This window comes from Deltaproteobacteria bacterium, assembly GCA_019912665.1.
GTDB lineage: Bacteria > Desulfobacterota > GWC2-55-46 > GWC2-55-46 > GWC2-55-46 > UBA5799.
Map to the genome: position 1 here is coordinate 288030 of JAIOIE010000006.1, position 115343 is coordinate 403372.

The window sequence follows — 115343 nt, forward strand, 5'->3', positions numbered from 1 at the left end:
GTGGAACTCCGTCCGGCGTCGGGTACTCCCTGCCCGTTGTATTCTCGGTCTTGAACCATGACAACATCTGCGTTGACCTCCTGTTTTTGGGTTATGGGCTCGCCGTCGAAAAGAGGCGTTGACGGCGGCTCCTTCTGACGTACCTGAGACATAATCACGTCCATGCTCTGGCCTCCGCTCGAAGTGACCTGCACCCGGCAGACCTTGCAGTAGAGCGTGGGCTTTTTGTTGCTGTTTCGTTTTACGTTGACCTCTGAGCCGCATACAGGGCAATTCATAACCCCGATAACCTCTGCCACGTTGTAAACCTCCTTTCGTTCGTCAAGCCTCGAGCGCGTCCGCAGACGGCGCGGGTCCCTTACTCTAAGAACGGCCTTGTCTTTCGAAGCAGCCGCGCTCTGTCGAGCCCTAAGACCTTTTCCATGCACTCGACCATGCTTGCGGGCCGTTCTTTTCCATCTTCTGGCCTCGTGCTGGCGGCTGGCGCGGAAAGGTCTTTTCTTAAATCAGACGCTTCACACCTTTTTGTCTCTACCGGGGCGGGCGCGGCCTTCTTTTGAGGCCGCCCGCCCGAATCATGGCATTTTGTAGTATGCCTATCGTGTGTAACCTTTTGCACACGCTTGGGGAAAACTGAGGCCAAGCGTTTCGCCTGACCAATTATTTTTTTCGCCTTCACGAGGCCATAGCCGCCCCGGTCAAGGAGGTAATAGGCGGTGCTCCTGAAAAGGCCCCGCGTCAAGCGCCGCTTCCGGTATATGAGCTTGGCCCTTTCCAACTTCCTGAGCCAGTTATTGAGGGTCTTACGGCAGATGGCTATCCCGTGGAAGGTGTCGAGCTTTTCAAGGAGCGTTTGCTGTGACGGGAAGCAATACTTCCGGCCCGTACTCGCATACGTCGCTATAATGCCCCTTATAACGTCGAGCAACGCCCACTGGCCCGCTGTAATGCCCTTCCCTGCCACATACGAAGCCCCGGCAACGTAAGCCATTCAAATACCTCCGAAACCCGTCAACGTTGTTCAACGTTGAATTCGAGTTTAAATTTTTACTCGATACCTAAAAAAGGGTGCTACGTCTCATACGTTGAAACCACAACGCCGCCGCAATCAGGACAGCAACGTTCGTTCCAGCGAAAGAACCACCCAAAGAACTTTTGACCGCAACAGGTACACGTCCATTCCGGCATAAGCCCCTCCAAAAAAAAGAGGCGGGGTTTATTCCCCGCCCCGGAATCCTATCTCGGTATTCAGGAACGTCTCTATTGCCGTGAGCCGCCGATTTATGTCCTCGACGGTCTGCACAAGGACCTTATCGGCCCCCTGCCCTTTCAGCTCTTTCACCTCTGCCCTCAGATCGTCCAGTTCGCGCCTAAGCTCTGCAATGTGCATCCCAACACCCCCTCTTAGTATTTATGCTCATTAGCTCTTGCAATCCCGGCGAGCAGTAAAATTAAAACCTCCTTTTCGTACTCGTCGAGATATACAACCCTCATTACAGCTACGCTAAATTCGGTTCCTGTAGTCGTAGCCAGCTGATTAGCCAGTTCAACCAACTCAACTGTAGCGGTCATAGCCCCTCCTATGGGAAACCCCGGCCCTGGGCCTTCTTAGGCTAATTCGTGCGGCCTTCGTGACCGCCCTTTTCAGGGCCGGGGTTTGTTGGAATGGGGTTAATATAGTTAATGACTAAATATATGTCAAGAAAAAAATATAGTTTACGACTAAATAAGAAATGGTATAATCCGGTCAACGTTTGATACTTAGGAGGAAAAAACATGCGGCCAATCGAGCGTTATTTGAATGAAATTAAGAAGAGGAAGGGAATTGAAACGGATAGCGAACTGGCCGCCAGGCTTGGAATAAAACAACCCTCTCTGTGTTTAATCAGGAAGGGAACCAATACACCCTCTGACGAGCTTTGCAAGAGAATGGCAGCTCTTGCCGGGGACCCCGTTGAAAAGGCTCTTATCCTTGCCGCAGAATCCCGCGCCCCGGAGTCAACCCGTAATGCATGGGAGCGTATATTTAAGGCCGCTGTTCAAGCCGGGGTTGTTACGTCCTTTGCGCTCTTGACCCTTGCCTCCCCTGCCCCCTCTGAGGCCGCTGTGCAGGGTTCTTTTTTACATAAGGGCCCGCAAAATATCCATTATGCGACATCAGAAAGGCGCGCCAACGACCTCTTACCCATGCGCAGGCTTAAGACCATGCATGAGAAAAATGCGCTAATCAACCACAACATAAGCTTTTTCTACTCGGATTCCTCCCGCGATACTATTTTATTAAAGCGGCTGACCTCTCCGGATACCGTCTCTTCCTGGTAAAGCTGGTAAAGGAATGCGAGCTTCCTGTTTTCGAACTGCTCAAAGAACTCCTCCCACGATATGGACTCAAGGGACCCGCCCCCCTTGTATCCCGGAAAATCGATCCGGAGGATGCCTGAGCCGTCGCCCTCGCGCGTCTTTTTGACCGATGCCGGATGCCCTCCCCGGGACTCGACCCAGTTCCTTATTTCATCGTGGTCAGTCGTGATTTTGGAGGCCTTCGGCGAATTTTTTCGCGCTGTTGACATTGTGATTCCCCCTTTTGATGCCTATTATTCCATTATTTGAGTTATAGACACTCTATAATTATAACCCATCCGTTTTGCGTCGGAGTCTCCCAGCCCGCGGCAGCTTATAAGCACTTGATAGAATTGCGGAAAATACTTTATCAATTCAGGCACTTGAAAATCTGAGCACAGCCATTTTTATGCTCAAGTTATCCGCCGCATATCCGATAATGAGTATACAGAGACACTATGGGTAATACCGTAAAAGAAATCCATTCCGGAAAGACCGGGAAGGCGAAGAGGGAAACTCTACGCTCAAAGGTGCTCGAGATCCTCAAGATATCCACTGTTCCGGCAGTGCTTAAGCGGATAATCGAGGTGACCGAGGACCCCAAATCCGGGATTTCCGACCTGGAGTACATCATCGAGCGCGACCAGGCCATCGCCTCCCGTGTCGTCGCGGTCTCGAACGCGGTCTTCTACGGCTTTCCCCGGAAGATAAACACCATCGACCAGGCCATCCTCGTCTTGGGTTTTGAGATGGTCAAGGGGCTGGCCATATCGACGACCCTCTTCAGCTTCCTCAAGAACAACAAGACCAACTCAGTCATCGCGTCCTTATGGGGCCATTCCTTCGAGGTGGCGATGGCCGCAGGCATGCTCGCCAGGCGGACCGGCATGGTAAGCAAGGAAACCGCCTTCCTTGCGGGCCTCATACATGACATAGGCAGGCCGCTCCTTCTTCAGATACTGAGCAAGGAATATCTAGAGGTGTGCTCGTTCGACAGGAACTGCATTGAAAGGGAGGCTGAGGCCTTCGGGGCCGACCACGCCGAAGTCGGCGAATGGTTCGTGGAAAAATGCAAGCTGCCTGAAGACTGCACGATTGCTGTAAAGTATCACCACAGGCCAGAGAAATGCCTTGAGGAGATGAATACCATATCCCCGCTCGCGCAGATAATATATCTCGCGAACCTTATCGTTACGGAGCCGAGGGAGAAATACGCCTATTGCTCGCCTGTGCACGCCCATATATTAGCGTCACTCAAGCTCACCGGGGACGAGCTCCTGGGCTTTGCAGAGAAGATCGCCGCCAAAAGGGACGAGATCCGGTCCTTTTACGACTAAGCGGCCGCTTTCCGCTCCCTTTCCCTGAATATCCTTAAAGCCTCCGGAAGCTGAACCCCTATAATATCTATGCTCGACAGGTCGGCTACACCCACACCGAGCCTCTCCGCCTCGATTATATGCCCGACCCTGTCGTGGCCTAATATCTGCGCGCCAACGGAATCGGCCGCGACGCAGTCCTTGCTCGCGATCACCATCCCGCTCTCAAAAGTGAGGCCGCCGATTGGCCCCGTCCCGGTCATCGCAGGATGCCCGGCGATTATGCCGAGGCCTATCGGGAACCTTTTGCACATGGCGGCTATGAACGAGTGTATGTCGTCAAACATGCCGTGAGGGTGGAGGCTTTTTGCCCTCGGGTGTCCGTAGAAATCAGCCGCAGGGTATGAAAGGGCTATATTCTTCATGGTGAGCGTGACGGTCGCGAGATGGTGCTCCTTGTGCGCCGCGAGCGAGACGACGGTGTCGTAGTCGAATAAGTGACCGTTAACCATCACCTCCCTGTGGGGCCCGTGCTCCAGGGGGACCGGCTTGAAGGGCGGCCTGTTGTGGTCGAAAAACTCAACCCCCTCCTCCCTTATCACCCTGTCTATGCCGAGGAGCCTGAATATTTCGTCCGTCTCACCCGCGCCTGCCCCGCCGGAGACGGTTATTTTCCGGGGAAAGTACCCTTTCACGTACCTGATTACGGCCCGGACCGTGTCGGCCTGGACGCAGGCGGTCAGGTCGTCCCGCGAGGCCCAGGTGTCGTTCGGCTTTATGGCCACGTGCTTCCCGACAAAAAGCTCCGAAAGGCCGTCCAGCACGTCGAGGGCGCCCCTTATGGCCGTCTCTATTTCATGGTTATGCGATATCGAGACCCTGCTTCTCATAAAGAAAGTATAGCACGGGTCCAAATGCCGGGTGCGGCATACGGAGGGGGTCAGTCTATTAGTCTATTATGACGTTGGTAAGGGTCCTCTTGACGTACTCGACGGATTGTATCTTCGATATGACAACGTCCCCGAGCACCTTGAAATTGGATGCAGCCACGAGGGCAATGAGGTCATAGGGGCCGGTGACTATTCTGGCCTCCTTTACCCCGCCTATCTGGAGTATTTTGTCAAGCACCTCTTTCGATTTCGCGTGCTCGCATTCTATGAAGACGTAGGCTTCGACTGACATCCTGCTCCTCCCTGGAATAGAATCAAGGCAACCTCTAAAAATTTGAGATTTTTCCCGCTTTTTTCGGAAGGCCGGGAATAAAATGCGGAGCACATATCGAATATGTGAGCATTTTTATTGACGTCCTGACACAGAGTCGGTGGAAAGATCAATTAGATAGCGCTCAGCGGTCGAGTATCCGGGCGGCCACGCTCATGACCTTTTCAGGGCGCGACTGCTTTTTTAGCCGCCTTATCCGCTTCCGGACGATGAAATCGCGGTCCCGCGCGGTAAGCGAGTCGTACATGAGCATGAAACGCTCCTCTATGCCGGGATATTTCCGGGAAGCCCTTTTGCAGATATCTATGCCGTCCAACTTGGGAAGCCCGGTTTCGGACAAAACTAGCGCATAGTAGCGGTCTGATAGCATCTCCACGGCGTCTTTGCCGTGGCTGGCCAGGTCTAACCTGCCCTCGGCCCGGAGGAATTTTAATACCTCGGGGTCGAAGTCGCCAACTGCAAGCAGTCTCTCGACCCAGACGGGATCGGAGGCCCTGAGCCTGAAAGCGGCCGGGCTTGAATGGCCGATGGATTCGAGGAAACGCTCTATCCGCCGCTTATGCCTCTGCGAGGCCGAAAGCACTGCTACGGACTCTTCCGGCCCGGCCCTGAGCCCTTCAGCCATGGGCGCTATGAGGCAGTTCCATTTCAGGTATTCGCACTGAAGGAGGCCCTCCAGGAAGGCGTCCTCGTCGGTGAAAAGAGTAGACCTTAGAAAGGAATACGAATCCTCGACGAGCTCCCTTGAACCCTCGAGCGCTGAAGGCGACTTCGCCCTCCTTCCGGCCTTTTCAATGCGCGCGGCTGATTTAAGGAGCTCCCTCGCGAGCCTTCTTTCGCTATTTGCGAGAGAATTGAGAAAGCTCTTTAGCTCTTTCCGTCTCTCGAATTTCCTCGCCGCCTCACTATAGGTCTTTGACGTAATTACACTGAACGAGCCCATCCAGCAAAGCGTCCCGCGCATGACCGGCCCCCCTCACTTATGGCTAATCACATTATCCTTCCCCGAAGGAGAAGTGTCAAGGGCGCTCTGGAATCAAAGAGACTGCTTTTTTATTCGATTTCCGGCATTATAAGGCGGGCTTGAATCTTTTGAGGCGGAGCGAATTGCTTACTACGCTTACGGACGAAAGCCCCATTGCCGCCGCCGCGAACATCGGGTCAAGGAGTATGCCGAATGACGGGTAAAGCGCCCCTGCCGCGACCGGTATGAGAAGAACGTTATAGACGAAGGCCCAGAAGAGGTTCTGCCTGATGTTCCTTATAGTGGCCCTGCTGAGCCCTATTGATGCGGCTATGGCCTTAAGGTCGCCGCCGATGATGGTAATATCCGAGGCCTCCAGGGCGACGTCAGCGCCTGTCCCGATCGCTATCCCGACGTCGGCCTGGGCAAGGGCAGGAGCGTCGTTTATCCCGTCCCCGACCATGGCAACCACCCTGCCCTCGTCCTGAAGCCTCTTTATCTCCCTGGCCTTGTCCTCGGGAAGTACCTCGGACAGCACCTTCTCAACGCCTAGCTCCCCTGCTATGCTAGCCGCCGCCCTCCTGTTGTCCCCGGTAAGGATCATGACATCGAGGCCCATCCTCTTAAGCGCCTGGACGGCTTCCCTTGAGCCTTCCTTAAGGGTATCGGCTATCGCGATTATGCCGGCGGCGTTGCCGTCAAGAGCTACATAAACTGGGGTCATTCCCTGGAGCGCGAGCCTTTCGGCAACTTCCCTCGCCCTCTCGATATCGATGCCGCGCTCTGCCATGAGCCTCTCGTTACCCAGGAGCACCGCCATCCCGTTTACGGCGGCGCTTATTCCCCGGCCAGGGACCGCTTCAAACCTTTCAGGTTCAGCAGTGCTTATCCCCATCTCTTCGGCCTTCCTGACTACCGCCTCTCCGAGCGGGTGTTCGGATTTTCTCTCGACAGAGGCCGCATAGAAAAGGACCTCTCTTTCACCCGTATCCGGGAGCGCGGCTATTTCCTTTACCGACGGCTTGCCGCTAGTAATCGTACCTGTCTTGTCGAGGACGATTGTGTCGAGCTTGTGGGCCGTCTCGAGCGATTCGCCGCCCCTTATGAGGATCCCGTTCTCAGCGCCTTTTCCGGTGCCGACCATTATCGAAGTCGGTGTCGCGAGTCCCAGCGCGCACGGGCAGGCTATTATGAGGACGGCTATGAAGTTCATGAGGGCCAACGTAAGTGCAGGCTCGGGGCCGAAGGCGGCCCAGACGATAAACGTGATTACCGCGACGGCTATGACCGCGGGAACGAAATAGCCAGCGATAACGTCGGCCATCCGCGCTATGGGCGGCTTGGCCGCCTGCGCCTCCTCGACAAGCCTTATTATCCTCGAAAGGGCTGTGTCCTTTCCTACCCTGGTTGCCCTGAACCTGAACGAGCCCGTAGTGTTCATGGTTGCGCCTATGACCTGGTCGCCCGGTTTCTTGTCGACAGGCATGCTCTCGCCGCTTATCATCGACTCGTCTATGGACGAGTACCCGTCGAGCACTATCCCGTCAACTGGGACCTTTTCGCCTGGCTTTACAACCACGATATCGCCCGGGAGAACTTCCTCCACCGGGACGGCGGCCTCTATACCGCCCCTTGCGACGCGTGCGGTCTTGGCGCCGAGGCCGATGAGCTTCCTTATTGCCGCCCCGGTCTGCCCGCGCGCGCGGAGCTCGAGCGTCCGGCCAAGCAGTATCAGGGCTATTATGACGGATGCAGTCTCGAAATAGACGCCCCCGGCAAGGCCTCGTGATGCGAAAAAGCCCGGAAAAAGCGTCACGGCGGCGCTAAAGAAGAAAGCGGCAGAGGTGCCGACCGCTATGAGCGTGTTCATGTCCGCGTAGCCTCGTTTCAAAGCGGCCCACGCGCCCTTGTAGAACCTTCCGCCGCTAAAGAACTGTACCGGCGCGGCGAGAAAGAACTGCACGAAATGATTTCCAAGAAAGGACGGGACCCAGGGAAGCATTTCCCTCATGGAGCCGAGCATAAGTGGCACGGAAACCGCCGCCGCCAGAAGTAATCTTGCAATGAGGCCCATCATCTCGGCTTTCTTGAGCCTGGAGTCACGCTCAAGGAGGTCCTCTTCCTTTACCGGGGCTTCCGCCCCGTACCCCGCGGTCTTTACGGCCCTGACCAGGGCGTCGACAGAGGTCGCATCCGGCAGATAGCTCACCTGGGCCCTGCCTGACGCGAAGTTCACATCCGCGCTTACAACGCCGTCGACGCCTTCAAGCACGCCAGTGACCTTCTTTACGCAGGAGGCGCAGCTCATCCCTTGTATCGGGATCGAAACGCTTGCGGCCCCGGTGCCGTACCCGAGATCTTTTATCGCGCGCATTATGTCGCCCGGACGTAAGCTGGCGGGGTCGTAGGAGATGCTCACCTTTGCGGAAGCGAAGTTCACGGAAGCGGATACGACTCCGTCCAGTCCCTTAAGCCCCTTCTCTATTTTGGCGGCGCAGGAAGCGCAGTTCATGCCCGTAACGGGTATATTTATGATTCTGGCACCCGCTACGGAAGCCGGCCCCTCGCCTGATTTTACTCTGGACATATCTTCTCCGAAAAAACCTCAAAAAAGCTATTGATATTATATCACAGGCGCATATGCCGTTTCCTTAAAAGGGCGGGGACGCGCCTGCCCGTTCCGGGAATTTGCATTGTCCATCTTTCCATCATGTGTTAATTTCATGTGGTTTGCCGGAAAAAGCAGGAAGGGCCGTTCGCGATTTCTTGCCTTTGATGCCATCCGGTCAGGAATGGCGGTGTATAATTAAATATTGAGGGCAGCTCACATCCGCGCTTCTAAAGGAGAGACATGAAACCGAGAGACCATGTGATAGGGGGCGCAATCGGGGCGGCCGCCCTATATCCCTTTATCGGAAAAGACAGCATAATCTTCTTTATGGCATCGATACTGATAGACCTGGACCACTACCTCGACTTTCTCTGGCATAACCGCTTTACGGATTTCAGCATCCGGAGGATGTTCGCGTACCACGCATGGCTCGGAAATAACCTTTACAGGCCGGGTTTCCTTAACCTGGAGGTCTTCCACACTGCCGAGTTCCTCGTTCCGCTCTTTTTTATTTCCTACTGGACCGGCTCAGCGGCCCTTTTCGCGGTCTGGCTCGGGTTCGTCTTCCATGTCATACTTGATATCGTGAACCTGGCCGCGCACGGGGTCCCGTTCCTGAGGGCGCACTCATTCGTTGAATTCTTTATAAGGAAGAGGATGCTTGAAAGGAAGGGGTTCGACCCTGCAGGGCTCTGCAGGGAGGCGCTTAAGAATATTTAAGAAGATGGCCTAAATCAGCAGGAGGTCCCGTCGGCCCAGCTGCATGTGCCGTCGGTGGTCCTGGTAAGCGGTGACTTGCCCGCCCCGGCCCTCGGGTTCGAGACGGTCATTACATAAGAGCTGGTTATTCCGCTGCCTCCGGCAGATACCTCTAGGGTATTTCCCCTGCTTACGTTTATGTTCCCCCTGCCGATAGGTATGACAGCCGGCCCGGCCGTGGCCGGGATGATGAGAAAAGTGTGGCTGTCCATGAAAAACGCCTCCTCGTGGCTGGTAGCGTTCCTGGCGTCCGAGATCATGGCGGCCCTCGCGGCCTTCGCCGAGGAGGTCTGCATATAAGGTATCGCTATGGCGGCAAGGATGGCGATTATCGCGACGACTATGAGAAGCTCGATCAACGTGAAGCCGCCCCTCCCCCTTCCGCATGTCGCAAATTCAGCCATAACATGAACCTCTTTTATGAGCCAGGCTCAAAAAGAAAGGGCCTGCCAGGCAGGCCCTTTCTTCAATTCCATTCCGTGCATGCCGGTTATTAACAATCAGACGCGTCGGCGTAGGTGCAGGTACCATCGCTGGCGAGCGTGAGCGGGCTCTTGCCTGCTCCGGCTCCGGCGTTCGCAACATCTATGGACCATGTAAGGGCGGCGCCTGTAACCGTTATGGTGTTGTTCTTGCTGGCCGAAAGCGTAATGGTCTGCCCGCTGTTGGTACCGACTATGTCCAGCGTAGCAGGGCCGGGGCCGACGGAAGCGGCGTTAGCATCTGCATACGTGCTCTCGTCTGTGAACAGCGCCTCAAGCTGGGTGGCCGAGTTCTTCGCGTCAGCCAACATCGAGGCCCTTACGCCCCTCTCCCTGTAGGCCGAGAACTGCGGGATGGCTATGGCCGCCAGTATCGCTATGATGGCCACGACTATCAGGAGCTCGACCAGCGTGAAGCCGTCCTCCCTCTTCATGTTCCTCAATAATCTCTGCAGCATTTTACTTCCTCCTTTCACCTTTTGGTGAGTGATTGTGTTATTTCTCTCTTTTCGGAATAACCTGTTGAAACTTGAGCCGCCTTCTTGCTGATGCTTTCTATATGCACCTGGCGTGCCAAAGCTTAAGTTGCAGATAAATCCACAACTTACGAAAAAAAGCATCGAGCCCTGCCTGGTGAGGGTGACAATTTTTGTCAGTTCGCATGACATTTTTTGTCAGATTAGCGTCTTTTTGGGTATCTGTCGAAGGTGATAATAGGTAGGCTGCTGAGATTTCGTTTATATCCTCATTAACCGGGCCCGCCGGCATGTTTTCTCGATTCCTCATGGAAGCGCGAGAGGTACATCCCTGCCGTCCCGAGGAAACTCACGATTACAAATGCGCTGTTGAGTCCGCCTGCGAAGCCCATGATGACTATGACGAGGGTAAACCCGGTCAATGCCCTGCCGAGACTGTACATATAAATATCGCCCTCTTTCCGGAAGAAGGCATAAGCACGCCGGACCCTCGAATACAACGCCACGAAAATCATCGAGTAGGCTAACATGCCCATTACGCCCGTCTCAGCCCAGACGACCGGCCAGAACTGGTCTATGCCGTTTATCCTGAACGCATACTCCTTGAAGAAAGCCGGCCACTCTTCGTAGACGCCGCTCTCGAAGAGTATCGAGGCCAGCCCGCCGAATGTGCCCGGCCCGAGCCCCAGGAATATGTGCTCGCCGAGTATCTTCAGGGAATATATGAAGGCATAGAGACGGAAATACTTCTCAGGGTCGAAGGACATGTCAGCCGTAAGTATTTCGGAGATGCCCTCGTAGAAATTAATCGCGGTAAGGAGAAGCGGGACCGAAAGGAGCGCGATCGCCAGTTTCGTATTGAGCCTGCAGAGAAGAAATAGCATTACCACGAAGCCGAGCCATGCCTGCCTTGAAAACGTGAGCATTATCAAAACGGCCAGCATCCAGAGCGCCGCAAAATCATCCAGCCTCTTTTCCCGCTTGATGAATATCAGGGAGAAGACGAAAACGGCGAAGACGCCTATGTAGTTATGGTTGCCCTCGCCTGAAAGAGAAAGGACCCTGTAAAGCCCGTAGCGCACGTTGTCGGCTACGAGTATCCCGATCCCGGCCTCGAAGAAAAGGGCCAGCAACTCCCCGATGACTGCAAAGATGGCCAGTATGATCCCGACATATTTTAACGCTGAAATAAAGCCTTGAAGCTCTTTCTCGCCGAATCTCAGCATCTGGAATACGAAGAGGAACATGATGTTCTTTAAAAGGTCATAGACGCCGAAAAGGCCCTGCAGCGGACGAACCCCGTTCAAGGCAATGCTCACAAAGGAAACCGCCATGAAAAGCGTTATCCATTTCCCCAGGCCCATGAAGGATAGCCTGTATACACCGCTCCGAAGGCAGACAAACGTAAAAAGGAGGGCAATGCTTAAAAACAGGGTGGCCTCATCAACCTGTCCGGATAGCTTTATCGGGAGCGGAAGGTCGGAGCCCGGGTTGTATTCCGCCCATATCGTCCTCGGGAGCGCCTGAAAGGGCAGAAAAAGCGCTATCAAGAGAAGACCCTTCCTGAACAGGCTGTCTATGCTTAAACGGTCTATCATATTCGATTGCCCTTAATTTCCTAACGGACGTTAGCAGGCTGCGTATCCAGGCATAATGAGCTTTTTAAGCCTCTTATGGAACGCATAGGCCATTACCGTGATGGTCAAGGCCTCCGAGATTATCATCGCCTCGGCCGCCCCGACTACGCCACGCGAAATGACAAATGCGGGTCCCAGGGCGGAGATAAAGAGGACCCCGAGCATGGTGATGAGGTTATGGAGCCTCTGGAGCCCGGCGGCTGAAAAGACATTGCAATAGCTGTATCTTAAAAAGATCAGCGGTACCAGCCAGATGAGGACCGTGAAGATGCCGACGCTCTCTTCATACTGGCTGCCGAAAAGGAACATAACGAGTGCGGAGCCCCAGATAGTGCCGGCGGCCCCTATCGGCGCCCCGATCGCCAGCATTAAAGACCTTAACCTTCTCTGGGTGGTGAAGAAGGCGTTTTTGTCACTTATGAAATGCTCCGAAAGGACCGGATAGAAGGCGGTCGGAATGAGATACCCTGCTGTGCACGCGGCAAGGACTATCCTGTAAGGCGCCGAGAAAAGGCCGACCTCGAAAGAGCTGAGGAGGAACTGAAGTATGAGCACGGGCAGAAAGATATACAGGAGATAAAAAAAGCCTGAAATCGTGAAAAAAATGGATTCTCTGACGTGATGATACCACATGCGGAAATTGAATGAGGGCCTGAAGCTTATGCCTGTTATGCGTTTGAGCGACAAAATGAGTATCATGGACCCGAAAAGGAATGAGAGGGACGATAGCAGCGCGGCCCGGGCGGTGTCATCGGTACTGTTCACGAAGAGGAAAATGGAGACCAGAAAAACACCGGAAGTGACAAAACTGCCTAATGCTATGAACTTGAATTTTTCGAGCCCCTTGAGCACCCAGTCGGGATAAAACGAGTTTGTCAGAAGATACAGGCCGGAGCACATATAGACAAGCCTGGCATCAAACGGCATCTCTATCATGAAAATAACTGCGGAATAGATCAGGAAGAAGGCCAGCCCGGAGACTATCCTGAGCGTTATAAGCGGGTTTGCGATCGCTTCTGCGCCGTCCCTGCGCCTGGCGATCTCCCTTATCCCGTATAATCCGATGCCGACATCGGCCAATACCCAGAGATAAAGGGTGATTATCTGGGCAACCGAGAAGACGCCGAAATTGGAGACTCCAAGCACCCTTGCCAGGTGGACGTTCGTTATGAAAATAACGCTTTTCGAGGTCCCTTCGCCCAGAAGGGACCAGAGGAAATTCGAAGCTACCCTCCTTTTCGAGAAAAAAGACCTGATCCAGGAAATCATCGTGCGCCTTTATGAGCCCGAAACCAAAGCTTCGCCTCTTTTCCTTGAGGCCTCTATAAACTCGACGAAAAAGGCCGCAAAGAGCGAAAAGACGAACGCCGAAACAGTGGCCGAGACTACTATCAAGGCGCGCTTCGGCCTGGCCTTCTTGTCCGATGGTTTCGCTATATCGAGCACCTGGACGGTGGGGCTGTCCTTGGCCTCCTGTATGCGGGCGATCTCGTATTGCTGCGTAAGAAGCTCGAATAGAGTCTGCTGGACTTTTGCGTCCCTCAAAAGGTTGGCGTATTTGAAGGATATGCCCGGTATGTTGTCGGTGGGTATGAATATGTCCCGTGCAGCGGGCCTGCCTGTCTCAAGCTCCCTCAACTTTCCCCTCAGCCCCTCGACCTCGGCCTTAAGGACGCCTGCCATGGGGTTCTCCTCGGTTGCGAAGGAAAGAAGCGTTGTGAGCTCGACCTCCTTTGCCATGAGCTCCCCCTTGACGGTGCCTATGGCCTCGATTATCGCCTTTGACTGGCTGTCGAGGTTCACCGTCTTGTGCTTCTCCTGGAAGGCCCTGAGCTCGGCCTCTATCCTTTCGAGCTCCTGCCGGGCCTCCTTTAGCCTCTTTTCGGAAAATGCCCTCATCCTCTGGCCCGAGGTCATTGCCGAGCGGCCGAGCACCCTGTCGAGCTCCTCGACAAAGGCGTTCGCCATCTGGGCCGCCCGCTCGGGCGACCTGTCGAAGACCTTTATGGAGATTATCTCCTCCTTCGACTTTTCGATCCTCACTCTTTTGGTGAGCGCAAGCCTCGTCTCTTCGAGCGTTTTCCTGCCGTAAAGCTCGCGAAGGCCGAAGCGCTCAATTACCGGGTCCGAGACACTCTGGCTTTTGAGTATGCCTACCCAGAGGTCGGAAGGCGACTTGAGCCCGAGGAAGCTCCCCGATAGGGCCGCTACCCCCGGCACCTGCGAAAGCCCGGCCATGGAGCCCAAAAGGCTATCATCCTGCGGGGGCATGATGCTCGCGGTCGAGGCGAACTGCTTGGGCAGAAGGAGGCTCGCTATTATGGCGATTATGAAGGCGGAGGCCGTAACAGCCCCGATCATCTTCCGCCGCCTTGAAATGACGGATATGTAATCGTGAAGCGTCAGCTCGTCTCGCCTGTCTTCCATTTCAGAAATACCTTTCTATCTCAATGGCGGCAATGGGGTTCGTGTAGCTTCCCGAGGGGCCGTCCGTCTTCTCAATCCCGGCGCTCCCCCTCACCCTGAGGCCCTCGCCCAGTATCACGCTTGTGTCAGCCGCAAGCCAGTTCCGTTTCGTTTCGCCGCTCTCGTGTATGAGGGAGCGTTCCCAGTCGGCTTCCGCGCCGATTACGGCCCCGCCCGGGAAATGGTATTGGGCGCGAAGGAAGAGGTCGGCGGCGTCCGGCCCCATATGGTGCCCGATCACCCGGCCCTTGTACGTGTAGCCTGAATCGTATACGTGGTGGCGGTACCACTGGGCGAAGGGGAACCTGTCGCCGTGCGCGTTATAGGCGTACTCCGCCCTGAAATCGATGTCCTTGACCCCCAGCGGCTCGTCAACGTAAAGGCCGAAGATATAACCCCTCACCGTGGGGGTCCTGTTGCCCGATGAGTCCTCCGCGCCTATTTCGGTGTAGAGCTTAAGCCCTGACCAGGGCAGCCTGCCGTCCCTGTCAACGTGTATGTATGAAGCGTCGAGCGATATAAGCTGGTTGCCGTCGATCGGCGAGCTCGTGTGCTCGGCGCTGTCCGAGGCGAAGAAGACCTTGACCCAATCCGAGGCGGTGAGGCTACGCCTCCCCTCCCCGCCGAACATGATGACCCTCGAAAGCGCGAACCTGAACGACGGGCGCGGCCTGAAATCCAGCCTCATGCCGAGAAGGTTCGCACGGGGAAAGTCCCTGTCCTCTTCGAGTCTTGCAATGAAAAGGGCCGGCCTGAACGGCCCGAGATTCCTGAATATCCAGGGTAGAAGCACAGGACGTCCGGTCGAGGCCTTGACCATTTCAAGCGGCTCGGCGTTGTTGGTAAGTAGGAGGCTCCCGTGATAGCCGGGGCCCCACCACATGGCCTCCTTGCCCGCCAGAAGCTCGATAGGGCCGAAGTCCGCCTTTGCGTAGCCGCGGACGAGCTTGACTTCAGAAGACGAGCCGGCCCTGTACTCAGGATTCAGCTCTATAGCGGTGAAGCCGAGAAGCCCGGCGCTTGCGGAAATCCCGGCCCATGCGTTTCCGCCTTCACGGAACTCATGCCCGTCATTGTTGATTGAAGGAAAATAAGGCCTCTCATCCGCATACAGGAAACCTGCATAGGCGCGCTCTATCGGTTTGAAGTAGGTGTCCGGGCCTGATCCGGCGCTGTCGCCGAGGGCTGCCTTCAAACGAAATGCTATCGGTTCCGCTGCCGCCCCCGGACCTGTGCTTCCATCCCTTTTCAGGTTCCGGACGGCTTCCTCCGCGAGCCTTGCGCCCTCCTGCCTGGTGAAGGGCCTGGTTGTGAGTATGCCGCTCTCTATTACCCCCTTCACCTCCAGGCGCTCGAGGTCTTGGTATATCCAGCTATCGACCGGTATATTTACCGAGCTCCCTGCACGTGCGTCAGGAGGCAATGAAAACCCGAATACGGCAAAAAAAAGAGCGCCAAGAAGAATAAGCCTACGAAACAAAAAAACTCCGTTCCTTTCAATCGCATTGGACGAGACCGCGGAATATTTTCTTTACGCACCCGTCCTATATGCCGGTCCCCCTCAACACTGCCGGCACGGTTTTCAGGATGATCTTCAGGTCCAGCCAGAAGCTCCATTTGTCGATGTATTCGAGGTCGAGCCTCACCCAGTCCGTAAAGCCTATCTTGTTCCTGCCGTTCACCTGCCAGAGGCAGGTTATGCCAGGCTTTACAGAAAGCCTCCGCCTCTGGGCCAGGTCATATTGGCTTATCTCGGACGGGAGCGGCGGCCTCGGCCCGACAATGCTCATGTCCCCCTTGAGGACGTTAACGAACTGCGGAAGCTCGTCTATGCTGTACTTACGAAGGAACCTGCCGAACGGGGTGACCCTGGGGTCGTTACGGGACTTGAAGACAGGCCCGCTCATCTCGTTCAAATGCTTAAGCGATTCCAGCGCCTTGTCAGCGTCCTCTATCATCGTACGGAACTTAAGCACCTTGAAGCGCCTGCCGTTCTTCCCGCATCTCTCCTGTCTGAAAAAGACCGGGCCGGGCGAGGTCAGCTTGACCCCGATGGATGCGAAAAGAAATGCAGGTGAGACAAGCAAAAGGACGACGGCGGAAAAGACCAGATCGAGCGCCCTTTTAAGAAGCACTCCTTGCTCGTGCATTGCGACAGGGTTGAAGGTCATGACCGGCCTGCCCGCCAGATCGCCCATCTCCATAGTGGCTATCTCGTGTCGATACAGGTCCATCACTATGCTCGCCTTTATGCCAACCTGCTCGCAGGCCATGACCGGCCCCTCTATCCTGTCGAGGAGCTTCCTCGTGACGACGAAGACGACCTCGTCGACCTGCACGGTGGTTATCAGCCGCTCAAGGTCCTCGACCTCCCCGAGTACGCGCTCCGGGGCTGGCGCGGGCCCCGGCTCGTCGTTCTTCCCCACGCTCACGAACCCGAGCACATGTACGCCCCACTGTTTCCTCTCCTCGATAAAACCAGCGAATTCCAGGGCCCTCCTCCCGGTGCCCACTATTATCATGGTCCTGAAGTTGTAGCCTTTTTTCCTCAGGTAACGCGTAAGGTAGAGGACTGCCGCCTTGAAGGCCAGGAGAAGCGTTGAGTTCAACACGAAGAAGATTATGATAAGGGCCCTGCTCACGTATTCCAGCTTGAAGGCGTAAAGAAGTGTCATGAGTACTATCACTGCCGCAGATGAGCCTTTAAGCACGGGAATGAGCGTCTGCGTAAGGCTCTTGGTCCTCATCGTTCCATAGGCCCCGTAGTACCTGAGGAGCCCCGCCCAGAGCGGCAGTATGAATATCAGGAGGAACGAGTATTCGGAGAAAGGCCTCAAAACCGGGAGTTCCGGGATGGAATCCCGTATTGCGTAGGCTGCCAGGAACGAAAGGGCGGTGATGGCAAGGTCAGCGGTCTTAAGGCCGCCGGAGATGATCTTGGTGTTTTCCCTCAGCATCCGGTTCCTCTCCAGGTGTTGTGTGCGCAGTCCGGGCCCAGGGCGGGTCCGGCGCTCAAGAGCAAGATCAAAACGCGACGATAAGGACGCCTGCGGTCACGGCAATCTGGTACAATATCTGCGTAATGTCCTTGAAGTCCCTGAGGAACGCTGCCCTGTCGACCTTCTCGGGAACGACTATGGCATCACCGGGCTCGAGGGCCGCTGACATGAGGCCCCCTCCGGTCCATCTCTTCGTATCCCGGTCCCAGCCTAAAAAGGACCCTGCGTCGTTTCTGCTCATCGCGGTCCCGTCGACCTTCAATATGTACATCCCGTCGCCGTCTGCGCTCCTGGTAAGGCCTCCGGCCTTCCTGAGATAGTCCTTCACGTTGAAGTCGGCCCGGTGCACGAAAGCGGTCTGGTTGTAAACGGCGCCGAGGACCTGCACATGCGCGGCGCGCTCCGGGATGTGGAGGCTGTCGCCTTCCTCAAGCACTAGGTCGGATTCGCCCCCCCTGAAGCCGTCGAGCCGGACGCGGACTGCGCGAGTATCTCCTTTTCGAGCCTGTCGAGCGCCTCGTCTAGCTGGACCTGCTGGAGCTCCCTGACCGATTCCCTCGTGAAGACCGCGCCGCGGAGATAGGCCTTCCCTGTAAAGCCACCCGCCCGCTCTATGAGCGACGATGCGGTCTCGCCTTTTTTAATGGTGTAAGTGCCGGGGAACCTCACCTCGCCTGTTATCTTTACGGTCCTGTAAAGCTCCCATTCCGGCACAGCCCTTACGAAGAGGTAATCGTTTTCCCGAAGCTCTATATTGTGCTCGGGGTCGCCTTCGAGCGCCTTGCCGAGCTTTATCATTATCTTGGTCGTCTCAGGCCCGGTCTGCTCGGGCGTTATCCTCGTAAGCTCGGCCTCTTCCGTATAGGCGTAATATCTGGGCCCGCCGGCCAGGGCGATAAGGTCGCGAACACTGAGTCCCGAACCGATGCCGAACTCGCCGCCCCTCTCTACCGCGCCTTCGAGCCTTACAATCTTTTTATCGGCTATTACCGGATAAACAGTTACGAAATCTCCGGGCTGCACCCCTATGTCCGCCGCGTCCGAGGCCGAGAGGTCCGCCTCAAGCACGGCCTCCCTGGTACTCTCCATGATCCTTTCTATGCGGAGCCTTCCCTTCATGGCCGTCTCGTTCAGTCCGCCAGCGAGGGCAAAGAGCTCCTTTGCGCTCGATTCGTTTTTGAGCTCGTAGATGGCCGGAGACCTGACCTCGCCCGCCACGGCCACCAGCGGCCCTGCATGAGGGATAAAGACGACGTCCTCCGGAAGGAGCCTGAGGTCAGACGATTTGTCTCCTTTAAGGAGGAGGTCATAGAGGTCCAGCGCGGCGACGGTTGTCCCGTTCCGCTTAAGCTCTATCTTCCTCATCGACCCTGTCTTGGACGGCCCGCCGGCCGCAAAGAGCGCGTTAAGGACGGTTGACATGGAGGAAAGGCTGTAGCTACCCGGCCTTTCGGCATTGCCGACTACATATATACGCATAGAACGGAGCGCGCCGACGCTCACGTTCATCTTGACCTCGGACGGGAGGTAGTACCTGGCAAGCTCTTTCTTGAGGAATTCCCTTGCCTCGCTGAAGGTCAGGCCGTTAAGAAAGAGTATGCCGGCCTCAGGGAGGTGAACTTTCCCGTCGCGGTCCACGACAACCGAGTAATCTGCGTTGAGTTTACCCCAGAGGCTTATCCGGAGCTCGTCGCCCGGGCCGAGGACATAGTCGGGGCTCACGGGGATATTGTCGGACGGCTGAAACGAAGATGGATCGGACCTGAAAAGCGCGTAGCCGAAATGCTTGAGTCCCGGGGTTTTCCCGGCCAGATATTTCTCAAAGGAAGACTCGTAAGCTGGGCCTGCTGCCCTTTCGGTTTCCGGAAGCAGCTCCTGTGGGAGACCGCCCCTTCCGGCTGAAAGCCTCTCAGAAGCCGAAAGCCTTTCGGAAGAGGATGCTTTAGCCTTGCCGGACGGCCTTTCCGTCTCAGAAAGGGCCTCCCGAGGATAAAAGGATGTCAATAGGAAGAATGCCGCTATGAGGAAAAGGGCGATGCTCTGGAAACGGTTCACGTCAAGTTGCTCGGTTCCTGGTGGTTGAGGATAAATAACCAAATCGACTGGTAAAATTCCGGCAATAATAAGAAAAAATGCGGCTTTTGTCAACCTGAATTGGCCGTCCGGGCCCGCGCGCCTTGAAAATCAACCAAAATGCCTATCGAATTTTTAAACCCTCCTCTTATGGCTCCCGGTTTGACTGGGAAGCTAGTATCTGCTAAGATTTCATCCGTGCTGAATACCACGGGAATGGACTTGAGAGAGGCTTCATCCAGGGTCGGCGCGCTCAGGGCAAACCTCGAAAGGGCCGTGAGGGGCAAGCCCGCAGTGATAGACCTTGCGATAACGGCGCTACTGGCAAAAGGGCATCTCCTCATAGAGGACGTTCCGGGCGTCGGGAAATCCACTCTCGCTCACGGGCTCGCAAAAAGCCTCGACTGCTCCTTCCAGCGTATACAGTTCACAAGCGACCTCCTCCCCTCGGACATCGTCGGCGTGACCGTATTCAACCAGGCGGCCCGAGTATTCGAGTTCAGGCCCGGGCCGGTCTTCGCCAATATAGTCCTCGCAGACGAGATAAACAGGGCGACACCCAAGACCCAGAGCGCGCTCCTTGAGGCCATGAACGAAAGGCAGGTCTCGGTCGACAGGGCGACCTACCCGCTCCCCTCCCCCTTCATGCTGCTTGCGACCCAAAACCCTATAGAGTTCTCCGGCACCTTTCCCCTGCCCGAATCGCAGCTCGACAGGTTCATGATTTGCCTCAGGATGGGCTACCCTGACGAGGAGCACGAGAGGTCGATAATTAAATCGTCGGGCGAGAACAGGGCCCTCGATGGACTCGGGCCGGTGCTTGACGCCGATGATGTCGAGGCGCTCCAGGCCATCTCATCTAGGGTGCGCGTGGACGAAGACCTCGTGACCTACATACTCTCCATTGCCTCCGCCACAAGGAGCCACCGCGCAATAAGGCTCGGCGTGAGCCCCAGGGCCGCAATGGCCATGTACAGGGCGGCGCAGGCCCTGGCACTTGCATCGGGCAGGGATTACTGCATACCTGACGACATAAAAACTCTCTCCGGCCCGGTCTTCGCGCACAGGATAATACCTGCCGAGCAGGGACTCGATACCGGCATTGAGACCGGCCTCTCCCTCATTAAAGAAATAGTCGGCACCGTAAAAATCCCGCTCTGATGCGTAATCTGGGCCCAATACCCTCCATCTACCCGGCCAATGCCGGGCCTGCCCGTAGGATGGCTGGCCTCTGCCGTTTTCTAAAGTTCCCGAGGTCCCTTTCGGTCACAAGGGAGGGCAAGGCTTTCATCGGGGTCCTGCTCGTCATCGGCCTCGCCGCCGTAAATACCGGCAATAACCTCCTCTACCTTGTCGTTGCGGCCATGCTCTCGATAATCATAGTGTCGGGCCTTATGTCCGAGGCGACCCTCAGGGGGCTTCGCGTAACGAGGGCCCTTCCGCAGTCCGCATACAGGGGCTCGCCCGCCTGCATGACATTAAGGATCGAGAACACTAAAAGGCTCTTATCCTCATATTCTTTCAGCGTTACAGGGACTGGGGGCTTGTCTTCGGCCCCGGCCTACGTGGTAAGGCTTAAGCCCGGCGAATCGAAGGAGCTTCGCCTTGATTGCGTATTCCAGAAAAGGGGGCTTGCAAGGCCCGGCCCCGTAAGGGTCTCGACCAGGTTCCCTTTCGGACTCTTTATAAAGGAAAAATCAGAGCCTGGCGGCGAGGACGAGAGCCTCCTTGTCCTCCCCTCCACTGACCGCGCTCTTGCCATCAAGGCCTCAGGTATCTCAACCGTATCCGGGGCTGGCCGGAGCGCTCACAGGGGCTCAGGAGGCGAGCTCTATGGGCTCCGGGAATATGGGCTGGCGGATGATGCCCGGCACATCCACTGGAAATCGGCGGCCCGTAAAGAGGCGCTTCTTACGAAAGAGTTCGAGAGAGAGGCCGGGAAGCGGGTGTTGATAATATTCGACAACCGGCGCGGGGCGACCGACGGCGAGTTCGAGGAGCTTGTGGACAGGGCCGCTTCTACGGCGGCCTTCCATATCGAAACAGGCGGGTCGGTTGGACTAAAGACCCTTGGCAAGAGCATCCCTCCCAGGCCGGGGCGCTCGCATCTTTTAGAGATATTAAAGGAGCTTGCGCTGATATCGCCCGGACCTGTCGAAGGCCCGCCTTCTCTAATGGTCACATCAGCATGAGATTCCAAGCGCTCGCCGTCACATCCATAATCTCGCTTCTCGGGCTCTGGGCCGGAAGTCTCGTCGATACTGCCGGCCGCGGGTTCATATCGTCGCTCTCGATAATAGCTATCGCCGGCATCGTCCACAATCTCGCAAGGAGGAAAGCGGCCCTCAGTCCTCTTCTCTGGAACGCGGCGGCTATCGCGGCCTTCGCTTTCCTCATTGCGGATTATTCCGCCATATCAAGGGACATCATAGCCTCGGGGACCCGTTTTCTTGCTATGGTCCTGGTTTTAAAACTCCTCTCCCTCAGAAACGTAAGGGACCACGCGACCATATTCGCGTTGGCTTTCTTCCTGATACTCGCCGCCGCGGCCTCGACCGTAAGTCCCGTCTTTTTCGCGATACTCTCCATTTATATCGTGTTCCTCATATGGGGCATGGTCGTCCTGAACCTGCAGCGGGATATCGATTACTCAGGCAAGGGGGTGGATGCCCCTGACGACATTTTCGGCCTCCCTCTCTTCCTCTCGCTAACCGCGCTCTCCGCGGTCTGCATAACCCTCACACTGGCGGTATTCTTCTCCATCCCGAGAATGGGGGTCGGGATACTGGAAGCGAGTTCCGGGACGCCCCTCAACATATCGGGCTTCTCGGAGAGGATGGAGATGGATTCTATTGCCGGGGTGCAGCTCGATACGACCATTGTCATGCGGGTTGAGATAGCCGGTGAAAGCCCGCATGAGCCGCTCTATTTCAAGGGCGCGTCGCTCGATTTCTTTGACGGCGCAGCCTGGAGCAGGCACGAAACCGTGAACCGTCTCATAAGGGGCAAAGATGGGGTCTTTACATTCGGAAGCCCCGGGAGGAGGAATATAGAGCAGAAGGTCTGGCTCGATCCGCTCGACACAGAGGCGCTCTTCGCGGCTCCCAATGCCTACATGCTCGAGGGCAGGTTCCAGAACATCTGGACCGACGACTCGGGGAATGTCCGCCTCCCCTCAATCCCATTCACCAGGCTCGAATACACCGTGTGGTCGGATATCTCGGGCGGAAGGCCGGCCCCGCTCCCGGATGAGACATATCTTGACGCCTCCTACCTTGGATCGAGCCCTGAAGGGCCCTTAATAACGGAACTGGCCAGGGCTGCTTCCGAGGGGAGGGCAAGCGCGCTCGGCAAGGCCCTTGCAATCGAAGAGTTCCTGCAAAAAAATTACGCCTATACGCTAACGCCGCGGAAGGGCAAAGGAACGGGACCCCTCGAGGACTTCCTCCTCCACACGAAAGAGGGCTGGTGCGAGCACTTTGCCACAGCCATGGCCATGATGCTCAGGTCCGTCGGCGTGCCGGCCCGGATAGCTACGGGCTACCTCGAAGGGGAATGGAACAAGTACGGCGGCTATTTCATCGTGCGGCAGCAGGACGCGCACAGCTGGGTGGAAGCCTATATGGACGGGCAGGGCTGGATGAAGTTCGACCCCACGCCCCCCTCGGGGCGGATGGAGCGCCATGGAGCTCTTTTCATGTATCTCGACCTCTTGAGGCTTAATTGGAACAGGCACATCATACAATTTTCCTTTTCCGACCAGCGCGCCCTCGCCCTTGCCCTCGAGGAAAGGGCACACAGGATCAAAGGCCTGCTCGCAGGCTTTTTGCCAGATAAATGGCCCGGCATAAGAGGCGTTCTCGCGGCTCTTTTCGCTCTGGTCCTCACCGTCTCGGGAGTCCTTATCGCACGCAACCGGGCCGTAAAGGAAAAGGCCGGGCAAAAGGTCCCCCGCTATTACATGGAAATGCTTAAGGTCCTATCCTCAAGAGGGATGCCGAAAGCGCCAGGGGAGACACCGAGAGAGTTCGCAGACCGGCTGGGGAAGACTGATGTAACTGAAATAACCGAAACATATCTTAGGGAACGGTACGGCGGTAAAGGGCCCGGCAGAGAGGCTATGGGCCGCATGGAGGAGGCGCTTGCCCGGATTCGAAAGCTAAAAAGAATTTAGGTTGCTGAAAACTCAAAATTTCATTCAGGCTGCTCAAAAGCATAAGGTGCAAGGAGTCGAAAAATGAGGAGTGGGGCGTACTTTCCTTGCGCGCCGGAGTGTCTAATTTTGAAGACGACGCAGCAGATCGTGCTTTTTCAGCAGCCTGTTAGGGCTTACTACCGGGCCTGTCCGACATGCTCGACATTATGGCGTCGATGAGCTTCTTTCTCTCTATGGGCTTGGCCACGTAGCCGTCAAAGCCCTTGTTCAAAAGCTCGCCCTCCTCGCCCCTCATGGCGGAAGCCGTAAGGGCCAGGACAGGTATGGAGCTGTTCCTGGAGTCGGATTTTATTATCCTGGTCGCGGTTATCCCGTCCATGCCGGGGAGGTGAAGGTCCATGAGTATAAGGTCGGGCCTCTCCTCCATCAACGACTTGAGGGCCTCGGTGCCGCTCGCGGCCTCCATTATCTCGTAGCCGTGAAGCGTGAGTATCTCCTTTACGAGGACCTTGTTCATGTGGTTGTCCTCGACAAGGAGTATCTTGATTTTCCGTTCCTCAGCCACCCGGGCCTCCGATCATCAGCCTTCCTACTGCCGTAACCTGTCAAGCGCTTCAAGGAGTTTTTCCCTCTTCACGGCGTTCTCCATGTACTCGACCGCGCCGAGCGAATAACCTAGCTCCTTGTTGTCGATGGAAGAGATTATCACTACCGGTATCCCAGCCGTGCCGGGGTCCTCCTTCAATTCGCGCAGCACCTCCCAGCCGTCCTTCCTCGGGATGGCGATCCCCATGATAATAGCGAAAGGCCGGTCCTCCTGCGCTTTCCTGAGGAGGTCCACCCCGTCGACTGCGGTAAAGACGTCGTAGCCGCTCGCCGAGAGGTATATGTCTATGAGGCGGTTTATGTCAGCGCTTTCACTCGCCACGAGGACGCGCCGAAGGGAATCGAGCCCGGAGGAAGGGGCCGCTCTTGCCGTGAGGACCGGCACGTCTATCTCGTCGGTCCCTTGCGGGAGCTTCACGGTGAAGGTGGAGCCGCTCCCGGGCACGCTCTCGACGGTAATGGTCCCGTTATGGAGTTCCACAAGCCTCCTCGTAAGCACGAGTCCCAGTCCGGTTCCGCCGTACTCCTTCGATGACGAAGAGTCAATCTGCTCGAACTCCTTGAAGAGCTTCCCCTTGTCCTCGCCCTTGATCCCTATTCCGGTGTCGCTTATTCTCAGGGTCATGTAACGCTCGATACGGAGCCCGATGGGCTCCTCGGTTATCTCCCAGTCCACCTTTATGCGGCCGTCCTGCACGTTAAACTTGATCGCGTTCGAGAGGAGGTTCATCATTATCTGCTTGAATTTCGCCTTGTCCGCGCGGAGCTTTGGCGAGGCCGGGACCGATTTGGACTCTATGGCGATGTTCTTCTCGTGCGCAAGGGGCCTTATTATGCCGAGGACCTCGCCCAGGACCTCCATGAGAGAGAAACTCTCCAGGGAGAGGTCCATCCTTCCCGCCTCGATCTTTGAAAGGTCGAGTATGTTGTTGATGAGCTGGAGGAGGTGGCTCCCGCTCGAGTGGACGTACTCGACGTACTGCATCTGCCTCTCGTTAAGGTCCCCGAAAGCCTTCTCCTGGAGGAGCTCGGAGAACCCTATTATGGAATTGAGGGGCGTGCGGAGCTCGTGGCTTACGTTCGCGAGGAACTGGCTCTTCATCCTGTTCGCCTCCCTGAGCTCCATGTTCGCGAACTCGAGGGATATCTTGTTACTCGAAAGCTCCTGGTTAGCGAGCTTCAGCTCCTCGGTCCTCTCCTCGACCTTGTGCTCGAGTCTCGTATAGTAGTCCTGCAGGTTCCCGGCCATCCTGTTGAATTCTACGGCGAGGTTCCCTATCTCGTCCTCGGCGGCGACCGGCGCCCGCTCGGAGAGGCTCCCCTGGCCTATCTTCCGGGCGGATTCCTCTATCGCCAGGATGGGCTTTACGATGGAGCGCGTGAGTATCAGCCACAGCCCGCCCGCGAATACTATCGCAAGGAGCGTGAACGCCAGGGTCACGAGTATTATGACCTTGGCGAAAAAACCGCTCTCCCTGTAGGCGGTAAAGGCAGTATCCTTCTCCTCCTTGATAAGCTCCTTGAGGGAGCTGAGGGAGGCCGTGAAGACCCTGTTACCCTCGCTCCTTATGAGGTTCAGGGCAGCGTCCCTGTTTCCTGCCCTGGATATTTCCTCGACCCTCTCGTGCACGGCCGTATACATCCTGAGGTTCTCGATGAGCTCGTCATAGGTCCTGTCCCGGCCGGAAGCGATGCCCATGGCCTTGTACTCGGCAAGGAGCCTGTCTATCCTCCTCATGCGGTCGTCTATCGAGCCTTCAAGATAGAGCTTCGACGAGCTGTCGGTGATGATCGTGTGCAGGAAGACCTCCTGCCTGGCTGAAAGGAACTCGTTCTCGACGGATGAGAGCGTCTCGCCCCTCTTGAACGAGTCTATGTAAAGGCTCTCCGTGACCTTGGCGAGCTGATCGGCGTTGTAGAGGCCGACGAGGCCGCCCACTCCCATCATGAAGAGGAGGAAAAGGAAGACGACAGCCAGCTTGTTTGATATGGAAAGGCTACTGAAGAGTTTCTTCATCGGTCCGTCCCGCCGGACTGGACCGTCTCTGACTCGGTCATGTCCTCGTAAATGAGCGCCAGGTTCGAGACCTCCCCGCCTGAGCCGTAAACGGGAAAGCTCCTTATCCGGAGTCTCCTCCCCGGCGCACTGAGCCCCAGCTCCCTTGCCGAGATAGGGCTGTAGTTTATTATGAACTCGGTCGAATAACCGTCGTATGATTTGTTTATGGCGGTGACCATGCCCTGGGACTGGAGCACCTGGTCCTCCAGCACTGAATACGCCGTGGCTTCGAAACCGGCGCTCACGCCCAGCATTAGTTTTGCCCTGCCGTTCATGATAACGCATTTCCCGTCGAGGCCGAAGACGGCGAGCCCGAGCGGCAGCTGCCCGATGAGGCGCTCAAGGAGCATCCTCGATGCGCGCTCGTTCTTGAAAAGGGCCGAATGACCGGAGATGACGGCAATTGCCGATGCCGTCGCCTCAAGAAAAGCAAGATGCTCGTCCGAGTAACCTGTCCTGTCGCCGTAGACCGCAATCAGGAGCCCTGCCGCCTCCTGGTCGTAGACGAGGGGCGCCGCTGCCACAAGCTCCGCCCCGGGCCCGGAAAAAGCCCCGGAAAAGTCCGTAGAGGGCGAATTGCGGTCAAAGACTTTTGCCGAGCCGCCCACCCAGCCCTTGAGTGATATGTCCTCAAGGCGGGCCGCCATGCCTTCGGGGATCCCGGAAACGGACTTAAGCCTCAATTCGCCCCCGCCTTCGAGCATGTAGACCGCCGCTCCTGCGGCCCCGGTCCTCAAGACGACCTCCCTTAAGGCCGCGTCGAAGACCTCCGACTCGGAAAGGGTCCTGCCCGCAAAGGAGATGACCGAGCCGATTGCGGATATCTGTCCCGAGGACTCGACGAGCGCGGACCTCAATCTCAGGCATTCGGAGTCCTTGAACGCCTTCTCCTTGCCCAGGTATTCGAGTATCTGGTTGAGCTTTCCGCAGAGCCTTCCGGTTTCGCTCCTGTCGTCCGAGTCGAACCGCGCATCGGCCTCTCCGGCGAGAATGCGCCTGGCCGTCAGGACCGCCTTCCGCGTGGGGTGAAAGACCCTCCCGTAGAGTATAAGGGCCGCTACGAGCGCGAATGCCGCGAACCCGGCGAAGCTTTTGAGCGCCAGGGACTTGAACTCCTGGAAGACAGCCTGCTTCCTGAGCGATATGTACGACAGGAGCCTTTCGGCCTTCTCCGCGGCGAGGACCGTATTCGTGTCAACGGAGTTATGCAGGAGTATCATCTCCTCCCTTGACATGGCCTCATTGAGCCTCCGGAGCTCCGCCCTTATCGTCGAGATATCGTTCAGGACGGCGCGGACGGATTCGGCAAGCATCCCTTCCTCTTTGAGGACCCCGGCGTACGCCGGGTCCGCCACCACGGCTTCGAGGCTGTCGGCGGTATGGTCCATGCCTGCCCTCAGCATGTCAACGGAGCCGTACTCCAGCCCCCAGGCGACCACGATCATCTCCAGATGGTGCTGCAGCCTGAAGATGGAAGACCTCGCCGAACCCACCTCGGTCTGGAGGGTGTCGTATAGCTCCAGCTTCCGGGACTTCACGAGGAACGAATTGTACTCGAAAGCCGCGGCTGCGAAGATTATCGTTAGCGCGATTATGGACTTCTGGAAAATGGAGAGGCTTCTGAGAGGTGATTTCATCGACTCGCCTTGCGGAAGCAGCCCGGCAAAGCTACCGGCGGCAGACCTTACTTAAGCAGCCTTTGAACGTTCTTCTGGAAGTCCTTGAGCTTCAAAGGCTTGGAAAGGCAGTTGTCGGCCCCGCACTGGATTATCCGCTCCATATCCTCCTTGCCGTACGCCGTAACGGCGAGGATCTTTATCCTGCTGGTGTTTGCGTCCTGCTTTATGCGCCTGCAGACCTCGAAGCCGTCTATCTTGGGCATCCTTATATCGAGGACAAGGAGCTCGGGCTTGAAGTCCCCTACTTTTATCAGGGCCTCATAGCCGTCGCCGGCTGTCTCGATCGAAAAACCGTCACCCATGGCGACGAGCGCGCCTTTTATGAACTCTACGACTTCCTTTTCGTCGTCTATGATGAGGATCTTTTTCCTTTCCGGGAACATCTCCTCTTTCACCTCGAGCTTGAATTTCTCGAGGAAATCCATGAAATCGCCCCGGTTTACGCGGAAATGGCCGCCGGGCGTCCTGAACGCGACGAGCTTCCCGGACGCAATCCATTTCTTTACCGCATTGATGGTTACATGGCAAAATGAGGCTATTTCGCCGGTAGTATACGGCTTCTTTGAATCGTTCATCCTGGCAGACTCGATCGCTTGTAGTGAGTTCGTCTAAAGAGGGTGGAATCCAATGGTTACACTTTTTATATTATAAATAGTATCTTTAATGAAATCCAAGGTCAAGAGCTTTTTATATGGGGCAACCTCTAAAAGGGGATTTTTCCCGCAATCAAGCAAGGGCGGGAATAAAAAGCGGAGCGTATATATATGTGAGCATTTTTATTCACGTCCTCGCGCAGAGTCCGGGGAAAATAGCAATTTTAGATGTTGCCAAGGGAAATAAGGCGGAACTACTCGACACTCCTCCAGTCCGGGCCGCATTCTATGTTCACCCTTACAGGCACCTTGAGCTCAAGGACGCCTTCCATCTCCTCCCTTATAAGCTCCCTCATGGCCGGAAGCTCGCCCTCAGGCGCTTCGAAGATGAGCTCGTCGTGTATCTGGAGGAGCATGCGCGTGCGAGAGCCGCTCTCCTTGAGCCGCGAGGATATCCTTATCATCGCGGCCTTTATCATGTCGGCTGCCGAGCCCTGTATGGGGGTATTGATCGCCAGCCTGTTCCCGAGCCTTACCGTAGCCTCAACCGGGCTCTTAAGCTCCGGGATAAAGCGGCGCCTTCCGAATATGGTCCGCGTAAAGCCGTTCCGGACGGCTTCGATTATTGTCCTATCTATAAACTCCTTTACCAGCCTGTAGCGGTCGAAGTACATGTTTATGTAGTCGGTCGCCTCCTTCATCGATATCCCGAGCTCGGTAGAGAGGCCCCAGGGGCCCATGCCGTAGATTATGCCGAAGTTTATGGCTTTGGCCCTCCTCCTCATCTCCGTGGTAACGAGTCCGGGCATGGTGCCGAATATCTCGCTTGCGGTCCTCGTATGCACGTCCTCGTCTTTCAAAAAGGCGTCCATGAGTATCGGGTCTTCGGAGAGGTGAGCGACTATCCGGAGCTCTATCTGCGAGTAGTCGGCGCAGATGAACGAAAATCCGTCCTCCGCGACGAAGGCCTCCCTCACGCGCCCGGCCATCTCGCCCCTTATGGGGATATTCTGCAGGTTCGGCCTTGAGCTCGAAAGGCGGCCCGTGGCCGTGACCGTCTGGTTGTAGGTAGTGTGTATGCGGCCGGTCTCCGGGTTTACGATCTCAGCGAGGGCGTCGACGTACGTGGACTTCAATTTCGAGAGCTGCCTGAAGCCGATTATGAGCCTCGGGACCTCGTGCTCCACGGCGAGCTGCGTCAGGACCTCCTCGTCGGTCGAGTACCCGGTCTTGGTCTTCTTCGAGGGCCTTAGCCCGAGCGTGGTGAAAAGCACTTCCGAGAGCTGCTTCGGGGAGTTTATGTTGAACTCGGTCCCGGAAGCCGCGTATATCTCCCTTTCGATCGAAGCGAGCTCCTTTTCCATCTCCTTTGAGAGAAAGATGAGCTTCTCCCTGTCGAGCTTTATACCTGCAGCCTCCATTTCCGCAAGGACACGGGAGAGGGGGAGCTCAAGATCCTTATATAGCGGCCAGAGACCATTATCCTCAAGCTCTTTCTTAAGTATTTCCGAAATATCCAGTATACTGCAGGCTTTTTTGCATTCTGTGAGCGCTTCGGTCTCAAAATCGGCCCCGTCCCTAAGCTCCTCTGTAGAAAGTCCCAGGAGCTCATAGCCGAGGGCAGGAACCGTGTGGTCGGGCTTCGAGGGGTTTACGAGATATGAGGCAAGAGAGACGTCCATGCCGACCCCCCTCGCCTCCACGCCCATCCTGCCAAGGAAGAGGTAAAGAGCCTTGGAGCTGTCCGTATGCTTCGCTATTTCCGCGTCCTCCATAAGGGGCCTTATCGCCGCCACAAGCTCGGCGGGGGCAATATGGCCGGAGACGACCGGCACGAACCTGCCCTTTTTCCGACCCAGGCCGAAAGCGGCCCCCTTGAGTTTTCCGTTAAAGCCCTCCTCCGTAAGCGACAGCGTGATTGATACCTTCTTAAGTGCCGAGAGCTCGGATGCGAGCCCTGAGAGCCCCTCCTTGTCTAGCACGGCAGAATAGTCTCCACCCTCCTCCACGGGCCTCGGCGCCTCGGGCATCATCTCGCTTATGAGCTTCCTGAATTCGAGCTCTGAAAGGAGCGGGCCGAGGGCGGCATAGTCAGGCCCCGAGTATCTCAATTCCTCAAGCTCGCATTCAAGAGGGACATCGGGATTGAGCGTCACGATCTGGAGCGAGAGCGAGGCCTGCTCCCTGTTAGATATGAGGTTTTCCTTTAATTTAGGTTTGGAAATACTCTCTATATTTTCATAAATCCCATCAACAGAGCCGAATTCGTTTATGAGCTTGGCTGCGGTTTTGATGCCAACGCCCGGTACGCCCGGTACGCTGTCGGTAGCGTCACCGGAAAGGGCCAGGAGGTCCCTTATCCGCTCCGGGCCGACCCCGAACTTATCCCTGACCTCAGAGGGGCCGTACTCCTTCCCTGTCATGTAGTCGAGTATCACGGTATTGTCGTCGACGAGCTGGTACATGTCCTTGTCGCCCGTTATGATTGCGAGCTTCACGCCCGCTGCCTCGAACTTTTTTACCAGGGTGGCTATGACGTCGTCCGCCTCGAAGGAGGCCATCTCGATAGACCGTATGTTCAATGCCCTGGCCATCTGCTTCACATACGGGACCTGGAGGGAGAGGCTGTCGGGCATGGGGGGCCTCTCGGCCTTGTAACCAGGCATGAGCCCGTGCCTGAACGAGGGGCCCTTTACGTCGAACGCTATCACAATGTACTCTGGTTTGAAGTCGTTTAGTATCTTCCGGAGCGACTGCGTAAAACCGTATACCGCGTTCGTCGGGAGCCCCTTGGAATTGGTGAAGGTGGAAGGGATGGCGTGGAAGGCCCGGTACATTATCGAGCTTCCGTCTATTATGAAAAGCCTGTTACCCGTATTATCAGTCATGCTCCATTGACAGCCCCGGCAGCAGCTGTATATACTTTGTCATGGCCAGGGCGCTCCTATTCCTTATCTTTCTACTCCTCCCCTCACCCGTGTGGGCCCAGAGAGACGCGGTCTCTACCGCATTTAACATTGTAGAGAATTTCCATAAAGAAGCAAACATATTAATGGGCGGAGCTGGCCTGCCGGAAGTCTCGCCCGCCGAGAAGGAACGGGCCGTCTCAGAGCTAAGGACCGTCCGTATTACGGAGCGGCCAGGGAGAAGCAGGCTCGAGCGGGTGCACGGGATTGTAGACGCCTACACCAACCGGGTGCTTGGCATGGTCGAAGCCCGGCTTGAAGGGGTGCGGGGCGAAAAAGAAGAGTATCTGAGAGAGGGTGTCAAAAGGCTGAATGCCCTCAGGTTCGACGAGCTTACGCGCCTTCGCGGCACGCTCGCCATAGAGGAGCCGTCAAACGGAAGGAGGCCCGAACTCCCCTTCTCCTTCGACCCCACCCCGCCTCACGAGAGGCCCTCGCCTCCGGACGGCCCGCCCGGCATACTGTACCGATAGATAACTCGGCAAAAAAACGGGAACGCGGGTTCAGATGCAGCCCCTTGGTGCAATCCGAAGCTCTCAAAAAGCTCAAGATGCAAGAGTCGAAAAATGAGGCATGAGGCTTACTTTTTTGTACGCCGCCATGCGAATTTTGAAGATGATGAAGCAGATTGTTTTTTTTCAGCAGCCTGCTAAATAAAAAAAGCCCCCGCCACTAAAGGCGGGGGCTATAAGATAAATCCGATTCAAGCCCGGTAATCAACCCCGGCGGGAGGGCCTCCTGAAGCCTCCCGGACTATTGAAACGGCTATTCCCCGCGCTTCTCTGATGCGCCGCGGCCCTGGGCGCGGAAGGCTCAGAGGCGTCCTGCTGAAAACCCGGCACCTCCTCTACGGGTATCTTACGGCCGAGGAGGCGCTGTATGTTCGTGAGATATTCCTTTTCGTCGGCGGAGACGAGCGATAGCGCGGTGCCTCCGGCCCCGGCACGCCCGGTCCGGCCGATCCGGTGTATATAGTCTTCGGGGATATTGGGGAGGTCGTAATTCACGACGTGCGGGAGGCTCTCTATATCAAGGCCCCTGGCCGCGATGTCCGTAGCTACAAGCACCCTCACCGAGCCGTTCTTGAACTCGGAAAGGGCCCTGGTGCGGGCCGACTGGCTCTTATTCCCGTGGATGGCCGTCGAGTTTATGCCGTCCTTCAAGAGCTGCTCCGCGAGCCTGTTCGCGCCGTGCTTGGTGCGGGTGAAAACGAGGGCCTGGCGCCAGCCGCCGGATTTAACGAGGTGCGAGAGGAGCTCCCTTTTCCGGGTCTGCTTAACCGGATGCACAACCTGGGAGACCGCCTCGGCAGGAGTGTTCCTCCGCGCGGCCTCCAGGACGGCAGGCTCATGCAGTAGCCCATCCGCGAGGCGCTTTATTTCGTCATTGTAGGTCGCGGAGAAGAGGAGGTTCTGCCGCCTTCCGGGAAGGAGCTTCAATACGCGGCGTATGTCGTGTATGAAGCCCATGTCGAGCATGCGGTCCGCCTCGTCGAGGACGAGTATCTCTACCTCCGAGAGGTTAACCGTCCTCTGCCCCGCGTGGTCGAGGAGGCGGCCAGGGGTGGCGACGAGTATGTCCACCCCGCGGCGGAGCTCATCTATCTGGGGGTTTATGCCCACGCCGCCGTAAATGACAGCAGCCCTCAAGCGGAGGTTCTTGCCGTAGGTCCGCACACTTTCTCCGACCTGCGCGGCAAGCTCACGGGTGGGTGTGAGGACAAGGGCCCTGGGCGCCCTGCCTCTTTCCTCGCGCCTCGTCCGGCTCAGAAGTTCGAGCATCGGGAGCGTGAAAGCGGCGGTCTTTCCTGTGCCGGTCTGGGCGCCCGCCATTACGTCTCGGCCTTCGAGGATAACGGGGATGGTCTTGGCCTGGATGGGTGTGGGGTCAGTATAGCCCTCCCCTTCCACGGCTTTCAGCAGTTCGGCCCTCAAGCCGAGTAGATCAAATGACATGACAAATTACTCCGGAAACAGCCTACCCAATAATGGGCCGGTCTAGGCGGGATCGTTTAAAGGTTATTCTGGGTGAGGTTGATGTAAGGGAGGCCAACCATGACACAGCTTGCGCCGACCGAATGGCGACAAGAAATAAAAACAGAGTACCATAACACCAAAAATTACAAAGGGCAAGCATAAAATGAAGCCGCTTGAAAAGAGGATCGCCGGGATGTTACAAATCTCGATAGGGGGCGACTGGGAAGACCATGACTCACCTTTCGAAAATTGAAGCTACGGCGGGATGTATAAGGCCCATCTCGCGCACCACGGAGGACGTATGAGCGGCGTCTGGCTCGCGCTCGGGCTTACTCTTTTCGCCGGAATGGCTACGGGCATCGGTAGCGCCATAGCCTTCTTCGCCAAACGGACCAATTACCGCTTTCTTTCGGTCTCGACAGGCTTCTCGGCCGGGGTAATGCTCTATGTCTCGTTCGTCGAGATACTCTTAAAGGGCGGTAACGCTTTGACCGAGGCTTACGGAGACTACTGGGGGCACTGGGCGAACGCGGGCTCGTTCTTCGGCGGCATCCTTTTCATCGGCGCTATCGACAACCTCATCCCTGCTGCCAAAAACCCGCACGAGACCCATGCAGGCTCGGAACGGGCTCCGCTTAAAGGAGAGGCCGCAACCGGAGCCGGCGTAACGGCATTTGATAACCAGGCCGGGAGCATACACGACCACGCTGCGCATAACAATAAGCTCCACAGGATGGGGCTCTTTACGGCCCTCGCGATCGCCATCCATAACCTGCCCGAGGGCCTCGCGACATTCCTCGCGGCCATGCACGACCCCGGCCTCGGCATAGCAATAGCGGTCGCCGTGGCTCTCCACAATATCCCGGAGGGCATAAGCGTCTCCGTCCCCATCTATTACGCCACGGGGAAACGCGGCAAGGCATTCATCTACTCGCTCTTGAGCGGCCTTGCCGAGCCCGTAGGAGCGCTCATAGGTTACCTTCTCATCCTTTATTTTGTGGGCGTGAACGGCGACGGGAAGGTAATCCCGCCCGAGGTCATGGGCATGGCATTCGGCGGCATAGCCGGGGTAATGGTCTACATAAGCCTGGACGAGCTACTTCCCACGAGCCGAACTTATGGAAAAGGGCACGACAGCATCCTCGGCCTGGTCTTCGGGATGGGGGTCATGGCGTTGAGTCTTCTATTGATGAAGTAGGCGCATTGTTTTTTTTCGATTGGCCTGCAAGGAAAGGATTACAGACGCATGAAATCTGAATTTATTATCAGGAGCGAAACAGAAGCCGATGTCGACGCCATAGCCGCTGTGACAATTGCGGCATTCAAGACCCTGGAAATCAGCAATCATACGGAACAGTTTGTCATTGCGGCTCTACGCGCCGCCAAAGCCCTTACGGTATCGCTCGTAGCGGAAGCGCATGGCCGGGTGATTGGGCATATTGCCTTCTCTCCGGTCGGCATTTCGGACGGCACCCGGAACTGGTACGGCCTCGGCCCTGTCTCGGTGCTGCCGGCGTACCAGCGGCAGGGCATCGGCAAAGCCCTGATACGGGAAGGCTTATCACGGCTGAAAACCCTGAACGCTAAAGGATGCTGTCTCGTGGGGTATCCGGATTACTACAGGCAATTCGGGTTCAGGAACATACCGGGACTTGTGCATGAGGGAGTGCCTCAGGAATTCTTTCTCGCCCTCTCTTTTGTAGGGCATACTCCACAGGGCACAGTCACCTTCCATGAGGCATTCAAGGCGAGCGGCTGACAAGAGGTGAACGCGGCGCTTAAGGGCGATCGGGTTGGACAAAGGGTTTGCTATACCCTGAAATATCAAAAGGGGCTACGGGCTCTAACCCGTAACCCCTTGATTTTTATGGCGCCCCCGAGACGATTCGAACGTCCGACACACGGATTAGGAATCCGTTGCTCTATCCTGCTGAGCTACGGGGGCGTTGAGGTGGATTTCGATGTAATTTGCGGGTATTGCGTTGCCCCGCCGTGCGGAAGAGGCGGAACCTTTAGAGTTTCTCAAAAAAAGGGCCTTCTGTCAATTCAAAAAATCAGCCCAAAGGCCGGTCAAAGAATACAAATTAAAAAATACTCATTAATCACTTAAAAGGCTGGCATCTGCCCTGCCCCTTCCCTCCCCCATTGTTCTACTTGACTCGCCCCTCCCCCGGAAAAAGAATTTAATATAAAGCCGCTTCCAAGCGGAACGGGAGGTGTATTATGCCTAAGCCCGAGGTGCTTGAGAGAGGTAATATATATTTCATATACAGGCCGAAGGTCGAGGAAGAGGAGGTAAAGGGCCTTAAGGAGGTGCAGAGGTTCTACATGGTCCTGAGCCCTGAGGGGAAAAAGGTATACCGCCTCATCGTCGTCGGCAGGCAGGCATTGCCAGATGTCGAGGGCGGAGAGAGGAGCTGGGGCTTCGTGGACAAGGTCGGCAGAAAGGCCGAGGAGGTCGAAGACGAGCTCGAAGGAAAAGAATACAGGACAAAGACCAGGGGCGAAAGGGAGCTCCCAGCGGCCCGCCCCGCTGGCGAAGGGGTCTACGCGATAGCAAGGCACGGCGACCACACCCACCTGGCGTATTCGCTCGAACTCCCGGAAAGACCGGGCGAGGTGCAGGAGGCCTTCAGGATAGAAGACGAGGCGAGCTATATCATAACGATCAAGAACCCTGAAAAGCCCGCGCCGCCCGGCGCAGGACTCAAGGGCCGCAAGAAGGCCGACTTCCCCAAGAGGCTCATGCAAAAGTTCGACGGGAGGAGGTTTGCCGACGCCGACCCTCCCGACTTTCTCGACTACGAGGGCGCGGAGATGATATTAATCGGCGCTTCCGAAGACCCCATGAAGGAGCTCGGGCTTAAGCTTGAGGCCGAGGACGAGACCGAGTCCTCGGCGGACGTCTTCAGGGACTTGAGACTCGAACGCGAGAAGCACCCGATTGAGCCGCTACTTAAGGGAAGGTGGAAGTAGGCCCGCCTCTGACCCGCTTGAATGGACAAAATGCCCGTCTTTTTGATATATTCCGTTGTACGGAATTGAAAGGGACGGGTGCCGTGGATCTTTTAAAGCTCAAGGCCATAGGCCTTATAAAGGAATGGCTCCATAAGAAGGCCGCCGAGGTCAACCAGGCATCGGTCATGAAGACCGTATACCAGGAGGTTGACATAACAGCGGGCTACTTCCTCGTACTCACCATTGCGAACCTCATCGCCCTTACTGGCCTCATCACGAACAACACGGCCGTCATAATCGGCGCCATGCTCATTTCCCCCCTAATGGGGCCGATACTCAGCAGCGGCTTCGCTTTCATAACCGGCAACGAGGCCATCGGCAGGAAGGCCTTCTCGACTATCGTTAAGAGTGTTGCCGCTACAATCGCGGTAGCCGCTTTTGCCACCTGGCTTTCTCCCCTGAACGAGGTCACGCAGGAGATACTCGCGAGGACGCGGCCCAACCTCTACGACCTTGTAGTCGCCTTCCTTGCGGGCCTCGTCGGAGCAATAGCCATCTGCACTAAAAGGAACTACATAACCATAGTGCCGGGCGTAGCCATAGCGACCGCGGTAATCCCGCCCTTGAGCGTCGCCGGGTTCGGGCTCGGGAGCGCCAACTTCTCCATCGCGCTCGGCGGCTTTTTCCTCTTTTTCACGAACTTCGTGGCCATTATCATAAGCACCTGCATCGTCTTTTTCGTATACGGCTTCAGGCCCGGAGTGCTCGCCGAAATAGACGTCTACCAGCTCAAGAAGAGGATAGCCGCGCTCGGCGCGATACTCTTCGTGATCTCGATACCGCTCCTTTACACCCTTCACGTCTCGCTTTCGGAGATAAGGCTCAGGAGCGGCATAAGTGCGGCCCTCAAGCGCGCATTCGACACTGAAAAGGTATCATACCTCTCCACCTTCGATTACAGGGAACTGGATGACGCGCTCAGGGTAAGGGCCGCGATAAACACGACCAAATACCTGGAGGAGGGCCAGATAGCCGAGGCCGAGAAGTCCATTGAGGCGGCGCTCGGCAGGGATATAATACTGGATATCGAGCAGGTCCTCATGCAAGCCGGAGGGCTAAAGCCCGTGGTCCCGGCCTCCATTGCGGGGCTCACCCAGCCCAAGCCCGACCCGAAAAAGGAGATGGAGGCAGCCTCGCTCGCGCTGGGCAATGCCGTAAATTCGGCGGAAAGGATACTGAGCCCCTACAGGGTATCTGAGTTCTATCTCGGGCGGAAGCACGGCAGCGGGGCTTTACAGGTCTTCATGAAGGTCAGGCGCGATTCGCCCTTCACCCCGGATGAGGCGCTGTGGCTCGAAAAGCTGGTATCCGAGGCGCTCGGCGCGCCCGTGGCGCTGACGATCGAGACGCAACCCCTCCTCGACCCCATAACCCTCCCCGACGAGAAGTCGTTCGCATCGGACGGTTTAAATAGCGCGCTCAGGACCGTAAGCGAGATACTCTCGCGCCAACCCCGGCTCATGGTCAGGATAGAGGCCCGCCAGTCCTCGACGGACAGCTCCAAGACAAGAAAGAAGCTGGCACTCCAGAGGGCCGAGAAGGTCAAGGCCGTACTGGTCGAGAAACACGGGATACCCGCAGGCAATATCGTAATCACTGCCGCGCCAGGCAAATCGGCCGCGCCTCTGGTCAGCATAAAGGTCGTAAGCGGCGATTGACACCTGCCCCATAGACAATCAGGCTACCTTGTTCCTTGCCTCGCCTTTCTCAAACGCCGCGATATTCTCGATAGTGGTGTCGAGGATTCTCTGGACTGCCTCTTTGGTATTGAAGGCGCTGTGCGGGGTAATGAGGACGTTACGGAGGCGAAGGAGTATGTGCCCGGCGAGGAGTACGTCGAGCGGCTTTTTCTGGGCTATTGACCGGAGGAGCTCCGCCTCCTCCCTGATGGTAGGCTCCTCAGGCAGGACGTCCAGCCCGACGGCAGCCACCTTGCCGCTGGTGATGGCCCTTAAGAGGGCCTGTATGTCTATGAGTATGCCCCTTGCAGTATTTATTATGACCACGCCCTCCTTCATCATCGCGAACTCCCTGTCCGAAAGGAAATGATAGGTCTCCGGTATCGCCGGTATGTGGAGCGTTATGACATCGGATTTCCGAAGGGCCTCTTCGAGCGAGACGTACTTGAAACCGATCCTCCTGGCAAGGTCTTCCCTGGGATGGAGGTCGAAGGCAAGAACCTCCATGTGGAAGCCCTTGGCTATGTCTATCACGTACCTTCCTATGCTCCCGGTGCCGAGTACACCTATGGTCTTTCCCTTGAGATCGAACCCCCGGAGCCCCTGCTGTGAGAAGTCCCCCCTCCGCGTCCTCTCCACCGCGTCGACGAGGTTGTGGCTTATCGCAAGCAGAAGCCCAAAGACGTGCTCCGCGACCGTGTTGTCGCCATATGTGGGTACGTTCGATACGCTTATGCCTCTTTCAGCGCAATAGGCCGTGTCTATATGGTCGTATCCTGTCGAGCGCGTGGCTATGTGCCGGAGGTTCCTGAACCGGCTCAAGGTCTTCCTGTCGAGCTCGGACCAGATAAAAGTGGATATGACCTCGAAGTCGGTATACGGGCCCGCGTTCTCATCCGTAAGCGGCTCGTTCGTAAACCTTATGTCATGGCCCGAGTCCAGACGCTCGAAAGACGGCCTTTCCCATTCCTCGACCTCGAAGACGGCGAGCTTCATTTTAAGCCCTCCCGTTTTCCGGCATAGTTGATTCTTTTCCCGGGGAGCCGATATGTCAAGTGGGGCTATATGCAGGGTAATACGGGATTGAAACTGCCGGGGAAAACCGGACTGGCGGGTGTCAGAGCAATACGGTTAAATCAGTTCAGGCGGGCTTCTCTATCCCAAGCTCCTTTATCCTCCTCCAGAGCGTTGTCCTGCTCATCTTGAGCTTCCGGGCGCTCTCGTTGAACCTCCATCCGGTCTCGCCAAGTGCCTTTAGTATCACCTCGCGCTCGAGCGCCTTCATGGGCTCGTCGGTGCTCATGGCTTTTTCAACGAGCCCCCTTGCATGGAGGTCTTTCGGCAGGTGCTCGGGGTTTATGGTGTTGCCCTGGCATCTCACGAACGCGTGCTCGATTATGTGCTCGAGCTCGCGGATGTTCCCCGGATAGCCGTACTCCATCAATAATTCCATGGCGGCCGGGGATACGTGGCGGACTTCCATCCCCATCTCACGGTTGAATTTCCCGATGAAGTACTTTACGAGGAGAGGTATGTCGTCCTTCCGCTCCCGAAGGGCCGGGAGCCTCACGGGCACGACCTTCAGCCTGTAGAAGAGGTCCTCCCTGAACTCGCCTTTTTCAACGAGGGCCTTCAAATCCTTGTTGGTCGCTGTGACCACCCGCACGTCTACCTTGATGGTCTTGGTGCCACCCACCCTCTCGAATTCCCCTTCCTGAAGGACCCGAAGGAGCTTCACCTGCGTGTGCGGGGTTATGTCGCCGACCTCGTCGAGGAAGATGGTGCCGCCGTCCGCAAGCTCGAAACGGCCGGGCTTGTCGGCTATGGCGCCAGTGAAGGCCCCCTTAACATGGCCGAATAGCTCGCTTTCTAGAATCCCCTCTGAAAGGGCCGCGCAATTTACCTTCACGAAAGGCCCGGCGCACCTGGGGGAGTTGTGGTGGATGGCGTTCGCTATAAGCTCCTTCCCTGTGCCGGTCTCGCCTTCTATTAGGACCGTCGCCCTCGTCGGCGCGACCTCTTTCAAGAGCTCGAATACCTCGTGCATCCGGTAGTTCTTGCCGATTATGTTCTCGAAGGAGTATTTACCCTTTATTTCGTCCCGGAGCTCTTTAATAAGCGAGGTGTCCCTGAATATCTCGAGGCCGCCTATTATCTTCCCGTCCTCGTCCTTCAAGAGCGCCGTATTTATGCTTAGAGTGACTTTTCTATCGCCCCTTCCGAGCGTCACCTCGTAGTTGTAAAGGTGCTCGCCCGACTTTATGGTCCTGTTTATAACGCAGTCGAAGGCGCAGCTCGTGTGCCCTATCATGCCGCTGCATTTGCCGCCCCTTGAGAAATCCTTAAGCCCGACCTTCCCGAATATCTCCCTAGCGGCCCTGTTTATGAAGAGTATCTCGTGGTTGAGTCCTATGACGACCACGCCGTCGGCGATGCTATTAAGGATGGCATCGCTATTGAGCTCTATGTACTTGTGGACGGCATCATTATTGCCGGCAAGCCTTAATTTTTCGCTCTCCATTCCTTTTCTCCTGAATGGATTATACGATTTCAGTGCAGAGGGTTCAATTGATTTGTTTCAATAAGGAAACGTCGTAAAGATTTGAAACAGAAAGAAAAAATCCCTGCCAGGCTTACCGGTATTGCCTGGCAGGGTTGGAAGGATTTGGCGGGAAATGTGCGGAATTTGAAGGGATATCCCGGTTCGGTATACTCTTTTTTAGCGGACTATTTGGCGCGTTACCTGAGCGCTATTGTCATTGCTATTCCCATCAATATCGTGAAGCCAATAATATCGGCTATGTATGCTTTCTTCATTTCGCCCTCCTTTCAGGACCCGAGGCAAAAACTCCGCCTGAAAACCGTTAAAAAAGCCCCCTGCCTACACGCTCAAATGAGAGTAGCGTGATCGCGATAAGCCCGAGGGCAAAGGCTAAATAATCAAGGGCGAGGTATCCGGTTCTCATCTAATGCTCCTTTTCAGGGAGTTCGTTACGTTGAGTTTATTATACAAAATCCGTGCCAAATCGCTGTGCCACAGATAACACTGCGGAATTATTGCTTTTTTTTAATGACCGAAAAAAGACACTAAATGCTTAACGTGTTTCATAAATGGCACCTCAGCAAACGTGGCAATATTTTAAATAATAAAATCAACCACTTAAGAATACGTTCCACTATGAAACATATTTTAATTTTGAAACATCAAATGCTTCTACCGGAATAAAATACCCCTTGGCAGGTATTTTTGACAAATAATATGTCAGTAGTGGACTGGACCGAACTGGTTTCTGGAGAAATGATTGAGAGCAGAGGAAACCGCTTACACTGGCATGGGCAAAAAAAACGGGGCGGCAATCATATGCCGCCCCGATGGATAGTTCGGATATTTTAGAGGCCTATACGTTCGCCTCGTCCTTTTTTGCAGCCTCGATAAGCTCAGAGACGAACATATTCACATCGGTCGAGTGCATTGCGCAGGCCATCGAAATGGGCTCGCCACCGAAAGCCGGGCAGGTAAAGCAGCCAGTGCCGAAGTGTTTCGAGAAGACCTCTTTGGTCGAAGGCCATCTCGTTGTGACCTCTCCTGTGGTCATATGGCCGGTTATCTCTGGCATGTAGTCCTCCTTATTATATTAATCTTCGAGATTATGTTATTTGATTTTCTTTGGTAATTATATGATTTCCGTCATGAAAAGACAAGCGCTACCGGGGGACGACCTTAAGAGCCCCCATCTCCTCATCCCATTCAGCCACGCTCCCCATCTCACCGCAGAGATTCTTCATCTTCGCCGCTATAAGCTCTGCCCTTGGCGAAGCTGCCATATGCGCGCTGAACTCGTCAATGACAGTGGGCCGGAGTTCAATAGACCTGACCCTCCCGTCAAAATCAGTCGTGAATATGAAAGATTCGTCATTCCGTTCGGCCTCGTCCACGGCGTAGTCGTCTATGAAGTTCCCCGAGCTGTAGATGAGCGCGCCGCCGTGATGGAACTCGATGCCCTGGAAGACATGGCAGGAATGGCCGAATACCAGATGGGCGCCGATCTCAAGGAGCTTCCTGCCGAAAGGCCTGTGGTTCGGGCGCGGCCTGTAGCCCCAGTTCGGCCCCCAGTGGGCCGAGACGACGAGGAAGTCGGCCTTCTTCCTAGCGTCCCTGACCCTTTCGAAGAGCGCCTCTGCCCGGCTGTCGTCAACATCCACCGGGACGTAATATACACCGGGGCTCTCGGGCCCTGCTTCCCATTCGGGCTCGTTGTCGGTGAACGCCATGAGCGCGCACCATTTTCCATTTACCTCGAAAAACGCGGGTGAAGCGGCCTCTTCCAGATTTCTTCCCGCGCCTGCGCGCTTTATGCCTGCCGCATCCAGCGCATCGAGCATGTCAACGAGCGCTCCGAAACCGTAGTCCAGCGAATGGTTGTTGGCTATGGAGACCGCGTCTATCCCGGCGGCCCGCAAAACGCTTATATTTTTTGAATCGGTCCTGAAATGGAAGGCTTTGTGGGTGATCGACCAGGGCTCGCCCCTGTCCGATATCACGCATTCGAGGTTAATTATGCGGGCGTCCGAGCCCTTGAAGACCGGGAGCGTGTCGCCCCATGGGTATTCCGGCCTTCTCCTTCCGAGCTCCCGGTTAACGAGTCGCCCGAGCATCACATCGCCCACGAAAAGGACCTTCATGGCGTCCCTCCGCGACCGCATTTCAGCTCAAGCGGTCTCTTAGAGTTTCATCCGCAGGGACGAGGATGTCAAGGAGCCATCAGGCCTCCGCAGCGCTCTTTTTCCACGGGAGCCTTACGGTCTTGAGGAATGCCGGGATTTTCAAGTCGTCGAAGACGGAGTAGGCGACCGGCACGACGACGAGCGTAACTACAAGCGAGAGCATCTGCCCGCCGACTATGACCACCGCCATCGAGGCCCTGGCAGCGGAGCCGTCGCCCTTGCCGAGGGTGACAGGCAGCATGGCGGCCACTATCGAGAGTGTGGTCATGAGGATGGGACGGAGCCTTACCTTGTTGGCCTGCATCTGAGCCTCGAACTTGCCCATGCCGCGCGCCCGGAGGGTATTTGTATAATCGACCTGCAGAATGCCGTTCTTCTTGACAACGCCTATGAGGATGAACATGCCCATGACGCTATAGATGTTTATGGTGTTGCCGGAGATTATGAGGCTCAGAATGCCGAAGGGTATGGCGAGGAATATCGACGACATTATGCTCACCGGGTGCGTAAAGCTCTCGAACTGGGCCGCGAGCACCATGTAGATAAAAATAATGCTCAGGACGAAGGCTATCATGAAGTTCTTGAAGGCCTCTGCCATGAGCTTACCCATGCCGAGGAAGGTGGTCGCGTACTCCGGGGACATATTCATCTCCCTCACTACGCGGTTGGAGTCGTCGACCGCCTCGCCGAGCGGCTTGCCGTGGAGGTTGGATACGATCGTTATCTGCCTTCCCAGGGCGTAACGGTCTATCTGTCCGGGACTTGAGCCGGGCCTCAGTTCGGCGATGTTGTCGAGGTTCACCAGCATGCCCCCCGAGCCGGGGACGGTAAGGGAGTAAATAGAGCCAGCGTCCTTTCTCTTGTCCCCGGCTATCCGGAGCCTCACGTTATACTGCTCGTCCTTCTCCCTGAAAAGCGAGACCTTCTCGCCGCCGACCATGGTCCGGAGGCTCGTAGCCACGGCCTCGACGCTCACGCCCAGGTCCGAGGCCTTCTGCCTGTCTATGTGCACCTGCAGTTCCGGGTGCTTGAGCGCCTGCCCTGTGTCCGTGTCCACAAAGCCCGGTATGGCCTTCAAGCGGCTTATTATCTCCCCCGAGTATTCGTCGAGCTTATCGAGCTCCGGGCCCCTGAGGACCATATTGAAGGGCGTTGCCCTGAAACCGCCGCCTGAGACGAGGTTTATGTTCTGGACGCTCACCCTGAGTCCCTCCATGTCGCCAAGCGAGCGCCTTGCCTCCTGCATTAGCTCCTTCTGGTTCCGCTCCCTCTCATCAAGGGGCTTAAGGCCGACATAGATGGAAGAGTCGGTTACGTTCGTCCGGTACTGCCCGCGGACTCCGATGGTGGTGAACGTATGCTCGACCTCGGGTATCGACCGTATCCTCTCCTCGACCCCGGCGAGTATCTCGGAGCTCCTGTCAAGCGACGAGCCGGGCGGTGTCTCGACTATGACCTCGAATTCGCTCATGTCGTCCTCTGCGAGAAACTCGAAATTGGAAAGCTTGGAGAGAGGCACAACCGACACGAGTATTGCGAGGGCCGTAACCATGACCACGGCCCTGTGCCGGAGGCACCAGGCGAGGAGCTTTAGATAGGCCCCCTCCATCATGGAATATAGTTTCGAGTCCCTCGATGCGGCCTTGCCCTCGCTGACCTTCAAGAACCTCGATGAGAGCATTGGGGTCAGGGACATTGCCACAAGGAGCGATATCATGATTGCGAAGGCGGCGGTCAAGCCGAAGCTCTTCCAGAAGAGCCCCACTGTCCCCTGCATGAACGCTATGGGGAGGAATATGACGACAAGCGAAAGGGTCGTAGCCATGACTGGCAGGACTATCTCACGCGTACCTTCTATCGCGGCCTGAAGGGGCGGCTTACCTTCCTCCTCCATGTGCCTGAATATGTTCTCAAGCACGATTATGGCATCGTCTATTACGATGCCCGTGCAGACGGTCAGGGCTAAGAGGGTCATGTTGTTGAGCGTGAACCCGAAATACTTCATTATCGTGAACGTTGAAATTAGCGAGGCCGGAATGGCTATGGCGGCGATGAGCGCGGCCCGCCAGTTGCGGATGAATATAAGTATGATGACGCTCGCCAGCAGCCCGCCGAGCACTAGGTGCTCCTCGACCTGGCTTATGGCCTTCTTTATGAACCTGGACTGGTCTATGACGACCTGCATCTGGATATCGGCGGGCAGGGCCGTCTCGATCTCCTGTATCTTCTCCTTTACCCTGTCTATGACCTCGACGGTATTGGTCCCGGACTGCTTCCGTATGAGGAGCGATACCGCGCTCTTGCCGTCGAGCCGGGAAATAGTCCTCGGCTCCTCCTCGGTGTCGAGAACGCGCGCGATGTCCTTTACGCGGACCGGGGCCCCCTTCCGGTCAGCGACGATGAGGCCCTCGAAATCGCGTACCGACTCTATGCGCCCCATTGTCCGGAGGCCCTGCTCCGTTGACTCCCATGTGAGCCTTCCGCCCGGCACCTCCACGTTCTGCCGCCTTATGGCCGCGCCTACCTCGGCTATGGAGAGTCCGTAGGCCGTGAGCCTGTCCGGGTCAACGACGATCTGTATCTCACGGCTCCTGTCGCCGACCAGCGTTATGGCGCCGACGTTCTTTACGGCCTCGAGCTGGCGCTTTATCTTCTTATCGGCTATCTCGGTGACCTCCCTGGCGGAGCGCTGCCCTGAGACGACTATCGAGATTATGGGGGCCGAATCCGGGTCGAATTTCTCTATTACCGGCTGCTCGGTCCCGGGCGGGAGCTGCGAGAGCATCCCTGAGACCCTGTCCCTCACCTCGTTCGCCGCGATGTCGATGTTCTTCTCTAAAATGAATGTGGCGAAGACCTGCGATTGCCCTTCTATCGTGGTCGAGCGGAGCTCGTCCATGCCGTTTATCGTGTTTACGGCTTCCTCGATGGGCTTGGTTATCTGGCTCTCTATCTCCTCGGGGCTTGCGCCTTCGAGCCTGGTCGTAACGGTAACCGTCGGGAGCTCGACCTTGGGGAAGAGATCGAGCCCGAGGTCGCGGTACGAGGCAAGCCCCATGACCACCAGGCTCAATATGAGCATGGTGGCGAAGACCGGCCTTCTTATGCAAATCTCGTATAAACGCATCTTCTTAATCCTCTACCTTGACCTTCGCGCCGTCGAAGAGGCCCGCCAGGTTCGATGTGGCGACCTTGCGGCCCGGAGCGATATCCTGCCCGATTATCTCCACCATCCCGCCGTCCTTCGCCCCGATGGTAACGGCCCTCTCCCTGACGGTGCCGTCCTCCTCGACCAGGAAGACCTTGTTTATGCCGATAAAGGAGTAGACCGCCACCTCTGGCGCGAAAGCCACGCCGGATTCCCTGTTGGTCGCAATGACGCCCTTCGCGAAAAAGCCGGGCTTGAGCTCGCCTCCGGTATTGGGGACCGATGCCTCGACCTCCAGTGTGCGGGTCTTTGAATCGACAGACGGGCTCACTCTCGTTATCTTCCCGTCAAAGGCCCTGTCCCTGTATGCCTCGACGGTTATCCTCACCGCCTGGCCCGGCCTCACCATCGGGACGCTCGTCTCCGATACCGTGCCCCTGAATTTGAGGGTAGCTGTCGAGACTATCGTAAAGGTCTCGGCCTTGTCGTTTATGTACTCACCTTCGGATATGGCCCGTTTTGCGACCTCCCCGTCCATCTGCGACCTTATGGCCGTATCGGCAAGCCTCTTCTCCGCTAGCCTGAGCCTTGCGGAGGCCTCCTCCGAGGCGGCCTCTGCCTGATGGAACTGGGCGGCAGCCACCTCAAGACGCGTCTTCATATCGTCATACTGGGAGGCGGAAACCATTTCCCTCTTGAAGAGCTCATCGTACCTGCCGTGATTGGTCCTGGCCTCATCGAGCCTTGCCTGCTCGCGAAGAAGCGCCTTTAAACTCGTCTGGTGGGCCGCCCTGGCCTGGTCGAGGAGAAGGGCGGACTCGGTCCGGTCAAGGACGGCCAGTATATCGCCTTTTTTGACCCTGTCGCCAAGGTCCGCCTTTATCTCGACGACCTTACCCGGCGACTCGGCTGATACGACTGTCTCGTCCCACCCGGATAGGGTGCCGGTAGTCTCGACCTTTCTTTCGACTGTCCGGGCTTCTATGGTGCCGACGCTTATCTTTATGGCCGCGGCTTCCTTTTGCGGTCCGTTCCGGGCCTGCCCTTGCGGGGCCTCCTTGCCGGAGCAGCCCTGCAAGGAAAAGACCGCAACTGCCGCTGTAATGACAAAGAATCTTAAACGGAAACTCATAATGGAAATCCCCCGAAAAAATTTATGGGCAGGCCCGGAGCCTCCCCGGATTATCTCTGGCGCTCCTCGACAAGGGTGCCCGTCAGATACTGCAAGTCCATCTTCGCGAGCTCAAGGTCGTAGACGGCGTTTGCGAGGGCGCTCTGGGCGGTTACGAGCGTGTTCTCGGAGTCGATGACGTCGAGTGTAGTCGCGACCCCGAACCTGAACTGCTCGAAGACCATCTTGTAGTCCTCCTCGGCAAAGGCGAGCTGCCGCCTGAACGACTCCGTAAGGGCCTCGATGGCCTTTATGTTATTGAGCGCCTCCGTTATCTGGACCTGGATATCACGCCGTAGTCCGAGCCTCCTCAATTCCGCCTCGCGTAGCCGGCTTCGCGCCTCTGAAAGCTCGGCCTTCCGTAGAAAGCCCTCGAAGAGCGGATAGGTGAGACGCAAGGTGGCGGATGCGCTATCCTCCTGGAAGAAGGTGGTCGCAGGCTCCTGCTCACGCCAGAGGAGGAGCCCCTCTAGCCTCAGGGACGGCTTGAAGCCAGCGCGCGCTATGGTGATGCCCTCGCCGGCCGCCCTCTCTTCGAGGAGCCTCTGCGAGTAATCGGTCCTTTCATCGAGCGCCGTCTCGACGAGCGCGGAAGCGCTCCGCTCCTCCGTGGGGAGACGCTCAGGCTCGAGCACTTTCAAGGAAACGCCTTCTAGGCCCGTGACCCGCCTGAGGAGCGCCAACGCGTTAAGAAGGCCGTTCCTCGACCTGATAAGCTCGGCCTCGGCCCCTGCCCTCTCCGCCTCGGCCCGGAGGACGGCCGACCTCGTGACGTCCCCGACCCTGAGCCGCGCCTCCGCGACCTCCAGTCTCTCCTCGGCTCGCCTCAATGCCGCGGACTTGATCTCCACGTCCCTCTCAGCCTTGAGCACGCCGTAGTAGTGGTAGGATGTCTCGCGGACTATGTCTTCTCTTGCCCCTTCGACCCCCTCGACCCTGCTCCGTATCTGTAGCCTTGCCTGCCTCCGTGTCGCCCATTCCCTGCCGCCGGAGTAAAGCGGCTGCGTAAGCCTGAGTTCGGCGGAGGTGCTTTCCCTCGGCTGTATGATGAAGCTGTCAGTGCCCTTCTCCTCGGTGTACCTCGTGTAGCTCCCCTCAGCCGTGATGTTCGGGAGTATCCTGGAAGTTGCCTTCCGGAGGTCGGCCCTGGCCTGCTCCACACCCTCGCCGGCTATGGCGACACGCTCGTGGTTCTCAATTGCGAGCTTCCGTGCCTCCTCAAGGGTCAGTGTCCTTTCATCGGCCTTTGCGCCGCCTGCGGCGGCAAGAAAGAAAACTGCCAGGACTAACAGGGCCGCGGATAAGCGGCCCGGACCTCCCGGGTTATCGCCAAAAGCCATTGGCTACCTCCTCTTCATGCCGTTCAGAAATATGTCCACGAAGGTCTCAACGACCTTCCGCTCCGGTCTCGAAAAGAAGCTTTTAGCGCCATACAGCTCCTGCGCTATGCTGTAATGCTCGACCATGCCGATGAAGGCCCTTGCCGCGAGCGCGGGGTCGACCTTCCTCATGCCGCCCTTCTTTATGAGCGACTGTATGTGCGATTCGAGGAAGCCCAGGAACTCAAGGCCACGCGTATTTATGAAAAGCTCGGAAAGGGACTGCTGCTCGAGCGCACTGTACATGAGGAGGCGCAGGAACGAGGAGTCGCGCCTGTGCTCCTCAAGGAGAAAAGAGGCTATTATGACGAATACGTCTTTTCCTTCCTTCCCCTTGAGCATGGAAAGAAGGCGAGGCTCCCCTCCAGGGTTCGAGCACCTCGAGTCTATTATCGCCTTGTAGAGGTCCTCTTTCCTTGAGAAGTGCTTGTAGATTACCGCCTCGCTTATGCCGGCCTTTCTGGCTATCTCGCGGGTGGTCGCGCCCTTGAAGCCCTCCCTGGCGAAGAGGTCGGTTGCCACGCGGACGATCTGTGCCTTCCGCTCCTCCCCGCTCATCCTCTGGCGCGGAGGCGCCGGCCTTTGCTTCTGCCCGGATAATGTGTTCATTCTGCGGAACCCCTCAGGTAAGTGAGTGCTTACTATACTCCGGGCACGGGACGTTGTCAAGGGGCGCCGCAAAAAAATCCGAGAAGACGGTTGACACCTGCAACTAAGTTGCATTACACTCAATCACATGCAAAGGGATCTGGACCGCATACTATCGGAAATTGCAGGCCGGGGGTTCAGGCTCACACGCGTAAGGAAGGCCATCGTAGAGATATTCCTTAAGCGGGGCCTGCCACTTTCCGCGTCCGACATAATAGGCGCCCTCCTGTCTAAGGATAAGGATACGGCCGCAAACAAGACGACCGTTTACAGGGAACTCGCCTTTCTCGAGGAGCACGGCATCATAAAGGAGATACGGTTCCTGCACGAGAGGGTGAAGAGGTACGAGCTTGCGGGCGGCGAGCACCACCATCACCTGATTTGCGTGAAGTGCCGGAAAGTGGAGGACATAGTGCTTGAGGGGGACCTGGAAGAGGAGGAGCGGCGGATACTCGAATCGACCGGGTTCACGGTGCTTAATCACTCCCTCGAATTCGTCGGCTTATGCCAGGGGTGCAGGTGAAGACATGCTAAGGAACATAATCTTTTTTACTGTAATATTAGTCATCGCGGCGATCGGGGCCTTTTTACTGCACTTGAGGCGCGAATCCCCCATCGAGGACGACGGCAGGATAAGGGCCGCGGCGAGCATCTATCCCCTCGCCCACTTCCTTGAGAAGACCGGCGGAGAAAGGGTAACGGTCCACACCATCACACCCGCGGGCGTGGATGCTCACGATTTCGAGCCGACGCCCAGGGATATAAGGACTGCGATGGACTCGGCCGTCTTCGTCTACATGGGAGGCGGATTCGATTCATGGGCCGAAAGGATCGCCCCCTCCGTAAGTGATTCCGGGGCCATGACAGTCGAAATAGCCGAGCGCTTCAAGATGGAAACTGAAACCGGCCATGAGGACGGCCACGAAGGGCACGACCATGAGGAAAATGATGGACACGACCACGGCCCTTTTGACCCGCATGTCTGGCTCGACCCGGTCCTGGCCACCCGTCTCGTGGAGATCATGAAGGAGAGCCTGACGGCAGTTGACCATGAAAACGGGCCGTACTACGGCGCCCAGGCCGCCGCGTACACTGATAGGCTTCTGGAGCTCGACAAGGAATTCAAGGCAGGGCTTAAGGACTGCGCCCTACGGGAGATAGTGGTATCGCACGATGCATACGGCTATCTTGGAGAGAGGTATAATCTGGATATCATCCCGGCAACAGGGGTATTTTCAGGCGAAGAGCCCTCACCGAGGCGCATAGCCGTTATTTCGAGGGCCATGAAGGACAGGGGCATCAGGCACGTCTTCACCGAGCCCTTCGGAAGCCCCCGGATCGCCGAGGCCATAGCGAGGGAGACCGGGGCCGGTATACTCGTCCTTAACCCCGTGGAGGGGCTTACCAGGGAGGAGGACATGGCCGGGGCCGACTACCTATCCATAATGAGAGAGAACCTCAAGAACCTTAGGGAAGCCCTCGACTGCAAATGACAAAAAGGAACTGCATAGAGGTCAGGGAAGTATCCATGAGCTTTAACGGCACGACCGTCCTCGAAAACATCACCTTCAGCGTCGAGGAAGGCGAGTACCTGGGCATAATCGGGCCGAACGGCGGCGGGAAGACGACCCTTTTCAAGATAATATTGGGGCTACTGAGGCCGACAGGCGGCGAGGTCCGCATCTACGAGGAGCCGGTCCAGAGGTTCACGAACCGGCATCTCATAGGATATGTTCCGCAGCGCGCCATCTCGGAGATATACTTCCCGGCAACCGTCGAGGAGATCGTCCGTAGCGGCAGGACCGCCCGCCTGGGGCTTCTGAAATGGCTTTCCAGGGAGGACAGGAAGGCCGTTGAAAAAGCCATGGAGATAACGGACGTGACCGCGTTCAGGGGCAAGCTGATCGGGCATCTCTCGGGCGGCGAGCGCCAGAGGGTCTTCATTGCACGGGCCCTTGCGAGCGAACCCAGGATACTGATACTCGATGAGCCCGACGTGGGCGTGGACGTGACTTCGCAGGAGAAGTTCTATTCCTTTATAGAAGACCTGAACGCGAAGTTCGGGATAACGGTTCTACTTATATCCCACGACATAGATGTCGTGGCCCATCAGGTGAAATCGGTCCTCTGCCTCAATAAGAGGCTCGTCTGCCACGGCTCGCCCAAGAAGTTCATAAGCGAGGAATACATGCAGGAGCTTTATGGGAAGAAGGTCAAGTTCATACTGCACGGCCATTAGCAGGCTGCTGAAAAAGCCCAATCTGCCGTGTCGCCTTCATAATTCATCATTGCGGCGTACAAACGAAGTACGCCTCATTCCACATTTTTCGACTCCTTGCATCTTGAGCTTTTTGAGCAGCCTGAATGTGATTTTGAGTTTTTGAGCAACTTGTCAAATCAAGGACTGAATAATGCCGGAAATTTTCGAGCTTGAGTTCATGCGGAGGGCCTTTGCGGCGGGGCTCCTCATATCGATAATCGTGCCGCTTATCGGGGTCTTCCTCGTGGTGCGGCGCTACGCCCTGATGGCAGACACGCTCGCCCACGTCTCGCTCGTGGGGGTAGCGGTGGGCATCCTCACCAACTCCCACCCTGTCGTCTCTGCGGTTGCCGCCTCGACGCTCGCGGCCGTGGCGATCGAGAGGCTAAGGGGCATAAAGTCCCTTTTCGCGGAGTCAGTGCTCGCGATATTCCTCTCCGGAAGCCTCGCCGTGGCCGTCGTCATCATAAGTCTCGCGAGGGGCCTGAACGTAGACCTCCTGAGCTACCTCTTTGGCAGCATCTCTACAATTAGCCCGATGGACCTCTACATGCTCGCGGCCGTCTTCGTGGCGGTCATACTCGCGATAACGCTGCTTTACAAGGAATTCTTTCTCGTGTCGTTTGACGAAGAGTTCGCCGAGGCCGGCGGGGTGAGGGCCAGGAACTTGAATCTCCTCATAGTGGTCCTGGCTGCGGTCACAATCTCGCTTTCAATGAGGATCGTCGGGATACTCCTCATAGGCGCGCTCATGGTCATCCCCGTCGTGAGCGCGAAGCAGTTCAGCCTGAGCTTCAGGAACACCATCTTCCTCTCGATATTCTTCTCTTTGCTCTCCGTCGTCTCCGGGCTGACACTATCGTACTACCTCGATCTCGCAAGCGGCGGCACCATTGTCCTCGTTGCGCTCATAATCTTTCTCCTGACCTTTATCATCAAAAGGCCCGAATAGATCACTGCTTTGAGATCAGCGAGACCCTGAGCACGGCGTCCACGAGGTCCCTGTCCTCGAACCGCTCCTTTATCGAGAGTTCCTTTACGACAACGAGCCTATCTCCGTGCTCTGCCTGGTAGAGGAAGTTCACTAGCTCGTTCATGTCAACGCCTTCGAGTCTTGCCTCGACCGGGCTTTCGGCGTACCCGGCGTCGGCCTTCTCCTCAAGGGGCTTGATAGACTTGATCTTCCCGCTTATGCCGGTCCTCCTGGCAATGCCCTCGACCACGGCCACCGCTGATTCCCCGGACGGCGCGGCCTTTGCCGCCATCGAGTCCAGTACTGACTTCTTTGTAAGATATTCTCCCCGGAGCGCCTCCATTGACGCGAGGTCGCGAGAGGCCGCCACCGCAGACCTCTTGAGGTCCGCGTACCTTCCGTAGAAAAAGAGGGCCAGGATGATGACCGCTATCGGGACCGCGATGCAGGCCGCGTAGCGGTACGCCTTTTTCCTGTCCATGTTTAACCCGGCTGGCCCGTGCAATATAGCGGGCAAAACGCTTCTAAGCTCCATCAGAGTATCACCTCAGGTAAGCGTTCATGCTGAAAGAGGTCCCGCCGCCGGGCCTCGCCTTTGTCTCATCCAGGCTCACGTCCTTTAGCGGCCCCCTTGAGAGCGCCTCCTTGAGCCTGTTCGCGTCCTCGAAGGTCGTGGCCTCGCCGCTGGCGACCACCCTGCCCTCAGGTCCCAGGACTATTTCGGTAATTTTTATCCCGGCCCCGTCCGGCACGGCTTCAGCTATCCTGAGGAGCGCGTCAAGGGAGCCACCGCCCCCGCCCATCGCGGCTATCTCTTTTTCCATTCCGCGAAGCCTTGTCTCCAATTGATAGACAGGGTCGGCGGCGGCCCGCTCCCCGGGAAAGAGCCCGGCGTATTGGGACCTCAGCGCCTCGTTGTAGGAGTCGAGCTCGGCCGAAAGCCCCATGTACCTGGCGTAGAGGTCCCCGGCAAGGAGGAGCACGAGGACGGAAGCAAGAAGAGCGGCGGTCTTAAGCCCCCTCCTTTTCGCGGCCTTCTCGCGCGTGTACTCGAATTCGCCGCGCCTGAAATTGACCATCTCGGCAAGCCGTCCGCTGTCCTCTATAACGGCCAGCGCGAAGGCGAGCGAAGCCTCGGGCGGGCACCCGGCAGGGAGCTCCAGAGGCGTTTGCCTTGCTCCATGGAAAATCTCCGCAAGCTCCCCCGCATCCCATCCGGCGCTATGGACCTCATCCACCGTTATGCCCTCGGCGTCCAGAAATTCGGCCGCGAGATGCACGTTCTCAATGCCCCTTACCGGCTTAAAGAGCCTGGGCGAGCCGTCCTCCACGACCGCGAATGCGCCCGGTACGACAACCGCCCTGGCGCCTTCCGCGCCAGAGGCGGAGATGAGGGCGTCTGCCGCGAAGAGGCCGGAGCCCATCCAGCATGGGTCTATCCCCATCGAGCTCAGGATTTCGAGATAACCGCGGACAAGCCTCCTTTCGGCGGCTACCGCCAGGAACCTGCCCGCCCCGAGGGGCACCGCGTCCATGACCACATCGCCGACCTCCACGTGCAGGAGCCCGGCGAGCTCAAAAGGCAGCGCTTCGAGCACCTTCTTCCTCTCGCTGAAGGGCATCTCTACCACCCTGATGATGAGCTCGCTCGGCGGGAGGCTTACCAGCACCCGTCCGAACGCCCTTCCCTTTTTGAGGTCGGCCTGGTCCAGTACCTCCGATAGCGCCTCCCTGAGCCCGTCGTCGCCCGGCCCTTCGATTGAGGCGCTGACAAACGATAGCGGCTTACCGGACTCGAAGGCCCCGGCCAGCACGCGCTCACTACCGATATCCAGCACAAGTACCTTCATATGCTCACATCTCCCTCCAGTAGAGGACCCCTCCCCCGGCCTGCCCGATCTGGACCACGGCCTCGACCTCCCTTATGACCTCGCCGGCCCTGGCCCTCGAATAAATCCTCCAGATATTGCTCGTGGTCGTTATCCGGTCCTGTATTGTGAAACCCGCCTTCTCGAAACCCGGGACCTTCATGACCTGGGACCTGTCAGTGAATGGGGTGTTTTTCCTGTACCTGATGATCTCGTCCGCAAGCTCGCCTGTCATCTCCTCGGAAAGCGCGGCCAATACCGGCCTCGGGGCGGTATTGACGTTCACGAGCCCATCCGGGCTGTACGGCGTCAGGTGCCCACCTACGGCGCGGAAGACCTCGGGCGTAAAGCCCTTTATAAGCAATATCTCCTCGACGCTCTCAGGGAAGCCGTTCCTCGGCGCGTAGGGCGGAGTCAGGCCCTTGTAGAACTGCTCCTCGGCCCCACGGGGCCTGGGCGTTGAGTCGTTGTCGATCCAGTCGGCAAGGGCGTCCGCCAGCTCCTCTCCGGCCCTTTGCTCCCTTAGAAGCCTCACCATGACGCCGTGCAACTTCTGGTCAAGGGCCCCTGTCATGGGATAGGCTATGCGAAGAGAGGTCCTTGACCTCTCGTCGATTGCCCGTATCGATATGCCGAGGCCGTCCTCCAGAGGCTTTGAAAAGACCAGCCCGGCCTCGTCCGCCACGATATTCGGCTCCTTCTTCAAGAGTTCCTCGAGCCCGGCCCTGGCAAGCAAGACGCCGTCAGCCGCGAGCAGGCCTGCCCTGGCAGAGTCCTTCAATGCCCCAGCCCTGGACGAGGCCACATATGACCTGTAGATAAAATCAGTTACAAGGGCCGTAAGGACGGCCACGACCAGAAGGACCGTCACAAGGGCAAGGCCGCTCTCTCGATTTATAAATTTTCCCTTCTTAAAACGATGTGTTATAAAGAAAACCTGAGAAATCATCTTATCCTGGCTGGAGCTGTCATTGCCAGTTCCTCCCCAGAGGCGAGGGTCATCTTCACGGTCATTGCCCTGGGGACCGAGCCTTCAAGCTCTGAGTCCCACGCCTTTGACCAGTCCTTCCCATTAAAAAGGCTCACCTCGAAGCCCTTTATGTCCTCGATCGCCCTGAAACTTATCTTCTCGCCGAGGTATGGGCTCCACACCTCTTTTACCAGGTGCCTCCTTCCGCCGTCCCGCTCTATCGAATAGCTAACGGCCAGAAGGTCGCTTTTCGGGGCGCCCCCGGCCTGGACAGGATAAGAAAAAAATGTGAAGGAGACCATTGAGTGGCTCCTCACCTTTCCTGCCTTGAAGAATGTTACAGGACTGCCTCGCCTCGTGTACGCGGAGCGGACCTCGCTCGCCATCTTTTCGAGCGCCCTTCCGGCCTCCACGTTTCTAACGGCCTCCTCGCTCGCCTTGCTCCCTGCCCCTGCCACCGAAAAGAAGACGGAATAAAGCGACGCAAGGAGGACCGCCATGAGGGAGACCGCGAGAAGGACTTCTATGAGAGTAAACCCTCGGTTATTCCCTGACGAACGAAATGAGCGAGAAAAACGACCCGTCATGGCCGACCCTGAGCTCAAGCCTTTTTACCCCCTTTAATTCCGTGTCCTCATTTGCGAGCTCCCATGTATAGCCGGGGAACCCTTCCCCGAAATCACCGTCAAGGGCCGCAAACCTTCCGTCGAGCTTAAGCTCCTCCATCTTCTGCAGGCCGAGGACGACCGAGACGGCCTCGCGGCTGCTCCTTGCGGCCACGTTCAAGTGGTAGTTGAAGCTCGTAACAAGGAGCGCTACGGCGCCGGAAAGAACGGCAAGCGCTATCATGACCTCGATGAGAGTGAAACCCTTCTTATCCATCCTGTCCCTCCCCTGTCCCCGGATACGATACCGACGCTTTCCCGGTGTAAGGGTTATAGGAGACGAGGGCCTTTTTCTCCCCTGACAAAAGGGTTACCTCAAACGGATGGGACCCGCTGCTCGTAATCGGTATGAAGGCCTCGCCGCGGCTTACACGGCCGAGTCCGGGGCTGAAGACCTCGCCTATCTCGATGCCGGCGCTTAGCCTTCTGCCCCTTGCGACCGGCTCAGTAACCGGCGTGAATTCCTTGCCGTCCGCCGAGACTTCGACGCGGACCGCCGCTCCCGCGAGGTCGAAATGGAGCCGGTACCGGGACCTCGTCGCAGCGGCCCTCTCACCGATGAACGAGGCAAGGAGAGCGAGCCTTTCGGCGTCGGATTCAAGCCGGCGGCCATCGAGCGACGGGAATCTCGGGAGAGCGAACGCGAGCGTCACGCCGATTACGGCGATTACCGCGATGAGTTCCAGCAGTGAGAATCCGTGTGAGAGGGGAAGCGTCGGATAGCGTGTGCGGTGCGTGCGCTGTGTTGAGCGGTGTGCGGAGACTCTCTCAAGGCCATCGGCCCGCGGGGGGCCTTTGGCCAATCTTCGTACAATTCCAGACATTTATTTAATTTTCCCGGGGCTTCAGTCGAGCTCCCAGCTTCTTATGTCCGCGTCGAACCCCTCGCCGCCCCGCGCGCCGTCAGCGCCCCAGGAGATTATGTCGTAATCTCCGCTCTGCCCCGGCGAGGCGTAAATGAAGGGGTTGCCCCAGGAGTCGTTGGGCACCTTCTTTTTCTCGAGATACCCGCCGTCGCGCCACTTGGCTGGAATCCTTCCGGATTCGGGCTTCCTGACCAGTGCTTCGAGCCCCTGCTCGGTCGAGGGATAAAAGCCGTTATCGAGCCTGAAGAGCCTGAGCGCCGTCTCGAGGTTCTGCATCTGGACCTTGGCCTCGACGACCCGGGCCTCGTCGGTCCTGCCGACGATCCTCGGCGCGATTATCGCGGCGAGGGTGCCGAGTATGGCGATGACGATAAGAAGCTCTATGAGCGTAAAACCCTTGCTGTTCCTGAGCATCATGTCGTTATGATATATCAATTCAACCGCGATAACAAATAATTTTTATTTCGCCGCACTTGAAAATCCCGCCGGTTTTGTTACAATTAGTCTGCTGCATCTTTCCGCGCCTGGTAAAACTGCGGGCGCCCCTTTAGCCGGAAGGGATGGTGATGACAAAAGAGAGATAGCATTTTTACCTCCTATTCTTGGTCTGAGAAGTCCTGCCGAATGTTGTCCCGGCCGTTTGCCTCCGTAAGCGAAAAGTCGAACAACAACCAGAGAGGTGGGGCTCGATGAGCATCAGGGTAATGGTCGTATTCAGCAACGACCTTTTCTCCGAAGGCGTGACCAGGCTGTTGGAGGACGAAGACGACTTTGAGGCCGACTACATCTCCGCCGGAAACGAAATTCTCGACGGCGACATCGGATCCGCCGATGTAATTCTGACCGACTTCCCCACGCTGTACAGCTCTTTCCAGAAGCTCGACCCTTCCACGAAGAACGGGTTCATACTGCTCGACACCGACTGCGGCAAAGACAATATCATATCCGCGATAATAGCCAGGAACCTCAAGGGCGTACTCCTTTCGGAAGCCAGCCCGGCCGTCCTCAAAAAGGCCATACGGTCCGTTGCCGCAGGCGACATATGGATGGACAAGGCGACCGTAAAGGACCTCCTCTGGAGCGTAAACAGGCTCAAAAAGGACAGGGGCGAGGTCCTCTCCCCGAAGGAGAGGGAGATAGTGGCACTTGCCGGGAGGGGCCTCCGGAACAGGGAGATCGCCGACAAGCTCCGGATAAGCGAGCTTACGGTGAAGACGCACCTCCACAGGATATTCAAGAAGCTGGGGATCACCACCCGGTCCCAGCTCATAAACTATTCGATAAGGAACCCGGCAGCCAGGGAAGCGTTCTTCCCTGGAAAATGAGGCCGGGCCTTCCGTAGAAAGCCGTAACAGGATGTCAAGGATAAGGATAATCAATATCGTGTTGGCGCTTGCCGCGTTTCCGCTACTCGGGCTCCTCGCCAGGGACTACATTTTGCTCGGATACCAGCCGAAGCCCAGGCCTCAGGCCGCGGCCACCTTGCCGGAGGAGCCCAGGGCTGAAGCCGCTTTCGAGGAGTACGCGGCCGTCGTCGAGAATGGCATTTACCCAGGTAAGGCCGGGAAACTAACAAAGATAGAACTCCGGGGTCCGGCCGGGGCAGGCCCGGAGGCCCCCTTGCCCGAACTCAAGCTCATCGGCACATATACCGGGGCCAAGGGCTTCGCCGTCTTCAGCAAGGAGGGCACGGAAGGGGAATCGGTATTCAAGGTCGGCGACAGCGTCTTCGGCTCGGGCGTACTCATGTCGGTCTCTCCGGGACGGGCCGTGGTATCCACCGGCTCTGGTGAAGCCGCGTACAGGGTCTTTATCGAGGAGATACCGGAATCCCTCTCGGCCATGGGGAAAAAAAGCGCCGCGGAAGCCCCGCCCGATAAGGACCTGGCCTACTCAAGGCAGATAACCGAGAAGGACTGGGTCATAGAAAGGGGTGCCGTTGAGAACGCGCTCGGCGACATGGGCAGGATAATGACGGATGCCAGGCTTACGCCGAGGGTCTCGAACGGCGCGGTCCAGGGTTTCCTCGTATCCGAGATAAAGCCCAGGGGCGTCTTCGACGCAATAGGCCTGAAGGACGGCGACGTCCTTACGAGCATCAACGGCTACAGGATAGACTCCCCTGAAAAGGCCGTGCAGGTGCTCTCGGCCCTCAAGGGCGAAACCAGCTTCGACCTCGGCGTAATCAGGCAGGGCCAGCCGAGAAGCTTCCGATATTCCATCCAGTAAGGTGAAGGGCCTTAGAGAAAATTGTGTGTTATAATCAAAGTCCAGGCTTTTGAGCTTACCTTTCAAGCCGTTTTCGCCTCCGGATACACAGCCGTGCTCTCGGAAATCCAGAGCTGTCCCGAACCCAGACCGGCGGGCCCGGACCAAGGCACCTCATGAACTTCATGAAAACAGGCAAAACGGCCCATATATACCTTCTCTTTCTTTTAGTCCTTCTTATCACTTCACATGCGGCTTCCCGGAGCGCCGAAGGACAGGAGCAAAGGGGCCGGGCCGAAGAGATAACCCTGAACTTCGTGGACGTGGAGATCGCCTCGCTCGTAAGGATAATGAGCGAGATAACCGGGAAGAACTTCATCTACGACGAAACGCTCCGGGGGAGGGTCACCATAATAGCCCCGGGGAGGCTCACGAGCGAGGAGGCCCTGAACATCTTCGTCTCCGCGCTGGAGATCAAGAACTTTACGCTCATCGAGGCTGACGGATTTTACAAGATAATACCGGCGTCGGCAGCCAGGCAGAGCGGCACGCCGGTCGTCCGCGACCCTCAGGCCGCAAGGCCCGACGAGTACATAGTGCGGCTTGTGCCTTTGAGCTACATCCCGGTGCAGGACGCCTTCTCCGCGGTCCAGCCGCTTATTTCAAGAAATGGCCAGATATCCGTCTTCGGCACCCGGAACGCCCTCCTCCTCGTAGACACGGCCAACAACATCGAGAAAATACTCACGATACTCACGACGATGGACGCGCCAGCGGCCCTTACAGAGCCGGAGATCGTATATCTCAAGTACGCGCAGGCCGAGGTCGTAGCCCAGATACTCCGCCGCGAGGAGCAGAGAAGGACCGGCATAAGGCGCGAGGATGCCGATAGCTCGATAATCCCCGATGAACGGCTGAACGCGGTAATACTCTCCGACGCGCTCGAAGACAGGGAGTTCTACAAGGAATTCATCGCCCTCCTTGACGTGCCCCCGCCCGAGGCAAGCAGCCGCATAAACGTATATTATCTCGAAAACGCGGACGCCGAAGACCTCGCGAGGGTGCTTGACGCGCTCTTGAGGCCCGGGGCCGCGCCCGCAGCCGAGCAGCCGCCGGGGGCCCAGCGGATCACGCAGGAGCTTACCGGCTCCATACGGATAACCCCGAGCAGGGCCTCTAACGCCCTCATAATCATGGCCTCCCCTGCCGATTACCGGAACATAATACAGGTGGTGGAGATGCTCGACAGGAGGCCCAGGCAGGTCTTCGTCGAGGCCATGATTACCGAGGTCACGGTAGACAAGGCCATAGAGCTCGGCACAAGGTTCAGGCTAACGGCCAAGAAGGACAACGAGCCCGTGGCCATAGGCGGCGTTGGTGTCGTAGACGCGACTGCAGTCCAGAACATCCTTAACGGGCTTGCCGGTCTTACGGTCGGGGGGCTCGGGAACCTCCTTACGATACCGGTGACGAGGGCCGACGGCACTACCTTCAACCTCACTGCCCCGGGGTTCGCGGTCCTCTTCTCCCTCTCCGAGTTCAAGGACATCGTAAACGTCCTCTCGACACCCCAGATACTCACGAGCGACAACTCGGAGGCCGAGATAATGGTCGGCGAGAACGTGCCCTTCCTTTCGAGCCTCGAAAGGCAGCCGACGACACAGGGCCAGCCCGTGCTCCAGTCGATAGAGAGGCGGGACGTGGGCATAAGGCTCCGGATAAGGCCCAAGATAAGCGAGGGGGACTTCGTCCGCCTCGACATCTACCAGGAGATCTCAGCCATCTCTCCAACGAGGACCGGAGGGGCTTCGGACATCATCACGACAAAGAGGAGCGCATCGACCAGCGTAGTGGTGAAGAACAACCAGACCGTGGTAATAGGCGGTCTCATACAGAACCGGAGCACGAACAACACCACGAAAGTCCCGCTCCTCGGCGACATCCCGCTCCTTGGGTGGCTCTTCAAATCGAAGAGGGACCAGACCCAGAAGACCAATCTCCTCGTTTTCATAACCCCGTACATCATAGAGGACTTCAAGGGGCTCGAAGACCTGAGGGACAGGAAGAAAATGGAGTTCGACATGAACGGGCCGGACGCCCTCAAAGAGGACAGGCCGGGCGGCCCAGCCGAAAGCGAAGAGAGGACCGGAAACGATGGATAAAGCCGTATTCGAGGCCATGCCGAAGGGCAGGTTCCACCGCATAAAGGAGATAAGGGACGAGTACGTGGACCCGTCGATACTCGAAAAGGTCTCCCTTAATTACGTAAAGAAGAACATGGTCATGCCCCTTAAGGTCAGCGACGGCCACCTGCTCGTGGCCCTCGCGGGCCCCAGGAGTATCTTTACCGTTGCCGAGCTTGAGAGGATAACGGGTTTCCCGGTAAGGCCGGTCTTCGCCGACGAGGGCATTGTGAACGACGCCATCAACAGGTTTTTCGACAGGCTTTCAGGCTCGGCGAAGGACGTTATGGACGGCATCGGCGCGGAAAGCCTCGACGCGCTCTCGACGTCGTGGGAGGAGCCGAAGGACCTCATAGACCTCGCCGACGAGGCGCCCATAATAAAACTCCTCAACTCGCTCCTCTTCAAGGCCGTGAAGGACAGGGCGAGCGACATACATATAGAGCCGTACGAGAAGGAAGTGGAGGTAAGGTTCAGGATAGACGGCGTCCTCTACCCGGCCCTCACCCCTCCCAAGTCCATACAAGAGGCGCTCTCGAGCAGGGTAAAGATAATGGCCGGCCTGGACATAGCTGAAAAGAGGCTTCCGCAGGACGGGAAGATAAGGCTCCTCGTCGCTGGAAAGGACGTTTACGTCAGGGTCTCGGTCATACCCACCTCCTACGGCGAAAGGACGGTCTTGAGGCTCCTTGACCGGAAGGCCGAAATAATAAGCCTCGACAGGCTGGGGCTCAACCCCGGGCAGGTATCTACCCTCGAAGGACTCCTGGCCCGCAATTCCGGAATAATACTCGTTACCGGCCCGACGGGCTCGGGAAAGACTACGACGCTCTATTCGGCCATAAGCGCCATAAACTCGACTACGCGGAACATCATAACGATCGAGGACCCTGTAGAGTACCAGCTAAAGGGCATCGGCCAGGTGCACGTGAACCCCAAGATAGGGCTCACTTTCGCAAGCGGCCTCCGCTCCATACTCAGGCAGGACCCGGACGTCATCATGGTCGGAGAGATAAGGGACAGGGAGACGGCGGAGATCGCGATACAGGCCTCGCTCACGGGGCACCTCGTCCTATCTACCCTCCACACGAACGACACATCGAGCGCCGTGACGAGACTCGTTGACATGGGAATCGAGCCTTTCCTCGTCGCCTCCTCGATATCCGGCATATTGGCGCAGCGCCTCGTGAGGGTCCTATGCCCTTCATGTAAAAAGGGATACGCGCCGTCGGACTCCGAAACGAAACTCTTCAGGACGCCGCCGAAGCTCCTTTACGCTGCGGGAGGCTGCGAGAAATGCTTCCAGACCGGGTACTACGGAAGGAGCGGCATCTTCGAGTTCCTGGTGCCTGGCCCGGACCTCCGGCCGCTCATACTCAGGAACCAGGACGCCGACACCATCCGGCGGCATGCCCTTTCAAAGGGGCTTAAGACCATGATGGAGGACGGCCTGGAAAAGGCGGCCCTGGGCGTAACGAGCCTTGAAGAGGTGCTAAGGGTAACGAGGGAAGACGGGAATTAGAGCAGAATGCCGAATTTCAGTTATAGGGCATACGACAGGAACGGTAATGCGGTCGCAGGGCAGATAAACGCCGCCGGCGAGCGCGAGGCGGTCCAGTCGCTCAAGACGAGCGGCCTTTTCCCAATCGAGGTCAAAAGGCCGGCAGCAGGAAGAGAGGGCCGCGCTTCTGGCCGGGTGCCCGCAGGGGCGCTCGCCGCGTTCACAAGGCAGCTTGCAACACTCGTCGCCGCAGGCACGAGCCTTACCGAGGCGCTCTCGGTCCTCGCCGAGAATACGGAAATTCCGAAGCTCCGCTCGACGGTACTTGACATCAAGGAGTCCATAACCGGCGGGAGTTCCCTGGCCAGGGCCCTAGAAGAAAAAAAGGAGGTCTTCACGCCTTTTTACAGGGGCCTTGTACTCGCAGCCGAGGCGAGCGGCTCTCTCGAGAGCGTCCTTCCGAGGCTCGCCGACTACCTTGAGACAAGGGCAAGGATAAACGTCGAGGTCAGGGCAGCGCTCACCTATCCTGCGCTCATGACCCTCGTGGGCGCATCGGTAGTCTTCTTTCTTTTCATCTTTGTCATACCCAAGATAGCCCGCATATTCTCCGACACCGGCGCGGAGCTTCCGTTAATAACGGTGCTCCTTTTGAGCATGGCGGACCTGGTCGCCGCCTATTGGCACGTGATGATAGCCGGGGGAGGAGCGGCCGCCTGGTTCATGGCGCGCCAGCTAAAACGGCCCAGAGGCAAGGCCCTGCTCGACGCGCTCCTTCTACGTCTTCCGTGGTTCGGCCCGATAGCTGCGTCCTTCCACATCGCGAGCCTCGCCCGCACGCTAGGGAGCCTTCTTAAGGGCGGGGTCCAGCTCCTCAAGGCCCTGGAGATAACCGCCGAGGTGGTCGATAACAGCGTGTACAGAAACATACTGAAAGCGGCAATAAAGGACTGTTCAGGCGGCGCGCCCCTCTCCGCGAGCCTCAAGAACTCCGGCGTCCTGCCGCCGGTCGTCGTACACATGATAGGAGTCGGCGAGAGGAGCGGGAACCTCGATGAGATGCTCATCAGGACCGCCGAGGCATACGACTCGGAATTTCAAAACGGGGTAAAAAAGAGCCTCGCCCTCCTTGAGCCTGCCCTCATCCTTATCATGGGAATGGTCGTTGGCTTCATAGTCCTTGCGATGCTCCTTCCCATATTCGAGCTCAACCAGGTCATCCGTTAGCAATCCAGGACCTTTGTTCCGGCCTTAACTTCCCCTACCCTCATCCATCTCACATACACACTGCCATAAACAATCCACCATTCCATTCAATTGACCCGCAGCTGCCAAGGCGCCCTTCAGAGCAACCCGAGTTGTAGTCCTTTTTAATACCCTTTTTCATCCGTCGGATGGATTGTATTACCGCGGCAGTGGGCTATCCTTAGTTTTGAGGCGCTTGGAAAAACAATTGACACGTTCACGTCAATCTTTTTACAGAGCACGGGGAAATGAGGCTCAGAATCTGCCCGGAATGCTATAAAGCCTTTTTCATGGCCTTCGGTAACGAGCGGGCGCGGTGTCCTCATTGCGGGGTATACCTTGCGGAGCGAAGGTCGACGCACAGGATGAAAAAGGAGATGGACCTCCTCCTTTCGGTCAACGGCTCGGTCTACAAGGCGCTGACGACGGACTTTTCGGAATCCGGCGCAGGTATAGTCCTTAACGGTTCGACATCCCTTGAAACCGATTCCATGCTGGACGTATGCATTGAAGAGCTGAATTTGAGGAAGCAGGCCAGGACCGTTTGGGCAAGGAGGGTAACGAGGTCCCTGACCTCTGCGGGCCTGAAGCTCCTCTGATGTATTATCGGCCGCCAGCTTTTTCAAGCCGGTCAGAGCCCGTTTTCAAGCCGCCTCAAACCGGCGTCATCCTTAACCGGAGGTCTCACGAAATGACATTTTATATCCCTAAGCTCTTCCTGGTCCTTATCCCGTCCCTCGTACTCATGCTCTTCGCGGCCGGAGCGCTTGCCGCTTCCCAGGGCGGGACTAAAACGGCAGCGGAGGCAAAGAGTGCGGAACTCTCGAAGGACCCCGATTATGTAATCGGCATAGAGGACATCCTGGAAATAGCCGTATGGAAGAACCCCGACCTTTCGAAGATCGTGGCAGTGCGGCCTGACGGCATGATCTCGCTTCCCCTTATAGGCGATATGCGGGCGGCCGGGCTTACGCCCCTTCAGCTCCGGGACAACATCAACGAATCGCTCAAGGAATACCAGGAGACGGTAGTCACCTCCGTCATTGTCCAGGAGGTGAGGAGCTACAGGATATTCGTCCTCGGAGAGGTCTTGAACCCCGGCACCTACAACCTGTCGAGGAAGACGACCGTGCTTCAGGCCATAGCCATGGCAGGCGGCATGAGCCAGTTCGCGTCGAACAGCATCATACTCGTAAGGGAAGGCAGGGGCGGAGAGGTGGAGAAGACGAGGATCCGCTTCAGCGAAATAGTCGACGAGGACGCGAAGAAGGACAAAAACCTCGTCCTCAGGCCTGGAGACACCATCTTTGTACGCTAAAGCGGCTATCGTGAGCGGAGCGGCGGCGGTGCTCCTCGTGATGCCGTGCCGCGCGGAAGCCCGGAACAACTCCTTCGTCCCCTCGGTCACGCTGGACTTCAGGTACGATTCCAACGTCCGGTTCATTGACGACGAGGAGGATGACGAGCCTGGCGACTACGTAGCCTCGGTCATGCCGGGGTTCAACCTGAGGAGGACCGGTAAGACCTATGAGCTGGACGTGAATTACGGACTTTCGGCCGATTTCCATGCTCGAAACTCCGATCTCAACAATATCTCGCACAGGGCCGGGGTATCCTTCTCAACGGACCTCACAAGCAGGTGGCACCTGGGGGCCGGCGACAGCTTCAGCTACTCCGAGGACTCGCTCCGGGCGCTGGGCTTCGAAGAGGGAGTGCTTGTAACGAGGACGGACATACTCGCAAATAACGTCCACCTGAGCATAGGCCGGGAAACCACGAAGAACACGAGCCTTTCGCTCACAATGAGGAACTATGTGCAGAAGTTCGAAAACCCGGACCTCGTCGACAGCCGGACGGACTCAGGGACGCTCTCGGGAGGCTACAGGTACGGACCGAACGGAACGGCAAGCCTCTCGTATACCCACTCGGTCTACAGTTTCGATACGGAACGGGAGCACATCAGGACGCACGGGGTCATGGCGGGAATCGAGGAGGCGGTCTCGCCCACGATGAGCGTGAACCTCTCAGGAGGCGCCGAGTACGCTACCGGGCTGGACGGAGACGACCTCTTCCTTACCGCAAACGCCGGGATAATGAAGAACCTGAAGGACTCCGTTTTAACGCTCTCGTTCGTAAGGGACGTATCCACGCCAACTGGGCTCACGGACGAGATAAGCCTCAGGGACTCGGTGATATTCATCTGGGACTTCACTGTGAGGAGGAACATTTCCTCCTCGATATACGCAGGGCTTGCAAGCCATAAATCCGAACCCGATGAGGAAGTAGACATACGCTCGTACATCGCCGAGCTCTCCGGGAACTGGCAGCCGAACAAATGGATAAGGCTTGGCGCTGGCGTGTCGCACTACCGCCAGTGGACCGAGGACGGGCTCGGAACCGGGCTCAGGAGAAACAAGATATTCGTCAACATAACCTTATCAGGCGGAGAGTGGAGGTTCTAAACGCCATGGAGCAGCCAGGGAAGACGATAATCGACCACCTGACGGTCTTCATACACAGGAAATGGCTTTTCATTGCGCCGCTTATCGTCGGCGCCGTTGCGGGGCTGGTGTTGAGTTTCGAGCTCCAGGAGAAATACAGCTCTACGACCCTAATAGTGGTAGAGGAGCAGCAGATACCTGAGGAGTACGTAACGCCCACGGACAGGACGCCTTTCAGCCAGAGGCTAAACCTCATAAGCCAGCAGATACTCAGCAGGACGCGGCTCGACCAGATAATAAGGGAGTTCAGGCTTTACGAAGACCACAAGCCGAGCATCTTCTCAAGGGCGCTGGCCTTCGTCACCGGAGAGGACATCGAGGACAGGACGCCGGACGACATCATCAGCCGTATGCGCGAGGACATCCAGTTCATGGTCATCGGAGAGACGAACACGAAGAAGCCGCAGACCGGCGGGAACGCGTTCACGATAACCTACATCGGAACCGAGCCCCAGACCACGATGCAGGTGACCAACACCCTCGCCTCGCTTTTCATCGAGGAAAACCTCAAGGTGCGGGAGCAGTACGCCGAGGGCACGACCGAGTTCATATCGAGCGAGCTCGAAAAATCACAGGAGGAACTCGCCCGGATAGAGCAGAAGATAAAGGACTTCAAGCAGGCGCACATGGGGACGCTCCCGGAGCAGCTCGAGGCCAACCTCCGCACACTGGACAGGCTCCAGCTCGATCTCCAGAACGTCTCCGTAAACCTGAAGCACAGCGTTGACAGAAGGCAGGTGCTCGAGGACCAGCTGAGATACACGCCGACGCCGAACGCGGTGTCGCCTGCCGTAAGGAGCACCCTCGAGGTGGAGCTTGAAAGCGCCAGGGCCGAGCTCTCGATGCTACTCTCAAACTTCAAGGAGACGTACCCGGACGTCCTTATCCTCAAAAGGAGGATACAGGAGCTCGAGACCAGGCTTGCGGCCGAGCCTTCGACTGAACCCGAGCCCGCCGAGAAAAAAGCGAGGCCTTCGGAGGTCATGAACCCCGTTTACGGCGAGCTCATGGCCATAAAATCCCAGATAACTACGCTCAGGCAGCGCGAATCGGAGCTGCGTGCGTCGATCGACGAGTACCAGAGGAGGATAGAGCTTACGCCGCAGGTCGAGCAGCAGCAGATCGATCTCGTCCGCGACTACCAGATATCGCTCCAGAACTACCAGGGGCTCCTCGAGAAAAAGATGAACGCGAGCCTCGCCGAAAACCTGGAGAAGAGGCAGAAGGGCGCGAGGTTCAGGATCGTGGACACGGCCAACCTGCCTGAGACACCGGATTACCCCAACAAGCCCCTTGTCGCGGCGATCGGGCTCCTCGCGGGCGGCGCGTTCGGGACCGGGCTCGTATTCCTCTTCGAGTTCATTAACCCGGCTTTCAGAAAGCCTGAAGACTTCGAGGGCATTATAGATTCCCCGGTCCTCTCCAGCATACCTCTCTTTCCGGCTAACGACGGAAGACAGGGGCAAAAATTCAAGGTCATAAAGGGAAGGAAAAAGAGTGCTTAAATTCGACTGGTTCAAAAGGTTCCTTTCAGGCGAGCGGGAACGTATCGACACGGCAGAGCCGCAGGTCTTCTCAAGGCCTATAAGCACAGCCTCGCCATTCGGGACGCGTCTGTGGGCTGTCGGCGGCGGCAAGGGGGGCGTGGGAAAAAGCCTCATTGCCTCCAATGCGGGAATCGCGCTCTCGAAACAGGGTAAGAAGGTGCTCCTGGTCGACGCTGACCTCGGGGCCGCTAACCTGCACACCTTCCTCGGGGTCGAGGGCGGTCGGACGGCCCTGTCGAGCTTCCTTAAGGACGAGGTCTCTGATTTCAAGTCCCTTATACAGAAGACACCGTTCCCGAACCTCGACCTGGTGAGCGGCGCCAAGGACGCCCTCGACGTGCCGGAGGTGAAGGGCTCGCAGATAAGGAGACTCAGGGACGCACTGAAGAAGGTCGAGTACGACTACGCCATCCTGGACGTCGGACCGGGCACGTCTTCGAACTTCCTGGACATGTTCCTTATGTCGAACGAAGGGATAATCGTCTCTACACCCGAGCCGACCACAATAGAGAACAATTACAGGTTCCTCAAGTGCCTTTTCCTGAGGAAGATAAAGACCATCGCCGACTCGCAGCCTGACGGAGTCCTGAAGGACCTCCTCCAGAGGATATTCAGCGACAAGTGGTCCCAGAGGGTCAAGACCGTAGCAGATATAACGGACCAGCTCATCAGGCTCGATTTCGAGCAGGGAAGGATGCTCAAGGAGGACTTGAAGAGCACGAGCCTCTCCATGATAGTCAACCAGACGAAGAGGGGCGAGGACGCGAAGATCGGAAAAGCCATACAGAACGCGTGCAGCGATTATTTCGGGGTAGATATAGACTACATAGGCTCTGTCGGGTACGAGGAGACCGTCGGGGAATCCATAAGGACGAGGCGCCCGCTATCGGTCTATTTCACGAACTCCGCTGCCGCAAAATCCATTGACGGCTGCCTCGTACGCCTCCTTGAAAAGAACAGGGCTGCACAGCAGGTAACATTCCAAATATAAAGGTGCCCCCATGAGGGAGAAGAGCGAGAAGACGCATTACGAGTTCCTGGAAATACCGAGCACGGCCGGCATGGAAGAGATTGAGGAAGCGTACAGGAGGACCAAGGAGCTTTTCAGCGGCGACTCCATGGCGCTCTACTCCCTCTACTCGCCGGAAGAGCGCCAGGAGAAGCTCAAGAAGCTCGAGGACGTTTACGAGACCCTGGCCGACCCGGTCAAGAGAAAGACATATGACGAGCACATAGGAGGCATGGTCGCCTCCCCTCCCCCCCGCGAACGGGGCACCGCGATCGCAGAGGAGAAGGACGCCTTCGAAGAGTATAACGAGACCGGGATGTTCAGGGACAGGCTGGGCTTGAAGCAGCAGCTCGCGATAATGGAAACGAACGAGCCCATGGTGGCGGAAAGATACCGTATCCTCTTCACCAGGCTCGAGCAGCTGAGTCTCAAGCACTCATACAAAACCATAGCCGTCACGAGCGCGATAAAGGGAGAGGGAAAGACAGTCACCTCTCTCAACCTGGGCTGGCTCATGGCTACCGAGTTCGGAAAGAAGGTGCTCGTCATCGAGAACGATCTGAGGAACCCATCCATATCGTCGAGCTATCTCAACATGGGGCGCCTTTCCGGCCTCATCGACGTCATCAAGGGCGACGCGGACCTCCGAAGCGCGATAAACAGGCTCGAGGACACGAGCCTCTATTTCCTGCCCGCGAGGGCGAGCGCCAAGAACTCCTCTGTCCTCATCGACTCGCAGAGCATGAGGAGCGTCCTCGACAACGTGAAGGCGCATTTCGACTACGTCATAGTGGATTCGCCGCCTATTCTGCCGCTCGTCGACATGAACATACTCTCGCGCATGGTGGATGGGCTGTTGCTCGTGGTCAAGGCCGGGAGCACCCCCAAGGACATGGTCAAGAAGGCGGTAAACTCGCTCCCGGTCAAGAATATAATGGGAGTCGTCCTGAACGGGGCCGACGAGATCCACATGAAAAAGTACTACTACTGACCGGGCGAAAGCGCTTCGCAGGGAGGATGAAAAATGGACAAGCCAGGCTTTTGCCGGATATGCGGAATTCTACCACTCATTCGGGCTCGCTCAAGCGGATCATCCCGGCTATGGAGACCTGAGGGGAATACCTCCATAAACACCCCATCTACATAGGACCGGAGCTGCCAGACCGGCTTTTACCCCGCTCTCTGCAGAGTCGCGCTGAGCGGAAGAAGGGCATTCTATTACCACGGACCGGAGGCAATTGATGATCTGCTGGTACCTCATCTACACGAAACCCAGGTGCGAGGACAATGTCGAGACTATGCTGTCCAATGCCGGGTTCGTGGTCCTTAATCCCAAAATAAAAGAGCGGAAGTACCTGAGAAGGAAGCCCGTTGAGGCTGTCTCCCCTCTCTTCCCCTGCTACGTCTTCGCGAGGTTCGACAAGCTCCGGGACTATCACCTGGTGAAGTACACACGGGGCGTCAAACGGGTGCTCTGCAATGAGGACGGGCCGGCCGAGATAGCCGACAAGGTAGTCGACGACATAATCTCGAGAATGGAAAACGGGATCATTACCGTAAGGACCGCCTTCGAGGCGGGCCAGGCCGTCTATATAAGGCGGGGGCCGTTCGAGGGGTTCACCGCGATATTCGAGCATGAGATGAGCGGGCTGGAGCGTGTAAGCATCCTCCTCAGGACCATCAATATGCGTCTTGTAATAGACAGGTGCATGATTTCGCCAAGCTGAATTCATCCGCATGCCTTTGGAACCAAAAATACAAGCTGCAGGGAGAGGCCGCGTGAGGCTTAACGGCGGTAGCCCGTCCGGATGGTGCGCATGAAAAGGCTTCTGAACAGCACCAGGCGGTACCTTAGAAGGAACATCTTCCACTTCCGTTGCTCGGATTTCCTAAAGGAGAGGGAATCCGGCCTCTACGTGGAGGACTACTTCCATGAGATGATCTACCTCGAACGCAGGAGGGCAGAGCGCACGGGAAGGCCATTCGTGATGATGCTCGTCGATTTCGAGGGTATTCTCGGAGCGCAAGGTTCCGAGGAAACCGTGCGCTCGGTCTCGGAGAGGCTCGCATCCACTACCCGTGAGGTCGATATAAAAGGATGGTACAGGCACAACCATGTGCTGGGCGTCGTCTTTACCGACACTTCGTCCGCCGCAATCGGCTCGATACGCGAAAAGGTGCTGGCGAGCCTCGCTGAGGACGAATCCCTCGGTAACATGGCCGGGCACCTGAAGATTACTTTCCATCCTTTCCCCGAGGAGGCCGAGGGCGGAAAGGCCCTTCCGGTTGACTTCAAGCTCTACCCCGACCTTCAGCGGAAAAAGGAACTCAAGAAGAGCTCTCTCGCGGCCAAACGGGTCCTGGACGTCGCCGGTAGCATCTTCGGCCTTCTCCTCTTCTCGCCGTTTTTTCTCGCGCTGCCGGTCATAATAAAGGTCACGTCGCGCGGGCCTGTCTTTTTCAGGCAGGTGAGGATCGGAGAGTCCGGCAAAAGGTTCACGTTCCTGAAATTCAGGTCCATGTACGAGGGCGTCGACGACAAGATGCACTCGGAGTACGTAAAGAGGCTCATACGCGAGGACAGGGCTTACTCCGAGGGCGAGGGCCGCTCGGTATACAAGATAAAGGACGACCCCCGAGTGACGCCCATCGGGAAATTCCTGCGAAAAACGAGCCTGGATGAGCTCCCGCAGTTCCTTAACGTCCTCGGCGGCGACATGTCCCTTGTTGGCCCGAGGCCGCCCATCCCGTACGAGCTCGAAAGCTACTGCTCCTGGCACTGGCGGAGGGTAATAGAGGCTAAGCCGGGGATAACAGGCCTCTGGCAGGTGATGGGGAGGAGCATGAAATCGTATAACGACATGGTCAGGCTGGACTTGAGGTACATAGAAGAGTGGTCGCTCTGGCTGGACATAAAGATAATCCTCCTTACTCCTTTCTCGATGGTATCGAGCAAAGGCGCGTATTGACGGGCGGAGGGAAAGGCGGGCGGATGCTAAAAATCGGGGTAATCGGGTACGGATACTGGGGCCCGAACATAGTACGGAACTTCAATTCGATCGAGGGCGCGTGCGTGGCGGCCGTTTGCGACAAGAACCGGGGCGCGCTCGCGCGGGCCGTTAAAAACTGCCCCGGCATAGCTGTAATGACCGACAGCCGCGACATCGTCACCTCGCCGGACATAGACATCGTAACCGTGATAACCCCGGTCAGCACCCATTACGAGCTCGCACGGGCCGCGCTCCTTAACGGCAAGCACGTCTTCGTAGAAAAGCCATTTACCTCCACGGCCGTCCAGGCGGAAGAGCTGATTGAGATCGCCGAGAGGAGGCGGCTCAAGATTATGGTCGACCATACGTTCCTCTTTACGAGCGCGGTACGGAAGATAAAGGAGATAATAGACCAGGGCGTGCTCGGGGACCTCTACTACTACGACTCGACCAGGGTGAACCTGGGCCTTTTCCAGCACGACGTAAACGTCATATGGGACCTCTCCCCGCACGACTTCTCCATAATGGACTACCTCATAGACGAAAGGCCGGTAGGGGTCTCTGCGAGCGGCAGGGCCCACATCAACGCGAAAGAGGACATCGCGTATATAATGGTCTACTTCCCGAACAACATCATCGCGCACTTCAACGTGAACTGGCTTTCTCCCGTGAAGCTCAGGACGACCCTCATCGGCGGCGAAAAGAAGATGCTCGTATGGAACGACATGGACGCCGACGAGAAGATAAAGGTATACGACAGGGGGGTCGATATAACCACGAGAGAGGGGCTTTACGACCTCCTGGTAAGCTATCGTTCCGGAGACATGTGGGCCCCCAAGGTCGATCAGGGTGAGGCCCTCCGGCTCGAGACCGAATACTTCATCAACTGCATAAAAAACGACGAGCGGCCGTTCAACGACGGGGAGGCCGGGCTGAGGGTCGTAAGGATGCTTGAGGCCTGCGACGAATCGCTCAGGAACAACTGCAGGATGGTCACCATATGAGCGGCGGGGCTGGCAGCTTCAATAAAATAGCCCAGGACGTAAGGCTCGGCACCGGGGTCAGGCTCGCCAGCTTCATAAACCTCTACGGCTGTTCCGTTGGGGACGGCACCAAAATAGGTGCCTTCGTCGAAATACAGAAGAACGCGACCATCGGCAGGAACTGCAAGATATCGAGCCACACGTTCGTCTGCGAGGGCGTGACAATCGAGGACAACGTCTTTATAGGTCACGGGGTGACCTTCATAAACGACACCTATCCGCGCGCGACTACCCCGGACGGGACGCTTAAAGGCGACGCGGACTGGGAAGTAGAGCACACGGTCGTAAAAAAGGGAGCGTCAATCGGCTCCGGGGCAACGATACTCAGCAGCGTGACAATAGGCGAAAACGCGATAGTGGGCGCGGGCTCGACGGTAACCAAAAACGTGCCCCCGAATACGATTGTTGCCGGGAACCCGGCAAGAATATTAAGGAGCGCACTAAATGAATAAGACTACGGGCGGAGCCACACCTTTCGTTGACCTCGCCTCCCCTCACATGGAACTCGAGGAGGAGCTGGTCGGCGCGTTCAGGCAGGCGCTAAAGGAGAGCTCGTTCATCGGAGGGGCCGCAGTCGAGGACTTCGAGTCCCGGTTCGCCGGGTTCTGCGGCACGCGCTTTTCGGCCGGGGTCGCAAACGGCACCGACGCTCTGAGGCTTGCTCTCACCGCCTCCGGCGTAAAGGCGGGCGACACTGTCGTAACGGTGGCGAACACGTTCATAGCGACTGTAGAGGCCATCACGCAGTCCGGCGCGATCGCGGCCTTTGTCGACATAGACGAAGGGACATACAATATGGACCCCGGAGAGCTCAGACGCTATCTCGAAAACGGATGCGACATGCGCGGCGGAAGGCCCTTTGACAAGAGGACCGGAAGCCCGGTGACCGCCGTCGTGCCCGTGCACCTGTACGGCCAACCCGCCGATATGGACGCAATACTCGAAATAGCCGGCGGCTTCGGCCTTAAAGTCATCGAGGACGCGTGCCAGGCCCACGGGGCCAAGTACCTGTCGAGAAAGACCGGACAATGGATGAAGGCCGGGTCCATGGGGACGGCGGCGGCCTTCAGTTTCTATCCGGGAAAAAATCTGGGTGCCTGCGGCGACGCAGGCGCTGTAACGACAAACGATCTGGAAATCATTGAAATGATCAAAATGGCGCGCGACCACGGGCAGTCCCGGAAATACATACACGAGGTCGAGGGCTGCAATTCCAGGCTCGACGCCATCCAGGCGACGATCCTCAGGATAAAGCTCAGGCGGCTCTCAGAATGGAACGAGATGAGGCGGGACGCCTCAAGGGTCTACGACAGGCTTCTTGGCGGCTCGGATAAAGTGATTACCCCCGCGGAACACCCGGACGCCAGGCACGTCTATCATCTTTACGTGATCAGGTTACGCGACCGAGAGGCCCATCAGAGGCGTCTTTCCGAGGCAGGGGTCTCTACCGGACTGCATTACCCCGTGCCGCTCCACCTCCAGAGGGCATGCTCGCGCTTCGGATACTCTAAAGGCGACCTGCCGGTCACTGAAAGGGTCGCGGACGAAATACTCTCCCTCCCTATGTACCCCGGCTTGAGGCCATCTGACCAGGAAAGAATAGCCGCGCTCATACTCGGCTCGGAGAACTTCCGGAATTGCTGATAGACTTCCTTAACCACATAATTGAGACGAAGGGATTCCTCCACGGCATCGAGCGCTCGGCGCAGGTCTTCATGAGGTATTCCTTCGGGAGGGCGCGCTTCTCGGAAATGATGCGCGAACTCGACCAGGACCTCGGCTCGATGGGCGTAAAGGTGACCTTCTGCATAACGGCAAGCCTCCTCGAAAGCCATTACGGCTTTTTCGAAAGGTTCAGGGACCTCGGGCACGAGTTCGCCGCCCACGGGTACTTCCATACGAACATGAAGACGAGGTCGCTCGCCGAGCAGAAGGCCCTCATCAGGAAGAGCTACAACGCCTTCGAGAAGGTCAAGCTCAGGGTCTACGGGTTCAGGTGCCCGTACCTCAGCTATAATGACGACACGCTCGCCGCTCTCTATAAAAGCCCGTTTGTCTGGACGAGCAATAACGTCATCCTCTGGGAAGAGAAACTGAGGTCCTGCAGGCGCTCAGAAGAACATCTCAAGAAGCTCACACTCCTTTACAACACATCGAGCCCGGAGGTGTCCATCTCCGTCCCGGCCATCAAAGGGAAACTCATCGATATACCTATCACCGCGCCGGATGACGAGATGCTCTTTGAGAGGTACAGGATAAAGGAGCGCGCTGCCATATCCTCGATATGGCAGACGATATTCAGGAAGATCCACTCACGGGGCGAGCTCTTCCACCTCCTCTTCCACCCGGAGAGGTTCAAGTATTTCGAGGCTTCGATAAAAGATGTCGCAGCAGCGGCCAGGGCCACGCGCCCCCGGGTGTGGTTCGCGACCCTGAACGAGATAACAGCGTGGTGGGAGAAGAGACGGAAATCCACGTGGAAGGCCGAGAAAACGGGTGACGGCTGGCGCGTGCGGCTCAAGTGCCCGCGTGAAGGGACGGTCCTTCAAAAGGCCGTCCGCGGGGAATGCGGCGGGGACCTGATTTGCGGCGCCTACGTGCCGGCTAAAGCATCGCTCAGCGAGGGCGCTTTTATCATCGATACCGACGACGTAAGGAAACACACGATCCAGATCTCGAAGAACTGCTCGCCCGATGTCGAGTCGTTCCTTGCCGACGAGGGCTTCATCACAAGCGTGGTGGAATACCCGCACAGGAACGCGCTCTTCATAGACGGGTACGCGAAGTTCGCCCCGAGGGACAGGAGATTGCTCCTCGATGTAATAGATAATTCGAGCTATCCGCTTCTGCGCCTCTGGCGGTGGCCGCACGGCGCGCAGTCGGCTTTTACCGTCTCCTCCGACGTGGATTCGATAAACGTCTCCGACTTCTTCAAGAGGTTCATCTATTTCTGATGCAGTCTCCTGATTCTCCGATCAGCTTCGACTCACTCGAGGAAATAGGCGAGGAAAACTGGAACACCCTCGCGTCCTCGCTTGACGGCACCGTCTACCACCATTCGGCTTGGCACAGGGCGATTGAGCTCACATACGGGATAAGGCCCGTCTACATCGTTAAAAGGGGCGCTGGCGGCAGAATCTCGTCGGCCATGCCGGCTGCGCGGCTCGATTGGAAGCTCGGCAAAAGCCGTCTCGTCTCATACCCCTTTTCGGACGTATGCGGGCCTCTCTACGGGACGAGGGAAGAGGCGGACGGTTTCATTGCGGCGCTCGCCAGGTTCGGAACGGAGGGCCTTCAGACCGAGATCAGAAGCACAGTCCGCTTTACGCCTGATTGTTTTTCCGCATACGGCGGCTATGCGGTCTACACGCTCCGGATCGACAGGGATGAAGGCGCCCTCATGGAGGGCTTTCACAGGGACTGCGTAAGGAGAAAGATAAAAAAAGCCTTCCAAAACGGGTTGAGGGCAAGGGAAGGTAATACCGTCGCCGACCTCCGCGAGTTCTACGGGCTGCACATCCGGTCCAGAAAGAGGCAGGGCGCGCCGGTCCAGCCCTTCAGCTTCTTCAGGAACATCTGGAATGAGCTTTACACCCGCAATCTTGCCTCGCTCATCTTGGTGGATAAAGGCCCTTCTGCAGTATCAGGGGTACTGCTCCTGCAGCTCGGCGATACCGCTTACTACAAATTCGGGGCTTCGGATGAAAGGCACTTCGGGTCCGGGGCAAGCCAGCTTGCCATCTGGACGGCCATAAAGAAGGCCTCCCACGAAGGGCGCCGCGTCTTCGACTTCGGGAGGACATTCACCGGGAACAGGGGCCTTATGGAGTTCAAGATGAGGTGGGGTGCGGAGGCTTTCCCGCTATATTATCTGCACGCTCCGGGAGGCAAGGTTGTCTTGAAGGACGAAGGCGGAAAAGCCGCGCGCGCGGCAGGCGCCCTCTTCAGGATCCTGCCGGGCTTCTCGAACAGGCTCCTCGGAAGGCTCTTCTACAGGTACCTCGCCTAAAAAGAGACAATGGACCAGTACGGCGACATACACCCCCTTGCCCTGGCGTTCGCCCTCGCCTCGGGCTTTCTCATGCTCATACTGCCGAGAAGGGCGGCCCTCGTGCCTCTTATCCTGGCGGTCGTCTTCATCCCCATACAGCAGAGGATAATCATATTCACGCTCGATTTCTTCATATTGAGGATACTCGTACTCTTCGGCTGGGCCAGGGTGCTGCTCAAGTCCGAATACAACATAAAGCTCAACATGATTGACAAGCTCATGCTTCTCTGGGCCTTCTCGAGCATCACCGTATACACGATCCTCTGGCATACCTCCGCGGCCTTTGTCAACAGGCTAGGCATATCCTTCGACATCATCGGCGTCTACTTCCTAACGAGATTTCTGGTCCGTAGCATCGAGGACATACTCTGGGTCATAAAGACGCTCGCGGTAGCGGCCATACCGGTCGCCGCGGCCATGGTCTACGAGATGACTACCCAGAGGAACCTCTTCTCCATGTTCGGCGGCGTCCCGGAGTACACAGCCATGCGGGAAGGAAAGCTCAGGTGCCAGGGCGCATTCGCCCATCCCATCACCGCAGGTTCCTTCAGCGCCTCGCTTCTCCCTCTCTTTTACGCGGCAAGGAAGCTAAAGTACCGGAGCCTTCTCATGTACGCGGGGATAGCAGCCACGACGCTTATAACCATCAGCACCTCCTCAAGCGGTCCGGCGCTTGCCTATCTAGCAGGGATACTGGGGATCTTCATGTGGCATTTCAGAGACCGGATGAGGCAGCTCAGGTGGTTCCTGGTGATTTCACTGATTACGCTCCACATCGTCATGAAGGCCCCTGTCTGGGCGCTCATCCTCAAGGTCAAGCTTTTCGGGGCGTCTACCGCCTATCACAGGTACCACCTAATCGACCAGTTCGTAAAAAGAATAGGCGAATGGTGGCTCCTGGGCGTCAAATCGACGGCAGGCTGGGGTTACTACCTCTTTGACGTGACAAACCATTTCATACGCATAGCGGTCGACGGCGGGCTCATAACCCTCGCACTTTTCATAGCGATACTCGCGACCTGCTTCCAGACCGTCGGAAAGGCCGTCAGATCGGGGCAGTTCGCGCCCGGCATGGACAGGGTCGTCTGGGCGCTCGGGACCGCGCTCTTCGTCCACATCGTCTCCTTCTTCGGGGTTTCGTACTTCGACCAGATAAAGGTCATCCTTTATATGCTCCTCGCCATGATAGCCGCCGTGAGGGGTTTGACCGAAAAGGAGGTTTCCCGGGAGCCCGCGCCTGCTGCCGCCGCAGAAGGGGCAGCAAGGGCCTGATGCCGGACGTATCGGTAATTATCGTAAACTGGAACGCGAGGGACTACCTATTGAAGTGCCTGGCCTCGCTCCGGTCCGGACTCGGAAGGCTCGACGCCGAGGTCATTGTAGTCGACAACGCCTCTTCCGACGGCTCGGCCCGGGCGGTAAGGGAAGGGTTCCCTGAGGTCAAGTTGCTTGAGCAGGACGAAAACCTGGGCTTTGCCAGGGCCAATAACATCGGCATGAGGGAGAGTAGCGCTGGATACGTCTGCCTGGTAAATTCGGACGTAATCGTCCTCGACGGCTCCCTTGAAGAGCTCCACCGGTTCCTCGAGGCCCGCCCCGAAGCCGCCCTTGCGGGACCGAGGGTGCTGAACCCCGACGAGAGCCTGCAACCCACGTGCAGGCGCTTTCCCAGCCTACGCGGAAGCCTCCTATCGGCAATCGGGCTCGACGGCTGGAATTACTTTTCGCACGACAGGACCGCCAGGGTCGAGGCCCTGAGCGGATGCCTTCTGATGATAAGGCGGAAGGCCATAGACGATGTGGGGATGCTCGACGAGAGGTTCTTTTTCTATGCCGAGGACAAGGACTGGTGCAAAAGGTTCCATGACGCGGGTTACGAGAACTGGTACTGCACCGAGGCCGAGGCGGTCCACTACGGAGGATCGAGCTCGGGCCTTGCCCCTGTGAGGTTCTATGTAGAAATGCAAAAGGCCAACCTCAAATACTGGGAAAAGCACAGGGGGAGAGCCGCAAGGGCCGCATACGTCGCTATAACCCTCCTGCACCAGCTCGTGAGGTTCGCGAGGTCGGGCGCGCTCTACATCCTAAAGCCAGCGGAAAGGAGGTCGGCCGCGCACAAGGCCAAAAGGAGCGCCGCATGCCTTAAATGGCTCCTTACCGGCGGGGACGCGGCCCAACCTTAATTAATGGAAACGGCAAGAGTGGGAATGGCGGTATTTTCATGCTACCCGGCAGACCCGAGGGTAAGGCGCGAGGCCGAGGTGCTCGCGAAAGCCGGAATCGGGGTCGATGTCATATGCCTCCGGAACAAGGGAGAGCGGGCCATTGAGGCCTACGGCAGTATAACGGCGCACAGGATAATGAAATGGCCCGAGCGGACCGAGAGCCTTTTCAGGTATTTCACGACGTCTTCACTCTTCGGGGTACTCTCGTTTTTTAAGCTTTTGAGCCTGACGCTGCGGCAGCGGTACAGCCTCATCCAGGTGCATAACATGCCGGACCACCTGGTGTTCGTGGGTCTCGCCCACAGGATAGCGGGAGTGCCAGTAATCCTCGACCTCCACGACCTGACGGTAGAGCTCTACGAATCCCGGACGCGTGGGTCGGCTATGGCCGCGCTCCTGCCGTTCGTTAAGGCTGCTGAAAAGCTCTCATGCGCGTTCGCCGACAAGGTACTTACGACGAGCCCCGGTTTCAGGCAGAGGCTCATAGAAAGGGGCGTTGACCCCGGGAAGATTGTGCTCGTCTTCAACTCCGCCGATAACGCGATCTTCAGCGCCCCTCCCGCTCGGGAGTGGCGGAAGATAGAAGACGGACCGGCGCTCCTCTACCACGGCACGGTGGCCCGGAGGTTCGGCCTTCACATTGCGGTAGAAGCCGTGTCCATCCTGAGGAAAAGGCTGCCGAACACCCGCCTCTCAATTTACGGCAAGTACGACCCGTCTTACAGGGAGGAGCTCGAAGAACTCATAAGGGAGCGGTCGCTTTCGGAGCATGTGCGCCTTTACGGCTACCTGCCGCTCGATAAGGTAAGCGAGACCATCGGCGCGTCGGACATGGGAGTCGTCCCGTACCTCGACGACCCTTTCATGAGGCTCGCCCTCTCGACCAAGATATTCGAGTACGTGTGCATGAGGATGCCTGTAGTGGCTTCAAGGCTCGAGTCGATAATGTCGGTCTTCGGCGAGGACGGCATAAATTACTTCAGCCCCGGGGACCCGAAGGACCTTGCGCTCCGTATAGAAGAGTGCTGCAAAGACCCGGTCGAAAGGAAGAGCTTTACCGAGAGGGCGGCTCGCTCCTACGACGTAGTCGCCTGGCCCGTCATGTCCGAGGTCTACCTGGGCGCGGTCAACGGCCTTATAGAGGGGCAGTGAAGCATGGGCCATGACGCGCGATACTCGGTCATAAGCCCCGTAAAGGACGAGGAGGCCTATATCGGGCATACCGCGGAGTCCATGCTCTCGCAGAGGCTTAAGCCGCTCGAATGGGTCATAGTCGACGACGGCTCAAAAGACAGGACCCCGGAAATAGTCGAAGGATACGCCTCGAAACATCCCTGGATAAGGCTTGTGAGGCTCCAGGGCTCGGAAAGGGTAAGGGGCGGCCACATAGTAAGGCTCTTCTACGAAGGTTATGCGGCGCTCAAGGCCAGGGACTGCGACTTCGTCGTGAAGCTCGATGCGGACCTCTCTTTCGGGCCGGATTTTTTCGAAAGGGCGCTCGATTGCATGGCGAGGAACCCTGGGCTCGGCATAACAAGCGGGATAAGCCATATCCGGAAGGGAGAAACGCTTGAGGAGGAGAAATCGGCGGAGGGGCACACGCTAGGCGCATGCAAGATATACAGGGTCAAGTGCCTTGAAGAGATCGGAGGGCTAGTGGAGGCGATGGGATGGGACGGGATAGACGAGATAAAGGCACGGATGCGGGGCTGGGAGGCATGGCCCGTACCGGGGCTTAAGGTCATTCACTTGAGGCCCGAGGGGCGCGCCAAGGGGCTTTTCAGATCAGGACTGGAGCGCGGGCGCGGCTCCTACTTCATGGGCTACCACCCTGCCTTCTTCGCGCTCAGGGCGCTCAAGTGCCTGTTAAAGTCGCCGCTTGACGGCCTCGGCATGGCGGCCGGATATGCGGGTTCCCTTCTTGGAAAAAAAGAGCGGATAGACGACGCGGAATTTATAAAAGAGATCAGGTCAAGCCAGCTCAAAAGGCTTTTTCACAGGGAAAGGGCATAGGAATGTGCGGCATCTGCGGAAAACTCAACTTTGACGGCAGGCCCGCCGAGAGGGCCGGGATCGAGGCCATGACCGACGTCATGGAGCACAGGGGCCCGGACGACAGGGGCATATACATGGACGGGCCGCTTGGCCTGGGGCACAGAAGGCTCAGCATCATAGACCTCTCCCCTCTCGGACGCCAGCCCATGATGAACGAGGACGACTCCGTGGCGGTCGTATTTAACGGCGAGATATACAATTACCTCGATATCAGGGAAGAGCTCAGGAAGGCGGGCCACGCCTTCAGGTCGCTTACCGATACAGAGGTCATCGTGCACGCGTACGAGGAATACGGGGCTGATTTCGCTTCGCGCCTGAACGGCATGTTCGCCATAGCCGTGTGGGACGGAAGGAAACGCGAGCTCGTGCTCGTCAGGGACAGGCTAGGCATAAAACCCGTCTATTATTACATGGACGGCGGCTTCATCGCCTTCGCCTCTGAAATAAAATCGCTCCTCGAAGACCCCGGCGTGCCGAGGGAGGTGGACCTTCAGGCCCTCTCGAATTTTCTTACTCTCCATTACGTGCCGGGGCCGAGGACCATGTTCAGGGGCATAATGAAGCTCCAGCCCGGACACATGATGACCATAAGCCGGGGCGTTGCGCGGTTAAAGAGGTACTGGGAGCTTAAAAAGGATGTGCCCCTCGTAAACTGCATGAAAAAGGCCGGGGAAGAGGAGATCGCAAACCATATCTTTTCCGCGCTCAAGGAATCGGTAAGGAAGCGCCTGCAGAGCGATGTGCCAGTGGGCGCGCTCTTAAGCGGCGGGCTCGACTCGAGCGCCATACTCGGTCTCATGACCGAGCTCTCCGGCCGCCCGGTCCATTCGTTCACCGCAGGCTATAGCGAATCAGGCGACGACAGCGTCTCCGAGTTCAGGTATTCACGGAAGGCAGCCTCACACTTTAAAAGCAGCTATCACGAGACCGTCGTCACGGCAGAAAGGTTCCTTGATTATCTCCCAAGGGCCGTATGGCACCAGGACGAGCCCATCGGAGAGCCTGCCTCCATCCCGCTCTATTTCGTATCCAGGCTCGCGAAGGAGAACGGCGTGACCGTTATCCTTACCGGCGAGGGCTCGGATGAGCTCTTCGCGGGCTACAACAGGCACTGGGGCGAGGTCCTGTCGAGATACTATATGCTCATGCCTGACATCCTGAAGGACAGGCTATTGGGCCCGGTCATAAGGATGCTCCCCAGGTCCCCTCTCCTCAAAAAAGGACACAGGTCCATGTCAATACGGGACTTCCGAGAGAGATACATGTCTTGGCACACCGTATTCCCCGAGGACCTGAAGCGAGCGCTCCTCTTGAACCGGGACACGAAAAACGCATTCAAGGACGTATTCGAGAGACTCATGCCTGCTACGGAAGGGCTCGAAGAGATTGATAAAATACTGCTTCTCGACTTAAGCGTCTGGCTCCCGGACGACCTTCTGATGAAAAAGGACAAGATGGGCATGGCAGCGTCGGTGGAGGCCAGGGTCCCCTTCCTCGATTACACCTTCGTCGAGCTGGCCTTCCAGATACCTTTAAACCTCAAGGTAAGGAGGCTTGTCACCAAATACATCCTCAAGAGGTCAATGGAACGCCTCCTTCCGAATGAGATAATCTACCGGAAAAAAGAGGGTTTCCCGACGCCCATATCCAGATGGCTCCGCTCGGAACTAAAGGACTTTACTATTGAGACCCTTTGCTCCGGCGACGCGCTGGGGCATGGGATCTTCGACAAAAGTATTGTAAGGAAACTTGTAGACGAGCATATGAGCGGCAGGGAGGACCATAACAGGATGCTTTTCCCGCTAATAAATTTCGAGATATGGCACAGGCTATTCCTTGGCAGGGAGGCCTCGCATAGACTTAATTATTTATGAACCGAACGAATTCCTGATTTAGTTTAGATATATTCTTAAAATATGATTCTAACATGGTGATTTAAATCACATTTTTGAAATGCAATCTCCTGTATTCTTCTTAAAACGCACGCCCCAGGGGGGTGTGGAAAAGAATAGGCTAAAGGAGGTTGTAATGAAGAAAATTGGAATCTTATCGGCGCTTCTGTTCCTGGTGCTATGCGCCTTCCCCGACATCTCCAACGCCGCCGTCCGCTATGTGAGGGCCGGGGCAAGCGGCAACGGGAGTGGGAGCGACTGGACGAACGCCTATCCCGCCCTTCCATCCTCTCTTGTGCGCGGCGATACCTACTACATAGCGAAGGGCACGTATTCTGGCCGCACCTTTGGCGACTCGGAAAACGGCCAGTGGATAACGATAAAGAAGGCTACGGACTCCGACCACGGCACCAATACCGGCTGGAACAGCTCCTATGCCGACGGGCCGGCCGTATTCACCAGCACGCTCAAGTTCAATACCGGCTATTACGAGATTAACGGCCAGACCGGGGGCGGGCCGGGCAAATGGACCTCGGGACACGGCATAAAGGTCCAGCATACCGGGTCCAGCAATACAGTGAAGCTCATAAGCATGCCGAAGGCAGTCAACAATCTTACCTTCAAGCACATGGAACTCTCGTTCAAAGCATGCTCGTCCTGCACCGGGCAGGACGCCGTTTACGGCATATACGGCGGCAAGAACTGGAAGTTCCAGTACATCTGGGCCCACCACCCGAGCAGGGTCGTCTTCTACACCATGAACGTGTCAAATATACTGATCGAGTATTCTCTTCTTGAGCGTAGCGGCACCAACGGGTCCTCATCACAGCACTCCGAGATATGGTCGGCAAGGGACACGCACGACGTGATCCTCCGCCACAGCTACATACGGGACTACAGGAGCACCGGCGGCATCATAATGGGCCGCGCCAAAAACTGGGACATATACGGCAACCTATTCCAGTGGACCGTGGATTTCGGCGGCACCTCCAATAACGGGGCCATCGGAAGCTGGTCCTCGGACACGACCTATTACGCGAACAACGTCAGGATATACAACAACACCTTCGTGGACCTCAAAAGCGGCGGCTCCGGGAAGATATTCCCGATATACAGGTCAATAAGCGGCGTAGTTGCATACAATAACCTCTGGTACAACAGCCCGTCCGTGGCCTTCGGCGGCGGCGTGAAACACGACTACAACTGGTTCAAGGGCTCGAACGAGGGTAAAATAAGCGAGTCCAACTTACAGGTCGGCTCCGGCGACCCGTTCGTCAGCTACTCGGGCAATGACTTCAGGCTGAAGGCCTCCACGAAGTCCGGCATGAGCCTCTCCTCGCCCTTCAACGTCGACATGCTCGGAATCGTGCGCGGCAGCAACGGCATCTGGGACAGGGGCGCGTTCCAGTTCGGCGGGACGGTGAACATTTCGACCACGCCCGAGCCCCCTGCCTCGCTTAACGTACAGTAACAAATAAGCAGGCCGGCCCGGCAGGGCCGGCCTGCTTACCTCTGATTCAAGCCGCGCTGTTCAACGGTCAAGAACCCGTCCGTGCTGCAATCTCATCAATAAACCCATAGCGTATCAAACCATCCAAGACCAACTCAAAAATCGTGCGTTGAAGGTATTTCTCCTGGGAGCGTCCTTCAATACGAGGAACATGGGCGTTGGCGCGCTCACGGCGGGGGCCATCAAGTGCATCCTTAACTGGAACCCGGAGGCGGAGATAGGCATACTCGACTACGCGAAGGCGGGAGAGTTCCACAACTTCGCCTTCAAGGGACGTGAGGTGCTCGTAAAACTCGTAAACATAAGGTTCTCAAAAAAACTCTTCCTTCCGAACAACATCGCCCTGCTCATCTTTCTCGCGGCCTTTGCGCGCATAATGCCCGAAGGCATCCGGAGGCGGATAATAGACGAAAACGCAATCTTAAGCGAGCTTCACTCGGCCGACATGGCCGTATCGATCGCCGGCGGCGACAGCCTGAGCGACATATACGGCCTGGGGCGGTTCATATACGTAGCGCTCCCCCAGCTACTCGTAATACTCATGGGAAAACAGCTCATACAGCTCCCGCAGACCTACGGCCCTTACAGGAGCAGGCTTTCGAGGGCCGTGACCAGGTTCCTGCTCGACAACTCCACAATGGTCTATTCAAGGGACTACGAGGGTGTCGCTGAGGCCAGACGCCTCCTCGGGATTTCCGGCAAGGGCGAAAAAGTCCTGTTCTGCCACGATGTAGGGTTCGTGCTGGACCCCGTTAAGCCGGAGAGCATGGCAGTCGAAGGGGCAGCCTTCGACTGCGCCGGTGAGGCGTCTTCGGTCGTGGGATTAAACGTGAGCGGTCTTCTTTACATGGGAGGATACACCAGGGACAACATGTTCGGCCTGAGGCTCGACTACAGGCTTCTCGTAAGGGAGGTAATCGACTTTCTCATTACCAGGAAACGCGCGCAGGTCGTCCTTATACCGCACGTCTTCGGCGGTAGCGAGCACCCGGAGAGCGACGCCGAGGCGTGCCGGAAGGTATATGACGAACTCAAGGCGGCTTACGGCGGAAATCTTTCCCTCGTGCACGGCGTCTACGCCCCCGGAGAGATAAAGCACATAATCGGGATGTGCGGATTCTTCATAGGCTCGCGGATGCACTCCTGCATAGCGGCGCTTTCGCAGGGCGTGCCGGCCGTGGCCATAGCCTACAGCGATAAATTCAAGGGTGTAATGGAGACGGTCGGCAGAGGCTCGTCGGTTGCCGACCCGTGCTCGCTCGATTCAGAGGGCGTGCTCGGTATCATCGAAAAGGCCTACGAGGAGAGGGCCGCCATAACTGCGGAACTCAAGGCAGTGATGCCGGAAGTGAGGGAAAACGTCCTCGGCCTCCTTTACTCCCTGGCCCCTGAGCCGGGGCGGGAAACGGCATGAAGCGCATGAGACGGAGGCTCGCCTTCGTAACGAACCCGCTCGACTCCGCATTCAAGAGCTCCATAAGCATCATCATCCTGGAGCTTGCGAAGAGGCTCAAAAGCGAGTTCGACATCACCGTCTACACGAGCCGGGGCGGGACCAAAATAGACCCGCCCGGCCTCGTGGTAAGGAGGCTTTCAGCCGCGCCGGACAGCTTCATGCGGAGGTTCACCGGGAAGCTCCGTCCCCTCTACACCTTGAAGAGGCCCTTTTTCAGCTCGTTCCTGTATTATCCCTCCTACTCGGTGCAGCTCGCCCTTGATCTCAGGAGGTTAGGGCCGGATATCGTGCACATCAACAACTTCTCCCAGTTCGCGCCGGTCGTAAAGGCCTTGAACCCGGGGATGAAGCTCGTCCTCCACACGCATAACGAGTGGCTAGCGCAGCTCGACAGGGAGACGATGGAGACGCGGCTGGCGAAGACCGACCTCGTCGTCTGCTGCAGCGACTACATAACCTCAAGGACGCGCGACGCCTTCCCTGCTCACAGCGCCAGGGTAAGGACGCTCCATAACGGGGTCGATTACGCCCGCTTCAGCCAGGTCCGCCCCCAGGACGGCGACAGGAGGCTCATCTGCGTCGGCAGGATAAGCCCGGAAAAGGGGCTCCACGTAATCATAGAGGCCTTCAACATCATAGCACCCAGGCACCCGGGCCTCGAGCTCCACCTTATAGGCCAGGAGCGGATTACCCCGAGGGAGTTCCTGGTCGACTTGAGCGACGAGCAGACGGTGAGGTCGCTTGCCGCCTTTTACCCCGGTAGCTATCAGAAGAAGATATCCAAAATGCTGGCGCCCGGCCTCTCGGAGAGGGTCTTCTTTATCGGTCACGTCAGCCACCAGGAGATGATCGCGAAATACTCGGAGGCGCACATATTCATAAACGCCTCCTTTTACGAGTCCTTCGGGATGCCCGTGGCCGAGGCAATGGCCTGCGGCCTCCCTGTAATCGCCACCAGGGTCGGCGGCGTGCCCGAGATAGTCGAGGACGGCGTATCCGGCCTCCTCGTCCAGCCGGGAGACCCAATCGGCCTGGGCAAGGCCATAGAGCTTCTTATAAGGGACAGGGGCCTCAGGGCGAGCGTCTCCGCCGCCGGGAGGCAGCGCGTAAAGGACCTATTCAACTGGGACCGTATAGCCGGGACGATGGCCGGATATTACAGGGAACTTGCGGGCGAGTAGCCCGGCCCCGGCCTCCTCAATGAAGCAATCCGATATCAAGCAGAAGATCATAAGCGGGAGCTTCTGGACTGTTTTCTCGAACGTCTGCTCCCAGGTCGTAACGTTCTCGGTCACCATAGTCCTCGCGAGGCTACTTACGCCCGGCGACTTCGGCGTGGTAGCCATATCATCGGTCTTCATAGGCGTCGTCATCCTGTTCCAGGACCTCGGCATGGGAGCCGCGATAATACAGCGGCAGAACATCGATGACGACTACCTCTCGACCTCCTTTTTCGTAAGCATAATTGCGGGAGTCGCGCTCGCGTCACTTCTTGCGGCCGCGTCGCCCTTCATAGCGGCATTCTACAATGAACCGATCCTCCGGGACATACTCCTTGTATCTTCGCTCGGTTTTGTCCTCAGCCCGCTTACTTCGATACACACCTCCATCCTCACGAAGAGGCTGGAATTCAAGAAGCTCTCTCTCTTAAACCTCGGGAACCATGCGCTTTCAGGACTTATCTCCGTAGTCCTGGCCCTTTCAGGCTACGGGGTCTGGAGCATGGTGCTTGGAAAGATACTCTCGCAACCGATCCTCGTACCACTCGTCTGGTCCATCGTCAAATGGAGGCCCAAGCCGAGGCTTGTTAAAAAGTGCTTCACGGACCTCTTCGGGTTCAGCTCGAACCTCCTGGGCTTCAATATCCTGAATTTTTTCGCCAGGAACCTCGACAATCTCATAATAGGCAAATACCTGGGAGCGCAGGCCCTCGGATACTATTCAGTGGCCTACAACCTGATGCTCAAGCCCCTTCAACTCATCTCCTGGTCCATGGGAAAAGTGCTCTTCCCGGTATTCTCGAGCATACAGGGCGACAGGGCGCGGACCAGGGCCGTTTACCTCAAGGTAGTGCGCTCCATATCGCTCATAACCTTCCCGATGATGACCGGGCTCTTCATGGTGTCCGAGGAGTTCATCCTCTCCGTCTACGGCGCGACATGGGAGCCGGCCATACTTCCCCTGAAGCTGCTCTGCATCGTGGGCGCCGTACAGTCCATCGGTACGACGGGCGGCATAATCTTCAATTCCCAGGGCAGGCCCGACCTCACGCTCAAGCTAGGAGTCTTCTCATCGGTCCTTATTGTCGTGGCGTTCCTGGTCGGCATAAGATGGGGGCTCCTGGGGCTCATAACGGCGTACATATCGGCTTCCATACCGGTTTTCCTCCTCGGCCAGTATGTAGCGAACAGCCTAATCGGCGTGGACATGCTCTCGTTCATCAAGGCGCTCGCGCCGTCAACCGGGTGTTCGGGCGTAATGGTCGCATTCCTCCTCGGCTTCAGGTACATGAACGGGAGCTCGCTCCACCTCGGGATGGAATATGCGCTCATAGTCCTCGTGCTCATCGGAATAACCACTTATCTCCTCTTTGCCGCGAAGGTCTTCAAGGTGCCTGAAGTGAACGAAGCGCTGCGCATGGTGAGGAGAAAGGTCTGACATGAAAATACGCGTGCTCATGATTACCCACAACAGACCGGCCTACACGAGGCTGTCGCTCTCCAGGCTCGCCGAGACCCTGCCGCCCCACGCGAAGGCCGTGGTCTGGGACAACGCCTCATCGGAAGAGAACCTCAAGGTGCTCCGGGGCTTCGAGGGGCATCCGGCCATAGAGAAGATCATTTATAACAGGAGTAATGACAGGCTGAGGGGCCCAACGAACTGGTTCTGGAGGAACCATGCGGACGCGGACCTCCTGGGGAAAATAGATGACGACTGCCTGATGCCGGCAAGGTGGGTCGAGAAGCTTGAGAAGGCGCACAGGGACATACCCGACGCCGGCATCATCGGCTGCTGGAGGTTCCTGCCGGAGGACTTTAACGTCTCCAAGGCCACAAGGAAGATACATTCGTTCGGGGCCCATATGATACTCAGGAACTGCTGGATAGAGGGCTCCGGGTATCTCATGAAAAGAAAGGTGGTCGAGGAGATAGGGACCCTCAGGCCCAAGGAGACGTTCACGACCTGGTGCATAAGGGCCGCCGCAAGGGGCTACGTCATAGGCTGGTATTATCCTTTTCTCTACCAGGAGCACATGGACGACCCCAGGGCCGAGCACTCCGGCATAAAAACGGACGAGGACTTAAGAAGGCTCCTTCCCCTTTCCGCCGCGCAATACGGCGTGAGGACGCGCGAGGAATGGGTCAGGAGGCTCAAGGGCACGGCCCAGAGACTGCAGGAATACTCGCTGGACCCCTATGATTTCATCGGGTTCAGGTCGAAATTCAAGAGAAAGCTCTACGGGTTGCTCGGGCTAGCCTATTTCCCCAAAGAATGACGTCCGCATTGCGCTCAGGCCCTGATGGATTTCAAAAACGTTGAGGAGATAGCATCGTGGCGCCTGTGCCTCGGGTGCGGCGCGTGCGCATACGCGTGCAGGTCCGAAAAGGTCCGTCTAGTCGACATAATCCAGGACGGGATACGGCCCGTGGTCGGGAGCGGATGCGACGAGTGCGGCGATTGCGTCCAGGTATGCCCCGGCCTGGAGACATCGCACGGGGCCTGGCCGGAGCATGCGCTCCGGGAGCTACGGCGCGGCTGGGGGCCGGTCCTGGATGTCTGGGAGGGCCATGCCTCCGACACTGAAATAAGGTTCGCCGGGTCGTCGGGTGGGGCAGCGACCGCGCTCGCACTCTACTGCATGGAAAGGCTCGGGATGCACGGCGCTCTTCACAGCGGGGCAGCCTTGGACGAGCCCTGGAGGAACAAAACGGTTTTCAGCAGGACGAGAGACGAGCTTACAACGCGCTCGGGTTCGAGGTACTCTCCGGCCTCGCCCTGCGAGGGGCTTGCGTCAATCGAAGCGGCCCCCTCACCTTCCGTCTTCATCGGCAAACCTTGCGACGTAGCCGCGCTGAGGAAGGCCGGCGAAATGAGGCCGGGCCTTAAGGCAAACACGGGCCTTGCGCTCTCGATATTCTGCGCGGGCACACCATCCACAATCGGCACTGTCGAGCTCCTTAAGAGGCATAACGTGTCCGCCGGAGAGCTAAAGAGTCTCAGGTACAGAGGCATGGGATGGCCCGGCATGTGGAACGCGTCGCTTAAAAACGGCAACGAGGTGAAGCTTTCCTACATGGAGGCCTGGGGCTTTCTCCAGAAGTACAGGCCTTTGAGATGCTATCTCTGCCCCGACGGCACCGGCGAGTTCGCTGATATCTCATGCGGCGACCCCTGGTACAGGGAGGCCGGGGAGACGGAGCCGGGGCTTTCGATGGTGGTTGCCAGGACCGAGCTCGGAAAAAAGGTAATAGTCTCGGCTATGGACGCGGGTTATCTCAAGCTCAGGAGGATAGACCCGTCACTTCTCGGCAGGTCGCAGGCAAACCTCCTCTCCAAGAGGAGCGCCATATGGGGCAGGCTCGCGACCATGCGAATATTCGGCATACCGGTCCCCAGGCTTACGGGCTTCAGCCTCTTCCGGAACTGGCTCGGCCTGTCCATGGGCGAAAAAGCACGGTCTTTCGCCGGAACGGCAAGGAGGGTCATCAAGCGGCGCTATTACGCCAGGGCAAGGCGTGTTTCACAGATAGAGGGGAAAGCAGGGAAATATCAACCACCTGAGCGAGGGCTCCTATGAAAACAGAAAGGCTTTTCGAGACACCGCTTACAGAAGAGCAGCAGGCGAACAGTATTCTTAACCAGAGGGAGTTCAGGGAAGGCTCTACCGTCCTCAAATCCTATCCCAGACGCATAGTATTCGAGCTCACTAACAGGTGCAACTTCCAGTGCATCATGTGCGGGCGGGAGGCCGTGAACTTCAGGGTGAACGACCTGCCGGTGGATGTCGTCACGGCGTTCGAGCCGTTCTATTCGAAGACCGAGGAGGTTACGCTCCACGGCTGGGGCGAGGGCACGCTTCATCCGAAGCTTCCCCGGATACTGGAATACCTGAACGGGTTCAAAAGGCTCCGGAAATACTTCGTCACGAACGGCAGCACTATCCCGAAGATAAAGGACCTCGTATTCGAGCACCACATGGACCTAATAGCAATTTCTCTTGACGGGTCCACGGCAGCCACCAACGATTCGATAAGGAAAGGCGGCAACTTCCTTCGGGAGGTCGATTCAGTGACGGCGCTCATGGAAGAAAAAAAGAGGCGCGGCACCTCCTACCCGTACGTGAACTTCGTATTCACAGCGATGAAGAGGAACATAAGCGAGCTCCCGGGCATGGTCGCTCTCGCAAAGAGAATCGGGATCCCGGAGGTGAAGGTGGTATACCTTACCGTCTTCGACGAAAACCTCGCCGGAGAATCCCTCCTGGACATGCAGGAGACGGTTAGGGAAATTTTCGCGGCCGCCTCGGAGCTCGCCTCAGCCGAGGGCGTTAAACTCAAGCTCCCTGAGATACAGGGCGAAGGCGAAGCGGGCAACATGCCCCATAAGCCGTGTGCCTTTTCCTGGAGGGACTTTTATATCGGAAGCGACTGCTTTGTCCGGCCCTGCCAGTCCTCTTCGGAAAAGCTCTTCAGCCTCCGTGATTACGCGACGCCGGCCGAGGCCTGGAACTCTGCCGAGATGGCCAGGATGCGAGCCTCTGTGAATTCGGAGGAACGGATGCCGCCGGGCTGCATGAACTGCTATCACAGCTCCTGCGCGAACTGGAACCTTAAGTCGAGCTTTGTGCAGTACGGCAAGGCGTTCGCGCCCGAGTGGCTGCCCGTCGATACGGGCGAAGTGGTCTCGGAGGGACTCCAGGCGGTCGTGGCAGAGGTAAAAAAGCCCTGAAATGGAAAAAAGCGCGGCGATGAAGGTCGCCATACTCGCCGGGGGGCTGGGTTCGAGGCTCGCTGAAGAGACCGAGCTTAAGCCGAAACCCATGGTCGAGGTCGGCGGCCGCCCCATGCTCTGGCACATCATGATGTACTACTCCGTGTACGGCTTCAGGGATTTCGCAATCGCCCTCGGCTATAAGGGAGAGTACATCAAGAGGTGGATGAAGGACTACTGCGCGCTCAACAGCAACATGACCGTCAGGACGAGCACCGGCAAAGTGGAGATTACCGGAGGGGACGTGCCGGACTGGACCGTTGACCTCATAGATACCGGGCTCAACACCATGACCGGAGGCAGGATTAAGAGGCTCGCCCCATGGACCGGGAACGGGACGTTCATGCTCACCTGGGGCGACGGTGTTTCCGACATCGACCTCGACGCGCTCCTTGAATTCCACCGCTCGCACGGGAAGCTCGCCACGCTCACCGCCGTGAGGCCGCCCGCCAGGTTCGGGCACCTGGAGATGGACGGGAGCATGGTGACCGAGTTCTCCGAAAAACCGCAGACCTCCGAGGGATGGATCAACGGGGCCTTCTTCGTGCTCGAGCCCGGCGTTTTCGACTATATCGAGGGCGACGAGACGCAATTCGAGAAGGAGCCCCTCGAGAACCTCGCGAAAGACGGAGAGCTCATGGCCTTTACCCATACTTCCTTCTGGCAATGCATGGACACGCTGAGGGACAAGCTTCATCTCGAGAAGCTGTGGACTGGCGGCAATGCGCCGTGGAAAAAATGGTGAACGACGCGGAGGGTGAAATGACCGAAAACGTCTCAAAATGCCGCTCATGCGGCGGGATTGGACTCGAAACGGTGCTTGACCTCGGGAAAACGCCGCTTGCCGACGCGCTTCTTACAGAAGAGGAGCTTGGCCGTCCTGAGCCCGAGTACCCGCTTAAAGCCGTCTTCTGCCGCGACTGCACGCTCGTACAAATACTCGAGACGGTGCCGCCGGAGGAGCTCTTCTGCAGGAGATACCCCTACTACTCCTCTTTTTCCGACGAGCTTCTCAGGCACTCGCGGGAGAACGCGCTGGAACTCATGGAAACAAGACGGCTCGATGAACAGAGCCTTGTCGTTGAGATAGCGTCGAACGACGGATACCTACTCAGGAATTTCGTCCGGAAAGGCATACCCTGCCTCGGGATAGACCCGGCTGAGGGCCCGGCAGAGGCGGCCGAGAGGGCGGGAGTGCCCACGCACTGCGCCTTCTTTAACGCCGAGCTGGCAGGGAAACTCCGCAGAATGGGGAAAAGGGCGGACGTCGTCATAGCGAATAATGTGCTTGCCCATGTGGCCGATTCCGGAAGTTTTCTCGACGGGATAAGGATACTCCTCAAGGACGACGGCGTCGCGGTAATCGAAGCCCCCTATGTCAGGGAACTCGTGGATAAATGCGAGTTCGACACCATTTATCACGAGCACCTCTGTTATTTCTCCGCGACTTCTGTCGACCGTCTCCTCCGGAGCCGCGGCCTCTTTCTCAATTCCGTACGGAGGATACCCATCCACGGCGGCTCGCTACGGCTCTATATAGGACTCAGAGACGAGCCTGACGCCTCGGCAACGGGCCTTCTCGAGGAGGAAAAAAGAGACGGGGTGGACGGTTTTTCCTACTATAACGATTTCGCCATCAAGGCGGAAAACATAAAAAACGGCCTGAGGCTCATGCTCAAGATACTTAAAGACGGCGGCAACCGCATCGCCGCCTACGGTGCGGCCGCAAAGGGAGCGACACTCCTGAATTACACCGGTATAGGGAGCGACTTCATAGACTTCGTCGTGGACAGGAACATCCACAAGCAGGGGCTTTACATGCCGGGCAAGCGCATCCCCATATTCGCCCCGGAAAAGCTCCTTGAGAAGAGGCCCGATTATGTCCTTATACTCGCATGGAATTTCGCATCCGAGATAATAAGCCAGCAGGAGGCGTACAGGGCCGCCGGCGGAAAGTTCATAGTGCCCATTCCTGAATGGAAGGTAACCTGAAAAAAGGAGATATGATGGAGAGCCTGAACGCTCATATGGCGCCTGCACTGCCAGCCCCAGGCCCGGCAGGATGCCCGGGCTGCGGGTCCGCCGAGACCCTCGATTTTTATTCGTTCAGCGGCGCCCCGGTGCATTCCGTGCTGCTCTTCGCGACCAGGGAGGCGTCGATTGAATATCCCAGGGGCGATATAAGGCTCGCGTTCTGCGCAAAGTGCGGTTTCATATGGAACTGCTCCTACAATGCCGCACTGCAGGAGTACTCTGAAAGATGCGAGGAGACCCAGGGGTTTTCGGAAACATATAACGGCTTCGCGCGCCGCCTCGCCACGGACCTCATAGAAAAATACGGCTTGAGGGGCAAGCACATCCTGGAGATAGGATGCGGGAAGGGCGAGTTCCTCAATCTACTCTGCGAACTCGGCGGCAATACCGGCAAGGGCTTCGACCCCGCGTTCAGGGAGGACCGCTTAGCGCAACCGGACGGGGTTTCGTTCGTGAAGGACTTCTACTCGGAAAAATACTCGGACGAACCCGCCGACTTCATGGTCTGTAAGATGACGCTCGAGCACATCGGGGAGACGGCGAAGTTCATCTCTATCATCCGGAGGGCGCTGGGAGAAAAGGAGACACGAGTCTTCTTCCAGGTCCCAGACGTAACGAGGGTCCTCCGGGAACTTGCCTTCTGGGACGTCTACTACGAGCACTGCTCGTATTTCAGCCCCGGTTCTCTCGGAAGGCTATTCAGGGCATCGGGATTCGAAGTGACCGGCATAACCCGGGGCTATGGCGACCAGTACCTTTTCCTCGAGGCCGTCCCGTCCGCCGGAAAGGCCTCGCCACCCCTCCCCATAGAGGAAGAGCCGTCCGAGCTCAGGAACGCCGTGACCTTCTTTTCGGAAAACGTCATCCAGAAAACGGCGCTATGGCGGCATAAACTCAGGGAATTCGGGAAATCCGGGTACAGGACCGTCCTCTGGGGCTCGGGCTCAAAGGGGGTCGCGTTCCTCACGACACTCGGCATAACCGACGAGATAAAGTACGTGGTGGACGTAAACCCGCGGAGGTGCGGCACCTTTATGCCCGGAACAGGGCACGAGATAGTTTCTCCCGGTTTCGCCGCCCGCTACAAGCCCGATGCCGTGATCCTCATGAACCCCGTATACAGGAGCGAGGTCGTACTGGAGCTTGAGCGGCTCGGTCATTCCGCAGAGGTCCTTACGGTATAACCGGAGAATGGAAAGCGCCAAAAAGACATGTCCGGTCTGCAGGTCGGAATGCGTTTCCGTTTTTGCGGAAATGGCCGGAATGCCGGTCCACTGCAACATCCTGTGGCACACGCGCGAAAGCGCCCTCAAGGCCCGAAGGGGCGACATAAAGCTCGGGTTCTGCAGCGGCTGCGGCCACATCTTCAACACGGGATTCGACCCTGAAGCCGTAAAATACTCGCAGGAATACGAGAACTCGCTCCACTTCTCGCCTTTTTTCCAGGACTATGCGAGATCGCTGGCCGTAAAGCTCATCGAAAAGTTCAACCTTTACGGAAAGGACATAATAGAAATAGGCTGCGGCAAGGGCGACTTCCTTGTGCTGCTGAGCGAGCTGGGCGGGAATAGGGGCGTTGGCTTCGACGCGAGCTACGTCCACGAGAGGCTTGAGCACAGGGACAACAAGGTCGTATTCATCCAGGACCTCTACTCCGAACAGTACTCCGATTATAAGGGCGACCTCATCTGCAGCCGCCAGGTGCTCGAGCATATCGAGTCGCCAAGGGAGTTCCTGGACAAGATGAGGAAGGCCATCGGCGACAGGAGCGATACCGTGGTCTTTTTCGAGGTCCCGAACGTCCTCTATACCTTCAGGGAGCTCGCGATATGGGACATAATCTACGAGCACTATTCCTACTTCAGCGCCATCTCCCTTGCCGAGCTCCTTTCATTGGCCGGTTTCAGGGCGGTAAGCTTCGAGGAGTCGTTCGAGGGCCAGTTCCTCTGCGCCGAAGCCTTCCCGTCCTGCGGGCCGGAGAATGCGGTGCTTCCCGTGCCGGGCTTCAGCCTGAGCGACTTGAAGACCGCGGTAGCCGCCTTTTCAAGAAGGTACACTGGAAAGATACTCGCGTGGAAAAACGAGCTTGAGCGGTTACGCGTTAAAGGACAGAAGGCCGTCCTCTGGGGCGGCGGGTCCAAGGGAGTTTCATTCCTTAACGCGCTAGGCGTTACAGGCCAGATAAGCCACGTAATAGACATTAACCCGCACAAGCACGGGAAGTACATACCAGGCACCGGGCAGGAGATCGGCCCCCCCGAGTTCATCCGGGAGTACTCGCCCGACATCATCATAGTCATGAACCCCAACTACATAGGCGAGATATGGCAGATGGTCAAGGGAATGGGCCTTTCGTGCAGCATACTGTGCGCGTGAAAAAGGGAATGGAATGGAAAAGACCCCGAAAGTCAGCATAGGGCTGCCTGTCTACAACGCCGAGCGCTTCTTAAGGGATTCCGTCGAGTCCATCCTCGGGCAGACATTCGGAGATTTCGAGCTCATCATCTCCGATAACGCCTCGACCGACTCGACCTTCGGCATCTGCTCGGAGTACGCCGCCCGCGACCGGAGGATAAGGCTCCACAGGAACGCGCGTAACCTCGGGGCCGCGGACAACTTCAACCGCGTTTTCCGCCTTTCGCGCGCCGAATATTTCAAATGGGCCGCCTATGACGACGTCTGCTCGCCGCATCTCCTGGAGAGGTGCATCGAGGTCCTCGATTCCGAGCCCAGAATCGTCCTCTGCTACCCGAAGACCGTCCTCATAGACGAGAACGGCAAGGAGATCGGGAAATACGACGACAGGCTCCACATACCTTACAACAGGCCCCACGAGCGCCTGCGCCACTATCTTACGAAAGTGAACCTCGCGAATGCGGTATTCGGAGTAATGCGCTCGTCCGTCCTCAGGGAGACCAAGCTCCTGGGGAAGTACTTCGGTGCGGACTACGTCCTCCTCATGGAGGTAATCCTGAGGGGCAGGTTCCACGAGCTACAGGAGCACCTGTTCATGAGGCGGGACCATGAGAAGAACTCAAGGAGATTGCCGAGGAAGGAGATAGCAGTATGGTGGGACTCGTCGCGGAGGAGCATCTATAAGTTCATACAGAGCAAACTCGTGACGGAGCAGTTCATTGCGATAAACAGGGCCAGCCTCGGATGGTACGAGAAAGGGCTCTGCTTCGCCCAGATATCGAGGTGGGTCGTGAGGCAGTTCAAGGCCAAGGGCGGCAGGTACAAGGCCCACTTAAAACAGCGCCTGCAGCTCCCCGGCGCTTAAACGGAGAGATAGACCGTGGCCATGACAGCGGAAAGCCGGATGGCGGGAGAGACCCCCGGCACGGGCGCGAGGACGAGGGTAGTGGGCATCGTCTTTTTCAGCATTGGGATCGCGGCGGCCTTCTCCGAGCACCTTGCGCTGCTATATGAGCTGGCGATGGACAGCGAGCTCTATTCACACATAGTGCTCATACCCTTTCTCAGCGCCTACCTCCTTTACTCGAGGAGAAAGGAGATACTCTCGAGCGCCGCTTACGGGCCGTTTTACGGCATCCCGGTCCTCCTTGCCGGGGCCGCCGTCTTCATAGCCGGAAGAAGCGTATTCGCGGACGGCGGCAGCTTCCATTTGGCAGCGATGGTCCTCTCGGCCGTCGTCTTCTGGATAGGCGGCTTTGTGACCGTCTTCGGCGGCCCCGCGGCAAAGGAGGCCCTCTTTCCGCTCCTTTTCCTCCTCTTTGCCGTTCCAGTGCCGGAAGCGGCGCTCGACCCGCTTATAAGGCTTCTTCAAAATGGCTCGGCCGATGCCGCGTGGTTTTTCCTGAGCGCCTCGGGGTCGCCGGTCGAGAGGGAGGGCTTATTCTTCCACCTCCCCGGGCTTACCATCGAGGTCGCAAGGGAGTGCAGCGGCATACGCTCCAGCCTGGTCCTTTTCATCGCGGGAGTGATGGCCTCGAACATGTTCCTCCGGACCTGGCCAGGCAGGCTGGCCTTTGTGGCTGCCCTCTTTCCCATAGCCGTCGTAAAGAACGGCGTCAGGATAACAGCGCTCACGCTTGCCGGATACCATATAGACGAACGCATGCTCTACGGGACCCTGCACACGAGGGGCGGGATACTTTTCTTCCTTCTTGCTCTCCTCATGGCCGGCGTTGTCCTGTGGGCGCTTATGAAAATAGAAAAAAAAGCCGCAAGGGGCGGCTAGGCGCCCCTTGCGGCTTGTGCCTGGACCGGCTCCGGCTCATTTCCCGAAGCCTTCATAGAGCCCGGAGCCGTCCGGCCCTTCCGGGCATGCGGAGGCTGATTTACTTCCCTCTCCTCCTTTTGCCGGCTATGACGGCCGCCCCGACGGCAAGGACCGAGAACGAGACCGAAAGGAGCGGGTACTTGACCCCGTACACTATCGGAGTCAGAACGGTCCTCGTTGCCGTGCGGAGCACCTCGTGCCTGGCTATGAAGTCCGCGACAGGCGGGGACACCCTGTAGTAGAAGTCCACGAACGCCCTGCCTATCGGGTTCGGCAAGAGGACGCCGTCCCTGAACTCGCGGAGCACCATGACCTCGGGCTCCAGGTAGCTTCCGTAGGCAGCCGTTGCAATGAAGCAGCCGCCTTTGGATTCAGGGGCGCCCGTAGACGCAGACGACCCGCCTGAGACGGATGCCGCCGGGACTTCCACTGTCGTGGTCGCTCTGGCCGTACCGCCCTGGTCGTCAGTCACCTTCACGACCGGACTGTATGTGCCGGGCGAGCTGTATGTGAACTTGGCCGGAACGGTAGTCGTGACCGCGTCTATAACGCCGTTGCCGTCGAAGTCCCACTCGAACTTCACTATGACCCCGTTGGGGTCGGTCGCCTTCACGTCGAACTTGATGGAGACCGAAGAACCCTCCTGGGACACGGTGCCGACCAGCGATATGACCACCGGCGGCTTGTTTGAAGCCGAGTCTACCGAAATGGTAAGCGGCTCTGATGCGACCATGCTTCCGCCGTTGTCCTTTGCCCTCACCCTGGGCGAATAGGTCCCCGCAGACTGATAGGTATACGGCGCCGAGGGGACTGAGCCGGTATCGGCGTCGTAAACGCCGTCTCCGTCGAAATCCCATTCATAGCTGACGATGAAACCGTCGGCGTCGGCTGCCTCGGCGGACAGCTGGACCTGCAGCGGGGCGGCCCCTGAGAGCGCAGACGAGCTGAAAGAGTTAATGGCCGGCGCCTGGTTCGAGGTAGTGAAGGTCTTTGCCGCGCTCACGGCCGTGTTGCCTGCGGCGTCGGTCGAAACCGCCCTGTAGCCGTAGGCCGTGTAGCTCTGAAGCCCCTCGAGAAGGACCGAATGGACGGTGGTAAGGGAACCGTCAAGGGGCGTTGAGGACGTAAATGACCCTGAGAGCCCGAAATCCACCTGCGTGGTCGCAGGCTCGTCGGTCGTCCACGTGACAAGCGCCGAAGAATTGGTCACGTCCTTAACGAGGAGGTTCGAGACGACAGGCGGGGCGGTGTCAGGGGCCGGCGCCGTCGTGAATTTGAAATTCCCCGAAACGGTCCTGTTGCCCGACCCGTCCGAGCTTATCACCCTGTAATTGTAAGCGGTGCCCGGCTCGAGCCCGGCAAGGGCCATGGTATGCGCCGTCTTAAGGGCCTGGTCTACGGAGGTCGAACTGCCGTAGGAAGTGGTCGTGCCGTACTCGACCTGAGAAGTAGCCGGCTCGTCCGTCACCCAGTTTATGACCGCGCCTGAATGAGTGACGTCGGCCGCGTAAATGCCTGTCAGGGCCGGACCGGTGGTGTCGGACGGAATGTTCTTTGAGACCTCGTTTGAATAGGTGCTTTCCCGGCCAGCGGAGTTGTAGGCCGTAACGCTGAAATAATAGGTGCTGCCTGCCGCGAGGTCCTGGACGGTGTAGGCCGCCACATTGCCGATATCGACCGTCTTCGAATAGGACCTGGACTGCGTGCCGTAATGGACCTTGAAGCCGGCCAGGTCCGTAAGCGCCGAGCCGTCCGTGTTCGTGCTCGGCGCGGTCCACTTGAGAATTGCCTCGCCCGCGAGCGCAGGCGGCGCAACAAGCAAAAGGACCGCAATGACCGCGGCAGCCGAGAGCGAGATTAGCTTTACTGATTTAGGCATTTGCTACCTCCCCGTTTTTTTGAAAAAAAACGCCAAAGGGATTTTTCCTTTGGCGGCTCGGCTGACGTGGAAGCTGGGAGGTCGAATGTGCGCGAATTACGAAACAGGAGGTGTTGTTGCCAGTCTTCTTTAGTCCCGTTTGCTCTGCGTCCCCCGGTTTCCCGGAGTTTGCCCTGAGCAAAGGATTCCCAAAAACATTTTTCTTCGCTCGACATTGTATTAAAGAGCGGAACGAAGGTATGTGACCTTTATCACCCTGAGCACGGGAGAATAGCATTTGGCTGAGCCGCTTCGCGTCATACCGGTCCTGGCAGCCGGCCTGAGCCTCATTCCGGGGCTCCTCATAATAAAAAAAGGAAGGGGACTGGCTAACCCTGCAGTCGCCGCTTTCCTCGTCACAATGCTTGCAATAGCGGGCGTTAACGCCGGAGGCGCCCTTATGATGTCAGGCTATGGCGCGCACCTCTTCGCCCTCGGGCAGGGCCTTTTAGCTGCAGCGCTCCTTGTTTTTGCCGTCACCTTCGGGAGGGTTGAAAAAATCAGTGCCGTCATACGATGGACTCCCGGTTTGGGGCTCCTGTTTTCGGCCCTGCTCTTCTCAGCCCTCGTCTCGCTCCCGGAAGGCCCGGTCGTCATAGCGAGCGGAAAGTTCGAGCCCGGTCCGGGCGGGAGACTTTTCCAGACGGCCGTGGCACTGGCCCTCATCGTCTCGCTTGTGCAGATAGAAGGCACCTTAAGGGCCTTCAGCGGAAGCGTCAGAAGGGAGCTGGGTGCGTTCGCACTCGGCATGGGCGCGGTCGGGGCGCTTTATGCCACGCTCTCGATCCAGCTCTCGGTCTTCGGCTCCGCCGGGAGGCTGTCCATAGCCGCGACATCGGCGTGCGCAGCGGTAGCCGCGACCCGCATCGCCCTGGCGCTATCCTCCAGCGGGCTTTCTGCGCTTGAGATATCGGTATCAAGACACGGGCTCGGGAAATCCCTTACACTGCTTCTGGTTGCGATATGCATCCCTGCTTCGTTCCTCGTATCCAGGGCCGCAGACGCCGGGGCCGGCGACTATTTTACCCTTGCGGTGGCGATGGCGGCCCTCTCCGTGAGCATCGTCTTATACGGGCAGTCCCGGCTGAAAAACGCGGGCTGGCTTGCGGCATTCCGGATGAAAAGACACGACTACAAGGATCGGTGGCTCGAGGCGACAGAGAAAATAAGCTCCCGGACAGACCCGGCGGGAGTCAAGGCGGTCCTCTCGGAATTGGTCTCTTCCGCCCTCGGCGCCTCGAATGTAAACGTCTGGCTCTATGACCAGGGGCAGGGCTGTTTTTTCTCCACCTCCTCGAAGCTCGAACAGCGGTTCAGGCGCATTGCCCCATCGCACAGGCTTGTCGAGCACATGCTTTCAATGAGCGCCCCGTTCTATCTTTCGGATTGCGAGACGGGAGACGACGACGCGGGCACCGAGGGGGCAGAAAACCTCTCGCTCTCGACCGGCGCCGTCGTCTGCGCTCCGCTTTCGGCAGGAAGGGAGCTTATAGGGTTCCTCACGGTCGGGGAGGAGGCAGGGGGGCGGCCCTATTCAAGCAACGACCTCGACCTCCTCAGGGCCGTTGCAGCGCAGTCGGCAGTGCAGATAAAAAACCTGAGGCTCAGCCAGGACCTCCTGGAGGTCAAGGAGGCCGACGCATTCAGCAGGATGTCTTCGTTCGTGATGCACGACCTCAAGAACTTCACCAACTCCCTTGCGCTCCTCAGTCATAACGCCAGGTCGAACATGGCAAGCCCCGAGTTCCAGAAAGAGGCCGTCAAGGCTATCGACCTGACGGTCGCGAGGATGAGGGCTCTTATCGAAAAGATGGCGGGCGGCGGAGGGCGGCTGGGTATCGTGAAAAGGCAGGGAGACCTTAGGGCGGTCCTGGAACGGGCGGTAGAAAGGCTGCCTTCCGGCGCTGCCGCCCGGCTCACCATAGAAAGTGACGGATGCTGCACCATATGCAGCATGGACCCCGACGCGGTAGAGACGGTTTTTTTCAACATGCTCATGAACGCGTGCGACGCGATCGGAGCGGAAGGCGAGATAAGCGTATCATTCCAGTCCGGACAGGATTTCGTCACTGTAAGAATATCGGACACCGGCTCGGGAATACCTAAAGGCCTGCTTGAGAAGGGGCTTTTCAGGCCTTTCACTACGACCAAGAACAACGGTTTCGGGATCGGTCTACACCACTGCAAGGCGGTCATGGAGGCGCATGGGGGCCGTATCGAGGTGGAAAGCGAAGAAGGCGTCGGCACGGTCTTCACGCTCAGGTTCCCGCTCCACTCCGATGAGCGCCTTGCCTCAAGCGCAGGCTGATGGAAATGCAAAAACAGAAACTCCTCATAATCGAGGACGACGAGGCCGTAAGGGGGCAGATGCGCTGGGCCCTGGCGGACGAATTCGACGTCCTTTCGGCGGCCGACCCGGAAAGCGCGATGCAGGCGCTCCGTGACGGCCACCCGGCTCTAATAACGCTCGACCTGGGGCTTCCGCCCGACACAAACGACGTAAGCGAAGGGTTCAAGCTCCTGGGGAGAATTCTCCAGCACGATCCGCTTGCCAAGGTGGTAGTAATCACAGGCAACAGGGAGCGGAGCTCGGCGATAAAAGCTATCTCGCACGGGGCGCACGATTTTCTCGTTAAGCCGGTCGCTATCGAGGAGCTCAAGATAATCCTCAGCCGGGCGGTCTACGTCCATTCGCTCGAGCACGAACACTCGAAGCTTCAGAAAGGGGCGCTTGAGAGCCAATCGTTCGAGGAAGTCCTCGGGATGCACGCAAGGATGCAGGAGGTGTTCTCTACGGTGAGGAAGGTAGCCGCCTCGGACGTGCCAGTCCTGGTCGGCGGCGAAAGCGGCACGGGAAAAGAGCTCATAGCGAGGGCGATACACGCTCAGAGCCTCCGGAGGCAGCGGCCCTTCATACCGATAAACTGCGGCGCAATCCCCGATACCCTCCTTGAAAGCGAGCTTTTCGGGCACGAGAAGGGTGCGTTTACAGGCGCCCACATACAGAGGAACGGAAGGATTGAGCTCGCACAGGGCGGCACTCTCTTTCTCGATGAGATTGCGGAGCTCCCGCTCCTCCTTCAGGTGAAGGTATTGCGGTTCCTCCAGGACCACAAGATCGAGCGCATCGGCGGAAGGGACTCGATAGGCCTGGACGTCCGCGTCATCGCGGCCACGAACAAGTGCCTTCGTAAGATGACCGCGGAGGGCAGGTTCAGGGAGGACCTTTACTACAGGCTCGCGGTGGTCAACATAGACCTGCCGCCGCTACGCGAGCGCGGAGAGGACATGGTCCTTCTCGCGAGGGCGTTCCTCCAGAAATACGTCCCTGACAGGGCGAGGCCCAAGACGCTTAGCCCCGAGGCGGTGGAGGCCATAAACTCATACGGGTGGCCAGGCAACGTCAGGGAGCTCGAGAACAGGATAAGGCGGGCAGTGACTTGCTCGGACGGCCCGATGATAAGGCCCTCGGACCTCGGCTTCGGCCCGGCCGAGGAGGCCCCGCAGCACCTCGACCTCAAAAAGGCGAAGGAAGAGCTCGAGGTAAGATTCGTCCAGAAAGCTATTCTCAAGCATAACGGCAATATAAGCAAAGCCGCGGAAGAGCTCGGCCTAAGCAGGCCGACCGTGCACCACATAATAAAAAAATACAACAGGCTCGAATCCATACGAAAGGGGTAAACATGGCTGAAAACCACAACGGCATCCTTAAGAAGATCGAAAGCAAGCAGGCCAGGATAGGCGTAATCGGCCTCGGCTATGTCGGCCTGCCCATAATGCTCCGGTTCTGCGAAGAGGGGTTCAAGGTCACGGGCATCGACGTCGACGGATCGAAGGTCGAGGCTATAAACGCCGGCAACTCGTATATAAAGCACATACCCGGCGAAAAAATAGGCTCGTTCGTCCGGAAAGGCCTCTTGAATGCGACCACGGACACCTCGGCTCTCACTCGCACGGACGCGATCATAATCTGCGTGCCCACCCCGCTATCCGACAAGCGCGAACCGGATTTAAGCTACGTATACAGCTCGGCGACCGAAGTGGCAAAACACCTCAGGAGGGGCCAGGTAATATCGCTCGAGTCCACCACCTATCCAGGCACCACTGAGGAGGTCCTCCTGCCGCTACTCGGCAAGAACGGCTTCAAGGCAGGAAGGGACTTCTATCTCGTCTTCGCGCCGGAACGGGAAGACCCCGGAAGGATGGACTACACCACGAAGAACACCCCCAAGATAGTAGGGGGCGTGACCGAGAGGTGCACGAAAGTCGGCTCCGCATTGTACTCGCAGATAGTCTCCGAGGTCGTGGCCGTTTCCTCGACCAGGGTCGCTGAAATGTCAAAGCTCCTCGAGAACATCTACCGGTCGGTAAACATCGCGCTTGTGAACGAGCTAAAAATGCTCTCTGACCGCATGGGCATAGACATCTGGGAGGTGATAGAGGCCTCGAACACCAAACCGTTCGGCTTCCAGGCCTTCTATCCCGGGCCCGGGCTCGGCGGTCACTGCATACCCATAGACCCGTTCTACCTGACCTGGAAGGCCAGGGAGTACGATTTCTCAACGAGGTTCATAGAGCTTGCAGGCGAGATCAACACCAACATGCCTTACTATGTAGTGGGAAAGGTGATGGAAGCCCTGAACTCCAGGGGCAAAAGCCTCAAGGGCTCCAGCATACTCCTCCTCGGGGTGGCCTACAAGAAGAACGTGGACGACCTGAGGGAGTCTCCGTCGCTCGAGCTCATAAGGATATTGAAGTCAAAGGGCGCGAACGTCTCCTACAACGACCCGCACGTGCCCATTGCCGTCCACCACAGGACCTCGGCCAGGCTCCGCTCCGTGCCGCTGACCGCTAAGAATATTAAAAAATACGATTGCGTGATAATAGCGACCGACCATTCCGCGTACGACTACAGGTGGATAGTATCGAACAGCAGGCTCGTAGTCGACACCAGGAACGCCACTGCCGGGATAAGCGGCGGGCAGGTGGTCAAGGCTTGAAATGATGAAACCAAGGCTCCTGGTACTCGACGATGACGAGACGTTCAGGGGGCAGATGAAATGGGCCTTCTGCAGGGACTACGAGGTCTTCGAGGCAGGCTCCAGGGGTGAAGCGCTCCTGGCCGCCTCCGAGCGCTCGATTCCCGTAGGGGTCATGGACCTTGGCCTCCCCCCCTCCCCCTTCGAGCCGTCGGAAGGCATGCGCGCCATAAGGGAGATACTCTCGGCAAACCCGCTCTTCAAGGCCGTCATCCTTACGGGAGTCGACGAGAGGGACAACGCCTTCAGGGCCCTCGACCTCGGCGCTTTCGATTACTTCACGAAGCCGGTTTCCATAGAAGAAGTCCGTATGACAATCAAACGGGCCTACCACGCCCACGATTACCAGTCGGGCCGCTCCGGCTCCGCTGAGGGCGCCGGCTGGCCCTGCGATCTAATAGGCCTCTGCCGCCCGATGCAGGAGGTCTTCCATACCGTAAGAAAGCTCGCCGAAGTGAATATACCGGCTCTCATCATCGGCGAGCCGGGCACGGGGAAGGAGACGGTAGCGCGCGCGGTGCACAGGCTCGGGTCGCGCCACGCCCTCCCCTTCCTCGCGGCGGACTGCAAGGGCGCCCCGGAACGCGTCCTTGAGGCCGAGGTCTTCGGCTCCGGCCTTCCTCCCGGCCAGCGCAGGAAAAGTCTCCTTGAGCTGGCGGACGGCGGGACGGTATTCCTCAAGGAGGTCGGCTCATTGAGCCTCCGCCTACAGGCTCGGCTGCTTGACGTCCTCAGGGAGCACTCGATTGAAATGCCTTCGACAGGCGAGCGCGCAAGCGTCGACGTGCGCGTAATATCATCGAGCGACAGGGACCTGAGGACACTGGCGCGTAGCGGCGAATTCAACGAGGACCTCGCCTTCAGGGTGGGCATCATAACTCTCGTCGTTCCTCCCCTCCGGGAGCGCGGCGAAGACATCCACCTCCTCTCCCTCTACTTCCTCAAGAAATACGCAAGGGAATACAACAGGCCGGCTGACGGATTCGAAAGGACTGCCATCGATGACATGAAGGAATACAGGTGGCCCGGTAACGTCAGGGAGCTCGAAAACCGGGTGAGGCGCGCTGTCATTTTTTCTGCGAAAAAGGAGATCACGTCTGCGGACCTGGGCCTTTGCTCCCGGTCGTCTGGCGGCCACATGCCGGTCAACCCCATGGGCCTCGCGGAAGCAAGGGATGCATTCAGAAAAAGGATGATACAGGACGCGCTCGTAAGGAACGAGGGCAGCGTAAGCAGGGCCGCGGCCGAGCTCGGCATAAGCCGCCAGTACCTCTCGAAGCTGATAATAAAATACAAGCTCAGGTCCGTATGACTGAGAGACACGGCAACGGCACAGGCTGATTCCGGGGATAGAGGCTGCACGTAAAAAAGGAGGGGGACCTGATGAGACGAGCCCTGAAGGCGCTCTTGCCGGTCATCCTGGCGGCGTCCGTCGCATTTACGGCCGAAAGCTCCCATGCCTTCATCGAGCCGCCGGCTACGCTGCCGAATAGCGCTCAGCATAACGAGGCCATCGAGTTCATGAAGAAAAACGAGTTCGGCAAGGCCGCCGAGCTCGAGGAAAACATTCTGGACAGGGACCCCCTGGACCAGACGGCAAGGTTTATACTCGCGATAGCCTACCTGGGGATGAACGCGGAAAAGAAGGCTGTTGAGCAGGCCCAGAGCGCCAGGGAGTCGGACGCCGGTTTCGCAGCAGAGATATACGGGGCCATGGGCCGGTTCTTCATGACAAAGGCGCGTTATCACAAGTCCCTGGTCTATTTCCAGGAGGCGCTCAAGATAAAGGACGATCCCGGGATACTGAGGCACGTGGCCTCCATTTACCTGTCGCAGGGCCTCTTTAAGAACGCAAGGGACTGCTATGAACGGCTCCTCCGGACCGATCCTGACTACCTTAACCTCAGCAGGATTAACCTCGCCGAGGGCGATTTTGACAAGGCGATAGAGTACGCGGGGGAGGTCTTGAAGTCCGAGCCGGACTCACCCGGGGCGCACCTCGTCCTCGGCACCGCCTATCTGCTGAACGGCATGGCAAGGGAGGCCAAGGGGAGTTTTCAGGCGCTCAGCCGCTCGAACCCGGAGTTTTTTCTTACCACCTATTTCCTCGGAGTAATAGGCCTCATAGAGGAGGACTACAAGGAGGCGCTCAAAAGCTTTCAGTCGCTGATAGCGATTTCACCGGGGCTCAGGGAGGGCCTTTTGAACGCCGCCGTAACGCTCCAGCTACAGGGCGAGCTCTCCCAGGCCAGGGATATGGCGCTTAAGGCGATTGACGAGGACCCGCTCGACCCTGTAGCAAGGATAACTCTCGGCGGCGTGCTCCTTTCACTCGGCGAGGGAGAAAAAGGCAGGGAGGAGCTCGGCAAGGCAGCCGACCTCTTCCCCGAGCTCCAGATGCCCGCGAAAGAATCCGACCTCCTCTTCGGCACAAGCGGCCGAGAAGCGGCAAAGGTGAGCCTTGCCCTTCTCTATAACAGGGCCGGCCTCTACAGGGAGACAGTGGCTTACGTGCCGGAAACGGAAAAAAACCCTCTCATCAGGGTGCTCCGCGCCAGGGCCCTTGAAAGACAGGGGAAGCTCGCTCAGGCCGAGGGAGAGTACAGGATGATAATCGAGGAACACCCGGGTATGGTTTCGGCCTATACGGGACTCGGAGAGCTTTTCGAGTCCGTAAACGATTTCGAGAGGGCCGCTGAATTTTTTTCGAAAGCCGCACGCAGTGCCCCTGAATCCATCCGCATAAGGACGAAACTCGCCGACTCGTATGCAAAAGCCGGAAAGGTGGACGACGCTGCCAGGGAGTACGTGAAGGTGATCTCCTCTGCCAGGCCGGTAACGGCGTACCGGAAGCTCGCCTCGCTACTCGCGGATAAACGCGGGGACCTCAAGGAGGCGCTCAAGTACGCCAGGAAGGGCAGCGCGCTCGACCCCGAAGACGCGGCAATGGCCGACACGCTGGGATGGATATATTACAAGATGGGCAGGCACGGCGACGCGCTCGCCGTATATTCGAGGCTTGAGCGGAACGGGGATGCCGATTCGACAGCCCTGTACCGGCTCGGCCTCGTTTACATAGAGCTGGGAGACCATGAGAGGGCCGGGTCGGCAATTGAAAGAGCGCTGGACCTGAATGACGAGTTCCCCGGCTCGGAAGAGGCCAAACAAACACTCAAAAGGATAAGCGGGCTAAGCTGACATGAAAAACTCAAAAGCTCCTGACGGACAGGGAAAAACTGCTGCCATCTCAATCGCAATCATCCTCTCCCTTTTACTCTCCTTTACCTCCGGTTGCGGCCGCAGCCCCCAGAACGCGTTTGAAGACCTTATGGAAAATGGCCGGGGCTTGCTGGAATCAGGAGAGTACCTTGAGGCTTCAAGGGAATTCAGGAAGGCGGTCCAGATCGAGCCTGATAGCGCGGAAGCAAATTACATGCTCGGCCTTTCCTATCTCAGGCTCGACGGGCCGTCGAGCCCGATTTCCGCGATGCGGCAGTTCAGCAGGACAATTGAGATTTCCCCCTCGCACGCAGGCGCGCGCCTGGGGCTTTCCGAGCTCTACCTCTCATCCGGGGACTATGACGAGGCGCTAAAGCAGGCCGAAAGCGTATATAGCGAGGACCGGGGGAACAGGGCGGCCCTGTTGCTCATGGCCTCGGCGAGCGCAGGAAAAAAGGAGTTCGGCAAGGCGCTCTCCATAATCGACGAGGCCGTCTCGCTCGGCCCTCCTGATGCGAGCCTCCTCATGGCGGCTGCCGACATCCACATGGAGAGGAGCGATTACTCAGGAGCTGAAGAGAGCCTCAGGAAGGCGATCAGCGCCGGGAAAGACGACCCGACCCCCCGGATCGCGCTCGCAAGGATGTTTGTCGGCCTTAAAAGATACGCAGATGCCGAAAAGGAGCTATTGAGCGCAGCCAGGGAGAGCGGTGACAGCTTAGGCGCGCTCAATGCCCTTGCCGGTTTCTATTCCTCCCTGAACAAGGATAAGGAGGCCGAAGCCGCCTACAAAAGGATGATAGAGGCCTGGCCTGCCTTTCCGGACGGCTATATCAAGCTCGCCGATTATTACCTCTCATCGCGGAGGGCCGGTGAAGCCAGGGCAGTTTACGCCGATGGCATATCCAGAATCCAGGACGGACTCGATCTCAGGAAGAAGTTCGCGGAGTTCCTCATAAACAGCGGGAACGCCGACGAGGCGGCAACGCACATCGAGGAGATACTCGCGAGGGAGCCTGAGGGTTACTTCGGGCTGTACCTGAGGGGCCGGCTCAGGGCCGCCGAGGGGAAGACCACCGAGGCGCTTACTGACCTCAACACGGCCATAAGGATGGAGCCGGGCTATGCGAGGGCATATTACGCACTCGGGCTTGTACACGGCAAAAGGGGAAGGCATGAGCAGGCCAAGGCGGAGCTTAAGGAAGCCGTGAGGCTCGACCCGGAGTTCATTGACGCGAGGCTTGCGCTCGCATCCGTATACGCCGAATCAGGGGATACCTGGTTTGCCCTGGACGAGCTTAAGACGGTGCTGAAGAAAAACCCGCGGAACACGGCTGCGCTCCTCTCCTCCGGAAGCCTGTACATCAAGGAGAAAAAGCTTAAAAAGGCGGCTGAAATGTTCGCGGCGGCGACAGAGGCCGAGCCCGGCGACCCGAGGGGCCATTACGGGCTCGGCACTGTGCGCCTGATGGAGAAGGACGTCACCGGCGGCCTGGCCCTGTTCGAGAAGGCGTTCGAGCTCGATCGGAACGACCCCCGTCCCATTACGATGATCGCGAATACGCTTATTGAGAGAAAAGAACACGGCTCAGCCGTTTCACGCGTCGAAAAGGAGATAGCCCATGACCCCGGCAGGCCCTGGCTCCATCACCTCATGGGCAAGGTATACCTTGCCGGCAACGACCTTGAAAGGGCCGAGGAGTCTTTCAGAAAGGCGATAGAGATAAAGAACGACTACGTTGAGCCCTATCTCGAGCTCGGGAACCTCTATTCGCGGAAGGGCTCCTTTCCTGAATCCATAGAAAGCTTCAGGAAGGCGATCGAGACGAGCCCGGATTCGCTTCCGGCGCAAATGCTCCTGGCTCTCGCGTATGAGTCGCAGGGGAAGGCGCAGGAGGCAGCGGAACATTACGCCAAGGCCCTCGAGATAAATCCCAGGTTCGCCCCGGCAGCGAACAACCTGGCCTGGATATACGCCGAGCACGGCTATCTCGATGACGCGCTGCCGCTTGCGGAAATGGCCAAGGAGATAATGCCGGAAGACCCGATGATATCCGACACCCTGGGATGGATCTATCTAAGGAAAGGCGCTTCTTTAAGGGCGCTTTCGCTTCTGAAGGAAAGCGCGGCAAAGCTGCCCGGGAACCCGGTCGTAAGATTTCATCTGGCCGTCGCGTACATCGAGCGGGACAACCTGAAGCTCGCGAAAGAGGAACTGAAGGCCGCTCTGGCAACAGGCAGGGACTTCCCCGGTTCGGAGGAGGCCCGGAGCGCGCTCCTGGAAATAGAGAAAAGAGAGCGGATATCAGCGGCCAGGTAGGAGGCTCCCGAGAGTGCCCCTTATGGGGATAGAGTAGAAATTAGCCGATTTGCGGTAGGACTCGATCAACGCGAGCATGTAATTGTTTTGAAGGAGCTCGGCATGCGGGACTATTTCGAGCGTCAGGTCGACCGGGCTTGAGGCGAGCGGCCTAAGCGGCTTCATGCTACCCTGGAGCCTCAAAGAGGCCTTGTCCCCCTCGACCCAGAGCCCGTTAAAAAAAACGGCGCAGTCCCGGAAGTCAGCGGAAAGACCCGCCTCCTCGATTCCGCCGAATGAGAGCGGGATTCCCCTGAAACGGAATTCCGCGTCCTTGAGGTCCGAGCCTTCCAGCCTCGCGAACCCTTTAGGGCAGCCCCCGGCTGATTTTATGGAAATCCTGCTGTCGAATGCGCCGTCGACCCTGACGCCGGCGGAGCCGAGCGCCTCGATGTAGCTGAAATCCATTGCACTCGATTCCATATCAAAAGATGACCTGAAGAGTCCGTACCGGAATGACCCCTCTGCCGTGCCCTCCCCCGCAGTCCCCTTGAAGTCCACCCTCAATCCCGACAGGATACCCCGGAGCATCAGGTCGGCCCTGAACGAGTCAATTCGCGCGACGCCCTTTCCATTCGCATCCTTGAGCCTTGGTTCCTTCAGCTCGAACCCGAACGGGAATACGGTAGACATGGACGCGCTCTCGAGTACGAGCCCGGTCTTCTCCATAACTACCGCGGAGATGATCCTCTCATAGACCTGGGACGGCACGAGATGGAAGAGCGTCAGCGCGAATATGAATATGCCGAGAACGGCAAGGACCGATGCCAGAATGAGCTTTCTTAAGAAGGGCGCCCCGCTGCCTTCCGGGGCCTTGTTCATTTCCAATGAGATACCTTCCATCTAGCGTTGCGCGGTATTGGGGATTCTCAGGACCGCATGAAATAACTCCGGCGGTTCAGGCGTTCGGACAGAGCGGGAGCGGGATAGAAGCGCATGACGCGTTCCGTGCGATGCGCATACGAAAGGACCAGTTCAGCCGGACCAGAGTAATTCTACCTCAAAAGAGGCGCTCCGGTCAATGAGAGAGCTCTTCGTTTTGACATGTTCCACCCCTAAGTGTTTGGGCCTACTTAGAAAGCGGGCGATTCCGGGGCCCGGATATAGACCCTGGCGTCTACCGCGACCGAGCCCTTGCCCTCGCCGAGCACCATGAGCGGGTTTATCTCTATGGTCTCAAGCTCCGGGAAATCCTCGATGAGGGCCGAAAAGCGGAGTATGGTGTCCTTGAGGCTCGCTATGTCCCTGGGCGGCCTGCCCCTGTAGCCTTTGAGGAGCGGATAGCTCTTAAGCTGCGTGAGCATCCTCTCGGGCTCGATGTCGTTAAGCGGGTGTATGGCAAAGGAAACGTCCTTAAGTAGCTCTACCTCCACGCCCCCGAGCCCGGTCATAATGAGCGGGCCGAATAGAGGGTCGACGGACATGCCGATTATCATCTCCTGTCCGCCTTTTATCATCGGCTGCACGATCACTCCCTGCATCTCGTCAAGAAGCCCCGCCTCCTCCACCTTAAGCTGTATGCCGTTAAAGGCCTTCTTCACCTCTTCGGCGGTCATAAGCCCTACGGCTATGCCCCCTATGTCGGTCTTGTGGACTATCCTCCTTGAGCGGACCTTCAGGACGACCGGGAAACCGAGCTCCGTGGCTGCCCTGGCGGCCGCGTCCGCGTCCATTGCGACCCTCGTCTCTACAGCCTTAATGCCATACTGCTTAAGGAGGTCGAGCGCGGCCTCGGGCATCATCCAGCCCCTCTCGGCCCCTTCGCCGAAGACCGCGGCCCTGATGGCGTCAGTATCGAGCTCCGGGAACCTGACCGGCGAGCCCTCGGCCCTGTGCTTGTATAACGAATAGGCGTAAGAGAGCGAAAGCGCCTGGACCGCGTCCTCCGGGAAAACAAACGGGCGGAGTCCAGTATCCTTCCTAATCCCTTCCATCGTGGCCTGCGACATCATGAAGCAGGTCACTACGGGCTTATCCCCCCTGTAACCTTCGAGAGTGGCCTTTACCGAGCTTGCAATGTCCTCGGGTTTAGTGATGAGCGGCGGTATGTATATCAATATTATCGAATCCAGCTCCGGGTCGCCGAGCATCACTTCGAGCGCCCTCCTGAACGACTCGGGAGGGGCGGTAGCTATCATGTCCACCGGGTTCGTGACCGCGGCGGCCTTAGGGAGGAACTCACGAAGCTTCGCCTGCGTCTCCTCCGATAGCGGCGGAACCTTGAGGCCGAAGCCTTCGCAGGCGTCGGCCGCGAGGACGCCGGGACCGCCCGCGTTCGTGAGTATGCCGACCCTCGGCCCATTGGGGAGCGGCTGGTGAGTCAGGACCTCCGCCGCGTTGAACATCTCCTCGATGGTCGTTACCCTTATTACCCCGGCCTGCCTGAAGAGCGCGTCGACGGCGACGTCAGAGGCGGCAAGCGCGCCCGTATGCGAGGTCGCGGCCCTGGCGCCCACTAGCGAGCGCCCGGCCTTGACGGCTATTATCGGCTTCTTATGCGATATCCTTTTGGCTATACGGCCGAACTTCCTCGGGCTTCCGAACGACTCCTGGTAGAGGACTATGACGTCGGTGTTCTTGTCGTCCTCCCAGTATTCGAGGAGGTCGTCCGTCGCGATATCTATCCTGTTCCCGAAGCTCACGAAAGAGGATATGCCGAGGTCTATGCTCTTTGCGTGGTCGAGGAGCGCAAGCCCCAGAGCGCCGCTCTGGGAGCCTATGCTAAGGTTCCCGGACGGCGCTATTACCGGCGAGAAGGTGGCATTGAGCCGCACATCCGGGGTGTTGTTGAGGACGCCGAGGCAGTTGGGCCCGACTACCCTTATGCCATAGGAAAGTATCTTTTCCCTGAGTTGCCGCTCCCTTTCCTTCCCTTCAGGCCCCGATTCCCCGAAGCCTGCCGAGATTATTACGAGCGTCCCTATGCCCTTCTGAGCGCATTGGTCGACGACCGCCGGCACGTGCTCAGCTGGCACGACCACGACAGCCAGATCTATGTCCACGGGGACGTCCAGGACCGTCGGATAACAGAGGACCCCGGCGATTGAGTCGGTCTTCGGATTAACCGGGAAGACGACCCCCTTGAAGCCGTCCCTGAGCATGTTCCTGAAGAGCGCCCCGCCCACGCTTTCGGGGCTTCTGGATGCGCCTATAATGGCCACGCGTTTCGGGTTAAGCAGCTTTCTTACGCCCTCGCTACGGGCTATGTGCTCCCTGTACGCCTGCCGCTTGGAGTATTCCTCCTGGTCCTTGAGATCTATGGTGTAGTGGTATACGCCCTCGGAGAAGGCCTTCTTGAACCTGAACCCGCTCTCGTCGAAGACCTCGAGCATCCGGGTGTTCTCCTCGAGCACCTGGGCCCTGAAAAGCGTTATGCCGTAGGAGAGGGCCGCTTTCGCGAGCTCTTCAAGAAGGAGCGTGCCTATCCCGTGGAGCTGAATATTGTCCACTACGGTAAAGGCCACCTCCGCATTCGATGTGCCGGGGAGCATGTCCCACCTTGCGACCGCGACTATCTGCTCCTTCTCGGCCTCGCCTATTGCCGCGACATACGCGTATCTGGCAGGCGGGGTCACCTCGGTAAAATACTTGAGCTCCTCCTCGGTAATATGCTCCTTGGCGTACTGGAACCTCAGGTAACGCGTACGCGGGCTCAGCCGGTAGAAGAAATCCTTAAGCTTTTGCTTGTCGGTGGGGCGTATGGGCCTGAGCTTCAGGCTCTGCCCGGTCCTCAATATGACCTCTATGCTCTCCGGCTCGCCGCCTTCGCGCCTTTTTTCGACCGCCATTCGCCACCTCTTCTTTTTTATAGGTATGGATCTAAAAACCGGCTATAATCAAGTCTTTCCCATAACACGGAAAATTGCAACCCGGATGCCGCTCAGCCCGATTTACACATTGCATGATTATAATACGCATCGATATGGAGTCGAAATGGAAATAGCTGCTGTAAACAGGATAACCCGTATACTGGGCGGGCACTTATGGGTCTTCTCGAACGAGCTCTTCACGAGCCCCAAGAACTTCACCCCCGGCTCTCTCGTCGAGCTTACGGACAGAAAGGGGAACTTCCTGGGCATAGGTTACGTAAACCCCCAATCCCTCATATCAATAAGGATACTCACCCGCAAAAGAGAAGAGATAGACCTCCAGTTTTTCAAGCGGAGGATAGAGGCGGCCCTTGACTACAGAAAGAGGGTAATAGGGGAGAAAAGCTCGTTCAGGGCGGTCTATAGCGAGAGCGACTTCCTCCCGGGCCTTATAGTAGACAAGTACGGGGACTGCCTGTCGCTACAGTTCCTCACCCTTGGCATGGAAGCCATCTCAGGCATGGTAATAGAAGCGCTCGAAGAGGTCTATAAGCCGTCTTCGATAG

The 115343-nt window shown here is 57.6% G+C and carries 98 protein-coding genes, 1 tRNA gene, 2 pseudogenes and 1 riboswitch (2 of these 102 cut by a window edge); of the genes and pseudogenes, 57 read left to right on the forward strand and 44 right to left on the reverse strand.

Annotation, left to right across the window (positions count from 1 at the left end; translation table 11 throughout):
* The 5 genes from K8I01_01410 to K8I01_01430 form a co-directional block, all read right to left on the reverse strand.
* Positions 1 to 299 carry the 5' portion of a hypothetical protein gene (locus tag K8I01_01410; GenBank protein ID MBZ0219081.1) on the reverse strand. The gene continues 43 nt to the left of window position 1, outside the view, so only the first 299 of its 342 coding nucleotides appear in the window; the start codon lies at positions 297 to 299; the stop codon falls past the left edge of the window.
* Positions 300 to 358: 59 nt separating this feature from the next.
* On the reverse strand, positions 359 to 991 hold the full coding sequence (locus tag K8I01_01415; GenBank protein MBZ0219082.1) for a hypothetical protein: 633 nt from the start codon (positions 989 to 991) through the stop codon (positions 359 to 361).
* 225 nt (positions 992 to 1216) lie between these two features.
* Positions 1217 to 1390 (reverse strand): hypothetical protein, encoded by a 174-nt coding sequence (locus tag K8I01_01420; protein ID MBZ0219083.1) that lies wholly within the window; start codon positions 1388 to 1390, stop codon positions 1217 to 1219.
* Between the two features lie 14 nt (positions 1391 to 1404).
* The gene (locus tag K8I01_01425) at positions 1405 to 1572 is read right to left on the reverse strand and encodes a hypothetical protein (protein MBZ0219084.1); all 168 of its coding nucleotides are present in this window, start codon (positions 1570 to 1572) and stop codon (positions 1405 to 1407) included.
* Between the two features lie 677 nt (positions 1573 to 2249).
* Positions 2250 to 2570, reverse strand: coding sequence for a hypothetical protein (locus K8I01_01430; GenBank protein MBZ0219085.1), 321 nt, complete (start codon positions 2568 to 2570; stop codon positions 2250 to 2252).
* Positions 2571 to 2798: 228 nt separating this feature from the next.
* Between K8I01_01430 and K8I01_01435 the strand changes: the two genes are divergently transcribed.
* On the forward strand, positions 2799 to 3677 hold the full coding sequence (locus tag K8I01_01435) for an HDOD domain-containing protein (GenBank protein MBZ0219086.1): 879 nt from the start codon (positions 2799 to 2801) through the stop codon (positions 3675 to 3677).
* Here the strand turns inward: K8I01_01435 and K8I01_01440 are convergent.
* The 4 genes from K8I01_01440 to K8I01_01455 all read right to left on the reverse strand — a co-directional run bounded on the left by K8I01_01440 (position 3674) and on the right by K8I01_01455 (position 8428).
* On the reverse strand, positions 3674 to 4546 hold the full coding sequence (locus K8I01_01440; GenBank protein ID MBZ0219087.1) for a DUF362 domain-containing protein: 873 nt from the start codon (positions 4544 to 4546) through the stop codon (positions 3674 to 3676). The genes K8I01_01435 and K8I01_01440 overlap by 4 nt on opposite strands.
* A gap of 58 nt (positions 4547 to 4604) precedes the next feature.
* Entirely contained in the window at positions 4605 to 4838 is a 234-nt protein-coding gene (locus K8I01_01445) for an Lrp/AsnC ligand binding domain-containing protein (GenBank protein MBZ0219088.1), read from the reverse strand.
* Between the two features lie 163 nt (positions 4839 to 5001).
* Positions 5002 to 5841: a hypothetical protein gene (locus tag K8I01_01450; GenBank protein ID MBZ0219089.1), complete on the reverse strand. Its 840-nt coding sequence runs from the start codon at positions 5839 to 5841 to the stop codon at positions 5002 to 5004.
* A gap of 106 nt (positions 5842 to 5947) precedes the next feature.
* Entirely contained in the window at positions 5948 to 8428 is a 2481-nt protein-coding gene (locus tag K8I01_01455; GenBank protein ID MBZ0219090.1) for a heavy metal translocating P-type ATPase, read from the reverse strand.
* A 264-nt stretch (positions 8429 to 8692) separates the two neighbouring features.
* Here K8I01_01455 and K8I01_01460 point away from each other — a divergent pair, with 264 nt between their 5' ends.
* Complete coding sequence (locus tag K8I01_01460) at positions 8693 to 9172, forward strand: hypothetical protein (protein ID MBZ0219091.1); 480 nt, start codon at positions 8693 to 8695, stop codon at positions 9170 to 9172.
* Between the two features lie 338 nt (positions 9173 to 9510).
* Here the strand turns inward: K8I01_01460 and K8I01_01465 are convergent.
* The 9 genes and pseudogenes from K8I01_01465 to K8I01_01505 form a co-directional block, all read right to left on the reverse strand.
* Positions 9511 to 9615: pseudogene (locus K8I01_01465) on the reverse strand (prepilin-type N-terminal cleavage/methylation domain-containing protein).
* Between the two features lie 89 nt (positions 9616 to 9704).
* Entirely contained in the window at positions 9705 to 10127 is a 423-nt protein-coding gene (locus K8I01_01470; protein ID MBZ0219092.1) for a prepilin-type N-terminal cleavage/methylation domain-containing protein, read from the reverse strand.
* 314 nt (positions 10128 to 10441) lie between these two features.
* Positions 10442 to 11767: a hypothetical protein gene (locus K8I01_01475; GenBank protein MBZ0219093.1), complete on the reverse strand. Its 1326-nt coding sequence runs from the start codon at positions 11765 to 11767 to the stop codon at positions 10442 to 10444.
* Between the two features lie 30 nt (positions 11768 to 11797).
* Positions 11798 to 13075 carry a flippase gene (locus K8I01_01480; GenBank protein ID MBZ0219094.1) on the reverse strand — a complete coding sequence of 426 codons (1278 nt, stop codon included), beginning with the start codon at positions 13073 to 13075 and terminating at the stop codon, positions 11798 to 11800.
* 9 nt (positions 13076 to 13084) lie between these two features.
* Positions 13085 to 14233 carry a lipopolysaccharide biosynthesis protein gene (locus K8I01_01485; GenBank protein ID MBZ0219095.1) on the reverse strand — a complete coding sequence of 383 codons (1149 nt, stop codon included), beginning with the start codon at positions 14231 to 14233 and terminating at the stop codon, positions 13085 to 13087.
* Position 14234: 1 nt separating this feature from the next.
* The gene (locus tag K8I01_01490; GenBank protein ID MBZ0219096.1) at positions 14235 to 15695 is read right to left on the reverse strand and encodes a capsule assembly Wzi family protein; all 1461 of its coding nucleotides are present in this window, start codon (positions 15693 to 15695) and stop codon (positions 14235 to 14237) included.
* Positions 15696 to 15816: 121 nt separating this feature from the next.
* Positions 15817 to 17229, reverse strand: coding sequence for a sugar transferase (locus tag K8I01_01495; protein ID MBZ0219097.1), 1413 nt, complete (start codon positions 17227 to 17229; stop codon positions 15817 to 15819).
* Between the two features lie 67 nt (positions 17230 to 17296).
* Complete coding sequence (locus K8I01_01500; GenBank protein MBZ0219098.1) at positions 17297 to 17707, reverse strand: hypothetical protein; 411 nt, start codon at positions 17705 to 17707, stop codon at positions 17297 to 17299.
* Positions 17707 to 19326, reverse strand: a complete 1620-nt coding sequence (locus K8I01_01505) for an SLBB domain-containing protein (GenBank protein ID MBZ0219099.1) — start codon at positions 19324 to 19326, stop codon at positions 17707 to 17709. The genes K8I01_01500 and K8I01_01505 overlap by 1 nt, the downstream gene beginning before the upstream one ends.
* 234 nt (positions 19327 to 19560) lie before the next feature.
* On the opposite strand from K8I01_01505, the gene K8I01_01510 reads away from it, so the two are divergent.
* From K8I01_01510 to K8I01_01520, 3 genes are read left to right on the forward strand one after another with little or no spacing between them, the layout of a single operon-like run.
* Positions 19561 to 20505: an AAA family ATPase gene (locus K8I01_01510; protein ID MBZ0219100.1), complete on the forward strand. Its 945-nt coding sequence runs from the start codon at positions 19561 to 19563 to the stop codon at positions 20503 to 20505.
* Entirely contained in the window at positions 20505 to 21536 is a 1032-nt protein-coding gene (locus K8I01_01515) for a DUF58 domain-containing protein (GenBank protein ID MBZ0219101.1), read from the forward strand. Before K8I01_01510 ends, K8I01_01515 begins: the two co-directional genes overlap by 1 nt.
* Positions 21533 to 23518 (forward strand): DUF3488 and DUF4129 domain-containing transglutaminase family protein, encoded by a 1986-nt coding sequence (locus tag K8I01_01520; GenBank protein MBZ0219102.1) that lies wholly within the window; start codon positions 21533 to 21535, stop codon positions 23516 to 23518. Before K8I01_01515 ends, K8I01_01520 begins: the two co-directional genes overlap by 4 nt.
* Positions 23519 to 23666: 148 nt before the next feature.
* Here the strand turns inward: K8I01_01520 and K8I01_01525 are convergent, their stop codons facing one another.
* From K8I01_01525 to polA, 5 genes are all read right to left on the reverse strand, one after another.
* Positions 23667 to 24065: a response regulator gene (locus tag K8I01_01525; protein MBZ0219103.1), complete on the reverse strand. Its 399-nt coding sequence runs from the start codon at positions 24063 to 24065 to the stop codon at positions 23667 to 23669.
* Between the two features lie 24 nt (positions 24066 to 24089).
* Positions 24090 to 26123: an MCP four helix bundle domain-containing protein gene (locus tag K8I01_01530; GenBank protein MBZ0219104.1), complete on the reverse strand. Its 2034-nt coding sequence runs from the start codon at positions 26121 to 26123 to the stop codon at positions 24090 to 24092.
* Positions 26120 to 27802, reverse strand: coding sequence for a GAF domain-containing protein (locus tag K8I01_01535; protein ID MBZ0219105.1), 1683 nt, complete (start codon positions 27800 to 27802; stop codon positions 26120 to 26122). Before K8I01_01535 ends, K8I01_01530 begins: the two co-directional genes overlap by 4 nt.
* A 47-nt stretch (positions 27803 to 27849) precedes the next feature.
* On the reverse strand, positions 27850 to 28419 hold the full coding sequence (locus K8I01_01540) for a response regulator (protein MBZ0219106.1): 570 nt from the start codon (positions 28417 to 28419) through the stop codon (positions 27850 to 27852).
* A gap of 272 nt (positions 28420 to 28691) precedes the next feature.
* On the reverse strand, positions 28692 to 31325 hold the full coding sequence (gene polA, locus K8I01_01545) for a DNA polymerase I (GenBank protein ID MBZ0219107.1): 2634 nt from the start codon (positions 31323 to 31325) through the stop codon (positions 28692 to 28694).
* A 164-nt stretch (positions 31326 to 31489) separates the two neighbouring features.
* Between polA and K8I01_01550 the strand changes: the two genes are divergently transcribed.
* Positions 31490 to 31876, forward strand: a complete 387-nt coding sequence (locus K8I01_01550; GenBank protein MBZ0219108.1) for a hypothetical protein — start codon at positions 31490 to 31492, stop codon at positions 31874 to 31876.
* A gap of 243 nt (positions 31877 to 32119) precedes the next feature.
* On the opposite strand, the gene K8I01_01555 is transcribed toward K8I01_01550, so the two are convergent.
* Positions 32120 to 33358: a DEAD/DEAH box helicase gene (locus K8I01_01555; GenBank protein ID MBZ0219109.1), complete on the reverse strand. Its 1239-nt coding sequence runs from the start codon at positions 33356 to 33358 to the stop codon at positions 32120 to 32122.
* 322 nt (positions 33359 to 33680) lie between these two features.
* Between K8I01_01555 and zupT the strand changes: the two genes are divergently transcribed.
* Both zupT and K8I01_01565 read left to right on the forward strand, forming a co-directional pair.
* The gene (gene zupT / locus K8I01_01560; protein ID MBZ0219110.1) at positions 33681 to 34577 is read left to right on the forward strand and encodes a zinc transporter ZupT; all 897 of its coding nucleotides are present in this window, start codon (positions 33681 to 33683) and stop codon (positions 34575 to 34577) included.
* A 48-nt stretch (positions 34578 to 34625) separates the two neighbouring features.
* On the forward strand, positions 34626 to 35138 hold the full coding sequence (locus K8I01_01565; protein MBZ0219111.1) for an N-acetyltransferase: 513 nt from the start codon (positions 34626 to 34628) through the stop codon (positions 35136 to 35138).
* Positions 35139 to 35247: 109 nt separating this feature from the next.
* Here K8I01_01565 and K8I01_01570 read toward each other — a convergent pair.
* Positions 35248 to 35324 (reverse strand) — tRNA-Arg (locus K8I01_01570).
* A 278-nt stretch (positions 35325 to 35602) separates the two neighbouring features.
* Here K8I01_01570 and K8I01_01575 point away from each other — a divergent pair.
* Together K8I01_01575 and K8I01_01580 are read left to right on the forward strand one after the other, a co-directional pair.
* A complete protein-coding gene (locus K8I01_01575) occupies positions 35603 to 36355 on the forward strand; it encodes a hypothetical protein (GenBank protein ID MBZ0219112.1) in 753 nt (250 codons plus the stop codon).
* A gap of 83 nt (positions 36356 to 36438) precedes the next feature.
* A complete protein-coding gene (locus tag K8I01_01580) occupies positions 36439 to 38055 on the forward strand; it encodes a DUF389 domain-containing protein (protein ID MBZ0219113.1) in 1617 nt (538 codons plus the stop codon).
* An 18-nt stretch (positions 38056 to 38073) separates the two neighbouring features.
* On the opposite strand, the gene K8I01_01585 is transcribed toward K8I01_01580, so the two are convergent.
* From K8I01_01585 to K8I01_01620, 8 genes are all read right to left on the reverse strand, one after another.
* Positions 38074 to 39072 (reverse strand): hydroxyacid dehydrogenase, encoded by a 999-nt coding sequence (locus K8I01_01585; GenBank protein ID MBZ0219114.1) that lies wholly within the window; start codon positions 39070 to 39072, stop codon positions 38074 to 38076.
* 145 nt (positions 39073 to 39217) lie between these two features.
* Positions 39218 to 40597: a sigma 54-interacting transcriptional regulator gene (locus K8I01_01590; protein ID MBZ0219115.1), complete on the reverse strand. Its 1380-nt coding sequence runs from the start codon at positions 40595 to 40597 to the stop codon at positions 39218 to 39220.
* Between the two features lie 877 nt (positions 40598 to 41474).
* Complete coding sequence (locus K8I01_01595) at positions 41475 to 41693, reverse strand: DUF1858 domain-containing protein (GenBank protein ID MBZ0219116.1); 219 nt, start codon at positions 41691 to 41693, stop codon at positions 41475 to 41477.
* An 88-nt stretch (positions 41694 to 41781) separates the two neighbouring features.
* Positions 41782 to 42759, reverse strand: coding sequence for a CapA family protein (locus tag K8I01_01600; GenBank protein ID MBZ0219117.1), 978 nt, complete (start codon positions 42757 to 42759; stop codon positions 41782 to 41784).
* A gap of 79 nt (positions 42760 to 42838) precedes the next feature.
* The gene (locus K8I01_01605) at positions 42839 to 45928 is read right to left on the reverse strand and encodes an efflux RND transporter permease subunit (GenBank protein ID MBZ0219118.1); all 3090 of its coding nucleotides are present in this window, start codon (positions 45926 to 45928) and stop codon (positions 42839 to 42841) included.
* Positions 45929 to 45932: 4 nt separating this feature from the next.
* A complete protein-coding gene (locus K8I01_01610; protein MBZ0219119.1) occupies positions 45933 to 47081 on the reverse strand; it encodes an efflux RND transporter periplasmic adaptor subunit in 1149 nt (382 codons plus the stop codon).
* Between the two features lie 50 nt (positions 47082 to 47131).
* Entirely contained in the window at positions 47132 to 48460 is a 1329-nt protein-coding gene (locus K8I01_01615; GenBank protein ID MBZ0219120.1) for a TolC family protein, read from the reverse strand.
* Positions 48461 to 48463: 3 nt separating this feature from the next.
* On the reverse strand, positions 48464 to 49108 hold the full coding sequence (locus tag K8I01_01620; protein ID MBZ0219121.1) for a TetR/AcrR family transcriptional regulator: 645 nt from the start codon (positions 49106 to 49108) through the stop codon (positions 48464 to 48466).
* A gap of 127 nt (positions 49109 to 49235) precedes the next feature.
* Here K8I01_01620 and K8I01_01625 point away from each other — a divergent pair, with 127 nt between their 5' ends.
* The 4 genes from K8I01_01625 to K8I01_01640 all read left to right on the forward strand — a co-directional run bounded on the left by K8I01_01625 (position 49236) and on the right by K8I01_01640 (position 52359).
* The gene (locus K8I01_01625; GenBank protein MBZ0219122.1) at positions 49236 to 49670 is read left to right on the forward strand and encodes a transcriptional repressor; all 435 of its coding nucleotides are present in this window, start codon (positions 49236 to 49238) and stop codon (positions 49668 to 49670) included.
* Positions 49671 to 49674: 4 nt separating this feature from the next.
* Positions 49675 to 50640, forward strand: a complete 966-nt coding sequence (locus K8I01_01630; GenBank protein MBZ0219123.1) for a zinc ABC transporter substrate-binding protein — start codon at positions 49675 to 49677, stop codon at positions 50638 to 50640.
* A 35-nt stretch (positions 50641 to 50675) separates the two neighbouring features.
* Positions 50676 to 51386 (forward strand): metal ABC transporter ATP-binding protein, encoded by a 711-nt coding sequence (locus K8I01_01635; GenBank protein MBZ0219124.1) that lies wholly within the window; start codon positions 50676 to 50678, stop codon positions 51384 to 51386.
* Between the two features lie 172 nt (positions 51387 to 51558).
* A complete protein-coding gene (locus tag K8I01_01640) occupies positions 51559 to 52359 on the forward strand; it encodes a metal ABC transporter permease (protein ID MBZ0219125.1) in 801 nt (266 codons plus the stop codon).
* Between the two features lies 1 nt (position 52360).
* On the opposite strand, the gene pilO is transcribed toward K8I01_01640, so the two are convergent.
* The 8 genes and pseudogenes from pilO to gspG all read right to left on the reverse strand — a co-directional run bounded on the left by pilO (position 52361) and on the right by gspG (position 57166).
* Positions 52361 to 52861 (reverse strand): type 4a pilus biogenesis protein PilO, encoded by a 501-nt coding sequence (gene pilO / locus K8I01_01645; GenBank protein MBZ0219126.1) that lies wholly within the window; start codon positions 52859 to 52861, stop codon positions 52361 to 52363.
* Positions 52862 to 52922: 61 nt separating this feature from the next.
* Positions 52923 to 54230, reverse strand: a complete 1308-nt coding sequence (locus K8I01_01650) for a hypothetical protein (protein ID MBZ0219127.1) — start codon at positions 54228 to 54230, stop codon at positions 52923 to 52925.
* Between the two features lie 4 nt (positions 54231 to 54234).
* The gene (gene gspK / locus K8I01_01655; GenBank protein ID MBZ0219128.1) at positions 54235 to 55119 is read right to left on the reverse strand and encodes a type II secretion system minor pseudopilin GspK; all 885 of its coding nucleotides are present in this window, start codon (positions 55117 to 55119) and stop codon (positions 54235 to 54237) included.
* A gap of 74 nt (positions 55120 to 55193) precedes the next feature.
* Positions 55194 to 55718: a type II secretion system protein GspJ gene (locus K8I01_01660; GenBank protein ID MBZ0219129.1), complete on the reverse strand. Its 525-nt coding sequence runs from the start codon at positions 55716 to 55718 to the stop codon at positions 55194 to 55196.
* Positions 55692 to 55805, reverse strand: a pseudogene (locus tag K8I01_01665) (prepilin-type N-terminal cleavage/methylation domain-containing protein). Before K8I01_01665 ends, K8I01_01660 begins: the two are co-directional and overlap by 27 nt.
* A complete protein-coding gene (locus K8I01_01670) occupies positions 55762 to 56100 on the reverse strand; it encodes a type II secretion system GspH family protein (GenBank protein MBZ0219130.1) in 339 nt (112 codons plus the stop codon). Before K8I01_01670 ends, K8I01_01665 begins: the two are co-directional and overlap by 44 nt.
* Positions 56093 to 56707, reverse strand: a complete 615-nt coding sequence (locus K8I01_01675; protein ID MBZ0219131.1) for a prepilin-type N-terminal cleavage/methylation domain-containing protein — start codon at positions 56705 to 56707, stop codon at positions 56093 to 56095. Before K8I01_01675 ends, K8I01_01670 begins: the two co-directional genes overlap by 8 nt.
* Positions 56708 to 56728: 21 nt before the next feature.
* Positions 56729 to 57166 (reverse strand): type II secretion system major pseudopilin GspG, encoded by a 438-nt coding sequence (gene gspG / locus K8I01_01680; GenBank protein ID MBZ0219132.1) that lies wholly within the window; start codon positions 57164 to 57166, stop codon positions 56729 to 56731.
* Between the two features lie 272 nt (positions 57167 to 57438).
* Here gspG and K8I01_01685 point away from each other — a divergent pair, with 272 nt between their 5' ends.
* From K8I01_01685 to xrt, 36 genes are all read left to right on the forward strand, one after another.
* Positions 57439 to 58074, forward strand: coding sequence for a response regulator transcription factor (locus tag K8I01_01685; protein MBZ0219133.1), 636 nt, complete (start codon positions 57439 to 57441; stop codon positions 58072 to 58074).
* Between the two features lie 31 nt (positions 58075 to 58105).
* Positions 58106 to 58978 (forward strand): PDZ domain-containing protein, encoded by an 873-nt coding sequence (locus tag K8I01_01690; GenBank protein ID MBZ0219134.1) that lies wholly within the window; start codon positions 58106 to 58108, stop codon positions 58976 to 58978.
* 155 nt (positions 58979 to 59133) lie between these two features.
* Positions 59134 to 61119, forward strand: a complete 1986-nt coding sequence (gene gspD / locus K8I01_01695; protein ID MBZ0219135.1) for a type II secretion system secretin GspD — start codon at positions 59134 to 59136, stop codon at positions 61117 to 61119.
* Positions 61112 to 62662 carry a type II secretion system ATPase GspE gene (gene gspE / locus K8I01_01700; GenBank protein ID MBZ0219136.1) on the forward strand — a complete coding sequence of 517 codons (1551 nt, stop codon included), beginning with the start codon at positions 61112 to 61114 and terminating at the stop codon, positions 62660 to 62662. The genes gspD and gspE overlap by 8 nt, the downstream gene beginning before the upstream one ends.
* Positions 62663 to 62668: 6 nt before the next feature.
* Positions 62669 to 63868: a type II secretion system F family protein gene (locus tag K8I01_01705; GenBank protein ID MBZ0219137.1), complete on the forward strand. Its 1200-nt coding sequence runs from the start codon at positions 62669 to 62671 to the stop codon at positions 63866 to 63868.
* A gap of 266 nt (positions 63869 to 64134) precedes the next feature.
* Positions 64135 to 64485 (forward strand): PilZ domain-containing protein, encoded by a 351-nt coding sequence (locus tag K8I01_01710; protein MBZ0219138.1) that lies wholly within the window; start codon positions 64135 to 64137, stop codon positions 64483 to 64485.
* Positions 64486 to 64577: 92 nt separating this feature from the next.
* Entirely contained in the window at positions 64578 to 65204 is a 627-nt protein-coding gene (locus tag K8I01_01715) for a polysaccharide export protein (GenBank protein MBZ0219139.1), read from the forward strand.
* Entirely contained in the window at positions 65194 to 66348 is a 1155-nt protein-coding gene (locus tag K8I01_01720) for a hypothetical protein (protein MBZ0219140.1), read from the forward strand. Before K8I01_01715 ends, K8I01_01720 begins: the two co-directional genes overlap by 11 nt.
* Positions 66336 to 67892: a hypothetical protein gene (locus K8I01_01725; GenBank protein ID MBZ0219141.1), complete on the forward strand. Its 1557-nt coding sequence runs from the start codon at positions 66336 to 66338 to the stop codon at positions 67890 to 67892. Before K8I01_01720 ends, K8I01_01725 begins: the two co-directional genes overlap by 13 nt.
* The gene (locus K8I01_01730) at positions 67885 to 68925 is read left to right on the forward strand and encodes an AAA family ATPase (protein ID MBZ0219142.1); all 1041 of its coding nucleotides are present in this window, start codon (positions 67885 to 67887) and stop codon (positions 68923 to 68925) included. The genes K8I01_01725 and K8I01_01730 overlap by 8 nt, the downstream gene beginning before the upstream one ends.
* Before the next feature lie 10 nt (positions 68926 to 68935).
* Positions 68936 to 69934, forward strand: coding sequence for a polysaccharide biosynthesis tyrosine autokinase (locus K8I01_01735; GenBank protein MBZ0219143.1), 999 nt, complete (start codon positions 68936 to 68938; stop codon positions 69932 to 69934).
* Between the two features lie 250 nt (positions 69935 to 70184).
* Positions 70185 to 70670, forward strand: coding sequence for a hypothetical protein (locus tag K8I01_01740; GenBank protein ID MBZ0219144.1), 486 nt, complete (start codon positions 70185 to 70187; stop codon positions 70668 to 70670).
* A gap of 489 nt (positions 70671 to 71159) precedes the next feature.
* On the forward strand, positions 71160 to 71912 hold the full coding sequence (locus tag K8I01_01745) for a sugar transferase (protein MBZ0219145.1): 753 nt from the start codon (positions 71160 to 71162) through the stop codon (positions 71910 to 71912).
* Between the two features lie 23 nt (positions 71913 to 71935).
* Positions 71936 to 72937, forward strand: a complete 1002-nt coding sequence (locus K8I01_01750) for a Gfo/Idh/MocA family oxidoreductase (protein MBZ0219146.1) — start codon at positions 71936 to 71938, stop codon at positions 72935 to 72937.
* A complete protein-coding gene (locus tag K8I01_01755; GenBank protein MBZ0219147.1) occupies positions 72934 to 73428 on the forward strand; it encodes an N-acetyltransferase in 495 nt (164 codons plus the stop codon). Before K8I01_01750 ends, K8I01_01755 begins: the two co-directional genes overlap by 4 nt.
* The gene (locus tag K8I01_01760) at positions 73421 to 74620 is read left to right on the forward strand and encodes a DegT/DnrJ/EryC1/StrS family aminotransferase (GenBank protein MBZ0219148.1); all 1200 of its coding nucleotides are present in this window, start codon (positions 73421 to 73423) and stop codon (positions 74618 to 74620) included. The genes K8I01_01755 and K8I01_01760 overlap by 8 nt, the downstream gene beginning before the upstream one ends.
* Positions 74614 to 75930: a polysaccharide deacetylase family protein gene (locus K8I01_01765; GenBank protein MBZ0219149.1), complete on the forward strand. Its 1317-nt coding sequence runs from the start codon at positions 74614 to 74616 to the stop codon at positions 75928 to 75930. The genes K8I01_01760 and K8I01_01765 overlap by 7 nt, the downstream gene beginning before the upstream one ends.
* On the forward strand, positions 75930 to 76985 hold the full coding sequence (locus K8I01_01770) for a GNAT family N-acetyltransferase (protein ID MBZ0219150.1): 1056 nt from the start codon (positions 75930 to 75932) through the stop codon (positions 76983 to 76985). Before K8I01_01765 ends, K8I01_01770 begins: the two co-directional genes overlap by 1 nt.
* Before the next feature lie 9 nt (positions 76986 to 76994).
* Complete coding sequence (locus K8I01_01775; protein ID MBZ0219151.1) at positions 76995 to 78299, forward strand: hypothetical protein; 1305 nt, start codon at positions 76995 to 76997, stop codon at positions 78297 to 78299.
* On the forward strand, positions 78299 to 79210 hold the full coding sequence (locus K8I01_01780) for a glycosyltransferase family 2 protein (GenBank protein MBZ0219152.1): 912 nt from the start codon (positions 78299 to 78301) through the stop codon (positions 79208 to 79210). The genes K8I01_01775 and K8I01_01780 overlap by 1 nt, the downstream gene beginning before the upstream one ends.
* 24 nt (positions 79211 to 79234) lie before the next feature.
* Positions 79235 to 80404, forward strand: coding sequence for a glycosyltransferase (locus K8I01_01785; protein MBZ0219153.1), 1170 nt, complete (start codon positions 79235 to 79237; stop codon positions 80402 to 80404).
* 3 nt (positions 80405 to 80407) lie between these two features.
* Positions 80408 to 81265, forward strand: coding sequence for a glycosyltransferase family 2 protein (locus tag K8I01_01790; protein MBZ0219154.1), 858 nt, complete (start codon positions 80408 to 80410; stop codon positions 81263 to 81265).
* 2 nt (positions 81266 to 81267) lie between these two features.
* Entirely contained in the window at positions 81268 to 83181 is a 1914-nt protein-coding gene (asnB, locus tag K8I01_01795; protein MBZ0219155.1) for an asparagine synthase (glutamine-hydrolyzing), read from the forward strand.
* Between the two features lie 154 nt (positions 83182 to 83335).
* Complete coding sequence (locus tag K8I01_01800) at positions 83336 to 84670, forward strand: hypothetical protein (protein MBZ0219156.1); 1335 nt, start codon at positions 83336 to 83338, stop codon at positions 84668 to 84670.
* Between the two features lie 148 nt (positions 84671 to 84818).
* The gene (locus K8I01_01805) at positions 84819 to 86123 is read left to right on the forward strand and encodes a polysaccharide pyruvyl transferase family protein (protein MBZ0219157.1); all 1305 of its coding nucleotides are present in this window, start codon (positions 84819 to 84821) and stop codon (positions 86121 to 86123) included.
* The gene (locus K8I01_01810; GenBank protein MBZ0219158.1) at positions 86120 to 87346 is read left to right on the forward strand and encodes a glycosyltransferase family 4 protein; all 1227 of its coding nucleotides are present in this window, start codon (positions 86120 to 86122) and stop codon (positions 87344 to 87346) included. Before K8I01_01805 ends, K8I01_01810 begins: the two co-directional genes overlap by 4 nt.
* Positions 87347 to 87365: 19 nt before the next feature.
* Positions 87366 to 88823: an MOP flippase family protein gene (locus K8I01_01815; GenBank protein ID MBZ0219159.1), complete on the forward strand. Its 1458-nt coding sequence runs from the start codon at positions 87366 to 87368 to the stop codon at positions 88821 to 88823.
* A gap of 1 nt (position 88824) precedes the next feature.
* On the forward strand, positions 88825 to 89661 hold the full coding sequence (locus tag K8I01_01820) for a glycosyltransferase (protein ID MBZ0219160.1): 837 nt from the start codon (positions 88825 to 88827) through the stop codon (positions 89659 to 89661).
* Between the two features lie 24 nt (positions 89662 to 89685).
* Positions 89686 to 90963: a Coenzyme F420 hydrogenase/dehydrogenase, beta subunit C-terminal domain gene (locus K8I01_01825; protein ID MBZ0219161.1), complete on the forward strand. Its 1278-nt coding sequence runs from the start codon at positions 89686 to 89688 to the stop codon at positions 90961 to 90963.
* Positions 90960 to 92114 (forward strand): radical SAM protein, encoded by a 1155-nt coding sequence (locus K8I01_01830; GenBank protein ID MBZ0219162.1) that lies wholly within the window; start codon positions 90960 to 90962, stop codon positions 92112 to 92114. The genes K8I01_01825 and K8I01_01830 overlap by 4 nt, the downstream gene beginning before the upstream one ends.
* Before the next feature lie 19 nt (positions 92115 to 92133).
* Entirely contained in the window at positions 92134 to 92901 is a 768-nt protein-coding gene (gene rfbF / locus K8I01_01835) for a glucose-1-phosphate cytidylyltransferase (GenBank protein MBZ0219163.1), read from the forward strand.
* A complete protein-coding gene (locus K8I01_01840) occupies positions 92895 to 94148 on the forward strand; it encodes a class I SAM-dependent methyltransferase (GenBank protein ID MBZ0219164.1) in 1254 nt (417 codons plus the stop codon). The genes rfbF and K8I01_01840 overlap by 7 nt, the downstream gene beginning before the upstream one ends.
* 35 nt (positions 94149 to 94183) lie before the next feature.
* Entirely contained in the window at positions 94184 to 95374 is a 1191-nt protein-coding gene (locus K8I01_01845; GenBank protein ID MBZ0219165.1) for a methyltransferase domain-containing protein, read from the forward strand.
* Positions 95375 to 95381: 7 nt separating this feature from the next.
* Positions 95382 to 96566 (forward strand): methyltransferase domain-containing protein, encoded by a 1185-nt coding sequence (locus tag K8I01_01850; GenBank protein ID MBZ0219166.1) that lies wholly within the window; start codon positions 95382 to 95384, stop codon positions 96564 to 96566.
* A gap of 13 nt (positions 96567 to 96579) precedes the next feature.
* The gene (locus K8I01_01855; protein MBZ0219167.1) at positions 96580 to 97470 is read left to right on the forward strand and encodes a glycosyltransferase; all 891 of its coding nucleotides are present in this window, start codon (positions 96580 to 96582) and stop codon (positions 97468 to 97470) included.
* A gap of 21 nt (positions 97471 to 97491) precedes the next feature.
* Entirely contained in the window at positions 97492 to 98391 is a 900-nt protein-coding gene (xrt, locus tag K8I01_01860; protein MBZ0219168.1) for an exosortase, read from the forward strand.
* A 100-nt stretch (positions 98392 to 98491) separates the two neighbouring features.
* On the opposite strand, the gene K8I01_01865 is transcribed toward xrt, so the two are convergent.
* Positions 98492 to 100312 carry a fibronectin type III domain-containing protein gene (locus K8I01_01865; GenBank protein MBZ0219169.1) on the reverse strand — a complete coding sequence of 607 codons (1821 nt, stop codon included), beginning with the start codon at positions 100310 to 100312 and terminating at the stop codon, positions 98492 to 98494.
* A 48-nt stretch (positions 100313 to 100360) separates the two neighbouring features.
* Positions 100361 to 100495: riboswitch (cyclic di-GMP riboswitch) on the reverse strand.
* Positions 100496 to 100589: 94 nt separating this feature from the next.
* Between K8I01_01865 and K8I01_01870 the strand changes: the two genes are divergently transcribed.
* The 6 genes from K8I01_01870 (at position 100590) to K8I01_01895 (ending at position 110929) form a co-directional block, all read left to right on the forward strand.
* Positions 100590 to 102659: a GAF domain-containing protein gene (locus tag K8I01_01870; protein ID MBZ0219170.1), complete on the forward strand. Its 2070-nt coding sequence runs from the start codon at positions 100590 to 100592 to the stop codon at positions 102657 to 102659.
* 5 nt (positions 102660 to 102664) lie between these two features.
* Complete coding sequence (prsR, locus tag K8I01_01875) at positions 102665 to 104032, forward strand: PEP-CTERM-box response regulator transcription factor (GenBank protein ID MBZ0219171.1); 1368 nt, start codon at positions 102665 to 102667, stop codon at positions 104030 to 104032.
* A gap of 2 nt (positions 104033 to 104034) precedes the next feature.
* Positions 104035 to 105351 carry a nucleotide sugar dehydrogenase gene (locus tag K8I01_01880; GenBank protein ID MBZ0219172.1) on the forward strand — a complete coding sequence of 439 codons (1317 nt, stop codon included), beginning with the start codon at positions 104035 to 104037 and terminating at the stop codon, positions 105349 to 105351.
* A gap of 1 nt (position 105352) precedes the next feature.
* Positions 105353 to 106702 (forward strand): sigma-54 dependent transcriptional regulator, encoded by a 1350-nt coding sequence (locus K8I01_01885; GenBank protein ID MBZ0219173.1) that lies wholly within the window; start codon positions 105353 to 105355, stop codon positions 106700 to 106702.
* 71 nt (positions 106703 to 106773) lie between these two features.
* Positions 106774 to 108588 carry a tetratricopeptide repeat protein gene (locus tag K8I01_01890; GenBank protein MBZ0219174.1) on the forward strand — a complete coding sequence of 605 codons (1815 nt, stop codon included), beginning with the start codon at positions 106774 to 106776 and terminating at the stop codon, positions 108586 to 108588.
* Positions 108589 to 108718: 130 nt separating this feature from the next.
* The gene (locus K8I01_01895) at positions 108719 to 110929 is read left to right on the forward strand and encodes a tetratricopeptide repeat protein (protein ID MBZ0219175.1); all 2211 of its coding nucleotides are present in this window, start codon (positions 108719 to 108721) and stop codon (positions 110927 to 110929) included.
* Here the strand turns inward: K8I01_01895 and gspN are convergent.
* Entirely contained in the window at positions 110915 to 111790 is an 876-nt protein-coding gene (gene gspN, locus K8I01_01900) for a type II secretion system protein GspN (protein ID MBZ0219176.1), read from the reverse strand. The genes K8I01_01895 and gspN overlap by 15 nt on opposite strands.
* 251 nt (positions 111791 to 112041) lie before the next feature.
* Positions 112042 to 114756, reverse strand: coding sequence for a GNAT family N-acetyltransferase (locus K8I01_01905; protein MBZ0219177.1), 2715 nt, complete (start codon positions 114754 to 114756; stop codon positions 112042 to 112044).
* Between the two features lie 145 nt (positions 114757 to 114901).
* Between K8I01_01905 and K8I01_01910 the strand changes: the two genes are divergently transcribed.
* On the forward strand, positions 114902 to 115343 hold the start of the coding sequence (locus K8I01_01910; GenBank protein ID MBZ0219178.1) for a class I SAM-dependent rRNA methyltransferase. Its footprint extends 722 nt past the window's final position; 442 of the gene's 1164 nt are visible here — the first part of the coding sequence; the start codon lies at positions 114902 to 114904; the stop codon falls past the right edge of the window.

What these genes read in the sequence shown, in the direction of transcription:
- K8I01_01415 (MBZ0219082.1), bottom strand. Translation starts at nt 991, where the DNA reads ATGGCTTACGTTGCCGGGGCTTCGTATGTGGCAGGGAAGGGCATTACA.
- K8I01_01420 (MBZ0219083.1), bottom strand. Translation starts at nt 1,390, where the DNA reads ATGCACATTGCAGAGCTTAGGCGCGAACTGGACGATCTGAGGGCAGAG.
- K8I01_01425 (MBZ0219084.1), bottom strand. Translation starts at nt 1,572, where the DNA reads ATGACCGCTACAGTTGAGTTGGTTGAACTGGCTAATCAGCTGGCTACG.
- K8I01_01430 (MBZ0219085.1), bottom strand. Translation starts at nt 2,570, where the DNA reads ATGTCAACAGCGCGAAAAAATTCGCCGAAGGCCTCCAAAATCACGACT.
- K8I01_01435 (MBZ0219086.1), top strand. Translation starts at nt 2,799, where the DNA reads ATGGGTAATACCGTAAAAGAAATCCATTCCGGAAAGACCGGGAAGGCG.
- K8I01_01440 (MBZ0219087.1), bottom strand. Translation starts at nt 4,546, where the DNA reads ATGAGAAGCAGGGTCTCGATATCGCATAACCATGAAATAGAGACGGCC.
- K8I01_01445 (MBZ0219088.1), bottom strand. Translation starts at nt 4,838, where the DNA reads ATGTCAGTCGAAGCCTACGTCTTCATAGAATGCGAGCACGCGAAATCG.
- K8I01_01450 (MBZ0219089.1), bottom strand. Translation starts at nt 5,841, where the DNA reads ATGCGCGGGACGCTTTGCTGGATGGGCTCGTTCAGTGTAATTACGTCA.
- K8I01_01455 (MBZ0219090.1), bottom strand. Translation starts at nt 8,428, where the DNA reads ATGTCCAGAGTAAAATCAGGCGAGGGGCCGGCTTCCGTAGCGGGTGCC.
- K8I01_01460 (MBZ0219091.1), top strand. Translation starts at nt 8,693, where the DNA reads ATGAAACCGAGAGACCATGTGATAGGGGGCGCAATCGGGGCGGCCGCC.
- K8I01_01470 (MBZ0219092.1), bottom strand. Translation starts at nt 10,127, where the DNA reads ATGAAGAGGGAGGACGGCTTCACGCTGGTCGAGCTCCTGATAGTCGTG.
- K8I01_01475 (MBZ0219093.1), bottom strand. Translation starts at nt 11,767, where the DNA reads ATGATAGACCGTTTAAGCATAGACAGCCTGTTCAGGAAGGGTCTTCTC.
- K8I01_01480 (MBZ0219094.1), bottom strand. Translation starts at nt 13,075, where the DNA reads ATGATTTCCTGGATCAGGTCTTTTTTCTCGAAAAGGAGGGTAGCTTCG.
- K8I01_01485 (MBZ0219095.1), bottom strand. Translation starts at nt 14,233, where the DNA reads ATGGAAGACAGGCGAGACGAGCTGACGCTTCACGATTACATATCCGTC.
- K8I01_01495 (MBZ0219097.1), bottom strand. Translation starts at nt 17,229, where the DNA reads ATGCTGAGGGAAAACACCAAGATCATCTCCGGCGGCCTTAAGACCGCT.
- K8I01_01510 (MBZ0219100.1), top strand. Translation starts at nt 19,561, where the DNA reads ATGGACTTGAGAGAGGCTTCATCCAGGGTCGGCGCGCTCAGGGCAAAC.
- K8I01_01515 (MBZ0219101.1), top strand. Translation starts at nt 20,505, where the DNA reads ATGCGTAATCTGGGCCCAATACCCTCCATCTACCCGGCCAATGCCGGG.
- K8I01_01520 (MBZ0219102.1), top strand. Translation starts at nt 21,533, where the DNA reads ATGAGATTCCAAGCGCTCGCCGTCACATCCATAATCTCGCTTCTCGGG.
- K8I01_01530 (MBZ0219104.1), bottom strand. Translation starts at nt 26,123, where the DNA reads ATGAAGAAACTCTTCAGTAGCCTTTCCATATCAAACAAGCTGGCTGTC.
- K8I01_01535 (MBZ0219105.1), bottom strand. Translation starts at nt 27,802, where the DNA reads ATGAAATCACCTCTCAGAAGCCTCTCCATTTTCCAGAAGTCCATAATC.
- K8I01_01540 (MBZ0219106.1), bottom strand. Translation starts at nt 28,419, where the DNA reads ATGAACGATTCAAAGAAGCCGTATACTACCGGCGAAATAGCCTCATTT.
- polA (MBZ0219107.1), bottom strand. Translation starts at nt 31,325, where the DNA reads ATGACTGATAATACGGGTAACAGGCTTTTCATAATAGACGGAAGCTCG.
- K8I01_01550 (MBZ0219108.1), top strand. Translation starts at nt 31,490, where the DNA reads ATGGGCGGAGCTGGCCTGCCGGAAGTCTCGCCCGCCGAGAAGGAACGG.
- K8I01_01555 (MBZ0219109.1), bottom strand. Translation starts at nt 33,358, where the DNA reads ATGTCATTTGATCTACTCGGCTTGAGGGCCGAACTGCTGAAAGCCGTG.
- zupT (MBZ0219110.1), top strand. Translation starts at nt 33,681, where the DNA reads ATGAGCGGCGTCTGGCTCGCGCTCGGGCTTACTCTTTTCGCCGGAATG.
- K8I01_01565 (MBZ0219111.1), top strand. Translation starts at nt 34,626, where the DNA reads ATGAAATCTGAATTTATTATCAGGAGCGAAACAGAAGCCGATGTCGAC.
- K8I01_01575 (MBZ0219112.1), top strand. Translation starts at nt 35,603, where the DNA reads ATGCCTAAGCCCGAGGTGCTTGAGAGAGGTAATATATATTTCATATAC.
- K8I01_01585 (MBZ0219114.1), bottom strand. Translation starts at nt 39,072, where the DNA reads ATGAAGCTCGCCGTCTTCGAGGTCGAGGAATGGGAAAGGCCGTCTTTC.
- K8I01_01590 (MBZ0219115.1), bottom strand. Translation starts at nt 40,597, where the DNA reads ATGGAGAGCGAAAAATTAAGGCTTGCCGGCAATAATGATGCCGTCCAC.
- K8I01_01595 (MBZ0219116.1), bottom strand. Translation starts at nt 41,693, where the DNA reads ATGCCAGAGATAACCGGCCATATGACCACAGGAGAGGTCACAACGAGA.
- K8I01_01600 (MBZ0219117.1), bottom strand. Translation starts at nt 42,759, where the DNA reads ATGAAGGTCCTTTTCGTGGGCGATGTGATGCTCGGGCGACTCGTTAAC.
- K8I01_01605 (MBZ0219118.1), bottom strand. Translation starts at nt 45,928, where the DNA reads ATGCGTTTATACGAGATTTGCATAAGAAGGCCGGTCTTCGCCACCATG.
- K8I01_01610 (MBZ0219119.1), bottom strand. Translation starts at nt 47,081, where the DNA reads ATGAGTTTCCGTTTAAGATTCTTTGTCATTACAGCGGCAGTTGCGGTC.
- K8I01_01615 (MBZ0219120.1), bottom strand. Translation starts at nt 48,460, where the DNA reads ATGGCTTTTGGCGATAACCCGGGAGGTCCGGGCCGCTTATCCGCGGCC.
- K8I01_01620 (MBZ0219121.1), bottom strand. Translation starts at nt 49,108, where the DNA reads ATGAACACATTATCCGGGCAGAAGCAAAGGCCGGCGCCTCCGCGCCAG.
- K8I01_01625 (MBZ0219122.1), top strand. Translation starts at nt 49,236, where the DNA reads ATGCAAAGGGATCTGGACCGCATACTATCGGAAATTGCAGGCCGGGGG.
- K8I01_01630 (MBZ0219123.1), top strand. Translation starts at nt 49,675, where the DNA reads ATGCTAAGGAACATAATCTTTTTTACTGTAATATTAGTCATCGCGGCG.
- K8I01_01635 (MBZ0219124.1), top strand. Translation starts at nt 50,676, where the DNA reads ATGAGCTTTAACGGCACGACCGTCCTCGAAAACATCACCTTCAGCGTC.
- K8I01_01640 (MBZ0219125.1), top strand. Translation starts at nt 51,559, where the DNA reads ATGCCGGAAATTTTCGAGCTTGAGTTCATGCGGAGGGCCTTTGCGGCG.
- pilO (MBZ0219126.1), bottom strand. Translation starts at nt 52,861, where the DNA reads ATGGACAGGAAAAAGGCGTACCGCTACGCGGCCTGCATCGCGGTCCCG.
- K8I01_01650 (MBZ0219127.1), bottom strand. Translation starts at nt 54,230, where the DNA reads ATGAAGGTACTTGTGCTGGATATCGGTAGTGAGCGCGTGCTGGCCGGG.
- K8I01_01660 (MBZ0219129.1), bottom strand. Translation starts at nt 55,718, where the DNA reads ATGGCGGTCCTCCTTGCGTCGCTTTATTCCGTCTTCTTTTCGGTGGCA.
- K8I01_01670 (MBZ0219130.1), bottom strand. Translation starts at nt 56,100, where the DNA reads ATGGATAAGAAGGGTTTCACTCTCATCGAGGTCATGATAGCGCTTGCC.
- K8I01_01675 (MBZ0219131.1), bottom strand. Translation starts at nt 56,707, where the DNA reads ATGTCTGGAATTGTACGAAGATTGGCCAAAGGCCCCCCGCGGGCCGAT.
- gspG (MBZ0219132.1), bottom strand. Translation starts at nt 57,166, where the DNA reads ATGATGCTCAGGAACAGCAAGGGTTTTACGCTCATAGAGCTTCTTATC.
- K8I01_01685 (MBZ0219133.1), top strand. Translation starts at nt 57,439, where the DNA reads ATGAGCATCAGGGTAATGGTCGTATTCAGCAACGACCTTTTCTCCGAA.
- K8I01_01690 (MBZ0219134.1), top strand. Translation starts at nt 58,106, where the DNA reads ATGTCAAGGATAAGGATAATCAATATCGTGTTGGCGCTTGCCGCGTTT.
- gspD (MBZ0219135.1), top strand. Translation starts at nt 59,134, where the DNA reads ATGAACTTCATGAAAACAGGCAAAACGGCCCATATATACCTTCTCTTT.
- gspE (MBZ0219136.1), top strand. Translation starts at nt 61,112, where the DNA reads ATGGATAAAGCCGTATTCGAGGCCATGCCGAAGGGCAGGTTCCACCGC.
- K8I01_01705 (MBZ0219137.1), top strand. Translation starts at nt 62,669, where the DNA reads ATGCCGAATTTCAGTTATAGGGCATACGACAGGAACGGTAATGCGGTC.
- K8I01_01710 (MBZ0219138.1), top strand. Translation starts at nt 64,135, where the DNA reads ATGAGGCTCAGAATCTGCCCGGAATGCTATAAAGCCTTTTTCATGGCC.
- K8I01_01715 (MBZ0219139.1), top strand. Translation starts at nt 64,578, where the DNA reads ATGACATTTTATATCCCTAAGCTCTTCCTGGTCCTTATCCCGTCCCTC.
- K8I01_01735 (MBZ0219143.1), top strand. Translation starts at nt 68,936, where the DNA reads ATGAGGGAGAAGAGCGAGAAGACGCATTACGAGTTCCTGGAAATACCG.
- K8I01_01740 (MBZ0219144.1), top strand. Translation starts at nt 70,185, where the DNA reads ATGATCTGCTGGTACCTCATCTACACGAAACCCAGGTGCGAGGACAAT.
- K8I01_01745 (MBZ0219145.1), top strand. Translation starts at nt 71,160, where the DNA reads ATGGCCGGGCACCTGAAGATTACTTTCCATCCTTTCCCCGAGGAGGCC.
- K8I01_01750 (MBZ0219146.1), top strand. Translation starts at nt 71,936, where the DNA reads ATGCTAAAAATCGGGGTAATCGGGTACGGATACTGGGGCCCGAACATA.
- K8I01_01755 (MBZ0219147.1), top strand. Translation starts at nt 72,934, where the DNA reads ATGAGCGGCGGGGCTGGCAGCTTCAATAAAATAGCCCAGGACGTAAGG.
- K8I01_01760 (MBZ0219148.1), top strand. Translation starts at nt 73,421, where the DNA reads ATGAATAAGACTACGGGCGGAGCCACACCTTTCGTTGACCTCGCCTCC.
- K8I01_01770 (MBZ0219150.1), top strand. Translation starts at nt 75,930, where the DNA reads ATGCAGTCTCCTGATTCTCCGATCAGCTTCGACTCACTCGAGGAAATA.
- K8I01_01775 (MBZ0219151.1), top strand. Translation starts at nt 76,995, where the DNA reads ATGGACCAGTACGGCGACATACACCCCCTTGCCCTGGCGTTCGCCCTC.
- K8I01_01780 (MBZ0219152.1), top strand. Translation starts at nt 78,299, where the DNA reads ATGCCGGACGTATCGGTAATTATCGTAAACTGGAACGCGAGGGACTAC.
- K8I01_01785 (MBZ0219153.1), top strand. Translation starts at nt 79,235, where the DNA reads ATGGCGGTATTTTCATGCTACCCGGCAGACCCGAGGGTAAGGCGCGAG.
- K8I01_01790 (MBZ0219154.1), top strand. Translation starts at nt 80,408, where the DNA reads ATGGGCCATGACGCGCGATACTCGGTCATAAGCCCCGTAAAGGACGAG.
- asnB (MBZ0219155.1), top strand. Translation starts at nt 81,268, where the DNA reads ATGTGCGGCATCTGCGGAAAACTCAACTTTGACGGCAGGCCCGCCGAG.
- K8I01_01800 (MBZ0219156.1), top strand. Translation starts at nt 83,336, where the DNA reads ATGAAGAAAATTGGAATCTTATCGGCGCTTCTGTTCCTGGTGCTATGC.
- K8I01_01810 (MBZ0219158.1), top strand. Translation starts at nt 86,120, where the DNA reads ATGAAGCGCATGAGACGGAGGCTCGCCTTCGTAACGAACCCGCTCGAC.
- K8I01_01815 (MBZ0219159.1), top strand. Translation starts at nt 87,366, where the DNA reads ATGAAGCAATCCGATATCAAGCAGAAGATCATAAGCGGGAGCTTCTGG.
- K8I01_01820 (MBZ0219160.1), top strand. Translation starts at nt 88,825, where the DNA reads ATGAAAATACGCGTGCTCATGATTACCCACAACAGACCGGCCTACACG.
- K8I01_01825 (MBZ0219161.1), top strand. Translation starts at nt 89,686, where the DNA reads ATGGATTTCAAAAACGTTGAGGAGATAGCATCGTGGCGCCTGTGCCTC.
- K8I01_01830 (MBZ0219162.1), top strand. Translation starts at nt 90,960, where the DNA reads ATGAAAACAGAAAGGCTTTTCGAGACACCGCTTACAGAAGAGCAGCAG.
- rfbF (MBZ0219163.1), top strand. Translation starts at nt 92,134, where the DNA reads ATGAAGGTCGCCATACTCGCCGGGGGGCTGGGTTCGAGGCTCGCTGAA.
- K8I01_01840 (MBZ0219164.1), top strand. Translation starts at nt 92,895, where the DNA reads ATGGTGAACGACGCGGAGGGTGAAATGACCGAAAACGTCTCAAAATGC.
- K8I01_01845 (MBZ0219165.1), top strand. Translation starts at nt 94,184, where the DNA reads ATGGCGCCTGCACTGCCAGCCCCAGGCCCGGCAGGATGCCCGGGCTGC.
- K8I01_01850 (MBZ0219166.1), top strand. Translation starts at nt 95,382, where the DNA reads ATGGAAAGCGCCAAAAAGACATGTCCGGTCTGCAGGTCGGAATGCGTT.
- K8I01_01855 (MBZ0219167.1), top strand. Translation starts at nt 96,580, where the DNA reads ATGGAAAAGACCCCGAAAGTCAGCATAGGGCTGCCTGTCTACAACGCC.
- xrt (MBZ0219168.1), top strand. Translation starts at nt 97,492, where the DNA reads ATGACAGCGGAAAGCCGGATGGCGGGAGAGACCCCCGGCACGGGCGCG.
- K8I01_01865 (MBZ0219169.1), bottom strand. Translation starts at nt 100,312, where the DNA reads ATGCCTAAATCAGTAAAGCTAATCTCGCTCTCGGCTGCCGCGGTCATT.
- prsR (MBZ0219171.1), top strand. Translation starts at nt 102,665, where the DNA reads ATGCAAAAACAGAAACTCCTCATAATCGAGGACGACGAGGCCGTAAGG.
- K8I01_01880 (MBZ0219172.1), top strand. Translation starts at nt 104,035, where the DNA reads ATGGCTGAAAACCACAACGGCATCCTTAAGAAGATCGAAAGCAAGCAG.
- K8I01_01885 (MBZ0219173.1), top strand. Translation starts at nt 105,353, where the DNA reads ATGATGAAACCAAGGCTCCTGGTACTCGACGATGACGAGACGTTCAGG.
- K8I01_01890 (MBZ0219174.1), top strand. Translation starts at nt 106,774, where the DNA reads ATGAGACGAGCCCTGAAGGCGCTCTTGCCGGTCATCCTGGCGGCGTCC.
- K8I01_01895 (MBZ0219175.1), top strand. Translation starts at nt 108,719, where the DNA reads ATGGAAAATGGCCGGGGCTTGCTGGAATCAGGAGAGTACCTTGAGGCT.
- gspN (MBZ0219176.1), bottom strand. Translation starts at nt 111,790, where the DNA reads ATGAACAAGGCCCCGGAAGGCAGCGGGGCGCCCTTCTTAAGAAAGCTC.
- K8I01_01905 (MBZ0219177.1), bottom strand. Translation starts at nt 114,756, where the DNA reads ATGGCGGTCGAAAAAAGGCGCGAAGGCGGCGAGCCGGAGAGCATAGAG.